Origin of the sequence: Amycolatopsis rifamycinica, from assembly GCF_000695625.1 — a bacterium.
Taxonomy (GTDB): Bacteria; Actinomycetota; Actinomycetes; order Mycobacteriales; family Pseudonocardiaceae; genus Amycolatopsis; species Amycolatopsis rifamycinica.
Genome location: NZ_JMQI01000021.1, coordinates 54,721 through 167,896 on the forward strand (window position 1 = coordinate 54,721; position 113,176 = coordinate 167,896).

The following is a 113,176-nucleotide window of genomic DNA, read 5'->3' on the forward strand; positions in this document are numbered from 1 at the left end:
CAAGGAGTCCTGAGTGACGGGGACCGCCGCCCTGGTCACCGTGATCGTGCTGACGCTCGTTTTCGACTACACCAACGGGTTCCACGACGCGGCCAACGCCATCGCCAGCGCGGTGTCGACCCGGGCGCTCACGCTGCGCGCCGCCCTCGTCCTGGCGGCGGTGATGAACCTGGCGGGCGCACTGCTGTCCACCGGCATCGCCGCGACGGTGGCCAAGGGGATCATCGACGTCCCGGCCGGGCCGGACGCGCTCACCGTGGTGTTCGCCGCGCTGGCCGGGGCCATCACGTGGAACCTGATCACCTGGTACTTCGGGCTCCCGTCGTCGTCATCGCACTCGCTGATCGGCGGGATGGTCGGCGCGGCGCTGGCCGCGGCGAGCACCGTGCACTGGGCGGGCATCGCCGAGAAGGTGCTGATCCCGATGGTGGCGTCGCCGCTGCTCGGGCTGCTGCTGGGCTACCTCGCGATGGTCGGCGCGCTGTGGCTGCTGCGGCGGGCGAACCCGCACCGCAGCGGCCGGGTGTTCCGCCGGTTCCAGATCGTCTCCGCGTCGGCGCTGGCGCTCGGGCACGGCCTGCAGGACGCCCAGAAGGGCATGGGCGTGATCGTGCTGGCCCTGGTGGCGGCCGGGCAGCAGCAGACGTTCGCCGTCCCGTTCTGGGTGACACTGGCGTGCGCCGGGGCCTTGTCGCTGGGCACCTATTCGGGTGGCCTGCGGATCATGCGGACCCTCGGCAGGCGCGTCTTCCCGCTCGACCCGCCGCACGGCTTCGTCGCCGAGTCGGTGGCGTCGTCGGTGTTGTACGTGACGGCGTTCGCGGTCAAGGCGCCGATCTCGACGACGCACGTGATCACCGCGGCCATCATGGGCGTCGGCGCGACCCGGCGGCTGTCGGCGGTGCGGTGGGGGATCGCGCGCGACATCGTGCTCGGCTGGGTGCTCACCTTCCCGGCCGCCGCGGCGGTGGCCGCGGCCGTGTACCTGGTCGCCGATCTGCTCACCTGACCGGAGGGCGGGTTTGCCCGGTGTCACTCCCGGGAAGCCGGGGCGGAGACCCCCGCCCGCGGAATAGGGAGAGCCATGAAGGCAGTGACCTGGCACGGCAAGCGTGACGTCCGCGTCGAGGAGGTGCCGGACCCGAAGATCGAGGAAGCCACGGACGCGGTCGTGCGGATCACCTCGACCGGGATCTGCGGTTCCGACCTGCACCTGTACGAGGTGCTGGGCGCGTTCATGACGGAGGGCGACATCCTCGGCCACGAGCCGATGGGTGTGGTCGAAGAGGTCGGGCCGGAGGTGACGAACCTCAAGGTCGGCGACCGGGTCGTGGTCCCGTTCAACATCTCCTGCGGCCACTGCTGGATGTGCGAGCGCGGCCTGCAGTCGCAGTGCGAAACGACCCAGGTCAGGGAGCACGGCAAGGGCGCCTCGCTGCTCGGCTACACCAAGCTCTACGGCCAGGTCCCCGGCGGCCAGGCCGAGTACCTGCGCGTCCCGCAGGCGCACTACGGCCCGATCAAGGTCCCGGACGGCCCGCCGGACGAGCGGTTCGTCTACCTCTCCGACGTCGTCCCGACCGCCTGGCAGGCCGTCGAGTACGCGAACGTCCCCGACGGCGGCACGGTCGTCGTGTTCGGTCTCGGCCCGATCGGGCAGATGTGCTGCCGGATCGCCCGCCACCGCGGCGCCGGCCAGGTCATCGGCGTCGACCTGGTGCCCGAGCGCCTCGCCCGGGCCCGCGAACACGGCGCCACCGCGCTCGACACGCGTGACCACAAGGAGATCGGCGACTCCATCCGGCAGCTGACGAACGGGCGCGGCGCGGACTCGGTGATCGACGCGGTCGGCATGGAGGCGCACGGCGCCCCGGTCGGCAAGCTGGCGCACACCCTCGTCGGGCTGCTGCCGCAGCCGCTCGGCGAGAAGATCACCGAGAAGGCCGGCATCGACCGGCTCAGCGTGCTCTACGCGGCCATCGACAGCGTCCGCCGCGGCGGCACCATCTCGCTGTCCGGCGTCTACGGCGGGATGGTCGACCCGATGCCGATGATGGAGCTGTTCGACAAGCAGATCCAGCTGCGGATGGGCCAGGCCAACGTCCGGCACTGGCTCGACGCCATCATGCCGGTGCTGACCGCCGACGGGGACCCGCTCGGCGTCGAAGGCTTCGCCACGCACAAGCTGCCCCTGGAAGAGGCGCCCCGCGCGTACGAGATCTTCCAGAAGAAGCTCGACGGCGCCCAGAAGATCCTGCTGCAGCCGAACGCGTAACCCCCGGGAGGAAGTTGCTCTTGCGAGCCGTCACCTCGCTGCCGTACGAGATCACCGAGTCCGACCACGTCCGGATCCCGATGCCCGACGGGACCGTGCTGTCCGCCCGCATCTGGCGGCCGGTCTCGTCGGACGCCGAGCCGGTACCGGCGATCCTCGAATACATCCCCTACCGGAAGCGGGACCTCACCGCGCCCCGCGACTCGATCCACCACCCCTACCTCGCCGGGCACGGGTACGCCTGCGTGCGCGTGGACATCCGCGGCACCGGCGAGTCCGAGGGCGTCCTGGCCGACGAGTACCTCGAACGCGAGCAGCTCGACGCCGAGGAGGTCCTCGAGTGGATCGCCGGGCAGCCGTGGTGCACCGGCGACACGGGGATGATGGGGATCTCCTGGGGCGCGTTCGCCGCGTTGCAGGTCGCGGCGCGGAAGCCGCCGAGCCTGCGCGCGATCGTGATCTCGTCGTTCACCGACGACCGCTTCGCCGACGACATGCACTACATGGGCGGCTGCCTGCTGTCGGACAACGTCGCCGAGTCCGGCACGATGTTCGCCTACGCCACGCTGCCGCCCGATCCGGCGGTCGTCGGCGAGCGGTGGCGGGAAATGTGGCTGGAGCGCCTCGAAAACTGCAGCCTGTGGATCGAGAACTGGCTCGGCCACCAGCGCCGCGACGACTACTGGCGGCACGCGTCGGTGTCGGAGAACTACAGCGACGTCCAGGTGCCGGTGCTGGCCTCCAGCGGCTGGGCCGACGGCTACTCCAACGCCGTCATCCGGCTGCTGGCGCACCTCGACGTCCCGCGGCGGGGGCTGATCGGCCCGTGGTCGCACAAGTACCCGCACCTCGGCCAGCCGGGCCCGGCGATCGGCTACCTCCAGGAGGTCGTGCGCTGGTGGGACCACTGGCTGCGCGGCGAGGAGAACGGGGCGATGGACGGGCCGATGCTGCGCACCTGGATGCAGGAGAGCGTGCCGCCGTCGACGTCGTACGAGGACCGGCCCGGCCGCTGGGTCGGCGAGGCCACCTGGCCGTCGCCGCACGTCGAGCCGCAGCGGCTGCCGCTGGCCCGGCACCGGCTCGCGCGGCCCGGTGAGGACGTTGCCGACGAAGCCCTCACCGTGTCCTCGCCGTTGTCGGTCGGGCAGTTCTCCGGCAAGTGGGCGTCCTACAGCGCCCCGCCCGACCTGCCCTACGACCAGCGCGAAGAGGACGGCGGGTCACTGGTGTTCGACACCGACGTGCTCACCGAGCGCTGCGAGATCCTCGGCTCCCCGAAGGTGCGGCTGGAGGTCTCGGCCGACCAGCCGGTCGCGATGATCGCGGCCCGGATCTCGGACGTCGCCCCGGACGGGCGGGCCACGCGCGTCACCTACGGGCTGCTCAACCTGACCCACCGCGACGGCCACGACGAGCCGGCGCCGATGGAGCCGGGGGAGCGGTGCGCCGTCGAGATCGAGCTCAACGCCGTGGCGCAGGCTTTCCCCGCCGGGCATCGGATCCGGCTATCGCTGTCCACGTCCTACTGGCCGCTGGCCTGGCCGCCGCCGGCACCGGTGCTGTTGAGTGTCCACACCGGACACAGCGCGCTCGAGCTGCCGGTGCGCCCGGTCGCCGAGCCGGACGAGCTGCCGGCCCGGCCGTTCGGCGAACCCGAAGGCGCCCCGCCGATGTCCGTGACGGCCCTCACCCCGGGGGAGCAGCGCTGGACCGTCTCCCGTGACCTCGTCGACTACCGGTCGGCGCTGGAGATCGTGAAGGACGCCGGAACCGTGCGGTACGACGACCTCGACCTGGAGGTCACCCGGGACGTCCGCGAGCGGTACAGCTGGGTCGCCGACGACTTCTGCTCGCCGGTGGCGGAAGCCGCGTGGGACGTCACCTTCGCGCGCGGCGACTGGGTGGCGCGCAGCGAGACCTGCACCCGGGTGTCCTGCACCGAGACCGAATTCGTCATCGACGCGCGGCTCGACGGCTACGACGGCGCTCGCCGGATCGTCTCGCGGAACTGGCACCGGCGGATCCCCCGGGACCTCGTCTGAGTTTCAGCGCCACGACAGGGGGTACGCCTTCCGGGTGCGCATCGTGATCACCGGGGCGACCGGGAACGTCGGAACGGCGCTGCTGGCCGCGCTCGAGCCCGGCCACGACGTGGTCGGGCTCGCGCGGCGGCTGCCGGACACGACCGTCGAACCGTACCGCCGAGCGGGCTGGCGGGCCGTCGACGTCGGTCTCCCGGGTGCCGAGGAGGAGCTGGCGGAGGTGTTCGCGGGCGCGGACGCCGTCGTCCACCTGGCGTGGGCGATCTCGCCGGTGCGCGGCGATCCGCCGATGTGGCGCACCAACGACCACGGCACCCGCCACGTGCTCGCCGCGGCGGCGGCCGCCGGGGTCGCGCACGTGGTCGTCGCCTCGTCCGTGGCCGCCTACGGGCCGGCGCCGCGCTGGGAGAAGGTGGCCGAGGACTTCCCGCGCGACGGCATCGCGGGCAGTGCCTACAGCCGTGGCAAGGCCGCGCTGGAGACCCTGCTCGACCGGTTCGAAGAGAAGCACCCGCAGGTCCGGCTGGCGCGGATCCGGCCGTGCGCGATCGTGCACCGCAGCGCGGCCGGGGAGTTCGCGCGCTGGCTGCTCGGCCCGGCGGTGCCCGCCCACCTCGTCGGCGGGCGGCGGCTGCCGGTTCCGCTGTGGACCGATCTGCGGGCGCAGGTGGTGCACACCACCGACGTCGCCGAAGCGATCCGGCTGATCCTCGCCACCGGCTTCACCGGCGCGGTCAACTTGGCCGCGCCGGAGGTGCTCGACGCCGACGCGCTGGCCGGTGTCCTCGGGGGAGGCCGCGTCCCGGTGCCCAAGCCGGTGGTGCTGCTCGCGACCCGGGCGGCCTGGCTGGGCGGGGTGCTGCCGGTGCACCCGGGCTGGCTCGAGCTGGCCGACCGCGCCGCCCTCGCCGACACGACGCTGGCGGAGACCGCGCTGGGCTGGCAACCTCGGTATGACGCCGCGGCCGCGCTCGCCGACCTGGTCTCCGGGCTCCGGGCGGGCACGGGAGCGGCGAGCCCACCCTTGGCCCCGCCGCGCCGCGACGGGGTACTGGCCCGGCTCCGCTCGCTCACCCGGGTCGGGCCGAGCCACCAGTCGCAAGCCTGACCAGCCGGGAGGCCGGAGTGAGTACGGAAGCCGCCGACGCGGTGGTGATCGGCGCCGGGCACAACGGCCTGGTGGCGGCGAACCTGCTGGCCGACGCGGGCTGGTCCGTGCTGGTCCTGGAGGCCACGGAGTACGCAGGCGGTGCGATCCGCACCGCCGAGGTCACCGAGCCGGGGTTCCGCAACGACCTCTTCAGCGCGTTCTACCCGATGAGCGCGGTGTCCCCGGTGATCCGGGGCCTGCGGCTGGAGGAGCACGGCCTGCGCTGGCGGCACGCCCCCGACGTCCTCGCGCACGTGCTCCCGGACGACCGGTGCGCGCTGCTGTCCCGCGACGTCGACCGCACGGCGGCGTCGGCCGACGAGTTCGCCCCGGGCGACGGCGACGCGTGGCGGCGGTTGTTCGAGCAGTGGCGCGGGATCCGCGAGCCGTTGCTCAACGCGTTGTTCACGCCGTTCCCGCCGGTCCGCCCGGCGCTGAAGCTGGTGCGCCGCACCGGAACCGGAGACGCGCTGCGCCTGGCCCGGATGCTGACGCTGCCGGCGCGCCGGTTCGGCGACGAGCTGTTCGCCGGGGAGGGCGCGAAGCTGCTCGTGGCCGGGAACGCCGCCCACAGCGACCTCTCGGTGGACAACGCGGCCAGCGCGGTCTTCGGCTGGCTGCTGGCGATGATCGGGCAGGACGAAGGGTTCCCGGTCCCGGAAGGCGGCGCGGGCGAGCTGGCCGCGGCGCTGGTCCGCCGGCTGGAGTCCCGCGGCGGCGTCGTCCACTGTGGACGACCGGTGCGCGAGGTCCTGATCGGCGACGGCCGCGCGCTCGGCGTCCGGGACGCCGCCGGCGACCCGGTCCGCGCGCGCAAGGCCGTCCTCGCCGACGTCCCGGCGCCGATCCTGTACCGCGAGCTGGTGGGGGAGGACCGGCTGCCGCCACGGCTGGTTTCCGACCTCGGCAACTTCGAGTGGGACAGCGCGACGGTGAAGGTGGACTGGGCCCTGTCCGGCCCGATCCCGTGGACGGCCGAGGCGGCGCGCGGCGCGGGCACGATCCACCTGGGAGCGGACCTGGACGGGCTGTCGGCCTTCGGCGGCGAGCTGGCCAGGGGCCGTACCCCGCGCCGTCCGTTCGTGCTGCTGGGCCAGATGACGACGAGCGACCCCACCCGCTCCCCGGCGGGCACGGAAGCGGCGTGGGCGTACACGCACGTACCGCGCGGCACGATGGAGAACCGCGCGGCGCTGGAGCGGCGGGTGAAGCGCATCGAGGAGGCGATCGAGGCGCAGGCGCCCGGCTTCACGAGCTTGATCAAGGCCCGCTACCTGCAGGGCCCGACGGAGCTGCAGGGCCACAACCCGGGCCTGGTGGGCGGCGCGGTCAACGGCGGCACGACGGCGATCCACCAGCAGCTGTTCTTCCGCCCGGTGCCGAGCACGGGCCGCTCGGACACCCCGGTGGACCGGTTGTACCTGGCGGGAGCATCGGCCCACCCGGGCGGAGCGGTCCACGGAGGCCCGGGAGCGAACGCGGCCCGCGCGGCCCTCGCCAGGGCGGGAATACTCGGCGGCGGCTATGCGGCGGTGATCCGGGCGGCGCACCGCGCCATCTACGGCTGAGCCGGCGGGCGCGTATCGCGCGGCCTGCGGTGGAGCTGTGCGGGCGGGCTTGTATCGCGCGGCCTGCGATTGAGCTGTGTCGGCGGGGCTGGTTCGGGTGGTCGCCCCGCGCGGCGTGCGGTTGAGTCGGCGGGCCGGCCGGGGTGGGGCGGTCATCCCGCGCGGCCTGAGGCTGAGTCGGCGGGTCGGGATGGCTGCGTGTATCGCGCGCGGCCTGTGGTTGGGCTGTGCGGACGGGGCTGGTGTAGAAAGCCGAGCCGAACCTTTGCGAAGCCCGAGCCGGAAGCGTGAGCCGGCTCGGGCGGCCGGGGCTACGGGTTCGGGTGGCCGTGCTGGGCGCGGGCGTGCTTGCCCGTGGCCAGGTCGGCGAGGCGGGCCAGGGACTCCGTGTTGCGGGGCTTGGCGATCAGCGCCTGCACCGCCTCCGGGAGCACCTTGCCCGGGCCGCGGGTGATGTGCTCGGTCATCCGGACCAGCGTCTGACCGTCGCCGTGCGGGATCAGGGTCAAGCCGACCGCGGCCGCGCCCAGGGGCCAGCCATGGGCCTCCAGCGAGAGCGAGAGGCCCGGCTCGACCGCCCGGACCACCGTCACGTCCTGGATGTGGAAGGGCCACGGGCCCACGCTGTGGTGGATCCGGGAACCCACCGCGGGCCAGTCTTCGTCGACGTCGCGGATGTGGGAGCTGCCGACCACCCAGCCCGCGTAGAGCCAGCCGTCGGCGAGCACCGAGAACACGGCGTCGGGTGGTACGTCGATCACGCGGCTTACCTCGGGCACGGCTTCCTCCTGCTTCGGGTGACGGGACAGGAATACCCACTCGGGGACGGGGTATGCCCGCCGGGACGGAGCAGGAGGTGGCGATGGTGGCCAGACACGGAAAAGAACCCGAAGGACCGGGAGAGCTGTCTAAGCGGTCGTGGGGTGCGGTGCTGAAGCGCACCTTCAAGCAGTTCAGCCGGGACAACCTGACGGACTGGGCGGCGGCGCTCACCTACTACGGCGTGCTGTCGCTGTTCCCGGGCATCATCGTGCTCACCGCGATCCTCGGCCTGCTCGGCCCGGACAAGATCCAGACGGTCATCGACAACGTCAACCAGATCGTCCCGGGGCAGGGCAAGGACATCCTCGTCGGCGCGATCAAGGAGCTGACGGGCTCGCGCAGCCTCGCCGGTCCGCTGGCGATCGTGGGCCTGCTGGGCGCGCTGTGGTCGGCGTCGGGGTACATCGGCGCGTTCATGCGGGCGTCGAACGCGATCTACGGCATGCCGGAGGGGCGGCCGATCTACAAGGTCATCCCGCTGCGGGTGGCGCTGACGGTCGCCATCGTCATCCTGCTGGCGCTGTGCGCGGTCGGCGTGGTCGCGACGGGCTCGGTGGCCCGCCGGATCGGCGACCTGATCGGGCTGGGCTCGACCGGGGTCATGGTGTGGGACATCGCGAAGTGGCCGGTGATCGCGGTGCTGGTCAGCGTGGCGTTCGCGCTGCTGTACTGGGTGGGGCCGAACGTCCGGCAGCCGAGCTTCAAGTGGCTGACGCCCGGTGGGCTGCTGGCCGTGGTGCTGTGGGTGCTGGCGTCGGCCGGGTTCGCGCTGTACGTGGCGAACTTCGGTTCCTACAACAAGACCTACGGCTCGCTGGCCGGGGTGATTGTGTTCCTTGTATGGTTGTGGATCTCCAACATCGCGATCCTGCTGGGGGCCGAGCTGGACGCGGAACTCGCCCGCGGCCGCACGATCGAGGCGGGCCGTGAGGAGGACCAGGAGGAGCCGTTCCTGCCGCCGCGGGACACGAAGGCGATGGACGAAGACGAGGCCGCGGCGGTGGCGGAGTCGGAACGGAAGTGAGCGGATGGCCTGCCGGATCACCGAACTGGTGCTGGACTGCCACGACCCCGACCGCTTGGCGGAGTTCTGGTGCGCGGTCCTCGGCTACGAGGTGATCGGCCACGAGCCGGACGGCCTGGCCCTCGGCCCGGCGGGCGCCCGTTTCGGCGAGGGCCCGCCGACGCTCATCCTGGCCCAGACGGACAACCCCCGCGCCGGCAAGCTCCCGTTGCACCTCGACGTGAGCCCGGCGGGGGTGGACCAGGAGACGGAGCTGGCGAGGTTGACGGCCTTGGGCGCCCGTCCGGCGGACGTGGGGCAGACGGGCGAGGAGTCGTGGGTGGTCCTGCAGGACCCGGAGGGCAACGAGTTCTGCCTGCTGCGCACGGACGTGGACGCGGCCTGACCGCTTGACCGACCCTCCGGTGACGGCCGGCGCGCCCATAGGGCGTGGGTTGCGCCCGACGCATCGACCGCCGTGCGGCGGGTGCGTTGGGCGCGCCGGAGCCGCTTCGGGGTTGCATCCCCTGCCGGGCTCATCGCGACCCGGAACTGATCGAATACGGCCTCAGCGCCACCCGGACCCGATCGAACCCGCAACAGGCCCGCCCGCAGACTCAGCCGATCCGGAACCTCAGCGTTCCCCCGCCGGGCAGCGGCGCCACTGCACCTGGTCCCCGGCCCGGTCGGCGTGCCACACCGCGGTCCCCGTGTCCGACTCCCACGTCGGCACCAGCCGGCCGGTCACCACCCGTCCCCGGGCGACCCGGCCGAACAACTCGATCCCGTCGCGCCTGCGGGCCGCCGGGATCCACGCCGGGAACCGGGTGCTGGGCAGCTTCCGCTCGACCCACTCCCGCGCCGACCCCTCGCTGCCGTGCTCGGACTCGACGATGCTCGACACCGGCCCGTCGCCGCCCACGGTGAGGGCGATCGACGCGCGCCAGCGCACGGGGGAGGCTTCCGATGTCATCCTCTCCAGGGTCCCCGACGACCTCGGCCGCGGGCCAGTACACGTTAGGATGGATCCCTGCTCACTCACCGTGTCTCCCCTCAGGACGCGTTCAGCAACCGTGCGCAGGCCTTCTCCAGCACCGCCCTGGCCTCGTCGCCGTCGAGGCGGGCCGCGCGCTTCAGGGCGGGGGCGATCGTGCGCTGGGCGCGGTAGGCCTCCACCAGGCGGGGGTCCACATAGGACGAGCGGCACACCGCCGGGGTGTTGCCGAGCGCCGTGGAGACCTCCTTCATCACCTTCGCCTCCGCGCGCTTGCGGGCCGTCTCGGACGTCGGCGGGTCCGCGGCCGCGAAGGCCGCCGCGGCCAGCACCGTCGCGTTCCACGTGCGCATGTCCTTCGCCGTGCAGTCCTCGCCCGCCAGCTCCTTGAACCGCTCGTTGATGTCGGCCGCGTGCACCTCGTGCCACGTGCCGCCCTCGCGGTACACCAGCAGGCGGTCGCTGCCGGAGCGGCTGCGCAGCAGCGACTTCATCACCGCCGCCAGCTGCGCGTCGCAGATGGCCACCTCGCGGTCCAGCCCGCCCTTGGCGACGTAGCAGAACCGGCATTCGTCGCCGCGGACGGCCACGTGCGAGCGCAGCAGCGTGGCGACGCCGTGGGTGCCGTTCTCCTCCGCGTACTCCTCGCCGCCGGTGCGGAAGATCCCCCGGTCGAGCATGCGCAACGCCGCGGCCAGGACCCGCTTCCGGGTGAGACCGGACTCCGCCAGGTCCTCGGCGACCGACGCGCGCCACGCGGGCAGCCGGCGCGCCATCTGCAGCACCCGGTCGTGCTTCTCCTCGTCGCGGTCGCGCCGCCACTGCTCGTGGTAGAGGTACTGGCGCCGCCCGGCGTCGTCCGTGCCGACCGCCTGGACGTGCCCGTTCGGGTACGGGCAGATCCACACGTTCCGCCAGGCCGGCGGGATGACGAGGTCCTTGATCCGCGTGAGGAGCTCGTCGTCGGTCACCGGCGAGCCGTCGGGCATGGCATAGGAGAACCCGCGGCCGCGGCGGATCCGCTTGATGCCCGGGCCGCGCAGGTCACTGCGCCGGAGTCTGGTGCGTCCCACCGCCGCGAAATACCCGCCCGGCGTACCGGGAAACCATGATTGCCGCCCGCGACGGCGGGTAGCCCCCGGCGGAAGCACCGGAAGAGGAGCATTGATGAGCGTGATCGAGGACGTCGCCGAGAAGGCGAAGCAGGTTCAGCGCAGCTACGCAGGCGACGAAGACCGGCCGCTCGCCGGGTACGTCGGCGCGATGGGCGCCTACAGCGCGCTGGTGGGCGGTCTGACGGTGCTCGGCCGCGCGCTCGGCGCCCGGCTGCCGGAGCGGTTCGGCGCCGGCGACACGGTGCTGCTGGGCGCGGCGACGTTCAAAGCCAGCCGCATGCTGGGGAAGGCGGCCGTCACCAGCCCGCTGCGGGCCCCGTTCACCCGGTACGAGGAGTCCGCGGGCGCCACCGAGCTGAACGAGTCCGTGCCCGGGAAGGGGCACGTCGAGCACGCGGCGGGCGAGCTGCTGTCGTGCCCGTTCTGCCTGAACGTCTGGCTCGGCACGGGCCTGGCCGCCGGCCTGGTGATCGCGCCGCGGGCAACGCGCCTGGCGGCCACGGTGCTGACCGCCGTGGGCATGGCGGACGCGCTGCACCTGCTGTACGACGCGGGGAAGAAACTCGCGTCCCGGTGAGCGGACGAGCCGGCGGGGGACGTCCCCGCCGGCTCACTCCGGACCGCGGCGCAGCGGACGGACCGCCGGGCCCTGCACGACTTCGCCGTCGACGCCGAACCGCGAGCCGTGGCAGGGGCAGTCCCAGGTCTTTTCGGCGTCGTTGAACGACACCAGGCACCCCAGGTGGGTGCAGTGCGCCCCGACCGTGTGCAGCTTCCCGGCCTCGTCGCGGTGGGCCGCCACGAGCTCGCCGCCCACGCGCACCACCTCCGCCTCGCCGGGCCGGAGGTCGTCGAGCTTCTCCGACCGCCACAGCGCGGCGACGTGGTCGCCGACGAGGTACTTCGCGACGGTCAGGTTGTCCTGGGCCACCTCGAGCACCGAGCGGGCGTCGAAGCGGTTGGGGTCGAACAGGTCCGCGGCCGGGTGCGGCTCGCCGAGGATCCGCGCCGCCAGCACGTGGCCCGCGGCGGTGCCGCCGGTCATGCCCCACTGGCCGAACCCGGTGGCCACCCACAGGTTCTTCGTCCCCGGCAGGTAACGGCCGATGTAGGGCAGCAGGTCGGGTGTCGACATGTCGTGGGCGGACCAGCGGTGGGTGACGCGGTGCAGGCCCGCGTGCTCGTCCGCCCACTCCGCGAGCCGCCGGTACCGGCGTTCGACGTTGACGTGCGCGCCGACGCGGTAGTGCTCGCCGCCGGCGATCACCATCGGCGTCCCCTGCTCGGTGTAGCCGCGCACGGAGTGGTGGGTGTCGGCGTCGAGGAACATGCCCGCGGGCGCGGCGCCGCCCGCCGCCGGACCGGCGACGACGAGGTCGCGCACCGGGTCGAGCCGGGCGAAGTAGAGGCCGCGGTCGAGCACGGGGTAGTGGGTCGCGACGACGACTTCGCCCGCCGCGACGTCACCCCGCGAGGTGCGGACGGTCTGCCCGTTGAGCGCCGTCGCCCGGACGTGCTCGACGATCGTGCCGCCCGCCCGCTCGATCTCGGCGGCCAGGCCGAGCAGCCACCGGCGCGGGTGGAAGTGCGCCTGCCCGGTGGTCCGCACGGCCCCGAGCGCGGGCACGTCGAGCGCGACGTCTTCGATGAAGGACGCCGGCAGGCCCGCCGCGGCGGCCGCGTCCGCCTCGCGCTTGAGGGAGTCCACGGTGGCTTCCCGCGTCGTGTAGACGTAGCTGTCCGCGCGGGTGAAACCGCAGTCGATCCCCAGCTCGGCCGCGGTGGCGGCGATCCACTCGCCGGCCGCGGTCTGGGTGCCGGCGTAGGCCTTGGCGGCGCCGGCGCCGTGGCGGGAGGTCAGGTCCGCGTACTTGGCCCCGTGCTGCGCGCTGACCTTCGCGGTGGTGTGGCCGGACACCCCGGCGGCGACGCGCTCGGCCTCCAGCACGACGACCGACCGGCCGGCGCGCGCGAGCAGCAGCGCGGTCGTGAGCCCGGCGATGCCCGCCCCGAGCACCGCGACGTCGGCCGACTCCGGCACCGGCACGCCGGTGCGGTCCGGAGAAGGGGCGGTTTCCACCCACAGCGAAAGCGGTTCGGGCAGGGCTGTCATACCCGCGGATGCCCGCTGACGACGTCATCAAACCGGCCATCCGGCCCGTTTGGCCTGATCGGCGCCTCGGGTAGCCCCTGCTCATGAGTACCGACATCTTCGTGATCGGCCTGGACGAGGAGAACCAGCGCGTTCTTGAACGCCTTCCCTGGGCCGGCGGCTACCGGTTCCACGGCCTGCTGACCCCCGAAGAGCTGCAACACGGCGAAATCGACTTCGAAGCGTTGCTGAAGACGGCGCAGCACGAAGTGGACGCGTTCGACGGTGAGGTCGGCGCGATCGTCAGCTACTGGGACTTCCCCGCCGCGTCGCTCGTGCCCATCCTCTGCGCCCGCTACGACCTGCCCAGCGTGGCGCTGGAGGCGGTGCTGAAGTGCGAGCACAAGTACTGGAGCCGGCTGGAGCAGAGAAAGGCGATCGACGAGCTGCCGAACTTCGGCATCGTCGACCTCGACGCCGAGCACCCGGCCCCGCCGGAGGGCGTCGGCTACCCCATGTGGCTCAAGCCGGTGAAGTCGTTCTCTTCCGAACTCGCCTTCAAGGCGGAGAACGACGCCGAGTTCGCCGACGCCGTGGCCGAGATCCGGGCCGGTGTCGGCCGGGTGGGGGAGCCGTTCGGCTTCGTGCTCCAGCAGGTCGACCTGCCTCCGGAGATCGGCAGGGTGGGCGGCGCGGCCTGCCTGGCCGAGGAAGCGCTGCACGGCGTCCAGGCGGCCGTCGAAGGGTACGTCTACCAGGGCGAGGTCACCGTCTACGGCGCCCTCGACTCGATCAACTACCCGGACAGCTCGTCGTTCCTGCGCCACCAGTACCCGTCGCAGCTGGGGGAGGAGCCCGTCCAGCGGATGCGCGACGTCGCCGAGCGGGTGATGAAGCAGATCGGCTTCGACAACGGCACCTTCAGCATCGAGTTCTTCTGCGACCCCGAATCCGGCCAGGTGTGCCTGCTGGAGATCAACCTGCGGCACTCGCAGTCGCACGCGGAGCTGTTCGAATTCGTCGACGGTGTCGCCAACCACGAGATCATGGTCCGCCTCGGCCTCGGCCAGGACCCCGGCCGCCGTCCCACGAAGGGCACCTACCAGATCGCCGCCAAGTGGTACCTGCGCCGGTTCGAAGACGGCGTGGTGACGCGGGTGCCGACGGCCGAGGAGATCGCGGCGGTGCAGGACCGCATCGACGGCACGCAGATCTCCATCGTGCCGGAAGTCGGGCAGCGGCTGTCGGAGCTGCCGGAGCAGGACAGCTACAGCTTCGAGCTGGCGCAGCTGTTCGTCGCGGGGCACACCGAACACGAGATGGTGCAGAAGTACCAGGCCTGCGTGGACGCGCTGCCGTTCGAGTTCGCCGAGGAGTGAGCCGCGAAAAAGCGGGGGTCGCGTTCGGACTGTCCGAACGAGACCCCCGCTTTTCGTCGCGGGTCAGCCCGACTGCGGGTCGCTGTCGTCGTGCTCGTCCCCGCCCGACGTGCCCTGCTCGCCGCGGAGGGTCTCGCGCTGGGCCTCCGGCGTGTCACCGTGCGGGTCGTCGCCGCGGGGCCCTTCGGCGGGCTCGGTCGGGTGCTGCGTACGCTCTTCGGACGTCATCTCGTACCTCCTTCACGGGTCCTTTCCGCACCGGATACCCCGCCGCGTCCGGCTCAACCGCCGGCGTTTGCGGCGGTGATCTCCGGGTAAGCCGGATCGACGCGGTTGTGCGCCGGCGATCGCGCCGGGACCGCGGCGAGTGAAGGAGACCCAGATGACCACGTCGGCGGAACCCGTCCGCCCGGGCCCCTTGGCTGCCCGGTCCGTCGTCCACTCACCGGTGCCGCCCGCCCCGCGGATGCTGCGCCTGCCCGGCGTCTACCGCCCCCAGGAAGACACCGCCCTGCTCGCCTCGGCGATCGCCGATCTGACCATCCCGGCCGGGGCTCGCGCCCTCGACCTGTGCACCGGCACCGGCGCGCAGGCGATCACGCTGGCCCGCCGCGGCGCGGGAACCGTGGTGGCCGTCGACCTCTCACGCCGGGCGCTGGCGTCGGCGCGGCTCAACGCGCTGGTCCGCCAGCTCGCTGTCCGCCCGTGCCGGGGCGGCCTCGCCCGGGCGCTGCGCGAAGGCCCGTTCGACGTCGTCGTCGCGAACCCCCCGTACGTGCCGTCGCCGGCACCGACGGTCCGGTCCACCCGGGGCTGGGACGCCGGCCCGGACGGCCGCGCGCTGCTGGACCCGCTGTGCACCGCCGCGGCCACGCTGCTGCGCCCGGGCGGGACGATGCTGCTCGTGCAGTCCGCGATGTCCGGTGTGGACAAATCGAGGGAAATGCTGGCGGCGCAGGGGTTGCGGACTTCGGTGGTGCGCAGCGCCAGGATCCCGTTCGGGCCGGTCCTGTCCGGACGGACGGAGTTCCTCGAAGCGGCCGGGCTGATCGAGCCGGGCCAGCGGATGGAAGAGCTGGTGGTGCTCCGTGCCGACCGCTGAGCGTGGTCCCCGCCGGGTCACCGTCGTCCCGGGCGGCCCGGTCCTGGTGGAAGGTCCGGTCGAGCTGAGCACCCCGGACGGCGAGCTCGTGCGGTCCGACCGGTTCCTGGTCGCGGTGTGCGCGTGCCGGCGGAGCAAGCGGTTCCCGTTCTGCGACACCAGCCACCGCAAGCGCGTCCGGACACAGGCGGACGACTGACACACCGAAGGCCTCCCGGCTCACCGGGAGGCCTTCTTCGCCGGGTTCGGGGAGTCAGGTCCGCAGGGACGACTGCCCGGCCTTCCAGCGGCTCAGCACCAGCTCGCCGAAGCGGCCCTCCAGGAACTCGGTCGCCTGGACGCCGAACACGACATCCGCGGCCAGCCCGGGCTCCTGCTCCAGCAGGTCGCCGAGCACGTCGTGCCGCATGACCTGCTCGTGGACCGCGTCCGCTTCGATGTGCTCGGTGTAGAAGAACCGGCACGCTTCCGGTGCGTCCAGGCGCCGCAGGGCCTGGTCCATCCGCTGCGCGGACGGGGCCGTGGTGATCTCCGCCGCGGCGAAGTGCCCGCAGAGCGCGCCCCGCAGCGACCGGTGCAGGCCGAACAGCGACATCATGTTGACCACCGCCAGCATCTCGCCGGGGACCTGGTCGATGAGCTCGAGGTAGCCGTCGGGCAGGCCGGCCGCCCGCAGCAGGTCGGCGTAGAGGCGGGCGTGCACCAGTTCCGCGCGGCCGCCGCCGAACTCGTCGAACTCCACCGCCACCAGCGCGGCCTTGGCGCGGCCGCGCAGCCGCGGGATGACCCACGCGTGCGGGTCGGCTTCCTTGTGGTGGTAGATCGAGCGGTGCGTGAAGTACTCGCGCATCTGGGCCCAGTCGCCGTGGTCGCGCAGGTAGTGCGAAACCCCCTCGACGTCGATGGGCTCGACCAGCAGGGCGTCGAGCGCGCCCGTGACGTCGTCGCCGCCCGGCACGTTTTCGCGGAGTGCGGCGAGGAACCGCGCCTCCAAGGCGCCGCGCAGGCGCAACAGCTCCGGGTCCCACTCCCAGTCGGGGGACACGCCCGGCAGGCCTTGGTAGTGCAGTTCGTAGCAGAGGTGCAGGGCCAGCTGGAGGTCGTCGCCGAGCGGATCGGTGTCCGCGAGCCCGTCGAAGTCCAGGTCCGCCCGCGGCTGCGTGCGCAGCAGCGTGGCCAGCACCGACTCCGAGAGCGGCCCCCGGGCGGCCGGCAGGGTGGCGACCCGATCGGTGGTGGAAGTCGTCATGATCGCGGTTACCCGGTCAGCAGCGTTCCATGCGCGGCCGGCACGGTCGCCGCGGTGAGCCACCGCACCGCGGCCGCCGTCCCGGCATCGGTGAGCGCGCGCTGCCGGTCGGCCCCCGTGCCGCCATCGCGCACCGCGTCGAGGAGCTTGCGCACCTCGGTCAGGTCGCCGCTCTCCGCCAAGGGCGCTTGGACGTGCGCCACGAGCTCGTCGACGAGGGTCCACGCGGGCCGCCGCGTCTGTTCGGCCGCGTCCACCAGGTCCCCGGAAAGACCGTGGCGCGCCGCGGTCCAGACGGCCGCGGCGGCCACCTGCGGCGACAGCGGCGCGGCCTCCCGGCCCTCGGCGAGGTCGGTCAGGGCCCGCTGCACGAGCGCCCGGCTGAGCAGGGCCTGCAGCACGGCGTGGTCGACGGTCAGCGCGGTGTCGGCGACCCGGAATTCGACGGTCGGGAACCGGCCGGACGGGCGGGCCAGCCAGAACGTCTGGTCCGGGTCGACGAGCGCACCGCACTCGACCAGCGTCTCGACGGCCCGGCGGTACTCGTCGTGCCCGCGCAGGTGCGGGGCGACGCCGGAGCCGGGGAAGCGGGACTGCAGGACCATCCGCCAGCTGGCGTAGCCGGTGTCGCGCCCCTGGTCGAACGGCGAATTGGCCGACAGGGCGAGCAGCGTGGGCAGCCACCGGCCGAGGTGGTTGACGACGGCGACCGCGGTGTCGGGATCGGCCACCCCGACGTGGACGTGGCACCCACAGGCTTCGTAGTCGGCGACGACCGCGCCGTAGGCGGCGTCGATCTCCGCGTAACGGCCGGTGCTCGCGGGCGGCGGCGTGGCCGGCCCGGGCCCGACCGGGGTGCCGGTGGCCAGCAGCGCGCAGTCCTCGGCCGCGGCGGCGCCGGCCAGCACGCGGCGCGCGGCGGTCAGCTGGTGGCGGAGCTCGTCGGCCGTCGTGCAGACGCCGCTGGCGGCTTCGAGCTGCGTGAGCCGCAGTTCCCGGTGGATCCGGACGCCCTCGGGCAGCGGCCCGTGGTGGCGGTACCGGGCCAGCACCGGTTCGGCGCACGGCGAAGCGTGCCCGGTGCGGGGGTTCACGAGGAGGAACTCCTCTTCGACACCCATCGTGGGCGGGCCGTCGGACATGGGGCTGGCTCCTTCCGGACGGGCGTCCGCCGGGGTTACCCGCTTCCGCCGCGGAAATGCGCCCGGACCCCGCGCTTGTTTCGCCGTGAGCGCGCGGCGGGTACTTGGCAGCCATGACGACTCACGAGCGGTTGCGGGTGATCGGGGCGGACACCGCGCAGGCGCGTGACCTGCCCGCACCGCGGGCCCCGTCCGAAGGCGACCCGGGAAGCCGCGTCCGGTGGAAGAGCCCGGACGCGGTCGTCGTCGAGGTCACCGGCGAGATCGACCTGAGCACGGTGGCCTCGCTGGCGGCGGTGCTGGACGAGCACCTCCGGGCCCGCCCGGGGGTGCTGCGGGTCGACCTCGGCCAGGTCTGCTTCCTCGGCGTCGCGGGCATCCGCGTGCTGCTGCGCGCCCACCGGCACGCCGAAGCGGCCGGGGTCCACCTGGTCGTCGACCCGGGCGGGTCGCGTGCCGCGATCCGGGCGCTCGAGCTGCTCGACCGGCTCCCGGACTAGTCGCCCGTGAGCAGGTCGACGACGTCCTCGGCGCGCTCCCGCTCCGCGAACTTGCGCCGCTGCCGGTCCGCCCCGCCGCCTTCGGCCGCCAGCCGCGCCGTTCCTTCCCGCGCGTAGTCGAGGTCCCCGGCCGTTTCGAGGGCCGGGGCCGTCAGCTCGACCAAGTCTTCGAGGACCGCCTTCGTCGGTTCCAGGTCGCCGGTCTTCGGGTGCGGGCAGCAGCCGGTGACGCCTTCGCGCGACGCGCGCCAGAGCCGGCCGCGCAGCACCTCGTTCGACAGGTCCGGTACCGGCCCGTCGTCGGCCAGTGCGGTGGCGACCAGGCCGCGGGCCAGCACGCCCAGCAGCACCGCGTCTTCCGGGGCCGCCGCGACGTCGGCGATGCGGAACTCCAGCGTCGGCTGCTTGTCCGACAGCCGGACGTCCCAGTAGATCATCCCGCGGTCGAGGATCGAGCCCGCGCGCAGCCAGCCGTCGACGATGCTTTCGTACTCGTCCAGCGACGCGAACCGCGGCGGGGTCCCGCCGACGGCCACCGGCTCCACTGCTGGTACCGCCAGCTGCAGTACCCCGTGTCGTAGCCGTCGGAGATCGCCGAGTTCGCGGTCACCGTGAGCAGCACGGGCAGCCACGGCCGGATCCGGTTCAGCACCTGGACGCCGGCTTCCTTGTCCGGGATCGCGACGTGCACGTGGCAGCCGCACGTGAGTGAGGTCCGCGCGGTGGCGCCGAAGTGCTCGGCCATCCGCTCGTAGCGCGGGTTCGGCGTGATGACCGGCGGGTCCGCTTCGTACAGCAGCGGGGACCCGGCGGGCAGCACGCGGTACCCGCGCCGCCGGGCGGCGCCGATGAGGTCTCCGCGCAACCCGCGCAGCTGGCGCAGGGCTTCGGTGTGGGTCCGGCAGACGTCGGTCGCCGCCTCGGCCTGTGACCGGGTGAGCTCGTGCTGCAGCTCGCCTTGGTCGTCGCCGGCGGCTTCGGCCGCGTCGACGACGTCGTCGCCGGCGTGGGACAGGTGGCCGCGGCGGTCGACGACGAAGAACTCCTCTTCGATGCCGAATGTCAGCACATCGCCCGTCGGGTGGTTCACGGGTGTTCTCCTGGAGGTCGGGGACCCGGTGGATACCCGGACGGGTGTATCGGCAAACGGGTTTTCCCGCGCCGTGAGCGGGTATCCGCCCGGCTATGTCGACCGACGCCATCGTGCTGCTCAAGAACGACCACAAGACCGTGGAGAAGCTCTTCAAGGAATTCGAGAAGGCGGGGGAGGACGCGTACGACGAGAAGCGCCGGATCGCGGACTCGATCATCGAAGAGCTGACTGTCCACGCTTACATCGAGGAGGAGATCTTCTACCCGGCGGCCCGGGAAGCCGTTCCGGAGACCAAGGACCACGTCCTGGAGAGCGTGGAGGAGCACCACGTCGTGGTGTGGATGCTGTCCGAGCTGCTCGGCATGGACCCGAAGGACGAGACCTTCGACGCGAAGGTCACCGTGCTCACCGAGAACGTCCGCCACCACGTCGAAGAGGAAGAGGACGAGTGGTTCCCCGAGGTCCGCTCGGCGATGGGCCGCAAGCAGCTGCAGGAGCTGGGGCAGCGGATGATCGACGCCCGCTCCGCCGCGCCCAAGAACCCCTTGGACCTCAAGAGCGCCAAAGCCTGATCCCCCGACGCACGAAGAGGGGGCACTTTCCCGGGAAAGTGCCCCCCTCTCGCTGTCAGTGCTTCGCGACGACGCGGATGGACTCGAGGTCGGAGTCGGCCGGGTCGGGCAGCTGCATGCCCGCGCCGAGCCCGCTGCGCAGGTAGTCGAGCATCGGCCGGGTGATCACCTCGCCGGGCAGCACGCCGGGCGCCCCCGGCGGGTACGGCGTGATCATTTCGGCCGCGATCCGGCCGGCCGCCTCCGCCACGGGCACCTGCTCGGCCGGGCCGAAGAACGCGTCGCGCGGCAGCATCGCCGTCTCCAGCTCCATCTCCCGCGGCGACGGCAGGTCCACCTTCGGCGGCTTCTCGAACGACGGCGCGGCCTTCACGAGCGCGTCGATCGCGTCGACCAGCGTGCTCGCGGTCTTCTCGTCGTCGGAGTGGTTGAACTGGGCCACGATCCGGCGGTGGTCGGACAGGCCGACGGTCACGCGCTGGTGCTCGCGCAGCCAGTCGGCGGCCTGGTACCCGCTGATGCCCAGCGGGTCGAGGTCGAGCACGACCTTGAGCCGGTCGACCGAATCGGCGAGGTCCGGGCCGAGGAACTCGTCGTGCATCACCGTCACGCCCAGGTCCGCCAGCCGGCCGCGCACCGAATCGACGAGCGTCAGCGCGCCGTCGATCAGCTCCTTGCCCTGTTCGGCCATCTGCCGCCGCCAGCCGTCGAGGGCCGCGTAGACCAGGGAGCTCGCGCTGGTCGTGCCGAGCAGGTCCTCACGCGCCTTCAGCACGTTCGGGTCCACGCGGTCGCCCTGCAGGTGGAAGACCGAGCTCTGTTCGACCGCGGCGCCCATCTTGTGCACGCTCGTGACGCACACGTCGGCTCCGGCGTCCATGCCCCACGGCGGCAGTCCGTCGTGGAACGGCAGGTGCGCGCCCCACGCCTCGTCGACGATCAGCGGGAGCCCGCGTTCGTGGCACCAGTCCGCGATCGCCCGCAGGTCGCCGCAGGTGCCGTAGTCGGTCGGGGTCACCACGAGCGCGCCCTTGACCTCGGGGTCGCTCTCGTAGGCCTCCGCGAACTCCCGCACGCCCGGCGGGTGGCTCAGGTGCCGCTCGGCGTCCCAGTGCGGGCGCACCCAGACCGGCCGCACGCCGCTGACGATCAGCCCGGAGATCACCGACTTGTGCACGTGCCGCGGCACCAGCAGTTTTTCGTGCGGGCCCGCGACGGCGAGCATCGCGCTCTTGACCGAGAGCGAGCTGCCGCAGGTGGAGAAGAAGGTGTGGTCGGCGCCGACCGCGTCGGCCATCAGCGCCTGGGCCTCGGCCAGCACGCCTTGGCGCATGAGCCGGTCGTCGAGGCCGTTGAGCGCGATGACGTCGGACTTGAAGACGTCGGCGCCGACGACTTCGAGCACGCGCGGGTCGATGCCACGGCCCTGCTTGTGGCCGGGAGCGTTGAACGGGACGTAGCCGGTGCTGTGGTAGTCGCGCAGCGCCTCGAGCACCGGTGCCTTGCTGTGGTCCATTGCGGCGGAGTAGCCGGAGGCGCCGCGGGCGAAACACCCCGGTGGCATGACCGCCCGTGGTTGGGGTATCCCGGAGGGCATGGAGTGGCACGAGGAGCTGCACGAGCGGGCCGACGAGCGCATCGAGCACCTGGACGAGCGGTTGTGGGCCGTCGCCACCGCGCTGCACGAACGGCCGGAACTGTCCTATGAGGAGCACGCCGCCGCCGAACGGCTCACCGGCGAGCTGGCCGCGGACGGTTTCGCCGTGGAGACCGGGATCGCCGGGCTCCCCACGGCGTTCGTCGCCCGCGCCGGCGAAGGGCGTCCCCGCGTCGCGCTGCTGCTCGAATACGACGCCCTGCCCGGCCTCGGGCACGCCTGCGGGCACAACCTGATCGCCGCGGCCGGTCTGGGGGCCGCGCTGGCCGCCAAGGACGTCCTCGGAGACGCGCCCGGCTCGCTGCTCGCGGTGGGGACCCCGGCCGAGGAACGCGGCGGCGGCAAGGTCGCGATGGCCGAGGCGGGCGTCTTCGATGACGTCGACGCGGCCCTGATGGTCCACCCCGGCGTGCACTCGTGGTCGTGGGCGCCGCTGACCGCGCAGGTCGAGCTGAAGGTGACCTTCCACGGCCGGGCCGCCCACCCGACCGGCGACCCGGAGCACGGCATCGACGCTCTCGCGGCGCTGATCCAGGCGTTCGGCGCGGTGTCCGCTCTGCGCCAGCGGCTGCCCGCCGGGTCGCACGTCCAGGGCATCATCACCCACGGTGGCGAGGCGACGAACATCGTCCCCGACCGGGCCGAGGGCCGGTTCGGCCTGCGCGCCCTGACGACGGACGCGCTGGACCGGCTGGCCGAAGACGTCGCCACCTGTGCCCAGGGGGCCGCGCTGGCGACCGGGGCGAAGGCCGACGTCGAACGCCTCGGGCCCGGGTATTCGCACTTCCGCGACAACCCGGTGCTGTCGGAGCGGTTCACCGAGCACCTGGCCGCCTGCGGGATCCACGCGACCCCGCCGGCGCCGGGGGTCTTCCTCGGGTCGTCCGACATCGGCGACGTCAGCGTCCGCGTCCCGGCGATCCACCCGTTCGTGGCGATCACGGCGGAGGAGATGTCGGACCACACGCCGGAGTTCGCGGCCGCGGCGGCGAGCCCGCGGGGCCGGGCGGCGATGCTGGCCTCGGCGGCGGCGCTGGCCCGCACGGTGATCGACCTGCGGACGCACCCGGCGCTGGTCAGCCGCGCGTGGGACTGCTTCCGAGGCCTGGCTCGCAACGGGCGATGACCGGTCGGCGCGCCGGTGCGGTCCCCGGCACCGGCGCGCCCCGGCTCACGCCACCGGCGTGTAGTGCGAAGCGTCCCCTTCGAGGGATTCGCTGGACCGGCCGTCGACGCCCACCGGGACGTCCCCGGCCACCGTGACGCGGTTGAGGCGCCGCGGCAGGCCGTCGTAGTTGTCGATCGCGTAGTGCTGGGTGATCCGGTTGTCGAACAGCACCAGCTGGTCCGGCTCCCACGCCACCCGCACGACGTTCTCCGGCCGGGTGACGTAGGACTGCAGCAGCCGCAGCAGGTCCCGCGACTCGCCCACCGACAGGCCTTCGATCCGCTGGGCGAACCCGCCGACGAACAGGCCGCGCTCGCCGGTCACGGGGTGCACCCGCACCACCGGGTGCACGGTCCGGTACTTCCGCGAGACGAACTGGGCCCGCCGCTCGCGTTCCTGCTCGTCCACGGTCTCCGGCGGCTGGACGTAGTCGTAGTCGTTGGTGTGCACCGCGCGCAGCGTGTCGGCGAAGGCGCGCAACGGTTCCGGCAGGTCCCGGTAGGCCGCGGCGGCGTTCGCGATCAGCGTCTCCCCGCCGTACGGGGGCACCACCAGGCTGCGCAGCGTGCTCGCCTTCGGCGGGTTGAGCACGAAGGTGACGTCGGTGTGCCAGTGGTTGGCGCGGCCCCGCTCGCTGTCGACGGGCAGGATCGCCGGCGCCCCCTCGACGGCGGGCACCGTCGGGTGCGCCTTGGTGAGCTCGCCGAAGTGCGCGGCGAACCGCTGCTGGCCCTCGTCGTCGAGCCGGACGTTCCGGAACACCAGCGCCTTGTGCTCGTGCAGGGCGTCGGTCAGGAACGCCACCTGCGCGGCGTCGAGGTCGCCGGCCGGGTCGAAGCCGACGATCTCGGCGCCGATCCTCCCGGTCAGCTTGCGGACGTCGGTGCCGATGGTGGTCATGCGGGCTCCTTCACTCGGTTGCGGTTGACGGGCCGCGCGAGGCCGTAGTGCTCGCGCAGGGTGCTGCCGGAGTACTCGGTGCGGAAGAGCCCGCGCCGCTGCAGTTCCGGGACGACGAGGTCGACGAAGTCGTCGAGCCCGCCGGGCAGGGTGGGCGGCATGACGTTGAAGCCGTCGGCGGCGCCGCCGCGGAACCACGCCTCCAGCTCGTCGGCGACCTGGACCGGCGTGCCGGCGAAGACGCGGTGCCCGCGCCCGCCCGCCAGCCGCTCCAGCAGCTGCCGGATGGTGAGGTCTTCGCGCCGGGCCAGGCCGACGACCAGGTCGAACCGGCTCTGGCCGCCTTCGGTGAAGCTGCCCACGTCCGGCAGTGGGCCGTCCAGCGGGTAGCCGGTGACGTCGTGGTCGAGCATCTTGGACAGCTGCTGCAGCCCGTAGTCCGGGATGATCAGCGCGTTCAGCTCGGCCTCGCGTTCGCGGGCTTCGGCTTCGGTGCGGCCGAGGATCGGTGAGATCCCGGGGAGGATCTTGAGCTCGTCCGGCGTGCGGCCGTACTTCGCGAGCCGACCCTTGACGTCTTCGTAGAACGCCTTGCCCTCGGCGAAGGTCTGCTGCGCGGTGAACACGGCTTCGGCGTGCCGGGCCGCGTACTCCTTGCCGGTCTCCGACGACCCGGCCTGCACGAGCAGCGGATATCCCTGCACCGGCCGTTCGATGTTCAGCGGCCCGCGCACCTGGAAGTGCGGCCCGTCGTGGGCGATCGCGCGGATCCGATCGGTGTCGGCGTAGACGCCGCTCGGGCGGTCGACGACCGCGGCGTCGTCGTCCCAGCTGTCCCACAGCTTCTTGACGACCTCGACGAACTCCTCGGCCCGGTCGTACCGCGCGTCGTGCGAGGGGCGCTTGGCCAGGTTGAAGTTGCGGGCTTCGTCGATGCCCGCCGAGGTGACGATGTTCCAGCCCGCGCGCCCGCCGGAGAGGTGGTCGAGCGAGGCGAACTTCCGGGCCAGGTGGTAGGGCTCGTTGTAGGTCGTCGACGCCGTCGCGATCAGTCCGATGTGGACCGTGGACGCGGCCAGCGCCGAAAGCAGCGTCAGCGGTTCGAAGTGGCTGTGGGAGTTGTGCTTGACGTTGCCCCACAGCGCGACGCCGTCGGCGAGGAAGATCGAGTCCAGCTTGCCGCGCTCGGCGGTCCGCGCGATGTCGGCGTAGTGCCGCAGCGTCCGGGCCCGGTGCGGGTCGGTCGAGGGGTGCCGCCACGCGGCTTCGTGGTGGCCGTTCGGCATCACGAACGCGTTGAGGTGCATCATGGGGTCTCCTTGGGACGCCAGGTGGAAAACCGCCGTTCGAGCGCGACGAAGCCGGCGTTGACGAGAACGCCGAGCAGCGAGACCGCGATGATCCCGGCGTACATCTGCTGGATCTGGAAGTTCACCTGGCTGGTGTTGATCAGGTAGCCGAGCCCGGCCTTGGCGCCGACCATCTCCGCGGCCACCAGCACCAGGATCGAGTAGGACGCCGCCATCCGGATGCCGGTGAAGACCGTCGGCACGGCCGAGGGCAGGATCACCTTCCGGAACAGCCGCGGGCTCGACAGCCCCAGCGAGCGGGCCGCCTTGACCAGCAGGGGATCGACGGTGTTGACCCCGGCGATCGTGTTGAGCAGCACCGGCCACACGCAGGCGTAGACCACCAGGCTGACCTTCGACAGCTCGCCGATGCCCAGCAGCAGCGTGAACACCGGCAGCAGCGCCAGCGCGGCGGTGTTGCGGGCCAGCTCCAGCAAGGGCTGCAGGAACCGCGCCACCGGCCGGTACCAGCCGATCAGCAGGCCCAGGGGCACCGCCACCGCGACGGCCACGGCGAACCCGGCGGCGGACCGCCCGACGCTGGCCAGCAGGTGGTCGGCGAGCTCGCCGTCGAGAACGAGCTCCCACAGGGCCCGCAGGTCCTCGGACAGCGGCGGGAGGAACGTCCGCGTGCTCTCGTCCAGGACGAACCGGGGGACCAGCTCCCACAGCGTCACGAACAGCACGACCGCGGCGGACGCGTGCACCGCCCGGGTGAGCTTCTTCGTGAACCGGCGCGGTCGCGGCGGCGGGCCCGCGGGTCTGGTGTGGACGGCCGGGGCTTCGAGGGTGGTGGTCATCGGGCCGCGCTCCGTTCGTGTTCGGCCGCCTTGCGGACCTCGTCGTGCAGCAGTTCCCAGAGCCGGTGGCGCTGCCGCCCGAACTCCGGCCCGGACCGCACGTCCCCGGTGCGGTCGCCGAGGTCGACGTCGACGACGGCCTTGAGCCGCCCGGGCCGCGACGTCAGCACGGCGACCCGCTGGCCCAGGTAGACGGCTTCGTCGATGCCGTGGGTGATGAACACGACCGTCTTGCCGGTGCGGCGCCAGATCCGCAGCAGCTCCTCCTGCAGCTGCTCGCGCGTCTGGGCGTCGAGCGCGGCGAACGGCTCGTCCATCAGCAGCACCGCCGGGTCGTAGGCGAGGCTGCGGGCGATCGCGACCCGCTGCTTCATCCCGCCGGACAGCTCGTGCGGGTAGCGGTCCTCGAAGCCGGACAGCCCGACCAGCGCGAGGTATTCGCGCGCCCGCTCGGCCCGCTGCCGCTTCCCGAGCGGCCCGCCTTCGAGGCCGAACTCGATATTGGCCCGGGCGGTGCGCCACGGGAACAGCGCGTACTGCTGGAAGACGACCCCGCGGTCGAGGCCGGGCCCGCGCACCGGCTCGCCGTCGATGAGCACCTCGCCCGACGTCGGGGTGGCGAGCCCGCCGAGCAGGTCCAGCAGGGTCGACTTGCCCGAGCCGCTGGGGCCGACCAGCGACAGGAACGTGCCGTCGGCGATGTCGAGGGAGACGTCGTCGAGCGCGGTCAGCGCGCCGAAGGTCTTGGTCACCGAGCGGATGCTGATCACGGGGTCACCGCCGGGGCGCCGTCGCGGAAGGGGTTGAACTCGTTGGTGTAGAGCTTCGAGGTGTCGATCCTGTCGTGCTTGAGGTAGCCCTCCTGCTTCAGCCACGGCTCCCACCGGGTGTAGTCCTGGTCGGAGATGAGGCCGCCGCGGGTGATGCCGACGCTCTTCCAGTACTTCAGCGTGTCGGTGCTTTCGTTGCGGCCCCGGGCCTTGATGATCTTCGTGAAGCGGGCGATCACCTCTTCGCGCGGAGTCGTGCGTTCCCACTCGATCGCCCGGGCCACGGCGGAGACGAAGATCTTCGCCGTCTCCGGGTACTTCTTGATGAAGTCGGTGCGCAGGACGTACGGACCGCCGTTGTAGGGCCCGAACGCGCCGACGTCGGTGAACAGCGGGCGGACGCCGCCGGCCGCGACGGCGTGGTCCTGCAGGATGCCCTGGAGCGCGGCGACGTCGAGCTGGCCGTTGCGCAGCGCCTGTTCGGCGTTCACCGGCGGGATGACGACCAGCTGCACCTGCTTGACCTCGTCGTCGGAAAGGCCCTGCCCCTTGAGCCAGGTGTCGAGCGCGGCTTCGAGGTTGGCGCCGGCGGTGTTGACGCCGACCTTCCTGCCGATCAGGTCGCGGGCGGTCCGGATCGGACTGTCCTGCTTGGTGTAGAAGCCGATGAAGGCCTTGTCGTCGGAGCCGTAGTAGTTGACGACCGCCTTGACCGGGGCGCCGGCTTCGACGAGCTTGACGACCGCGCCGGTGAAGGCGCCGCCGAAGTCGGTCTGGTCGGTGGCCGCCGACTGGATGTCCTGCGGGCCGCTGATCGTGTTGCCGACCCACTTCAGCTTGACCGGGCCGAAGTAGCCCAGGTCTTCGGCGAGTTCGGGGAGGGTGACGGAGTTCGCGTTGCCCTGGTAGCGCAGTTCCAGCTTCTCCGGTTGCCCGGGCGCACCGGTGGCCGTCGCCGAAGCGCAGCCGGCCAGCAGCACCACGGCGGCGGCGAACAGGGGCAGGGTTTTCTTCACGGTGGTTTCGTCCGTTCCGGGAGTCGGCGGGGATGAGGCAATTGTTCGCAGCCGACGAGCGGACGGTCAATTTTGCGAGTTCGTGAAATAACTCCGCCGGTTCACGAAGCGGGGCGCAACCCGGTCAACAGGGGACCGAGCGGGTCTTCGTAGAGCACGTCCAAGAGGACCGCGCCGCCGGCGGTCGCCAGCTCGGTGCCCGGGAAGCTGGTGCCCACAACGGTTTCCGACGGAGCGGGGCCGCGGGACCGGTCGCCGACCTCCTCCCGGATGATGGGAAGGCAGCTCGGCACGTGGGCTACACTCCGATCGACCACGACGAGCACGGCGGGGTTCAGCACGTCGAGCAGAAGGGCCGCGGCCCGGCCGATGAGCCGCGCGCGTTCGTGGAACATCCGCACCGCCGCGGAATTGCCGTCCACGGCGAGCGCGAGCAATTCCGGGAAGTCCGGGCGCTCGATCAATCCGCATTCCACGGCTTGGTGCGCGAGTGTTCCTTCCGAAACGGCCGCTTCGAGGCAGCCGGTGCGCCCGCACCGGCACGGTTCGCTGCTGCCGTCGACCCTCAGGTGCGCGACGGCGCCCGCGGCCGAACGCGGCCCGTGGTGCACGGTGGCGCCGGTCGCGAACGCGGCGTCGACGACGTTGCCGGTGAACAACTGCACCACGCTGTCGCGGGCGCGCGGGTGCCCGAAGAGCCGTTCGGCGTGCACCAGCGCCCGCGCGTGCCCGTCGACCTCCACCGCGAGTCCGGTGCTGCCGGCCAGGAGGTCGCGGACCGGGACGTTCCGCCAGCCCAGCAGCGGGTGTTCGACCACGGTGCCGGACGCCCGGTCGACCCAGCCGCCGGTGGCGACGCCGAGGCCGAGCGGCTCGCGGTCGGGGGCGTGTCCGAGCAGGAGGTCGTCGAGGATTTCGGCGGCGCGGGCGAGCAGCTCTTCGGCGGCCAGCCCGTCGTGCGGCTCTTCGTGCTGGACCAGCACGTTCCCGCGCAGGTCGAGCAGCGCGACGGTGGCGTGGTGCACGGCCAAGTGCAGCGCGCCGGCGACGTGCCGCCCGGTGTCGAGGTCGACCGGCACGTGCGGCCGTCCCACGCCCCCGCGTGACTCCGCTTCCGGGAGTTCGCGCAGCAGTCCCCGCCGCAGCAGCTCGGCGGTGTGCCCGCTGACGGCGGCGGCGGACAGCCCGGTGCGCCGCGCGATGGTGCTGCGCGCGATCGGGCCACCGTCGAGCACCGCGCGCAGGACCGCGCTCGCGCTGGCGCTGCGCCGGACCCCGCGCGCGTCCGTCCTCTGTGGACTCCCCGGCGGGCTGGTCATGGCCCCGATCGTGACAGACGAACCGGCGACGGCCCAGCGTGCCCAGGATGCGGGCTTGACGCATACCCATATGGGAATATGATGAGCCGCGTGGCACGAGCAGCGACGACGGCGGACACCTTCAACGCGGTCGCCGAACCCCGGCGGCGGCAGATCCTCGACGTCCTCAGGGACGGCGAACGGTCGGTCGGCGACCTCGTCGACCGGCTCGGCCTGGCCCAGCCGCAGGTGTCGAAGCACCTGCGGGTGCTGCGCGAGGTCGGCGCGGTGGACGTGCGCGGCGACGGCCGCCAGCGGCTCTACCGGCTCAACGGCGCCGCGCTCAAGCCCATCCACGACTGGGTGAAGCGTTACGAACGGACGTGGGCGGAACGGTTCGACCTGATGGACGACGTCCTCGAGGAACTCAAGGAACAGGAGCAGTGACGTGGAGATCACCACCCCCGCCGACGACCGGATCCTCATCACCCGCGAGTTCGACGCCCCGAGACACCTGGTCTACCGCGTGTGGACCACGCCGGAGCTGGTGAGCCGCTGGTGGAGTGGCCACCGCGGCACCACCACCGAGGTCGAAATGGACCTGCGGCCCGGCGGCCGCTGGCGGTACGTGCTCAAGACCGGCGACGGCGCCGAGGTCGGCTTCCACGGCGAGTACCGCGAGATCGTGCCGGACGAGCGGCTCGTCTACACCGAGGTGTTCGAGCTGCCCGGCGTCGACCCGGATGAGGTGGACGGGCCGCTCAACACCGTCACCTTCACCGCGCTCGACGGCGACCGCACGCGCCTGGAGCTGCTGACCGAAACCGGCAGCACGGAACTGCGCGACACGATCCTGCAGTCGGGCATGGAGGTCGGTGCGCAGGGACAGATGGAGATCATCCAGGAGCTGGCGGACTCCCTGCGCTAGCGGCCCGCAGGAACCGCTCGCCGGTCTTCGCCAGCGCCGCGGCGAGCTCCGGTGCGTCGAGCACCTCGAAGTCCACGTCGAGCAAGCCGAGGTAGAGCCCGAGCATCTGCGCGTGGTCGGATCCGACCTCCGCGACGCAGCTGCCAGGGCCCTCGGCCGTCACGTCGACCGCGATCGGAAGGCGCTCCCGGACGTACTCGACCGGCGCGTGCAGCCGCACCCGGGCGTGGAAGCGCCACGTCGCGGCGCCCACGCTGCCCTGGACGAACTGCGCGACGTCACCCTCCGGCGGCTCGCGCGGGGCGAAGCGCGGGCCGGTCGGCACCTTCGGCGTCATCCGGTCGACGCGGAAGGTGCGCCAGTCGTCGCGGGCGGTGTCCCAGGCGACCAGGTACCAGCGGCGGCCCCAGCTGACCAGCCGGTGCGGCTCGACGTCGCGCCGGCTCGGCGTGCGCTCGTGGCTCGTGTAGTCGAACCGCAGCCGTTCGTTCGCCCGGATCGCCGCCGCGATCGCGGTCAGCACGTCCGCGTCGACCGCCGGGCCGGCGCCGGGCACCGCGACCGTCGCGGCCTGCAGCGCCCGTACCCGGTGCCGCAGCCGCGACGGCAGCACCTGCTCCAGCTTGGCGAGCGCGCGCACCGACGTCTCGCCGATGCCGGCCACGCCCGTCGCGGTCCGCAGCCCGACCGCGACGGCCACCGCTTCGTCGTCGTCCAGCAGCAACGGCGGCAGCTGCGCGCCCGCGCCGAGGCGGTAGCCGCCCTGAACGCCGGGGGCGGCTTCGACCGGGTAGCCCAGCTCCCGCAGCTTGCCGATGTCACTGCGCACGGTGCGCGCGGTGACGCCGAGCCGGCCGGCCAGGTCGGCGCCGGTCCAGTCGCGCCGCGTTTCGAGCAGCGACAGCAGCCGGAGCAGGCGGGCGGAGGTCTGCAACATGTCCCGAGGATCGCACGAATCGCGGAAGGAAGTCTTCCGCAATGGTTCCTAACGTGCTTCCCATGACGAACGAAATCCGCCCTTTCCGCATCGACGTCCCGCAGGCCGAGCTGGACGACCTCCACCGGCGCCTCGCCTCGGCCCGGTTCGCCGACCTCGTCCCCGGCGACGAGCCCGGCTGGTCCCGCGGCATCCCGACGTCGGAGGTCCGGGCGCTCGCCGAGTACTGGCGCGACGGCTACGACTGGCGCGCCCAGGAAGCCGCGGTCAACGCGTTCCCGCAGTTCACGACCGAGATCGACGGCCAGGTCATCCACTTCCTGCACGTCCGCTCGGCTCAGGCGGACGCGGTGCCGCTGCTGCTCACCCACGGCTACCCGAGCTCGATCGCCGAGTTCCTCGACGTCATCGGCCCGCTGACCGAACCGGGCCCGGACGCGTTCCACGTCGTCGTCCCGTCCTTGCCCGGCTTCGGGTTCTCGACGCCGTTGAGCGGCCCCGGCTGGGAGCTGGCCCGCACGACCGACGCGTTCGCCGAGCTGATGACCCGGCTCGGCTACGACCGGTTCGCCGCGCAGGGCGGCGACATCGGCGCGGGCGTCACCGGCCGGCTCGCGGCGCGGTACCCGGACCGCGTCATCGGCACCCACGTCAACAGCGACCGCGGCACGATCGCCCTCGCCGGCGAGCAGCTTCCGTTGCCGGAGAACCTGTCCGAAGCCGAACAGTCCGAATTGGACGCGGCCCGCGCGGCCTGGCGGGCCGCGCGCGGTTACCTCGACCTCCAGTCGCACAAGCCGGAGACGATCGCGGCCGCGCTGACCGACTCCCCGGTCGGGCAGCTGGCCTGGATCGCGGAGAAGTTCGAGGCGTGGACCGGCGCGGCCGGCGTCGGCCGCGACCGGCTGCTGACGAACGTGAGCCTGTACTGGTTCACCCGCAGTGGCGCGAGCGCGGCCCGGTTCCTCTACGAGGCCGCCCACGCGACGCACGGCTGGCTGGCCCCGTCGGACGTCCCGGCGGGCTGGGCGGTGTTCAACACCTCGCCGGTGGTCCGGCGGATCATGGACCCGGAGGAGAAGACCGCGCACTGGTCGGACTTCGCTTCCGGTGGCCACTTCGCGGCGATGGAGGAGCCCGAGCTGCTCGTCACCGACATCCGCGCGTTCTTCCGCGGGCTGCGGCCGGGAAAGCCCGCGCGCTGACGCCGGGTGCGTGGGCCAGAATCGTCGGCGTGCAGTTCGCCATCCTCGGGCCCGTCGAAGCCCGCCGTCCCGACGGGACACCGGTCGCCCTCGGCGGGCCCCAGCTGCGTGGGCTGCTCGCCTTGCTCGCCCTCGACGCCGGCCGGGTGGTCGGTGCGGAGCGGCTGATCGACGGCCTGCACGGCGAACACCCGCCCGAGGGTGCGGCCGAAGCACTCCAGTCGCAGGTCTCGCGGCTGCGGCGGCGGCTGCGGGACGGCGGTGCGCCCGACGGCCTGGTCGAGTTCACCCCCGCCGGCTACCGGCTGGCCGTCGATCCCGCCGACGTCGACGTCCACCGCTTCGAGCGGCTCACCGCACAGGCGCGGGAAGCCGCCGATCCGACGGTGAAGCTCGAGCTGCTCACCGCGGCACTCGCGCTCTGGCGGGGACCGGCGCTCGACGGGCTCGCCGACCCGCCGCGTGCGGCCCGGCTGGCGGAACTGCGGCTGGCCGCGACCGAGGACCGCGCCGAGGCCGGGCTCGCGCTCGGCCACCACGAGCGGCTCGTCGCCGAGCTGCGCGAGCTCACCCGCGAACATCCGCTGCGTGAACGGCTCACCGCGCAGCTCGTGCGGGCCCTCCACGGCAGCGGCCGATCCGCCGAAGCGCTCGCCGTGTTCGCCGAAATGCGGGCACGCCTCGCCGGCGAACTCGGCGCCGACCCCTCCCCGGAGCTCGCCGGCGCGCACGCCGCGGTCCTCCGGGCCGCCCCCGCCCCGGCGCGCCGGGTGCCCGTGCCGCTCACCGGGTTCGTCGCCCGGGCCGAGCTCGGCCGGCTCACCGCGGCCCTGCCCGGCGCCCGGCTCGTCACGCTCACCGGGCCGGGCGGGGCGGGCAAGACCCGGCTCGCGGTCGAAGCCGCGGCCCGCGCGGCCGGTGAGGTCTGCTTCGTCGAACTCGCGACGACCACCGACGTCCCGCGCGCGGTCCTCGCCGCGCTGGGCCTGCGCGAGCAAGGCGTGCTGACCCCGGGGGCGGCCGCGGACCCGGCCGACCGCCTGGCGGCCGGACTCGCCGACCGGCCGCTGCTGCTCGTCCTCGACAACTGCGAACACGTCGTCGCCGAGGCCGCGCGGCTGGTGCGGCGCCTGCTGGGGGAGTGCGCGGGCCTGCGCGTGCTGGCCACCAGCCGTGAAGCACTGGGCCTGACCGGCGAGACCCTGGTGCCGGTCGGGGCGCTGCCCGCCGACGCCGCGGCGCGGCTGTTCACCGACCGGGCCGCGGCGGTCGCGCCCGGCACGGCACCCGCCCCGGGCGCGGTCACCCGCATCTGCGCCGCCCTCGACGGCCTCCCGCTGGCCATCGAGCTCGCCGCCGCCCGGCTGCGGTCGCTGTCCGCGGACGACGTCGCCGCCCGCCTCGGCGACCGGTTCCGGCTCCTCTCCCGCGGTGACCGGACGGCCGAGCCGCGCCACCGGACCCTGCGCGGCGTCGTCGAGTGGAGCTGGGACCTCCTGGACGCGGACGAGCAGCTGCTGGCGGCCCGGTTCGCGGTGTTCGCCGGCGGCGCGCGGCCGGCCGCCGTCGAGCGCGTCTGCGGCGTCCCCGACAGCGACGCCGTGCTGACCGGCCTGGTCGAGAAGTCCCTCGTCGAGTTCGGTGGCGGCCGGTACCGGATGCTGGAGACCATCCGCGCGTTCTGCGCCGAGCGTGGCGAAGACCGGCGCGCGGCGCACGCGCGGTACTTCCTCGACCTCGCCTCGGCGACCGGGCCGAAGCTGCGCGGCGCGGACCAGCTGACGGCACTGGCCGAGCTGACCGCGGAACACGCCGACCTGCACGCGGCCCTGCGCTGGAGCGCCACCGAAGACCCGGAAACCGCGCTGCGGCTCATCGCGGCGCTGTCCTGGTACTGGTGGCTGCGCGGCCTGCGGAGCGAGGCGACGCCGATCGCGGACGCGGTGCTCGCCGCCGTCGGCCCGGAGCCGCCGCCGGGACTGGCCGAGGAATACGTCCTGTGCGTGATCCAGGCGTCGGACACCGACATCGCGATCGAGCCGATCCTGCGCCGGCTCGACGGGCCGCTCGAGTACCCGTACCTCTTCCTGCTGTGGGCGTTTTCCCCACGCACCAAGGCCGAAGACGGCGCACGGCTGGCCGCGCTGATCGGCCCGGACGCGTGGTCCCGGGCGTTCGCGCGGATCGGCGACGGCCTCGGCGCGCAGTACCGCGGCCGGATCGCCGAAGCCGAAGCGCATTTCTCGGCGGCACTGGAGGCCTTCCGGGCCTTGGGCGACCGCTGGGGCGAGGCGAGCGCGCTGGAGAAGCTCGCGGAGTTCGCCGACTGGCGCGGCGACCACGCGCGCTTCCGCGAGCTGATGGACGAGTCCGTCCGGCTCGCGAGCGAGCTCGGCGCGGCCGAGGACGCCGCCGACCTGCTCTGCCGGCGCGCCGACGGCGTGCTGCGGCAAGGCGACGCCGAAGCCGCGAAAGCCGACTACGAAGCCGCCGCCGAGCAGGCACGCGCCGCGGGCACGCCGGTGACGCTCGCCCGGGCGCGCGGCGGGCTGGGGGAGATCGCGCGGCGCGCGGGCGACCTGGCCGCCGCCCGGCGCTGGTACGCCTCCGCACTCGGCCTGGCCGCCGACCCGGTGACCGGCGGCGAGACGCGGATCCGCGTCCACACCGGATTCGGCTGGACGGCGGCCGCCGAAGGCCACCTCGAGGAAGCGACCGAACTGCACCAGGAAGCGCTGGCCACCGCGCTGGAACACGCGAACCTGCCGGGCGCGGCCCAGGCGATCGAAGGCCTGGCCGGAGTGCTGGCCGGGCGAGCGGAGGACGAGCGGGCGGCGTTCCTGCTCGGCGTGGCGGTCGGGCTGCGCGGCGCACCCGTCACCGGGGACGCCGACGTCGACGGCGTGGCGGACCGCGTCCGGGGGCGTCTCGGCGATTCGGCTTACGCCGAAGCGTTCGACCGGGGCCGGCGGACGCCGCCCGAGCAGGCCGTCGAGGAGGCCGGTCAGCGGCGGTTCGCGCTCGGTTCGTGAGCGGTCAGCGGCGTCGTCGATCGTCCGGGACATGACGAAGCACATCCTGATCTCCGGCGCCGGCGTCGCCGGCCCCGCCCTCGCCTGGTGGCTGCACCACCACGGCTTCCGCGCCACCGTCGTCGAGCGGGCCCCGAGCCTGCGCGAAGGCGGCTACAAGGTCGACATCCGCGGCGTCGCGGTCGACGTCGTCCGCCGGATGGGCCTGCTGGAGCAGGTCCACGCGGCGAGCACCGACATGCGGGGCGCGGCGTTCGTGAACAAGCGCGGCAAGCAGCTGGCCACCCTCGACGCGGACACGTTCGGCTTCCGCCACGGCGACGACACCGAGATCCTGCGCGGCGACCTGGCCCGGATCCTGTACGACGGGACCCGCGACCACACCGAGTACGTCTTCGGCGACTGGATCACCGGGCTCGGCCAGCGTCCCGACGGCGTCGAGGTGACGTTCGCCCACGGCGCGCCCCGCCGGTTCGACCTGGTCGTCGGGGCGGACGGCCTGCACTCCGGCGTCCGCGCACTGGCGTTCGGCCCGGAGGAGGACTACCTGCGCCGGTTCGACGCCTACATCTCGATTTCGACGGTGCCCAACCGCTTGGAGCTGGACCGCTGGGAGCTGCTGCACGCGGCGGCCCCGGGCAAGATGGTCAACGTCTACAGCACCGCCCGTGCGGCCGACGCCAAGGCGGCGTTCTGGTTCAGCGCACCCCCGCTGACCTACGACCGCCGGGACGTCGACGGCCAGAAGGACCTGGTGGCGGACCGGTTCGCCGGCCTGGGCTGGGAAATCCCGGCCCTGCTGGCGGCCGTGCGCGAGGCGGACGACTTCTACTTCGACCCGGTCTGCCAGATCGTCATGGACCGGTTTTCGGCCGGCCGCGTGACGTTGCTCGGCGACGCCGGATACTGCCCGTCCCCGGCGTCGGGCCAGGGCACGAGCCTGGCCCTGGCCGGCGCGTACGTCCTGGCGGGCGAGCTGGCATCGGACTTCCCGGAGGCGCTGTCCCGGTACGAGGCTTTGATGCGTCCGTACATCGAGAAGAACCAGGCGCTGGCGAAGACGGCGTTGCGCGGGATCATCCCGCAGTCGCGGGCGTTCGCCTGGTTCAACACCCGGATGATCAAGCTGATGCCGTACCTCCCGGGCCGCAACCGCGTCCTGGAGCAGATGGCCCGCCCCCTCCGCGAGGCAGCGAACGCCTTGGTGCTGCCGGATTACGCCGCTAGCGCACGGGATCGTGCCCCCAGTTCATGAGCGAGTGCCGCCAGGTGGTGTCCTTGACGTCCCCGGACGGCCGCTGGGCCAGGTGCCGGTGCACATACCCGACGACCTTGCGCATGTGGGCGAGGTCGTCGGCGGTGAGGTCGTCCTTCTTCTTCCGCAGGATCTCGACGATGCGCCGGCCGGACTTGTGCCCGATCGACTCACTGTCCTCGTGCTGCCCGGCGGCTTTCGACTCGTCGGTCTCCAGCCAGTCGTCGAGCTGCTTGGCGGTCATGTTGACGCTGTTGCCGAATTCGCGGCGCGTCTCGTCGTCGTCCATCCGGGACGGGTACCCGCGGCCACCACGGCTATCCGCCCCGACGAGGTGATTGCCCGGCCCGTCACGGGCGGCGCCCGCGCAGCACGCAGGTCAGCATCGGGAGGGTGAACTCGCCATCGGCGGTCTCCGGTTCGCCGGCGAGGAAAGCCCGGATCCGGCCGAGCGTGTCCACCCGGTCCCGGGGCGGCATGACCAGCACGCCCGCCCGGGTGGCCAGGGCCGCCACCAGGGAATCGGCCGTGCGGCGCTGCCCGTGCGGGAATTCGGCCCGCTCCCGGCCACCGAACCCGGCCGGCAGCGATATCCCGGCCGTTTCGGCGCGCCAGCCGGCGGGCGTGTCCCGCGGGCCGATCACCGCGCTCCCGCCGGCGCGCGCCAGCCCGGCCACCCAGCCGGCCCGGTCGTCCACGACGTTCCACAGCCCGGCCAGGACGCCGCCCGGCACCAGCACCCTGGCGATTTCGGGGCCCGCGACGGCCATGTCGAACCAGTGCAGGGCGTTGCCGGCCAGCACCGCGTCGACGGACGCGTCGGGCAGCGGGACGGCCTCGGCGCTGCCCAGCCGCGCGGGGACGTCCGGCAGGGCCCGGCGCAGCTCCGCCAGCATGGCCGGGTCGGGCTCGACCGCGGTCACGTCGAGATCCGCGGCCACCAGCGTGGCGGTGAGCTTGCCGGTTCCGGCGCCGAGGTCGAGCACCCGCCGTCCGGGTGCGGGGCCGAGCGCCCAGCGCACCGCGGCGGGCGCGTAGTCCGGGCGGTGCTCGGCGTAGGCGGCCGCCGCCACGCCGAACGACGAGGCGTGCCGGTGCCGCTCGCGCTGCTCCACGCGAATCACCGTATCGGCTGCCCGCCCCCGGTGGTGAGCGGACGGATCCGGGGTACCCGCGGGTGCGGAGGTGGATCGATGACCAAGGAATTCAAGAAGGGTGACCGCGTCCGGTGGGACGCGGGCAACCAGAGCTCGGTCGGCACGGTCGAGGAAAAGATCACCGAGGACACCCACGCCGGCAAGCGGGACGTCAAGGCCTCGCCCGACAACCCGCAGTACCTCGTCCGGAGCGAGAAGTCCGGGAAGACCGCCGTGCACCACCCGGACAAGCTCCACAAGGCCTAACGCGCCGCGCGGACCTTCGCCGCGACCTCCGTCAGCTCCTCCCGCGACCGCACCCGCCAGTCGGCGTCCAGCACGAAGCCGTCGCCGGCGAACCGCGGGATCACGTGCAGGTGGACGTGGGGGATCTCCTGGCCCGCGGCCTTGCCGTCGGCCAGGAACAGGTTGATCGCCTCGCACCGCAGGTCCGTGCGCCGCAACGCCGCCGCCAGCTCCTGGGCGATCGTGAACATCCGCGCGCCCGCCTCGGCCGGCAGCGAAGCCAGGTCCGCGTGGTGGGCGCGCGGCAGCACCAGCAGGTGCCCGGTGGTCACCGGGCGCAGGTCGACGATCGCGACGAACTCGTCGTCCTCGTGGACGAAGGCGGCGGGGGCCTGCCCCGAGCCGATCGCGCAGAAAACGCATTCTCCGGTCGACGTGGTCGCCGGCATGCGGCGGAGTTCAGCCATGCGGGTGACCCTATCGGCCGCCGAGCCAGTGGTGCAGCGCCCACCACGACCGCACGGCGTCCAGGACGCGGCCGCCGCAGTTTTCCGACGGCGCCACCGGCGTGAGCTCGGCCAGCCGGTCGAGGCGGTAGCGGACCGTGTTCGGGTGCAGGTGCAGGGCTTCGGCCGTGGGACGCAGGCGCTGGCCGTGGTCGAGGTAGGCCAGCGCCGTCGCGGCCAGCTCGCGGTGGAAGGCGTTGCCCGGGTCGAGCGCGCCGAGCAGCTCGGTCGTGAGCAGGTCCGCGAGCCGTGGCTGGGCCGTCAACGCCAGTTCACCCGCCATCGCGGTCAAGTCGTGGCAGCCGGGCCCGGCGATCCGCGCCGCGGCCGTGCCGAGCCGGTGCACCTCCCGGAGCTCGGTGAGCGGGACCGGGGGAGCGACGACCAGCAGCGCGTCGCCGTCCAGTGCGACGCCGGCGGGCGGGCGGGCCGCCAGCCCGGTGAGCCGGCCCTCGACCAGCCCGTACACCCCGCCGAACTCCAGCAGCGCCTGTTCGAGCGTGCGGGCTCGCGCCGGGTCGCTGACGTCGGACACCACGCACGAGTACCGGCCGTCGGGTCGCAGCCCCGCCTGCCGGAGCTCCTCCGGCGTGGGCGGGTGCCCGGCGAGCAGCAGCGTCCGCAGCAGCTGGGTCCGCGCGTCACGCACCGTCCGTGACAGCTGCAGCTCGGCGGCGTGGTAGCCCTTGACGATGTGCCGTTCCAAGGCGCCGGTGTAGCGCTCGGCGTCGAGGACGGTCTCGAGGATGAGGTCGTCGGACAGGCCGGCGGCCCGCGCGCGTTCGACGGCGAACCGGGCCGCGAGCGTCTTGCCGGCCTGGACCCCGCGCAGCAGGTCGGTGAGCGGGACGCCCTGCGCGGCCCGGTCGGCGCCCAGTGCCTCGGCGGTGGTGTAGTCGGCGCTGTCGGGGTTCGTGGTGGCGCGCAGCGCGGCCGACAGCAGGAACCGGACGTGCCGCCGGTTCTCCGCCTCGGGCAGCCGCGCGACCTCGGGCGACTGGCTGCGTGCCGCCTGCACCAGCTCGTCGACGACCGTGTCGTCCGCGGCCATCGCGTCGAGCACCTGCCGGAGCAGCGGTGAGGCCGGCACGGCACCCTCCCGTTGTGGCCAGGCCACAACACCGCCACCGCGATGTTGGGCGAGCGGCCCTACCGGAGCGGCTCCGGTGGCCGGTTATCGTGACGATACCGGACAGTAACCCCGTTCCTTCGCGAAATCCATCGACCGAAGGTCACCACACCTCTTCACTGCCGAAAGGTGTTCCCCGTGCGCACTTCCCGTCGGAAACGGTCGTACCTCTCGCGCCTGGCCTGCCTCACCGCTTCCGCCGCCCTGCTGGCGACCGGCGCCGCGACGCCGGCGACCGGCGCCCCGGCGGCCCTGCGGGAGGTGATGTTCGTCGGCAACAACTGGGAAGGCACGGCGGACGTCATCCAGTCCCGCGGCTCGTTCGCCCGCATCGGGCGGGTGAACATCATCCCGGACAAGGACCAGCGACTGACGGAGATCTACCTCAACCCGGTCAAGCTGGCCTTCTTCCTCGGCATCCGCAGCGGCCCCGGCGAAGGGCACGACCAGTTCGTCGACGACATGTACACCACACCGGACGGCGGTTCGGTGGTGGCGTCGCGGCCGAGCTTCGCCGACGTCGTCTCGATCAACCTCACCACCGGCCGGATCAACTGGCGCTTCCCGGTGTCGGGTTTCCGCTCCGACCACATGGCGGTCTCGCCGGACGGCCGCCGCGTCGCCGTCTCCGCCTCGACGTCCAACACCGTGCACGTGCTGGACATCGTGACGGGGCAGCAGGTCGGCTCCTTCACCACCGGGGACAAGCCGCACGAGAACGTGTTCACCGACGGCGGCCGCTACCTGTGGAACATGTCGATCGGCGAGGTCAACACCGACCTCGACGACCCGGGCTGGGACTTCACCAAGGGAGACCGGCGGATCACCGTGGTCGACGCGGCGACCTTCCGCCAGGTCAAGGTGATCGACATGCGCCAGCGGCTCGACGCCTTCGGCCGCAGCGATCTGTCGGACGCCGTGCGCCCGGTCGCGTTCACCCCGGACGGCGCGAAGTTGTACTTCCAGGTGTCGTTCTTCAACGGATTCGTGGAGTACGACGTGGCGACCGACAAGATCACGCGGGTGAAGGAGCTGCCGAAGAACCCGGCCACCAGCGACGACCGCAAGACCTTCGTCAACGACTCCCGCCACCACGGCATGTCGATGAACCCGGCGGGAACCAAGCTGTGCATCGCCGGAACGATGGACGACTACGCGACGGTCGTCGACCGGGCGTCCCTGCAGCAGGGCACGCTGGTGCCGGCGGTCAAGCCGTACTGGGCGACGGTGAGCGGAGACGGCAGCGCCTGCGTGATTTCCGAAGCCGGCGCCGACCAGGTGACGGCGATCGACTTCGCGACCGGCCGCAAGCTCCTGTCGATCCCGGTCGGCGACCACCCGCAGCGGGTCCGCCTCGGCCACGTGCCCGACGGCTGGACCGGACCCACGGGTTCCTGACCACGAGCGGTGCCCGCCGGAATCACCCATCGGCGGGCACCGCACTTTGTACCCACCATCGGTGGCGCAAGCCGGGCCGCAGGGTCAGGACGTCTCGTAAGCGATCGTGAACCACTCGCGGACTTCGTCGTCCACTTCGGACACCGCGCGCAGGCTCAGCCTGTGCCCGACCCGCGGCCCGCTCGCCCAGCTCGCCGGGGCGATGCGGGCCGTTTCCACCGGACGCGGCAGCCACAGGTACACCAGCACGTCGCGCGCACGCGGGCGCAGCTCGGCCAGCTTCCGGTCCCGCTTCAGGAACACCCCGACCTTGACGGCGTCCTCGTGGACGTCGCCGAGGGTGTGCAGGTGGTCGAGGACGGCGTCGTACACCGCGCGCTGCCACGGTGGCCTGCCGGCGAACGTCTCCGCCACCGTGCCGCCCGGGACGCACGTGTGCCCCTGGCCGGCGCGCGCGAACTCGCGGTCGCAGCGCGGGCACGTCCACCGGATCGGCATGCCGTCCAGGATGGCACTCACAGCGCGGCCGGGCCGAGCGCCGGGATGGTCGCCGCCGCGTGCAGCAGGTTGCGGGCCGCCTCGCCCGCGGCCTTCCGCTCCGACGGGGGCAGCTTGTCCAGCAGTGCGCCCAGCGCGGCGTGCCGGCGTTCGAGCATGCGGGCCACGATCTCGTGCCCGGGCTCCGTCACCTCCAGGGTGACGACGCTGCGGTTGCCCGGGCTGCGGCCGCGCGCCACGTACCCGAGGGCTTCCAGGCGGTCGGCCAGCCGCGTCACCGAGGACGCGTTGACGCCCATCGCCGCGGCCAGCTGGGAGCTCGGGACCCGGCCGAGGCGGTCGAGGACGAGCAGCAGCCGCGTCTGCGGGAACGACACCTCGGGCGGGGCCGCGTGCGCGCATTCCCACGCGATCCCGACCAGGACCACGGTGAGGCCGTCGAGGGCGGCCACGTCCGCGTCTTCGTGGGGTTGCATGACGCAATACTTGCGAACCGCAAGAGCATCGGTCAAGATGGACATCCCCGGCGCTCGCCGCGGTCTCCGGCCGGATCGGCCCTTTCGCTTGCCATCAGCGCTTCTTGAAGCTGAATTCGTTGGCAGACAAGAAAATCCTTCGGATTTCGCTGAACCTCCCCGCGACGGCGTCCGTGTACCCGGTACCGAACTGCCGTCAGAAGGAGGAACCATGCCGGATCACCGTGGCATGACCGGCCGCGCCAAGGCCCGGACCGCGCTGGTCGTCGTGGCCACGCTCGCCGTCGTCGGCGTGGGCTCGGTCATGGTGCTGAACGCCAACGCCCAGACCGCGCCCGGCTCGACGGAGGCACGGGTCCCGGCGCACGACATGGCCGGCATGCGGATGGGGTCCGCCGCGCAGGCCGCGGCCACGAACGACGTCGCCGGCGCCGGGCCGGTCACCGAACTCGACAAGACGTTCCTGGTCAAGGTCCGCCAGGCCGGGCTGTGGGAGATCCCCGCGGGCGACCTGGCGCAGACCCACGCCAGCAGCGAACAGGTCAAGCGCGCCGGCCTGCACCTGCTCGACGGGCACTCGCACCTCGACCAGCTCGTCCGCGAGGACGCGAAGATGCTCGGCGTGCCGCTGCCCGACCAGGCCAGTGCCGGACAGCAGGCGTGGGTCCGCCAGCTGACCGCCGCCCAGGGCCTGGAGTTCGACAAGCTGTTCGCCAACCTGCTGCGCGAGTCGCACGGCAAGATCTTCGCGACCATCGCCGAAGTCCGCGCCGGTACGCAGAACGACGTCATCCGGCGGCACGCGACGCAGGCGAACCAGACCGTCCTCGACCACATGACGGTCCTGGAGGACACCGGGCTGGTCGACGCCAAGACGATCGCCGACGTCGCGGCGGCGGTGAACCCACCGGCGAAGTGACGTCGGGGCCGGAACGGCCCGGTAGCCGCCCGCCGGGGATCCGGGCGGCTACCGGGCCGGCGGCACGATGCCGTACTCGTGGATCTTGCGGTAGATCGTCGCCCGCGAAATGCCCAGCAGCTTCGCCGCCCGCACCTTGTTGCCGTCCGCGTCCTCCAGGCACCGCACGATGGCGTCGCGCTCGATCGACTCGAACCGGTTCAGCGGCCGCCGGGTCACCGCGTGGAACTCCGCCGGGAGGTCGCCGGGCCGGATGGTGCCCGCGCGGCGGCGCTGCGCGACCGCGCGCAGCACCTGGTGGAGCCGGCCGATGTTGCCCGGCCACTCCGCCCGCATCAGCAGGTGCAGGGCCGCGGCCGAGCACGTCAGCCTGCCGCCGTACCCGAGCTTGCTCAGCACCAGCGGAACCAGTTCCGCGAGGTCTTCGACGTGGTGGCGCAGCGGCGGCACGCGCACCGTCCGGGGGAAGAACTTCAGCAGCTCGGCCAGCGCCGGTTCGGTCTCGGCCTCCGGCACGAGTGTGAGCACCACCCACGGCGCGCCCGCGTCTTCGCGCAGCGTCCGCAGGACCGCGGCCAGCGCGGCGGCCGCCGGGGCCGTCAGGCGGTCGGCGTGCCGGATCACCAGCGTGCGGATCGGGGTTTCGGCGTGCTCGCGCAGCACCGCGGCCCAGTCCGTGCCGAGTGCCGCGTCGACGGTCAGCAGCCGCGCCGCCGGGTGGTGGCGCTGGTGGAGGCCCTTGGCCAAGGTCAGCTTGCCGGCACCGGGTTCCCCTTCGAGCGCGACCCACTCGCCGCGCTGGTGGCCGGAGTCGAGCTCGTGCCCGCACCGCAGCCACAGCGGCGCCGAGCCGACGACGCCCGGCAGGTACATCGGCAGCATCGGCGTCGGGACGGCCAGGGTTTCCTCGGCCTCGATCAGCTTCACCGACAGCACGCCGCCCGCGGTCTCGGACTCGCGCCGGCCCGCGACGCGGCGGCACACCACGCGGACCCGCAGCCCGCTGGACAGCGACAGGGTGGCCGGGGTCCGCCGTCCGTCGGCCAGCGCTTCGGTGGCGTGGCCGAGCAGCACCGACTGGTCGGCCGGGTCGAGCAGCTGCCGGGCCCGGTCGTTCATCATCACGATGTCTTCGTTGAACGCCAGCACGATGCCCGTCCACCGGCGGCACGTCTGCAGGTAGGCCTGGAAGAGCAGCATCTCCCGCAGGTCGCTGTGCCGCAGCAGGGCCTGGCGGATCTGCTCGGCCGTCGAGCGGGCCAGGGCGACCAGCAGGCCGCCCGCGTCCTTGTGCCAGCAGGTGAGGTCGACGGCGCCGACCTTCTTGCCCGAGATCGGGTGGTGGATCGGCACGCCCGCGCAGGCCAGGTTCTCCAGGTGCTCGGCGTAGTGCTCGTGGCCGAACACCGTCGTCGGGCGGCCGTCCTCCAGCGCGGTGCCGATGCCGTTGGTCCCGACGGACTGCTCGCCGTAGCTGAACCCGGGCACCAGCTCGACGTGCTCGAGGTGGCGGGCCAGGTCGGCGTCCCCGGTGCGCTGGGTGAGCACGACGCCGCTGGCGTCGGTAAGGATGAGGCTGATCGGCTGGCCCTCGAACTGCTCGCCGAGCTTGTCCAGCACCGGTTCGGCGCCGCGCATGAGCGGGATGTCGAGGTTCTGGTCGCCCAGGTAGAGCGGGTCGATCCGGTCGGCTTCGACCTGGAACTCCCGCGACCGCCGCCACGAGGCCAGGATCGTCGGCCGGACCGTGTCCGCGGGGACCGTTTCGGCGGTGAGGAACCGCACCCGGGTGCGGGCGAGCGCGTCGTCAGCGAGCAGGGTGCCGGGCGCGATCTCGTCCACGTGACCTCCCGTAGTGACGCCCGTCCAGCGTAAGCGCGAGGGGCCGGCGGCGGTGTCTCAAATTGAGACGCCCCCGGGCCCGCGGGCGCGGTGCGATGGAGCCATGGCCGCCGAGACATACAACCCGTGGACGATCGTCAACCTGGTCTTCACCCACCTGGCCGAGCAGAGCCTGCACCCGACGCTGGGCGCCGCGGGCGATCCGGGCGAGCCCGCCGCCGCCCTGCTGCGCGCGTTCGGGATCGTCCCGGCCGCCGAAGGGGACGCGCGGGTGCGGGCCGGGATCCACGACGAGCTGGCCGCCCTGCGCGCGCGGCTGCTCGACACGCCCACCGGCAGCGGTTCTGTCTCAGATTGAGACCCGCGTCCGCCACGCCGGCCCGCCTAATGGTGAACGCCGGGTCGGCGAGCCGCGAATAAGGAGTTGATCCATGAGCCGCCAGAGTGTGGCGAAAGCCCACCAGAAGATCCAGGAACTGTCGTGGGAACCGGCGTACCACACCCCGGTCTCGCACTACGGCACCGACTACACCTTCCGGAAGGCCAAGAAGAAGGACCCGCTGAAGCAGGTCCTCCGCTCCTACTTCCCGATGCAGGAGGAAAAGGACCACCGGGTCTACGGCGCCGAGGACGGCGCGATCCGCGGCAACATGTTCCGCCAGGTCCAGGAACGCTGGCTGGAGTGGCAGAAGCTGTTCCTGTCGATCATCCCGCTGCCGGAGATCTCCGCCGCGCGGGCGATGCCGCTGCTGTTCCGCACGGTCCCGAACCCCGAACTGCACAACGGCCAGGCCATCCAGATGATCGACGAGGTCCGGCACTCGACGATCCAGCAGAACCTCAAGCGCCTGTACATGCAGAACTACATCGACCCGGCCGGCTTCAACTCGAGCCTGCGCAACTTCCAGAACGACTACTGCGGCACCATCGGCCGCCAGTTCGCCGAAGGCTTCATCACCGGGGACGCCATCACCGCGGCGAGCATCTACCTCACGATCGTCGCCGAAACGGCGTTCACGAACACGCTGTTCGTCGCCATGCCTGCCGAAGCCGCCGCGAACGGCGACTACCTGCTGCCCACGGTGTTCCACTCGGTGCAGTCCGACGAGTCCCGCCACATCAGCAACGGCTACGCGACGCTGCTGATGGCGTTGTCCGACGAAAGCAACCACCAGCTGCTCGAACGCGACCTGCGGTACGCCTGGTGGAACAACCACGCCGTCGTCGACGCCGCGATCGGCACGTTCATCGAGTACGGCACCAAGGACCGCCGCAAGGACCGCGAAAGCTACGCGGAGATGTGGCGCCGCTGGATCTACGACGACTACTACCGCTCCTACCTCGTCCCGCTCGAGAAGTACGGCCTGGTCATCCCGCACGACCTCATCGAAGAAGCCTGGAACCGGATCTGGAACAAGGGCTACGTCCACGAGGTCGCGCAGTTCTTCGCCACCGGGTGGCTCGCCAACTACTGGCGCATCGACCCGATGACCGACGAGGACTTCGAGTGGTTCGAGTACAAGTACCCGGGCTGGTACGACAAGTACGGCAAGTGGTGGGAGAACTACAACCGCCTCGCGACGCCGAACGGGCACCACCCGATCGTCGCCGAGGACGTCGACTACGTGTACCCGCACCGGTGCTGGACCTGCATGGTGCCGTGCCTCATCCGCGAGGACATGGTCACCGACAAGGTCGACGGCCAGTGGCGGACGTACTGCTCGGAGACGTGCCGCTGGACCGACGCCGAGGCGTTCCGGCCCACCTACCAGGGCCGCAGCACCCCGAACATGGGTCAGCTGGTCGGCGCCCGCGAGTGGGAGACGCTCTACCACGGCTGGAACTGGGCCGACGTCGTCTCCGACATGGGCTTCGTCCGCGACGACGGCAAGACCATGGTCGCCCAGCCGCACCTGGACCTCGACCCGAAGAAGATGTGGACGCTCGACCACCTCCGCCGGATGCCCGAGGTCCAGTCGCCGAACGTGCTGCTCAACCAGATGACCGACGAGCAGCGCGCCGCGTTCGTGGCCGACTACAACCGCCAGGGCCCGGCCGGGCGCCCGGCGCCGCAGGCCTGACTCGACCACACGGGCGGCACTTTCACGTGAAAGTGCCGCCCCCAGGTGGGCGCTTTCACGTGAAAGTGCCGGATTGGGGCGGGGATGGCAGAGAAACATCGCGTCCGGTTCGAGCCGGTCGGGATCGAGATCGACGTCGACGAGGACACCACGATCCTGCGGGCCGCCGCCGAGCAGGGCGTCATGCTCATGCACGGCTGCAAGGAAGGACAGTGCGCGGCCTGCAAGTCGTTCCTCCTCGACGGCGACGACGTCGAACACGACCGCTACTCGACCTTCGCGCTCCCGGACTACGAAAAGGAGGAAGGCTTCACGCTGCTGTGCCGGGCCCACGCCTACGAAGACCTGACGATCGAGCTGCTCAACTACGACGAGGAGATGATCCAGTCCGGCCTGCCGATCCAGGAGGCCGACGTCGAGGTCGTCTCGAACGAGAACGTCACCCATGACCTGCGGCACCTGGTGGTGCGGCTGGACGGCGACCTCAAGTTCTTCCCCGGCCAGTACCTGGACTTCGCTATCCCGGGCACCGAGGAAACGCGGTCGTTCTCCATGGCCAACACCTCCGCCCGCGACGGGCTGCTGGAATTCGTCATCAAGGTCTACCCCGACGGGCTGTTCTCCCGGTTCCTGGCCACCGAAGTCGCGGTCGGCGACCGGCTCCGGGTGACCGGCCCGTTCGGGGTGTTCACCCTCCGGGACAACCCGGGCGCGGGCCTGGTCTTCGTCGGCGGCGGCGCCGGGATGGCCCCCATCCTGTCGCTGCTGCGGTCCATGGCCGAACGCGGGATCGATCGGAAGGCGGTCTTCTACTACGGCGCCCGTCGCCGCCGCGACCTCTGCTTCGAAACGGAATTGCGGGCACTGGAGGCGAAACTGCCCGGCTTCCGGTACGTGCCCGCGTTGTCCGAGCCGGGTGACGACGACTGGGCCGGCGAGACCGGCTTCGTCACCGACGTCCTGCGCCGGGCCGGCGCCGACCTCACCGGCGCCGACGCGTACGTCTGCGGCCCACCGCCGATGGTCGAGGCCGCCCTCGAACTGCTGCCCGCGCTCGGCGTCGACGGCAAGCGCGTCTTCTACGACAAGTTCACCACCACGGGCGAAGGGTAAGGAATCCATGACAGCCACCTCCGAACGCAGCGTGCCGAAGCCGACGTTCACCGACGCCGAAGCGGGCGCCAAGGTCTTCCCGGACTCCACCGTCCGCCAGTACAACTACTTCACCCCGGCCAAGCGCAAGCAGAGCCACTACGAGGACGTCACCGTCGAGGTCCAGCCCGACCCGCGGCACTACCTGTCCCAGGGCTGGCTCTACGCCTTCGCCGACGGCCAGGGCGGCTACCCGCTGGAGTGGACGGCGCTGAAGGCGTGGGGCTCCGACCGGCCGCTGCCCGAGCGCGGCCCGGGCTCCGGCGGGAAGGGTTACGACTGGCCGGCGCACGGCTGGCACGAGTTCCGCGACCCGAACGAGGAGTGGGAGCTCACCCTCTACCGGTACAACGCGAACGTCGTCCGCCAGCTCAACCAGAACATCGACGCCGCGCGCCAGGCCAAGGCGTTCGAGCAGTGGAACCGCAACTGGGTCGACTTCGTCGCCAAGCACGTCGGCGCCTGGATGCACGTCGACCACGGCCTCGGCCTCTACCTGTTCGCCAACGCCAACCGCCGCGCCCCGACGAACATGCACAACAACGCGATCTCGGTGAACAGCATGCACCGGATCCGCGCGGCGCAGGACCTGGCCCTGTACAACCTGACCCTCACCGAGGAGATCGAGGGCTTCGACGGCACGGCTCACCTGGCCACCTGGAACGAGGACCCGGCCTGGCAGGGCGTGCGCGAGACCGCCGAGCAGCTGACCGGGATCTGGGACTGGGGCGAGGCGATCTTCGCCGCCAACGTCGTCTTCGAGCCGCTCGTCGGCGAGCTGTTCCGCAGCAACCTGGTCCAGCAGGCCGCGCCGGCCAACGGCGACTTCGTCACCCCGACGCTGATCGGCGCCGAGGAGTTCGACTTCTCCGAACGCGACCTCCGCTACACGAAACCCCTGTACCACCTGCTGATCAACGACAAGGAGTTCGCCGACCACAACAAGGCGCTGCTGCAGAAGTGGCTCGAGGACTGGGTGCCGCGCTGCATCGCCGCGGCCCGCGCGCTGCAGCCGCTGTGGTCGCAGCCCGACGCCAAGCCGATCCGGTTCGAGGACGGCCTCGACCGCGTCAAGAGCCGGTTCGCCGGCATCCTGTCCGAACTGGGTCTCAAGGCACCCGAGGAGCTGGGCCAGTGACTGTCTTCAAGACCGCGGAAAGCCCGTTCAAGGCCGACAACACCGCGTCCAACAGGTGCGGGTTCACCCTGATGAACAACCAGGTGGGCGCGATCATCGCGGAGGTGATGGGGACGAAGGACAACGTCACCATCACGCCGCTGCCCTCGATGATCCGGGTCGACGCCGTCGGCCGCATGGAGGTCGTCTACGCCGAGGTCGACGAGGCCGCCGGCGAGGAGGAGGGCTGGTTCAACGCGGCGGAGTTCGAGGAAAGCATGTCCACCCACTACGGGCGGATGATCCACGAAGACGACCGCACGATCATGTTCGCCAACCCCGAGGACGCGGCGGAATACCTCGACTTCGACCTCAAGCCCGTTCGCTGAAGGTAAGCACTGGATCCCGCTCAGGAGGATCAACCATGTACGAAAAAGACGGCGAAAAATACTTCGTGGTGGACGCCCACACCCACTTCTGGGACGCGAGCCCGGAGAACTGGGTCGAGGGCCAGGAGGAATACGCCAAGGGCTGGATCGAGTGCTTCCACGCCTACCAGGGGCTCGGCCCGAAGGAGACGCACTGGCCGATCGACCGGTTCCAGAAGTACTCCGAGGAACTGATGATGCACGACCTGTTCGAGGCCGGGCACGTCGACAAGGCCATCTTCCAGCCGACCAACCTGCGGCAGTGGTACAAGACGGGTTTCAACACCACCGAGAACGACGGCGCACTGGCCGAGAAGCACCCGGACAAGTTCCTCGTCAACACCACCTTCGACCCGCGTGAAGGCGACGAGGGCATGAAGGCGTTCGCCGAACGCGTCAAGCGGTACAACTGCAAGGGTGTCAAGCTCTACACGGCCGAGTGGCGGGGTGACTCCCGCGGCTGGAGCCTCAAGGACCCGGAGGCGGCCCGCTACCTCGAGAAGTGCGAGGAACTCGGCGTCAAGAACGTCCACATCCACAAGGGACCGACGATCTGGCCCCTGGACAAGGACGCCTTCGACGTGTCCGATGTGGACTACGCGGCGACGAACTTCCAGGGCCTCAACTTCATCGTCGAGCACGTCGGCCTGCCGCGCATCGAGGACTTCTGCTTCATGGCCACCCAGGAGCGGAACGTCTACGCGGGGCTCGCCGTCGTCGTCGGCGGCCTGATGCACGCCCGCCCGAAGTTCTTCGCCAAGGTCATGGGCGAGCTGATGTTCTGGCTCGGCGAGGACAAGCTCATCTTCGGCGCGGACTACGCCATCTGGGAACCGAAGTGGCAGGTCGAGGGCTTCGTCGACTGGAACATGCCCGCCGACGACGAGCTGTCGGACTTCCCGCCGCTGACCGTCGACCAGAAGAAGAAGATCCTCGGGCTGAACGCCGCCCGCCTCTACGACATCGACGTCCCCGAGGAGCTTCGGTTGAAGGACCCGAAGAACGTCGAGCCCGTCGGCGTGCCGAACTCATGACCACCGTGGTGACCGGCGCCCGCGCCGCCGTGTGGGCGGCGCTGGGCACCGTCCGCGATCCCGAACTGGACGAACCCCTCACCGACCTCGGGTTCGTGGCCCGCTGCGAGGTGAGCGCCGCGGGCCACGCCGTCGTCCGGCTGCGGCTGCCGACGTACTTCTGCGCGCCGAACTTCGCGTTCTTGATGGTGGCCGACGCCTACGACGCCGTGGCCGGGGTGCCGGGCCTGACCGGGCTCGACATCCGGCTCGACGACCACTTCGCGTCCGACGTCATCAACCGCGGGGTGGCGGCCCGGCAGGGGTTCGTGGCGTCGTTCGAGGGCGAGGCCGTCGACGAGCTCGACACGCTGCGGTACGACTTCGTCCGCAAGGCCGTGCTGGCCGGCACCGACCGCGTCTGCCGGTCCTTGGGCCGGGACCCGCGATCGCTGACCCTCGGCGATGTCCCGCCGGGCCCCGACCTGAACCGGTTGCGGGCCCGGCGTCGCGAGCTGGGCCTGCCCGCCGAGGACGGCGACCCGCTGCTGCTGGACCCGGCTACGGGGACGGCTCCGGTCGACGCGAAGCGCCACCTGGCGTTCGCGCGGCTCACCCGCACCAGCATGGAGGCCAATTCGGGTGTCTGCCGCGGCATGCTGCGCGCCCGGTACGCGCTGACTTCGGACGAGGAGGGCACGGGATGAAGGCCGTGCGGCTGCAGAAGTACCACCAGCACCCGGTGCTCGAAGACGTCCCGGAGCCGCGCGCGACCGGGCCCTTCGACGTCGTGGTCAAGATCGGCGGCGCCGGCGTGTGCCGCACCGACCTGCACATCATCGAGGAGCAGTGGGCCGAGAAGTCCGGCGTCGAGCTGCCGTACACGATCGGCCACGAGAACGCCGGCTGGGTGCACGAGGTCGGCCCGGCGGTGACGAACGTCGAGGTCGGCGACACGGTCATCCTGCACCCGACGCCGACGTGCGGCCTGTGCCACGCGTGCCGCGCGGGCGACGACATGCACTGCCCGAACGGGACGTTCCCCGGCATCAACACCGACGGCGGGATGGCGGAGTACCTGCTGACGTCGGCGCGCGCGTGCATCAAGCTCGACCCGACGACCGAGCCGTCCGACGTGGCCGCGCTGGCCGACGCCGGGATCACGGCCTACCACGCGGTGCGCAAGGCCGTCCCGCAGCTGTACCCGGGCACGACCTGCGTGGTCAACGGTGCCGGCGGGCTCGGGCACATCGGCATCCAGTCCCTTCGCGCGTTGACGGCGGCTCGGGTGATCGTGGTGGACCGCAACGCCGACGCGCTGGAGCTGGCTTCGACGCTGGGCGCCGATTTCACGGTCCTGGCCGATGGCAAGCAAGTCGAGGCCGTCCTCGACCTGACCGGCGGCAACGGCGCCGAGGTCGTCCTCGACTTCGTCGCCGAGCAGGGCGCCCAGCAGGACGCCTTCGCGATGACCCGGCGCGCCGGGTCGCACTTCGTCATCGGCTACGGCTCGAACATCGAGATCCCGACGATCGACATCATCTCCACCGAGCGCAACATCATCGGCAACCTCGTCGGCACCTACAACGACCTGGCCGAGCTGATGGTGCTCGCCCAGGCCGGGAAGGTCACCCTGCACACGAAGAAGTACCCCCTGGACGCCGCGCTCGACGCGCTGGCCGACCTCGACGCCGGGCGCGTGCGCGGCCGGGCCATCCTCACCCCCTAGGAGCACCGCACATGGCGAAGGAACTGCGGTTCGGCCCGGACGCCCGCGACCTGCTGCTGGCGGGCGTCGACAAGCTGGCCGAGGCGGTCAAGTCCACGCTGGGCCCCAAGGGCCGCAACGTGATCATCGAGAAGATCACCGGCTCACCGGTGGTCACCAACGACGGCGTCACCATCGCCCGCGAAATCCACCTGAAGAACCAGTTCGAGAACATGGGCGCGCAGCTGGTCAAGGAAGCGGCGATCAAGACCAACGACGTCGTCGGCGACGGCACCACCACGGCCACCGTGCTCGCCCAGGCGATCGTCCGCGAAGGCATGCGGGCGATCGCGCAGGGCGGCAACCCGGTGCTCGTCAAGCGCGGCATCGACCACGCCGTCGGCCTGCTGGTGGCGCACCTGGAGAAGCGGGCGCACCCGGTGTTGTCCGAACAGGACTACGCGCGGGTGGCGGCCATCTCGGCCAACGACGACGACGCCGTCGGCGCGGTCATCGCCAAGGCCCTGCACACCGTCGGCGACGGCGGCGTGGTGACGGTCGAGGAGTCGCCGTCGATCGGGATGGACGTCGAGTTCGTCGAAGGGTTCGAGTTCGACAACGGCTACCTCTCGCCGTACCTGGTCACCGACCCCGGCCGGCTGGAAGCGGTGCTCGACGACCCGTACATCCTGATGTGCGCGGAGAAGATCACCCAGGTGCAGCAGCTGATGCCGGTGCTGGACAAGGTGATGCGGGCACCCCGGCCGCTGGTCGTGATCGCCGAGACGGTCGAGGGCACGGCGCTGTCCATGCTGGTGCACAACCACGTGAACGGCACGTTCCAGTCGGTGGCCGTGCGCGCACCCGGGTTCGGCGACCGGCGGCTGCACAAGCTGGAGGACCTCGCCGCCATCGTCGGCGGCGCGGTGCTCTCGCGGCAGTCCGGGTTCACCATGGAGACGATGACCCTGGAGCACCTCGGCCGCGCGAAGCAGGTCCGGGTCACCGAGAACCGCACCACGATCGTCGGCGGCGCGGGTTCCCCGGCCGCGGTCGACTTCCGGGCCGGGCAGCTGCGGGCGGAGCTGGAGCGCGCGCAGTTCGGCGTCGACGAGGACGTCCTGACCGAGCGCATCGGGGCCCTGACCGGCAAGGTCGCCGTGGTGCGCGTGGGCGCGGCGACGCCGGCCGAGCTCAAGGAACTGCAGCACCGGGTCGAGGACGCGCTGTCGGCGACCCGGGCGGCGATGGCCGAGGGCATCGTGGCCGGCGGGGGAGCGGCGCTCCTGCACGCCGAGAAGGCCCTGGAGGGCCTCGGCTTGGAAGGCGACCAGGCGATCGGGGTCGAGATCGTCCGGCGTGCGCTGGCCGAGCCCGCCTTCCTCATCGCGCACAACGCCGGGCACCCGGCGCACGAGATCGTCGCGCGGATGCGGGAGATGGGCGACGACGACGGCTTCGACGCCCTGCACGACCGCTTCGGGGACATGATCGCCCTCGGTGTCGTCGACCCGCTGCGGGTGTGCCGGTCGGCGGTGCGGAACGGCGCTTCGGTCGCGGGCCTGCTGCTCACGACCAACTCGCTGATCGCCGAGGAACAGACCCCGTGGGGCGGCAGCCCGGCCTTGATGACCGAGTTCGGCCCGCTGGACGAGGGCCTGCACCAGCCCTCGCCCGACGCCAGCACCCCGCAGTCCCTCGGGATGGGCCCCTCCGTGGGCTGAGTTCCACGTCCGCCGGCCCACGGAGTGAGGAGGTCTTCCCGCCGGTGTCCTGAGCCCCGGTGGGAAGACCTCCGGTTCACGGCGCGAGGCCGTGCCGGGCCAGTTCGTGCCCGGCCAGCTTCTCGATGACGTCCCGGTCGCGCTCCCGCCAGCCGGTCGCGACCTCGCCCGCGGCCGCCAGTCGGTGCAGCGGCTGCGTCACCAGGGCCCGCAGCGCCAGCAGGTCCCGGCCTTCGTCGCCGAGCGCCCGCAGCCGCGCGGCGGCCGTGGCGCGGCGGGTGAAGTGCCAGCGCAGCGGCAGCCAGGTGACCACGAGGGTCAGCACGGGCAGGGCGATGATGATCGCCGCCATCCACCACGCGAGGTTTTCGACGGCCTCGATCTGCCAGCGGCCCGCGTCCGTCAGCTTGTTCCCGACGTCGGAACCGCCGTGCAGGGCTCTCGCCAGCGCGTCCCCGACGAGCGGGATCCTGTCGGCGGAGTTCGCGGCCGAGTCGAAGGTGCCCCGCAGGCCGGTGCCGGCGTCGACCAGCCCGTCGCCCGGTGCCCGCAGCTTCATGACCTGGTCGTACACCGAGTTCGCCAGCCACACCGCGAAGACGACGAGCAGCACGGCCAGGAGGTCGCTGACGAGCTGGACGGTACGGCGGATCGGCCGTTCGGCGTAGAGCTGCATCGTCGGACGCCTTTCGCGGTGGGGGAGCGCGGCCCCGGCAACGTACCCGGGTCCCCGCCGGGCGAACCGCCGCGGTGGGCTATGACGACGGTCATGGTGTTCTTCGCGCCGGTGTGGTTTGCTGGGATTATGACCACCGTCATAGAGCTCGGCCCTGCGGATCGCGAGCGCGTCGCCGCCGTCGTCGCGGCCTCCTCGCCGGACAGCCTCCGGCGCCGGTTCATGATGGGCGGGCCGGCCCGGCCGGGCGACGTCTTCCGGCGCTACCAGCGGTTCCTCCTGGCCGGGCCACCGGACGGCGTCGCGTTGCTCGCCTCCCGCGGCGGCACACCGGTGGGGCTGCTCAACTTCGTCTCGGAGACACCGGGGGAGGCGGAGATCGGGATCCTCGTGGCCGACGCGTGGCAGCGGCAGGGGATCGGCAGCGCGCTGAGCCGGTGGCTGTGGGCGTCCGGGCGCTGGCGCGGCTGGACCGTGCGCGCCACCGTCCAGGCCGGCAACCCCGGCGCCGAGGCGCTGCTGCTGGGCCAGGGCTTCCGTCCGGTGCCCTCGTACGAGCGCGGCGAACGCGACTTCGCACTGGTCGTCCCGGACTGGGTTACCATGACGGACGTCATGAAGGAGGCAGCCGATGACCAGGACACCGCGCGAGCGGATGGTGCTGAGCGCCGCGCAGCTGGTGCGGATCCACGGTGTCGGGGCGACCGGCATGCGGGACGTGGTCACCCACGCCGAAGCCCCGCGGGGGTCCCTGCAGCACTACTTCCCGGGCGGTAAGGACCAGCTGATCGCCGAAGCGGTCGCCTGGGCCGGCGACTACGCCGCCCGGCGCGTGGCGCGCATCGCGGCCAAGCTCGAGGACCCGACACCCGGGTCGCTGTTCGAGGCCATGGCCGCCCAGTGGCGCGACGAGTTCACGGCGCAGGGCTTCGACGCGGGCTGCCCCCTGGTGGCGACCGTCGCCGACACGGCCGCCACCAGCGAGAGCCTGCGCGAAGCGGTCGGCAAGGCGTTCGAAGGCTGGCAACGCCCGGTCGCGGCGACCCTGGAGGGGTTCGGCGTCCCGCCGGCTCGCAGCGCGTCGCTGGCGGTGCTGGTGCTGAGCGCCCTGGAGGGCGCGATCGTCCTGGCGCGGGCACACCGGGACGTCGCGCCGCTCGACACAGTGGTGGCGGAGCTGCGGCCGCTGCTCGACGGCGCCGTGGACAAACGCCGCCGTCGCGCTTAGAGCTCGCGGAAGAACGCCCGGACGTCTTCGACGAGAACGTCCGGCGCCTGCAGCGAGGCGAAGTGCCCCCCGGTGTCGTACTCCGACCAGCGCGTGACCGTGTTCGAAAGCTCGGCCAGGCCGCGGATCGCGTGGTCACCCCGGAAGTTCGCGACAGCGGTCGGAACACCGGAGGGTGCGGGCCGCTCACCCCAGCCGTCCTGGCCGGCTTCCCGGTAGAGGCGCGCGGCCGAGCCGGCGGTGCCGGTGAGCCAGAAGATCGTCACGTTCGTCAGGATGGCGTCCCGGTCCACCGGGGTCTGGCCCGTGGTCGTGGGATCCCAGTCGACGAACCATTCGAGGTTCCACGCGAGCTGCCCGGCGGGGGAGTCGTTGAGCGCGTAGGCGAGGGTCTGCGGGCGGGTGGCCATCTGCGTGGCGTAGCCGGAGTGGGCGTACCACCAGGCTGCGTTCTCCTGTGCTTTCTTGCGGTCCTCTTCGGACAGCCGGTCGAGATCACCGGGCGCGGTCGCCACTCCGGCGTTGGCCACGGCGTTGACGTGCACGCCGATCACCGCCTCCGGAGCCTGGCGGCCGAGTTCGGGGGAGACGATGCTGCCGAAGTCGCCGCCCTGGGCGCCGTAGCGCTCGTAGCCGAGCCTTCGCATGAGCTCGGCCCACGCCTTGGCGACGCGGCGGGTGTTCCAGCCTCGTTCCGTGGTCGGACCGGAGAAGGCGAACCCGGGCACCGATGGCGCGACGACGTGGAACGCGTCCGCCGGGTCGCCGCCGTGTGCGCGGGGGTTGGTGAGGGGGCCGAGGATTCCGAGGAAGTCGGCCACTGTGCTCGGCCAGCCGTGGGTGATGATCAGGGGTTTGGCCGTGGGTTCGGGGGAGCGGGCGTGCAGGAAGTGGATGCGCTGGCCGTCTATTGTGGTCGTGAACTGGGGGTACTTGTTGAGCTTTGCCTCCTGGGCTCGCCAGTCGAAGTCGTTCTGCCAGTGGTCGACCAGCTCGGTCAGGTAGGTCTCGTTGACGCCGTAGTCCCAGCCTGTGCCTTGGAGTTCGCCTGGCCAGCGGGTTCTGGCCAGGCGGTCGTTCAGGGCGTCGAGGTCCTGCTGGCCGATTCTGATGTGGAAGGGATCCATGGTTGTCAGGGTGGCTTGGATATAGGTCACCTTTTGGCCTGGTTCTGGCCGGGTTTCAAGATGCGGCTTCGCCGTGGCGTGGGAAATCGGCGCTTCTCGGGGTTGCGTTGCGTCGTTGGTCGGCAGCGCCGATTCCCCACGCTTCGGTTGCCCTGCTGGGGTTTTCGGTGTTCTGGGGTCCGGACAGTGGGTTGGGTTCGTACCCTTTCGAGTGATGAACCTCTGTTCGATGGTCGGTAGGTTGGAGGTATGACCAGCAACGCAGCCAACCACTCTTCTTCGGATGCGGTCGCCTTTGCCGACCGGATCGGTGAGTTGCTTGCGTGCATGCGGTCTGCTGAGGCGGAGCTTGGTGCGCTGCTGGTGGAGATTGAGCAGCGTGGGGTGATGGAGCTGTTCGGGTATCGCTCTGCTGCTCGGTTGCTGGAGCAGCTCGGCGATGTCCCCAAGCCCGCTGCCGAACGGCTCGTGCGACGTGCCCGCCTGCTCAACCCCGGCCGTAACCTTGACGGCAGCCCCATCCCAGCCCTGGCTCCCGCCACCGGCGCCGCTGCTCGCGCGGGACGGTTGAGCAACCCGATGATCGATGTGATCACCGGTGTTCTTGCTGAGGTGCCCTGCGAACATCGCGACAGCGCCGAGACCCACCTGCTCACCTTCGCTGCCGAAGCCGGACACAAGCAGGTCGCGGCTCTCGGGGCCCGCATCCTCGCTCACCTGGTTCCCGATGGCGCGGAGCCCGACGACACCGAGCCACCGATCCCACCTCGGGAGTTGTTCCTGCGCCGGAAGAGAACCGGGGTGTGGGAGCTGAACGGCCGATTCGATGACGAGACCGGCACCCGGGCCAGCGCCCTGTTGGACGCCTTGGCCGAACGCCGCACCAGCGACGACGGCCCGGACCACCGCACCCTGCCCCAGCGCTACGGGGACGCGTTCTCCGACGCGATGGATCTGGCGCTCAACTCACCGGATCTGCCGATGCAGGCTGGGGAACGCGCCCACGTGATGGTCGCCGTGTCCCTGCAGGACTTGAAGTCTGGGGTTGGGAAGGCCACGCTCGGCGATACGGGGGAGATGTCTGCGGCGGAAGCGCGGGTTCATGCCTGCGACGCCATGATCATCCCCGCAGTGCTGGGCGACAAAAGCGAACCCCTCAACTTAGGTCGGCTTCGCCGCCTGATTTCCGCCGGACTCCGCCGCGCCCTGTTCCTCCGCGACCGCGGCTGCGCCTTCCCCGGCTGTCATCGTCCACCACGCCACTGCCAAGGCCACCACATCCGACACTGGGCCGACGGCGGCCCGACGGATCTGGGCAACCTGGTGTTGATGTGTGCCCATCACCATCGGCTGCTGCACCGCTCCGGGTGGGAAGTCCGCATCGCGGCCGATGGTCTCCCGGAGTTTCTGCCACCGGTGTTCATCGACAGACGCCGAAAACCCCGGCGCAACAACCTCCACGAACCGCTGCCCTTCGCAGCCTGAACACGGGGGAGGGCCCGCAGCCACACGGCTACGGGCCTACACCCACGCGACCTTGCGCCTTCGACCCCGGCAGGGGTGTTCCGCGCGTCCACGCGATCGCGGACGGCACCCCCCAACGCTCGCCACGGCTACCGGGCGGGGAGCCTCGTCCGGGGACACCGCGTCATCGGACACCGGGACGTCCCGTGCCACTCGCACGGACACACCATGGCCTGTGCTCAGGGTCCGGGCGGTCGCAGCCCCGGTCGATCAAGGCACGCCCGCAAGCGCCGGTCCGCTCTCCCGTTCCCGATCCGGCGGCTCGGAGTACTGCCGCTGCACTCCTGCCATTCCCACGAAGCCGATGTCGTCGAATCCGGGTGGTGAACCCATCGTCGTCCGGAGCATCGCCCGCACTCCGGCTGCCGCGTTACCCACCTCCGTCGGGTGGTCCGTCGGCAGGATCGGCAGCTGGAGCCAGCTCGCCGCCGAGGCCGTTGTGCCGCTCTCCACGCTGCCGGAGCGATGCTGAGCGCGCGCGTGAACGCCTGGGTGCCGAGTTCATCACCACACGGTGGCCGGAGCCCGGCAACGCCGGCAGGGCCGCGCGGTTCACCGCCGGCTCCCGTTCCACAGCTCCGGCGGCGTCTCGTAGGTGCGCGACGCCAAGCCTGAGCCCTCCTCCCTCAGACTGAACGTGGTGCCCGGCCGATGCCGGAACCGGCGCCGCGTGATCCACGGCCCGGCCATCAACCGGTCAAGCCAGCTCTGGCACCCTCTCACCGGCGGGCGGCGGGCCCGGTGGGGTGCCGTCGCCGAAGGGGCGGCCGCCCAGGTTCTCGCGGCCGTGGGGGGTCAGCCAGCCCGCGGTGTCCGGGCCCAGGGGGATGATGCCTGTCGGGTTCACGTTCTTGTGCACCACGTAGTAGTGCTCCTTGATCTGCGCGAAGTCGATCGTGTCGCCGAAGCCCGGTGTCTGGAACAGGTCGCGGGTGTACGCCCACAGCACCGGGAGCTCGGTCAGCTTCTGCCGGTTGCATTTGAAGTGACCGTGGTACACCGCGTCGAACCGGACCAGCGTGGTGAACAGCCGGATGTCGGCCTCGGTGATCGTGTCGCCGACCAGGTACCGCTGGTTCGCCAGCCGGTCGGACAGCCAGTCGAGGCAGGTGAACAACTTGCGGTACGAGTGCTCGTACGCCTCCTGGGACCGGGCGAACCCGCACTGGTACACCGCGTTGTTCACGTCCGTGAACACCTTCTGGGCCACGTCGTCGATCTCGTCGCGCAACTTCTCCGGGTACAGCTCCGGTGCTCCGGAACGGTGGTACGCCGTCCACTCGGTCGACATGTCCAGCGTCATCTGCGCGAAGTCGTTCGTGACGACCTGGCCGCTCGGGATGTCGACGAACGCCGGCACCGTGATGCCGCGCGGGTAGTCCGGGTCGCGCTTGAAAAACGCCTCCTGCAGGCGCTCGATGCCGAGGACAGGGTCGCGGCCGCCCGGGTCCAGGTCGAAGCTCCAGCTCCGCTCGTCGTGGACCGGGCCCGCGATGCCCATCGACAGGACCGGCTCGAGGCCCAGCAGCCGGCGGACGATCACCGCCCGGTTCGCCCACGGGCAGGCCCGCGCCACCACCAGCCGGTAGCGGCCCGGCTCCACCGGCCAGCCGTCGCGGCCGTCGGCCGTGATGCGGTCCGGGAGGTAGTTCTGGTCGCGCTTGTACTCGCCCTTGTCGCTCATCGGCGTCCTCCGCAGTCGTCGGTCGGGGGCGTGGCCTCCAGGGCCGCGGCCAGCCGGGCCAGCACCGGCCCGGCCGTGCGGATGTCCTCGGCGCTCAGGTGGTCGAACACCGAAGCCCGCACGCGGGCGAGATGGCCCGGGTAGGCCGCCTCCAGTCTGGCGAACCCGGCCTCGGTCAGCACGGCGTTGGACGCGCGGCCGTCCTCGGCGCAGCGGCGCTTCTCGACCAGGCCGCGGCGCGTCAGGTCGTCGACCACCCGGCTGATCCGGCTCAGCGACAGCCCGGTCGTCGCGGCCAGCGCCGAGATGCGGAGCAGGTGGTCCGGCGCCTCGGACAGCGCGACCAGCACCCCGTAGTCGGTGATCGCGAGGCCCGTCTCGGGCAGGAACTGGTCCTCGAGCGCCCGCGGCAACGCCGTCATGATGCGCATCAGCGGCCGCCAGAAGGCGGTTTCCTCGAGGTCGAGCGCGGCGAGATCACCCATACCGGCGACTCTACCGAAAGCTTGCTTGCGCAACCAGCCAAAGTGAGTACAGTGTCGTTGAACCCTCAATCACCGGGGGTGCCACCACGAGGAGAGAAGAACAGCGATGACCAGCGCGACCACCTACCCCCAGCTGACCGGCGAATACACCCTCGACGCCGCCCACTCGCGGATCGGGTTCGTCGCCCGGCACGCCATGGTGACCAAGGTGCGCGGCAGCTTCAACGAGTTCACCGGCACCGCCACCATCGACGGCGACGCGCCGGAGAAGTCGAGCGTGCAGGTGACCATCCAGGCCCACAGCATCGACACCCGCAACGCCGACCGCGACGGGCACCTGAAGAGCAACGACTTCCTGTCGATGGACGAGTACCCGCAGATCACCTTCGTCTCGACCGAGGTCAAGCAGACCGGCGACACCAGCTTCGACGTCACCGGCGACCTGACCATCAAGGACGTCACCCGTTCGGTGACCGTCCCGTTCGAGTTCGAGGGCTCGGCCAAGGACCCCTTCGGCAACGACCGGATCGGCTTCGAGGGCTCGACCACGATCAGCCGCAAGGACTACGGCATCACCTGGAACGCCGCGCTCGAGACCGGCGGCGTGCTGGTGAGCGACAAGGTCACGCTGGAGTTCGAGATCTCCGCGATCAAGTCCGCCTGACGCCCGGAGCGGGAACCGGCCTCGCCGGTTCCCGCTCGCGGTCCGCTTTTATCCGCTGGCCGTGCCCGGGAGAATCACGGGTATGTCCACGGTGACGCCGTTCGCGGTCCTCGCGATGATCGGCGCTGTGTCCGGCTCGGTCACGGCGTGGCTGCTCCTGCGCCGCGACCGTCCGGCGGAGGTGCTCACGCCGTCGGCGCCACCGGAACCGGTGCCCGACGAGGTCGAGGCCCAGCTCCTGGCCGACGACTACTCCACCCGGCTGGCCGCGCTGGACTCCTTCGCCGAGTATGCCGACGGCCACCCCGACCGCCGCCAGCAGTGCGTCGACGAGATCCTCGAGGAGTTCGAGTACGAGTGGCCGGACCAGCCGGCGTGGCAGGCCGAGCTGTGGCGCCGTCTGCTGCCCCACCTGCGTACCGGGTCGCCGCGGTTCTGGCCGGGGATGGACCTCGATTTCGACGATCTGGTGCTGTACGCGGTGGACCTGCGCGGCTGCGAAGTCCGCAAGGCGAGCTTCGCCGGGACGTACTTCGCCGGCCCCGTCGACTTCACGGGCGCCACGGCCGCCGCGTTCGACTTCACCGGGGCTCAGGTCCGGACGGACGCGGACGTGGTCCGGACCTGGCCGCCGGGCTGGGCACCGGGCGAGCCCGAGCCGCCGCCGTGGGTCGAACTGCGCGAGACCTAGCTACTCCTCGCGGATCGGGAGGTCCGCCCCGTCGCGGAGGAACACCGGAATCCGCTCCGCCGGCGCCGGCGCCTCGACCCAGCCGCCACCGTCGTGCCGGGTGCCGGTCACCGCGTCCGTCCAGGTGGCTCCCGACGGCAGGTACACCCGCCGCGTGGTGACCCCCGGTTCCAGCACCGGCGCCACCAGCACGTCCGGGCCGAGCAGGAACTGGTCGTCGGCGTCCCAGGCCGCGGGGTCGGCCGGGAAGTCGACGAACACCGGCCGCATCGGGGGGATGCCCTGCTCGTGCGCCACCCGCATCTGCTCCATCAGGTACGGCCGCAGGCGCTCCCGCAGCCGCAGGGACGCGGAGATCGACGCGAACGCCGTGTCCCCGAACGACCAGACCTCGTTCGGGCCGCCGGTCATCTCCGGCCCGAACGCCGGGCGCGGGTCGCGGAAGCCGTGCAGGCGGAACAGCGGGCAGAACACGCCGTAGGAGAACCACCGCACCATCAGCTCGCGGTACTCCGGCGACGACGGATCGCCGCCGTGGAAGCCGCCGATGTCCGTCGTCCACCAGGGGATCCCGGCCAGCGCCACGTTCAGCCCGGCCCGGACCTGCGCGCGCAGCGACGCCCACGTCGCCCCGACGTCGCCGGACCACAGTGCCGCCCCGAAGCGCTGGCTGCCCGCCCACGCCGAACGGGACAGCAGCACCACCTCGTCGTCGCCCTCGGCGCGGATGCCGTCGTGGAACGTCTGGGCGTTCGCCTGCGGGTAGAGGTTGAACACCTCCGCGCCCGGGCCGGCGTGGAAGCCGAGGTTGTGCGGGTGGCCGGGCTGGATCTCCGGCTCGTCGCCGTCGAGCCACCACGCGCGCACGCCCAGGTCGTAGTAGTTCTGCTTGACCTTGCTCCAGACGAACCGCCGCGCCTCCGGGTTGGTCGCGTCGTAGAACGCCACCGGCATCTCGACGCCGAACCCCTTGTCCTTCCACGGCGCGTGCGCCGGCACGCCGCTCTCGGCGGCGACCAGCAGGCCCTGCTCGTGCAGCTCGCGGTAGTTCTCCGAAAGCGGGCTGACCGACGGCCACACCGAGACCATCAGCTTGACGCCGAGGCTCTCGAGCTCGCGCACCAGCCCGGCCGGGTCCGGCCACTCGGCCGGGTCGAACCGCCAGTCGCCGAGGTGCGTCCAGTGGAAGAAGTCCGCCACGATCACCGACAGCGGCAACCCGCGTTCGTGGTACTCCCGCGCGACGGAAAGGAGCTCCTCCTGGGTGCGGTAGCGCAGCTTCGACTGCCAGAACCCGGCCGCCCACTCCGGCAGCATCGGCGCGTGCCCGGTCGCGTCGGCGTAGTGGCTCAGGATCTGGCGCGGGCCGTCGCCGGTGGTGATCCAGTAGTCGAGCTGACGCGCGTCGTCGGCGACCCAGCGGGTGCCGTTGGCCGCCAGCTCGACCCGGCCGACGGCGGGGCTGTTCCACAGGAACCCGTAGCCGCGGCTGGACAGCAGGAACGGCACCGACACCTCGGCGTTGCGCTGCACCAGGTCGAGCACGAGGCCCTTCTGGTCGAGCCGGCCGTGCGTGTGCTGCCCGAGCCCGTAGAGCCGCTCGTCGTCGTAGGCGCTGAAGCGCTGTTCCAGCCGGCCGTAGCCGTTGCGCGAGGGCATGAACAGCCGGGCGCCGGGCCACCAGAAGTGGGCGCGCTGCTCGGCGAGCAGTTCCTCCCCGGTGTCCGTGCGGACGAACCGCAGCTGCGCGTCGATCCCGGTGTCGGTGTCGGCGATCTCGACGATCGCGGTGAGCGGGCCGTTGACCACCCGGCCGTGCCGCCCGTCGGCCTCGGCGGTGGCGGCGGACGGCTTGGCGGGCAGCAGCGCGCCCGGGACGTCGTCGAGGATGCGGTGCCGTCCGGCCCGCACGCGCAGGCTGCCGTCGCCCCACGGCTCGACGCGCAGCACTTCGTGCCGCACCCTGACCTCGAGCGAACGGCCGTCTTCGGTCGTGGCGATCAAGCGGACTCCTTAGTCTTTGACGGCGCCGCTGGTCAGCCCGGCGACGACGTAGCGCTGGGCGACCACCAGCAGGACGGCCGCGGGGATCGCGGCGAGGACGGCGGTGGCCATGATCCCGTTCCAGTCGGCGGACTGGTTGCCGACGAACCGGTAGATGCCCACGGTGATGGGCTCGAACGACTGCCCGGTGGTCAGGGTGACGGCGAACAGGAAGTCCGCCCAGGCGAACAGGAACGAGAACAGACCGGCGGTGACGAGGGAGTTGCGGCTCACCGGCAGGATGATCGACGAGAACGTGCGCCAGTACCCGGCGCCGTCCACCCGGGACGCTTCGGTGAGCTCCTTCGGCACGGAGATCATGAACGCCCGCAGCAGGAGGACGGCGAACGGGATGGTCGCGGTGGAGTCGGCGAGCACCAGCCCCAGGTAGTTGTCGATCAGGCCGAGGTTGCTGAACACGGTGTAGAGCGCGTTGGCCATCACGATGCCCGGGATCATCTGCACGATGAGCAGCACGAACACCAGCGTCGGGCCACCGCGCACCTTGAGCTGCGCCAGCGCGTACGACGCGGGTGCCGCCACCAGCAGCGACACGAACACCGTGCCCAGCGCGACGACGACGCTGGAGAGCAGGTTCGGCCCTTGGGAAGCCACGGCCTTGCGGTATCCGTCCAGGGTGCCGCCGACGGGGAAGAACGCCGGGTCCGGGCGCAGCAGCGCGCCGCTGGGCTGCAGGGAGGCGTTGACCATCCAGTAGAGCGGGAACAGCAGCACCGCGACGATCAGCACGCCGGCCACCGTCCGCGGCCAGTTCGACGTCTTCATGCCGCCTCCGCCAGGGTCGCCTTCGCCGAGCGCAGGTACAGCAGCCCGAACAGCGTCGCCACCACGATGAGGACGTTGCCGACCGCGGCGCCCTGCCCGAACGCGAAGTCCTGGAAGGACAGCCGGTAGGACCACGTGGTCAGCGTCTGCGTGGCGTTGGCCGGCCCGCCGCCGGTGACGACCATGATCACGTCGAACACCTTGATCGTGTAGACCAGCCCGAGCATGAGCACGATCCCGGTGACCGGCCGCAGCAGCGGCCAGGTGACGTGCCGGAACCGCTGCCACGGGCCGGCGCCGTCCAGCGCCGCGGCCTCGTAGAGCGACGCCGGGATGGCGCGCAGCCCGCCGTGCAGGATGACCAGGTTGAACGGGATGCCGATCCAGATGTTGGTCAGGATCACCGCCGGCAGCGCCCAGCTCGTGCTGCTCAGCCACGGCACCGCGTCGAAGCCCAGGAACCGCAGGCCCGCGTTGAGCACGCCGTGGTCCTGGTCGAACATCCACCGCCAGACCGCGCCGCTGACCACCAGCGGCAGCAGCCACGGCAGCAGGAGCAGCGACCGCAGCAGCGCGCTGCCGAGGAAGCGGCCGTTGAAGAACACCGCGAGCGCCAGGCCGATGCCGAACTGGAAGACGAGCGACCCGGCGGTGAACAGCACCGTGTTGAGGGCCGCGGTCGAGAACAGCGGGTTGGTCAGGACGGCGGAGTAGTTCGCGATGCCGACGAAGGGCGCTTCGCCGGTGTAGAACGACTTCACCGTGTAGTTCTGCGTGCTCATCACCAGGTTCGCCACCAGGGGATAGCCGAAGAACACGATGATGTAGGCCAGGGCCGGCAGGAGGAACGCCCACGCGGCGAACCGGTTGTCCCGGCGGGACTTCCGGTTCGCGCGGGGGGCCGCCGACACCGTCGGCGCGGCGGCGAGCGTCACGAGCCGCTCGCCTGCTGAGCGGCCTTGAGGGCCTGGTCGACCGGTGTCTTCCCGGTCAGCGCCGCCTGGAGCGCGTCGGCCAGGGCCTGCGAGACCTTCGGGTACTTCTCGCCGAGCTCGGCGGTGCGGGAGCGGGCGGTGCCGACCTCGTCGACGAACGCCTGCATCGCGGGCTGCTCGGTGCCGAACTTCTGCGCCGTGGCCGTCTTCGACGGGATGTAGGCGTGTGCCTTGCTCCACTCGAGCATCGTCGGCTCGGACAGGATGCAGGAGAGCACCTTGCTGGCGGCCTGCTGGGCGGGCCCGCTGGTGACGGGCACGGTGCCGACTTCGCCGCCGAGGGCGACCACCGGCTTGCCGCCGGCCTGCGGCACCGGGATCGGCACGACGCCGTAGTGCAGTGACTTCTGCTCGTCGAGCCGGGCGATGTTCCACGACCCGTTGATCATCATCGCCGCGTTGCCGCCGACGAACTGGTCGGCGACGTCGTTCTGGTTCCAGGTCACCACGGACTTCGACGCCGAACCGGAGTTCACCAGGTCGGTGACGTACTGCAGTGCCTGGACCGACTTCGGCGAGTCCACTTGCGACAGTTCGGCGCCGTTGCTCCAGAAGAACGGCAGGAACTGCCAGGTGCCCTCCTCGGACGGGATGGCGGAGAAGGCGAGGCCGTACTTGCCGTCCTTGGTCAGCTTCGCCGCGGCGGCCTTGAGCTCGTCCCACGTCTTCGGCGGCTCGACGCCCGCGGCCTGCAGGAGGTCCTTGTTGTAGATCAGCGCGAGGCCGTTGACGCCGGGGGCGACGCCGTACACCTTGTCCTGGTAGGTCCCGGCCTTGACGATGCTCGGGTAGAAGCCGTCGGTGGTGATGCCGTAGTCGGTCAGCGGGGTCAGCGCGCCGGTGGCGGCGACCTGCTGCAGCGTCGGGTTGTCGGTGAAGAGCAGGTTCGGCAGGGTCTTGGAGCTGGCGCTCTGCAGCACCTTCGGCAGCATCTGGTTGGTCGGCACCTTCTGGCGCTCGATCTTGATCCCGGTCTGGGTGGCGCAGGTGTCGAGGATCTTCTGCCAGGCGGCGGAACCCTGCTCGTCGGCGTAGTAGTCGAGCTCGGTGATCGACGTGGCGGCCGGGGCGTCGACGCCGCCGGGCGCGGACGGGGCCGGGCTGGGGCTGCAGGCGGCCAGCAACGCGGCACTCGTGGCGCTCGCGGTCAGGACGAGGGCGCGACGGACTACGGTCATGGTGATTCTCCTTCGGCGGCGGAGCAGAACCGGGGGCTAGGAGCGCGGCGCGGCGGTGCTTTCGCGCCGGGTGAGGCGAGGCCCGAGCAGCCGGACCTCCGGGGTGGTGTGGCCGGCGAGCCGGCGCATGGTCATTTCGACGGCCTGGGTGCCGACCTCCTCGGCCGGGATGGCCACGTTGGTCAGCGCGACGACGTGCTGCTCGGCCATGCTGTCCGGGCACACGGCGATGACCGAGATGTCCTCGGGCACCCGCAGGCCGCGGTGGCGCAGGTCCGACAGCAGCCCGGGCAGCACGGCCTCGTTGTGCACGACCAGGCCGGTCAGGCCGGGATCGGCGGCGAGCAGCTCGTCCAGGCAGGCGCTCACCGCTTCGTAGGAATGGGCGCACGCGTGCGAGGCCGCACGCACGTCACGGCTCTTCGTGGCTTCGTCGAACCCTCGCAGGAACCGCGTCGCGTAGCTGGTACCGCGCCGGTAGACGGCGGGGGACGGGCCGATCAACGCGATCGAGCGGTGGCCGAGGTCGGCCAGGTGCGCGACGCAGGCCGAAGCCGCCGCGGTGAAGTCGAGGTCCACGCAGCTGAGCCCGGCCGGGTGGTCGGGCACGCCGATGAGCACCACCGGCAGGTCGAGGGCCAGCAGCATCGGCACCCGAGGGTCGGCGGTTTCGACGTCCATCACCATCAGGGCGTCGGCGATGGCCGAGGACGCCACCCGCTGCAGCGCGGCGGGTCCCTCGTCCTTGGTGAGCAGCAGCAGGTCGTGGTCGTGCGCGCGGGCCGCGGTGACCGCCGAGGCGACGAACTCCATCACGACGGCGACGTTGAGGTCCGTGCGCAGCGGCACGACCAGCGCGAGCACGTTGGTCTTGCTGCTGGCCAGCGCCCGCGCCCCGGCGTGCGGGTGGTAGCCGAGCTTGCGGATGCTCTCCTCGACCAGCCGCCGGGTCTTCGGCGAGATCGAGCGCTTGCCGCTGATCACGTACGACACCGTGCTGGGCGCGACCCCGGCCGCGTTGGCGACGTCGTTGATGGTGACCACGGGCGGCCTCCTGGGGACGGGGAGGGGAGAGGGCGGGCAGTGCGGTGTCGAAGCGCATCGACGATGGCACGAAGGTAAGTGACACCCGCCGGAAACACAAGCATCATTCGCCGTTTGCCGGTATTCGACGGGTATTCGACAACGGACGTCTTGGTCGAAATTGTCGAAGACCCCTGCTGAAGGGTCTTATCGCAGCTCAGCGGCGCGAAGACGGCGTCCGGCCGAGGCCTCTGGGAGCGTTCCCAGGAACTCTTGACCTCCTGCTCACCCGGCTGTAATAGTCGTCGGGTTCCCCGCCGTTCGACGCGAATGTTCCGCGCCACGCCGTCGAAACGATTCGACGAATCGGAGGCCGTCCGTGCGCCTGTCCTTCTTCCGCCGTGCCCTCGTCCCGGCGGTGGCCGCGACCCTGCTGCTGGCCCCGTCGCCGGCGCTCGCGGCGCCGCCACCGCCGTTCCGCGATCCGGCGCTGCCCCTGGCCGTCCGGATCGACGACCTGCTGTCCCGGTTGACGGCGGACGAGAAGATCTCGCTGCTGCACCAGTACCAACCGGCCATCCCGCGGCTCGGCATCGGCGTCTTCAAGACCGGCACCGAAGCCCTGCACGGCGTCGCGTGGTCGACGGACTACGACAACTCCGGTGCCGTGGTGAAAGCCGACGGCACGGTGTTCCCGCAGGCCATCGGCCTGGCCAGCACCTGGGACCCGGCGCTGGTGAAGCAGGTGGGCGCGGCCGTCGGGCAGGAGGCGCGCGGCTTCAACGCCCGCAACCCGACCCTGTGGGGCCTCAACCTGTGGGCGCCGGTGGTGAACCTGCTGCGCGACCCGCGGTGGGGGCGCAACGAAGAGGGCTACTCCGAAGATCCGTACCTGACCGGCGAGTTCGCGATCGCCTACGGCCGCGGCATGCAGGGTGACGACCCGCGGTACCTGCAGGCCGCCCCGACGCTGAAGCACTTCCTGGCCTACAACAACGAGGTCAACCGCGACACCACCAGCTCATCGGTGCCGCCGAAGATCCTGCACGACTACGACGAGCAGGCGTTCAAGATCCCGCTGCAGGCCGGTGCGGCCAACGCCGTCATGCCGTCGTACAACCTGGTCAACGGCCGGCCCAACCACGTGAGCCCGGACCTCGACGGCAAGCTGCGGCAGTGGGCGCCGCAGGACATCGCCGTCGTCAGCGACGCCGGCGCGCCCTCCAACCTGGTCAACTCGGAGAAGTACTACGCCACCAAGGCCGAGGGGGACGCGGCGGCCATCAAGGCGGGCCTCGACAGCTTCACCGACAACGACACCGACGGCTCGATCACCGTCGCCGCGGTCAAGGAGGCGCTGAACAAGGGCCTGCTGACCATGGCCGACGTCGAGAACGCCGACCGCCACCTGCTGTCGCTGCGGTTCCGGCTCGGCGAGTTCGACCCGCCGGGGCGCAACCCGTACGCGAAGATCACCCCGGCCGTCATCGGCTCGCCCGAGCACCGGGCACTGGCGCGCAAGACCGCCGCCGAACAGATGGTGCTGCTGCGCAACAACGGTGGCGCGCTGCCGCTCGACGCCGCGCGGAACAAGAAGATCGCGGTCGTCGGCCCGCTCTCGGACACGTTGTACGAAGATTGGTACGCCGGCGCGATGCAGTACAAGGTCACGCCGCTGCAGGGCATCAAGGAACGGCTCGGCTCGGCGGGCACGGTCGCGTCGTCCGAAGGCGTCGACCGGATCGCCCTGAAGGACCTGTCCACCGGCCGGTACCTGACCGCGCCCGCCACCACCGGCAAGGTGACCGCGGGCGGGACCGTCGCGGGCACCGCGGAGTCCTTCGACGTCTACGACTGGGGCGCGGGCAAGAACACGCTGCGCGCGGCCGCGAACGGCAAGTTCCTCAGCTACTCCGGCGGCGCGCTGGTGAACGACGTCGACCAGCCGGCCGGCTGGTTCGTGCAGCAGCAGCTGAAGCTCGACGCCCAGCCCGACGGCAGCTACGTGCTCGAGTACGCGGGCAACGAGGTGAACGAGCCGTGGTTCGGCCCGAACAAGTTCGCCGTCGTCGGTGCCGACGGGGTCCTGACGATCTCCGCCCCGGACGCCGCGCACGCGACGAAGTTCGGCCGGGACGTGCTGACCAGCGGCGTCGGCAGCGCGGTCGCCGCCGCCAAGGACGCGGACACCGCGGTGGTCGTGGTCGGCAGCATGCCGTTCATCAACGGCCGCGAGGCCAACGACCGCACGAGCACCGAGCTCGCCCCGGCGCAGCGCGCGCTGATCGAGGCGGTGCGGAAGGCCAACCCGCACACCGTCGTCGTGGTGGAGAACAGCTACCCGACGACCGGCTGGGACACGCTGCCGGTGCCGGGCATCCTCTGGACCAGCCACGCCGGGCAGGAAACCGGGCACGCGGTCGCCGACGTGCTCTTCGGCGACAAGGACCCGGGCGGGCGGCTGACGCAGACCTGGTACGCCTCCGACGCCGGGCTGCCGAGCATCCTGGACTACGACATCGCCAAGACCGGGATGACCTACCAGTACTACCGCGGGAAGCCGCTGTTCCCGTTCGGCTACGGGCTGAGCTACACCAGCTTCCGCTACGCCAACGTGCGCACGTCCCAGGCGGACGGGAAGATCCGGGTCAGCGTCGACGTGACGAACACCGGCGCCCGCAGCGGGTCCGACGTCGTCCAGCTCTACTCGAAGAACGCCGGCGTGCAGCGGTTGCGGGACTTCTCGAAGCTGACCCTGGCGCCGAAGGAGACCCGCACGGTGCGGTTCGAGGTGCCGGTGGCGGACCTGGCGACCTGGGACGTCTCCCGCGAACGGTCCGTGGTGGCGGCGGGGGTGTACGAGTTCTCGGTGGGGCGCAACGCCGCCGAGCTCTCGGCGCCGCGGCCGGTCTTCGTGCCGGGGGAGCGGGCCCTGCCCCGCGACCTGAGCCGTCCGACCCAGGCGCAGAACTTCGACGACTACTCCGGGACGACGTTGACGGACACCTCGAAGGTTTCGGGGACCTCGGTCGCCGGCGTGGCCGGCAGCTGGGTGGCGTACCGCAATGTGGCGTTGACCGGCCCCGCGCGGTTCTCCGCCTCGGTCTCCGCGACCGCGTCGTCGCACGTCACGGTCCGCCTGGACTCGCCGACCGGCCGGGTGCTGGGCACGGCCCCGGTGTCCTCGACCGGCGACCGGTACGCCTACGCGACGGTGACGGCGGCCCTGGCCAAGGCGACCGGACGGCACGACGTGTACCTGACGTTCGACGGCCCGGTGAACGTGGCGACGTTCTCGCTGCGGTGACGCGGACCTAGGGCTTCCGGCCCAGGCCCGCGTACGGGAGGGAGTTGATCGACGGGTCGTCGGCCATGTCGCCGACGCCCTCGGGGCGCCACATCGCGCAGCCGACCAGGCCCGGTTCGACGAGGTCGAAGCCCTCGAAGAACCGGAGCACCTGGTCGTGCGTGCGCGGCGACGTGCGTGACGGCCAGGAAGCAACATGAGCACCCGGTGGGCTGCGCGGGATCGAGCGGCCGGCGGGCGGGCTCGGCGTCGAAGATGTCGTTGACGTCGCGCAGGTCGGCCTGGAGCACCGCGCAATTCTCGTTGTCCTGCGGCAGCAGTTCGCTGTGCGCGACCGCCACCGGCTCGCGGTCGACGTGCAGCACCCGGACGTCGAACGGCGGTTCCACGCCGAAGTCGACGAAGTCCTCGGGGCCGCCCCGATCCCGACCGGTTCGACCCGGACCGCTGGACGCCTGGCCGCGGCGCGGAACTGCCGAAGGGCGCGTACATCCCGTTCGGCGCGCGGTGGCGCCTGGTCCCGGTGCCGGGCAGGAAGGTCCACGTGCGGATCAAGGCGACGATGCAGCCGGACCGGCTGCCGATGACCGTGGTGCCGCGGAAGACCTGACGGTACGCGTTCGGCTACCGGGTGTAGTGTTCCCGAGTTCCTTCACCTGTCCGAGTCCGGAAGGAGTGCGGCGTGAAGCTGCCCGGCAAGGTGACGTCGGCGGTGCCCGCCGAGGCCGCCCGGCGACCCGCTGTACTTCACGACGAAGCCGGGGGCGCGGGCCGGGTTGTTCTCCGCCACCGGCGACGCCGATCCCGCGGTGATCGCGGCCGACGAGGCGACGAAGGACCAGGTTTCGGTGCCCGGGATGGGCACGGTCGCGTTGTTCGGCATCGTCCTGCCGTCGACGCGGGGGATCACCGCACCGGGTTTTCCAGGTGGTCGGGGAAAAGGACGTCCTTTCTGCGGCGTGCTCGCGTTGCGCGACTGTTCCGGCGCCGCGGTGCTGCGGGCGCAGGAAGCGCCGTACTACACCGATCCAGCCAGGTTGTCGATGTACGTGCTGCCCGGCGCGGGGCATTCCGTGGCGCTGCACGAAAACGCGGGCGAATACCGCGCCGCCACCCGGTCCTGGCTGCGGGACCGCCTGGGGATCAATCCGCAGGGTTATCACTCGATCGGACGAAACTGAACCCGTGCGTGTCGCGCGGTTCCGGGCCAAGATGAATCGATTGGCCCGATCGGTGCGCACTGAACCCCTGGACTGGCTGAGGTGACTGCTCCCCAACCCCGCGGTGACGCCCCGCGGAAGAAGCCGTCCGCCGACCGCGCGGCGAGACGGCTCGGCGCGCTCGCGCGCAAATGGGGCTACCTGATCAGCACCACGGCCTACCTGCCGTACCCGCCCGAGGAGATCGAGCGGGAGCTGGCCGGGCTGGCCGGGCGGCTGTTCGAGGCCGTGGCGAGCGATCCGCCGGACCTCGAAGCGGCCGCGAGTGCGGGCGGGCGGCTGGTCGAGCTGCGCTGCGTCGGCACCGACAGCCTGCGCCGCAGCCTGGAGGTGCTGGGCAAGGCGCTGCTGCGCGAACCGGAACTGCACGGTGTCGACCGGCTGGCCGAGCGGGTCGTGCTGGTGCTCGGCGCGGTCAGTTCCGGGTACGGCGAGATGCTGCGCGAGGACATCCAGAAGCGGCAAGAGGGCCTGAGCCGCGCGCTGCTGAAGGTCGAGCAGGAGACGCGGCAGAGGCAGGTCATCACGCGCGCGCAGTTCGAGGAGGTGTTCGCCGGCTCGGCCAGCGGCGTCGCCCTCACCGAGCTGGACGGCCGGGTGCTGCGGGCCAACGCGGCGCTGGCCAAGACGCTCAACCGCACGCCGGCGGAGATCGCCGCGATGACGCTGTTCGACCTGGTCCACCCCGACGACGTCGAGCAGCTGCGGGAGAGCTACCGCGAGCTGGTGGCCGGCCGGCTGCACCGGCTGCGCGCCGGACGGCGACTGGTCGGCAAGGACGGCGAGCCGATGTGGGCGACGTTCGCCGCGTCGGTGATCCGGGACGCCGTCGGCGTGCCCCGGCAGCTGCTCACGATCGTCGACGACGACACCGAGGTGTCGCTGCTGCAGCGGCGGCTGAGCCACCAGGCGCTGCACGACGTCCTCACCGGACTGCCGAACCGGCAGTTCTTCAGCACCCGCCTGGAGACGCTGCTGCGCGACGCCGACCCGGCCCGCGGGGTCACGCTGTTCCACCTCGACCTCGACGGCTTCTCGAAGATCAACGGCGGGCTCGGCCAGGAACTCGGCGACCGCGTGCTGCGCGGGGTCGCCGCGAAGCTGAAGACGGTGTTCGACGCGGAGAAGGCGCTCGTGGCCCGCCTCGGCGGCGACGAATTCGCCGTGCTGGTGCAGAACACGGCGGACACCCCGGGCGTGCTGACGCTCGTCCGCCGGATCACCCACGAGCTCGCCGAAGCGGAGTACGTCGACGGGCAGCGCGGGGTCGCGGTGTCGGCCGCGATCGGCGTCGTCCACCGGCCGCCGCGCGACAGCACGCCCGCCGAGCTGCTCCAGGCGTCGGACCTGACCCTGCGGCGCGCCCAGCGGACGGGCAACCAGTGGGGCCTGTTCGACCGCGAGCTGGACCGGCGCGACCGCCACGACTTCGGCCTGGCCGCGTCGATGGCCGGCGCGTGGGAAACCGGCGAGATCGAAGCCCGCTACCGCGCGCTGGTGTCCGCGACCAGTGGTGCGGTCGAAGGCGTGGAGGCGCGCCTGCGCTGGAACCACCCGGCCGAAGGCGTGCTGCCGCACGAGACGTGCGTACGGCTGGCCGCGGAGACCGGGCTGGCGCTGCCGCTGGGCACGTGGCTGCTGCGCACGGCGGCCGAGCGCCTGGCGGCGGCCGGCCTCGGCGTGCCGCTGGTCGTCGAGCTGACGGCGCAGCAGGCGGCGGACCCGGAGCTGGTCGGCGAAATCCGCCGCGTCCTGGACGACACCGGCCTGCCGCCGGACCGCCTGCGTCCCGGCTTCCCGGCGGCCGCCCTGGACGCCGGCGACGTGGCCGACAACTTCAAGGTGCTGGACGAAATCGGCGTCCCGGCGGAAATCCACGGCTTCGGCGACGCCGCGTCGCTGACGGAGTTCCCGGCCCACGCGGTCCGGATCGCCGCGAACCTGGTCGCCAAGCGCGAACACCCGCTGGTGACCGGGCCGCTGGCGGCCCTGATCGACGCGGCGCACGCGGCCGGGGCTTCGGTGTCGGTCGCCGGGATCGCGACCTCGGACGAGGCCGCGTGGTGGCAGGACCGGGGCGCCGACCTGCTCTCGGGCCCGGTGTTCCCGGAGCTGCCGGGCGGCTTGCCCGGCTGCTGACCCGGTACCTGTCCACGCCCGGAACTTCCGGTTTTGTGGACGGGAATGTTCGATTTACGGACAGTAAGGGCAGCCTTGCCCGGGAAATTGCGCTGAATGGCTCAGCGGAACTGTGCTGTTCGGTCCTGTCGCGTGCAGTGATCCTCTCATTACCCTCCAGTAGCAGACAGTGGTGCCGATCACACTCGTTCCGGGAGGCTTCATGGCGTCGCGCGTACGGGGACCCGGCTCCGAAGACCGGCGCGAACTGCGGATCCGGCACCTCACCGGCTGCCTTCCCTGCACGCTCACCTGCGCGTATTGCGGGCTGCCCGTACGGCTCGCCGGGCCGGGCGACCACCCCGGTTACGGCGTGGTCGAAGAAGTGACCGGCGATCTCGTGCTGCTGCACCGGTTCTGCCGCAGCGCGCTCGGCCGGTGCCGGACGCGGGGGTGCGTGCTGCGGCGCGCCCACCTCGGCCGCGCGACCGAGCAGTACGAAACCGGCCGGCGGCCCGGGCGCTACCAGCGCCTCGGCGTCCGGCGCTCGTCCGACCTCGATCTGTACCGGAAGCACTGGCGGATCGCGAAGATGCGGTACGCGTGCAAGGCGTGCCGGTACTACACCGGCTCGCACTGAGCCGTTCCTTCAAGAACGACCGGAGGACTCGTGCTCGTTCGTCTCATCCTCGGCCTGCTCATGACCGTCGCCGGCCTCGCCGTCGCCGGCAAGCGCGTGGCCTTCCTGTACCGGCTGATCAAGGCCGGCCAGCCGGACACCAAGCGGTCCGACGACCTCGGCGCCCGGGTCTTCGCGCAGGCGCGCGAGGTGTTCGGCCAGCGCAAGCTGCTGAAGTGGTCGGTACCCGGCCTGGCGCACTTCTTCACGTTCTGGGGCTTCGTGATCCTCGCTTCGGTGTACCTCGAGGCCTACGGCGCCTTGTTCGACGAGAAGTTCGCCATCCCGTGGATCGGCCACTGGGCGGTGCTCGGGTTCCTGCAGGACTTCATCGCCGTCGCCGTGGCCGTCTCGCTCGGCGTGTTCACGGTCATCCGGATCCGGCAGGCGCCCGAGCGCAAGGACCGCGCGTCCCGGTTCTACGGCTCGCACACCGGCGGCGCCTGGCTGATCCTGGTCATGATCTTCAACGTCGTCTGGACGATGTTCTTCTTCCGCGGCGCTTCCTCGGCGTCCGGCAACTTCCCGTACGACTCGGGCGCGTACGTCTCGCTCGGCGTCGGGAACCTCCTGGAACCGCTCGGGCATCCGACGACCGAGGTGCTGGAGACGGTCGGCCTGCTGCTGCACATCGCCGTCATGCTGGTGTTCCTGTCGATCGTGCTCTACTCCAAGCACCTGCACATCTTCGTGGCGCCGATCAACGTCTCGGCGAAGCGGCTGCCGGACGCGCTCGGCCCGCTGCTGCCGATGGAGTCCGCGGGCAAGCCGATCGACTTCGAGGACCCCGGCGAGGACGACACGTTCGGCCGCGGCAAGATCGGCGACTTCACGTGGAAGGGCATGCTGGACTTCACCACGTGCACCGAGTGCGGCCGCTGCCAGTCGCAGTGCCCGGCGTGGAACACCGGCAAGCCGTTGTCGCCCAAGCTCGTCATCATGAACCTGCGGGACAACCTGTTCGAGGAGGCGCCCTACATCCTCGCGGGCACCGAGCACGAGGGCGCGCGCCCGCTGGTCGGCCCGGAGGACGACGGCGGCGTCATCGACCCGGACGTGCTGTGGTCGTGCACCACCTGCGGCGCCTGTGTCGAGCAGTGCCCGGTGGACATCGAGCACGTCGACCACATCGTCGACATGCGCCGCTACCAGGTGATGATCGAGTCGGCGTTCCCGACCGAGCTGGGCGGGCTGTTCAAGAACCTGGAGACCAAGGGCAACCCGTGGGGCCAGAACAACTCCGAGCGCCTCGCCTGGACCAAGGACCTCGGCTTCGACGTCCCGGTGTTCGACGGCGAGCTGGCCGAGGACGTCGAGTACGTCTACTGGGTCGGCTGCGCCGGCGCCTTCGACGACCAGGCGCGCAAGACCGTCCGCGCCACCGCCGAGCTCCTGCACATCGCCGGGGTCAGGTACGTGGTGCTGGGCAAGGAGGAGTCCTGCACCGGTGACCCGGCCCGTCGCGCGGGCAACGAGTTCCTCTTCCAGATGATGGCGCAGCAGACGGCCGAGACGCTCAACGCCGTGTTCGAGGGCCGCGAGCCGCGGCTGCGCAAGATCGTCACGACCTGCCCGCACTGCCTGAACACGCTGAGCCGCGAGTACCCCCAGCTGGACGGGCACTACGAGGTCGTCCACCACACGCAGCTGCTCAACCGCCTGGTGCGCGGCGGGCAGCTGACGCCGGTCAAGCCGGTCGAGGACGGCCCGCGCGTCACCTACCACGACCCCTGCTACCTCGGGCGCCACAACAAGGTCTACACCCCGCCGCGCGAGCTGGTCGGCGCGACCGGCGCCGAGCTGGCGGAGATGCCCCGGCACGCGGACCGCGCTCTGTGCTGCGGCGCCGGAGGCGCCCGCATGTGGATGGAGGAGCAGATCGGCAAGCGCATCAACCTGGAGCGGGTGGACGAGGCGATCGCCACGGACGCGGAGACCATCGTGACGGGCTGCCCGTTCTGCCGCGTGATGCTGACCGACGGCCTGGTCCAGCGCCAGAGCGAGCAGAAGGCGGAGAACGTCGACGTGCGCGACGTCGCCCAGCTGCTGCTGGAGCGGGTGAAGGCGACGGACACCTCGGCACCGAAGGCCTGAACGGGTTCACCCGTTCGCCCTATATCCCCCGGCCGTCGCACGGCTCTTCCTTGAAGGGGCACGAGCCGTGCGGCGGGAGGAGTGCCGATGGCCGGGGCGAGGATCGAAACGGTCGGCGGGTCCGGGGCGCGCCTGGTGGTGCGCCGGGGGTCCTGGCTGGTCGGGCGCGGGCCCGACGCGGACCTGCGGCTGCCGTCGGACCAGGTTTCGCTGCGGCACGCCTGGATCCGGCAGGACGCGCGGGGCACGTGGGTGGCCGACGCCGGATCGCGCAACGGGACCTGGGTCAACGGGCGGCGGCTGGCACCGCGGCAGGACCACCCGCTGCGCCACGGCGACCGGCTCGAGTTCGGCCCGGTGGCCGCCGTCTACTCCGACGGCGAGGGCGGCGCGCCGCAGACGCGGACCTGGCAGCGTTCGTCGTCCGGGGTCTCCTTCGGCGACGTCTCGGCCGGGACGATCAACAACGCCGGGCGCGACATCCACAACAGCTACGACCACCGGCAGCACCACAACTACGAGTTCACCACCCCCGAGGGCGAAGCGCTCACCTCGCTCGCCACCGGCAAGGGGGCCGGCCGCGCGGTCATGGTGCTCGGGCTGCTGATGATCCTGGCCGGGTTCGGCATCTGGGTGTCGGTGATCTTCCGGTTCATCAAGGCGGGGTCCGACTCGGTCTCGTCCGGGTCGTTCGACGCGCCGCCGCCGCTGCTCGGACCGGAGGTCTTCGACGGCGTGCCGCTGGGGGTGGTCGGCTTCGCGCTCTTCGGGCTCGGCGGCGTCGTCATGCTGATCGGGATGGTCATGGCCAAGGCGGCGCGTGAACGGCGCCGGAACGGGAGGCGGTAGTGGACGGCATCCACTTCCACGGCGACGTCCGGGCCGGGACGGTCAACAACGCGGTCCACGGCGACATCAACACCGTCCACGGCGGCCACCAGGAGATCCACCGCGGCTTCGACGCGCGCCAGGTCGCTTCCCTGGTGCGGGCGGTCCGTGCGGAACTCGACGCGGCCCGGCTGCCGCCGGCCACGAAGGACGCCGTGCACGACGCACTGGACGAGGTCGACCGGGACGTCGTGCACGGCCGGACGGACGTGGGCGCGAAGGTGCGCCGGGCCCGTGACCTGCTCCGGGACGCCGGTGGCCTGGCGACCGCCGGCGCCGGGCTGTGGACGGCGGTGCGAGCCCTCGCCGCCGCGGCCGGCGTCCCGTTCTGACCGTCCACAGAGGACGCCCCGGGCCGGCCGGTTCGCCGTCGGCTGCCGGTGAAAAACGTCCGGGACGCGGCCCTATCGGGACGACTTCTGTCGTCGCCGCGCGGTCGCCGGTGACCGGGTGATTACGCGGCGTCAGAGTCCCCGGTGCGTTTACAACGTTCCGGCAACCGCCTTGACAGGGCCTGTGGTACGTACCACTCTAACCCCAACATTGGTCTACACCATTTGGGGCGCCTGGCCGCGGTGGCCGGGCATGGAAAGGACGGCATCGAGTGAAACGCTGGCTCAAGCTGGCGGCGGGCGCCGCCGCACTCACGCTCGCGACGGCAGGCTGCGCGGGCTCCAGCGGCTCGGACACCGCGGCCTCGTCGAGCGGCACTGCACCGCTGAGCGGGACCGTCACGGTCTGGCTGATGACGGGCTCCGCGCCCACCACCCTGACCGACGCGCTCAACAAGGAGTTCGAGGCCGCGCACCCCGGGGTCAAGGTCAAGTACGAGATCCAGCAGTGGGACGGCATCCAGCAGAAGCTGACCACCGCGCTGGCCAGCGGCGCGCCGCCGGACGTCATCGAGATCGGCAACACGCAGACCGCGGCGTTCGCCTCGCAGGACGGCGTGCTGACCGACCTGACCGCCGACAAGGACAGCTTCAACGGCTCGCAGTGGCTCAAGGGGCTCGCCGACTCGGGCAGCTACGACGGCAAGACCTACGGCGTCCCGTTCTACGCGGCCAACCGTGAGGTCATCTACCGCAAGGACATGTTCGAGCAGGCCGGCATCGCCAAGCCGCCGACGTCGAACGACGAGTGGATCGACGCGATCGGCAAGCTGAAGACCAAGTTCGGCTCCGACCCCGACTTCCAGGCGCTCTACATGCCGGGCCAGAACTGGTACGCCCTGCTGTCGTTCATCTGGGACAACGGCGGCGACATCGCCAAGGCCGACGGCAAGAACTACAAGGCGAGCCTCGACACCCCCGAGGCGAAGGCGGGCCTGGACTTCTACAAGAAGCTCGTCGACACCTCCGGCACCAAGGCCCCGAAGGACGCCGACGAGGCCAAGCCGCAGCAGGCGACCGTCTACGGCGCCGGCAAGGTGGCCATGATGATCGGCCTGCCGTGGGAGCTGGCGACCGCGGCGAAGACCGACGCGAGCCTCACCGGCAAGACCGGCGCCTTCGCGATCCCGAGCAAGACCGCCGGCCAGAGTGCCCCGGTCTTCCTGGGCGGCTCGAACCTGGCCGTCCCGGCCAACAGCAAGAACGTGGCCGCGGCCAAGGAGTACATCAAGCTGCTCTCCAGCCCGAAGTACCAGAGCCAGCTCGCCGCAGCCGGCGTCGTGCCCGGCACGTCGACCGACCTCACCGGTCTGGACAAGGACCCGCTGGGCAGCGTGATGGCCAAGGCCTCGGCCAACGGCAAGGCCGTGCCGGCCAGCCCCAAGTGGGGTGACGTCGAGTCCGGCCAGAACCCGGTGAAGGACATGCTGACCGCGTACCTGACCGGCAAGAAGACGCTCGACCAGGCGACCGCCGACGCCAACGCAGCGCTGAACAAGCTCATCGGCGGATGACCGCGACCGCGAATGTGACGATGCCGGCGGGGGCGACCCCGCCGGCATCGCCGCGCGACGCGGGGGTCAAGAGGCGCAGGCGGGGCCGGTTCGGCGACCGGGTGCTCCCGTACCTGCTCCTCCTCCCCGCCCTCGCCGCCATCCTCGTCCTGCTCGCTTGGCCGCTGGTCCAGGTGCTGGCGATCAGCTTCCGCAAGCTCGACATCGGCCAGCTCGTCTCCGGCAAGACCATCTGGATCGGGTTCGACAACTACACGAACACGCTGTCGGACCCGGAGTTCTGGACGGTCACCTTCCGGACCCTGGTCTTCACCGCCGCCGTCGTGGCCGCCACCATCGCCGGTGGCCTGCTGCTGGCGGTGCTCATGCGCCACCTCGACCCGGTCGTGCGGGTCATGGTGCAGGTGACGCTGGTGCTGGCCTGGGCCACGCCGGTGATCGCGACGACCACGGTCTTCCAGTGGATCTTCGACGAGCAGTACGGCATCCTCAACAAGACCCTCGACCGGCTGGGCTTCCACGGCTTCATCGGCTTCTCGTGGTTCTCCAGCGGGCCGAGCACGCTGACCGTGATTGGCCTGCTCATCGTGTGGCAGGCCGTGCCGTTCGTGACGTTCTCCCTGTACGCGGGCCTCGTCGGGGTCCCCCGCGAGCAGTACGAGGCCGCGGGCATGGACGGCGCCGGGCCGTGGCAGACGTTCCGCGCGGTCACCTGGCCCGCCATCCGGCCGATCACCACCATGGTGACGTTCCTGTCGGTGCTGTGGGACTTCAACGCCTTCGCCCAGATCTGGGCCATCCGCGAGGGCGGGCCCGACGGCGGGAGCACCACCCTGGCCGTCGTGCTGTACCTCAAGGGCATCGCGGGCAACCACTTCGGCGCGGCGGGCGCGATCGCGACCCTGATGCTGATCGTGCTGGCCATCGTCACCGGCCGGTACATCCAGCTGCTCGTCCGGACCCCGGAAGGTGATCTCAAGTGAGGAAATCGCTGCCGCGGCGGGTCGCGCTGTCGGTCGTCGGCGTCCTGGTGGCGCTGGCGATCGCCTTCCCGACGTACTGGATGTTCGTCACGTCGCTGAGGTCGCCGGGCGAGATCCTCTCGCCCAAGTACGACCTGATCCCGACGTCGTTCTCGTTCGGCAACTTCGCCACCGCGCTGAGCAAGGACAACTTCCCGACCTACCTGATGAACAGCCTCATCGTGACGGTCGGGTCGGTGCTGTGCGCGCTGGTCGCCGGAACCCTGGCGGCGATCCCGCTGTCGCGGCTGCGGTTCACCGGCCGCAAGGGGTTCCTGGTCCTGGTGATGGTGGCGCAGCTGGCCCCGGTGTCGGCCCTGTTCATCCCGCTGTTCCTGCTGATGCGGGACGCCGGGCTGCTCAACACGCTGCCGTCGCTGCTGCTGATCTACTTCGCCACCACGCTGCCGTTCACGGTCTGGATGCTCTACGGCTTCGTCAACGGGATCCCGTACGAGCTGGAAGAGGCCGCGATGATCGACGGCTGCAGCCAGACCGGCGCGTTCCGCCGGGTGACGCTGCCGCTGCTCGGCCCGGGGCTGGTCACCACCTCGGTGTTCAGCTTCATCACCGCCTGGAACGAGTACCTGTTCGCGCTGGTCTTCATCCGGGACAAGCCGAAGGAGACGCTGCCGGTGTGGCTGGCGTCGTTCCGCACCGCGTTCGCCACCGACTGGGGCGGCGTCATGGCCGCGTCGGTCATCTACGCGATCCCGGCGCTGATCTTCTTCCTGCTCGTGCAACGCAAGCTGGTGTCCGGCGCGACCGCCGGCGCCGTGAAGGGCTAGCTCCGTTGTCCACGCCCGAAACGCCGTCCTCGCCCGAGAAGCTCGCCGAAGCCGTTCTCCTGCCCGGGTTCGCCGGGACCACCGCGCCGGACTGGCTGCGCCGCCGGGTCGCGGACGGCCTGGGCGGGGTGGTCCTGTTCGGCCGCAACGTCGTCGACGACGAGCAGGTCGCGGCGCTGACCGCGCAGCTGCGCGGGGAGCGGGCCGGTGTCGTGGTCGGGATCGACGAGGAGGGCGGCGACGTCACCCGCCTCGACGTGAACACCGGGTCGTTCGTGCCGGGGCCGCTGGCCCTCGGCGCGGCGGACGACCCGGAGCTGACCACGGCGGTCGCCGCCGCGCTCGGCGAGCGGCTGGCGGCGTGCGGCGTGACGGTCGACCTCGCGCCGTGCGCCGACCTCACGCTCGCCGCGGAGGACCCGATCATCGGCGTCCGGGCGTTCGGGTCGGACCCGGCGAAGGCGTCGCCGCACGTCGCGGCGTACGTGACCGGCCTGCAGAAGTACGGCGTCGCGGCCTGCGCGAAGCACTTCCCGGGCCACGGCGCGGCGACGGAGGACTCGCACGTGGCGCTGCCGGTGCTGCCGCGGACCGTCGGAGAGCTGCGGGAGATCGAGCTGGTCCCGTTCGCCGCGGCGATCCGCGCGGGGGTGCGCTCGGTGATGTCGGGCCACCTGGTCGTCCGCGCCTGGGGCGACGAGCCCGCCACGCTCAACCGGACCGCGCTCACCGACGTCTTGCGCGGCGAGCTCGGCTTCACCGGCGCGGTCATCACCGACGCACTGGAGATGGGGGCGGTGTCCGGGGCGTACGGGCGCCACGACGGCCTCGGCCGGTCGGCCGTGCGGGCCCTGGCGGCGGGGGCGGACGCCCTGTGCCTCGGTGGTGCGGCGTTCGAGGCCGAGCACCTGGACGCCTGCGTCTCGGCGATCGTGGCGGCGGTCGCGGCGGGGGAGCTGCCCCTGGACCGGCTCGCGGAGGCGGCTGCGCGGACGGCGGCGCTGGGAACCGACCCGGCACCGGCGAAGGTGGGCCCGGTCGACCGGCGGCTCGGCCTGGAGGCCGCCCGCAAGGCGCTCCGGGTGCAGGGCGACCCGCGGCTGGACGGCCCGCCGCTGGTCGTCGACGTCCAGACCGAGCCGACCATCGCCGCCGGGCCGATGCCGTGGGGCCTCGGCGCGCACCTGGCCGAGCTCGTGCCGGGCACGCGGGCGCTCACCGCGACCCCCGGCGACGCCGAGGCGGTGCTCGAAGCGGCGAGGGGGTTCCGCAGCGTCGTCGTGGTCACGCGGGAGGCGCACCGGCACCCGCGGGTGCGCGAGCTGCTCGCCGCCCTGTCCGGCCTCGACTTCATCCGGGTGGAAACCGGCGTGCCCGGTCCCGTCGGCGACGGCCCGCGGATCGACACGTTCAGCGGCTCCTGGGTCAGCCTGCGCGCCGCCGCGGAGTACCTGGCCTGATCGGCTTTTCGTCCGCTTTGCCGCATCTTCAGAAGGCCGGCCGCGGTTTGTACGCGGCTTGTACCGGTGGCCCGCACTCTGTCCCCACACCGGAAAACTGGAGGACGGAACAATGAACATGGGCATCGTGAAGCGGATGGCGGGGGTGGCCGGTATCGCCGCGGCGATCGTGGTCGCCGGGGCGGGCCCGGCGTTCGCGGCCACGGGCACAGTGCACACCGACTCGGGTGCGGCGCTGACCGTGCGGTCCAGCCCGAGCGCCGGCGCGAGCTCGGTCGGCAGCATCGCCGACGGCACCGCCGTGACCATCAGCTGCCAGACCAACGGATCCACGGTCGACGGCAAGTACGGCACCTCGGACATCTGGGACAAGGTGGGCGACGGCTACGTCAGCGACGCCTACGTCTACACCGGCTCCGACGGCCGGGTCGCCCCGGACTGCGACGGCTCGACGCTGACCTGCTCGACCGCGGGCACCGGCAACCCGAAGACCTGCGCCCAGGCGGTGGCCTACGCCAAGACCCGCATCCACACCAACGACCTCGACTCCTACGAGGGCTGGTGCGACCGGATCAACGCCCAGAACTACGGCTGGTCCGCCTCCGGCTCGAACACGGCCTACATCCACTGGACCCAGATCCCGGCCTCGTACAAGCACCCGGGTGACTACCAGGTCCCGGCCGGCGGGCTCGCCTTCTTCAGCAGCAGCGGCGCCGGCCACACGATGATCTCGATCGGCGACGGCAAGTTCCTGTCGAACGACATCAACGGCTACGGCAGCTACACCGAGACGACGATCGCGCAGATCAAGAGCAAGTGGGGCCAGACCTACCTCGGCTGGTCGCAGCCGTGGTTCAAGATCAACCACTGACCCGCCGAACACGCACGGGCCCCTGTCCGCCTCCCGCGGACGGGGGCCCGTTCGCGTACCGGGGCCATTCGTTCGTCCTGACCCGCGTGGGTGAGGTGCGAGGTCGTGGCTCAACGGTGCGGACGGAGTGGGCGTGCTCGCGGTGCCCCGGCCGGCGCGGAAGCGCCGGCCGGAACCGATGAGAGGAGCTCATGATGCGGTGGTTCAAGAGCCTGTGCGCCGGGGTGGCCATGGCCACGCTCGCCGTGGTCGCGCCGGCGGGTGCGGCCCAGGCGTCGACCGATGCCTGGTGGGATTGCCCGGACGGGTGGTTCTGCGCCTGGTACTCGACCGACGGCAACGGCGCGATGGCCCGCTTCCAGACGGGCGCGCCGGATCTGCGCCAGTTCAACCTGAACGACCACGTGTGGTCGGTGTGGAACCGGACCGGGGTCGTCTGGTGCACCTACGCCGACATCAACTACGCCAGCGTGTCGGGCAGTCCCTGGCCGGTCGGCAACTGGCGGGGCAACACCTCCGTGTACAACCGCCAGAACACGATCAGCTCGCTGCGCCGCGGGGCTTGCTGAGCCTCCCGGAGCGACGGCGGCGGCACCGGGTTCCGGTGCCGCCGCCGTCCGGGTCCACAGGGGACAGTCAGATCTTCATGATCCGGTGCGCCGGGTCCGCGAGGTAGGTGAGCAGGTTTCCGGGCCGGTACGGCGGCCGCATCTGGTCGCGGCGGTTCAGCGCGCAGGACCCCGCGAACTCCGTCGCCGGGTCCACCCGGCCGATGGTGCGGTTCGCCGAGCCGAACCACCGGAAGAACGCGTTGAGCGAAACGTGCAGCTCGCCGAGTTCGTCGCGGGCGGCCAGGTACGCGAAGGCGTTGTCCTCGAAGGCGAGGCCGCACTGCTCGGCCTGGTCGGCCATCCACCGGAGGGCGAGGTCCGACAGCGCCGGCTGCCGGTAACCGCCGCCGACGTCGGAATGGGCGCCGGCGAACCAGACCTGTTCGCGGACCTGGCCGTTCGCCGCCTTCGCCGGCGCCCAGACCGCCGGGCGGAACGACTTCCGGTGCTCGTCCACCGCCAGCGCCTGGAACGCCGCCTGCACGATCGACGTCAGCTCCGTGTCGTGGAACTGCCAGCGCTTGTTCAGCAGGTGGATCAGCCGGCCACCGCTGAGCGGGATGCCCAGCGCGCCGACGGTGTCCCAGACGCCGACGAACCGGATCGGCGTCCGGTCTTCGTGGGCGTACTTCGCGCGGAACTCGCGGGCCTGCGGGCTCTCCGGGGCGGAGGTGGCCCGGTCACGGGCGCGGTAGAGCCGGTAGGCCTGGTCGAGCCGGTCGATCTCGCCCGGGCGCAGGACGCCGCAGTTGCGGATGAGGCCCACCGTGCTGCGCGCGGTGTAGGCACCGCGGCTGAAGCCGAAGAAGAACAGTTCGTCACCGGGTTCGTAGTTTTCGGCGACGAAGCGGTAGGCGTCCCGCACGTTCGCCGAAAGCCCGACGCCGAAAGCGCCGCCGGTGACGTGGTCCCACAGCTTTCCGGTGCCGACGCCTTCGCGGTAGTACACCCGCTGCTCCCGGCCGGCCCGGTCGGCGGGCGCGACCACCCGCTGGAGCTGGCCCACATTGGTCGGTGCCGGCTGGCGGAGGGTGTTCCACGTGCCGTCGCAGCAGATCACCAGACGTTTCGCCATGTGTCCTCCCCGGTCCGGTCCCTCGTGAGTCGCCTCGGCCGGGTGCCGCGTTACGCCCGGGGCAGGCTCGACGCGGCGGCGGTCCTGTCCCGGTGCAGGGGGAGCACCAGCAGCTCGGAGCGGCCGGGGGTCAGCGAGCCGACGGGCCGCCAGCCCCACCGGCGGTACATCGCGTGCGCCGGCGCGGCCGGCGACGCGGCCAGCACCGCGTACGGCTCGGGCCGCGCCGCCAGCAGGCGGTCGAGCAGATCCCGGCCGTGGCCGTGCCCGCGCCGCGCCGCCCGGACGGCGAGTTCGTACACGTAGAACACCGGTTCCCCGCGCAGCCACGGTGGTGCGGCCGCCGTGGCCCGCGGGTGCCACCAGCCCGGTTCGCGGCCGACGCCGTAGGCGAATCCGGCCAGCCGCGGTCCACTGCGGACGGTGGTCAGCGCGAACCCGGGGAGGAGGGCGTGCCGCGCCACCGTCTCACGGAACTGAGCGGCTTCGGCTTCGCCTTCCCCGTACGGCGGTTCGCGGTACACGTCGAGGTAGAGCTCGCCGAGTTCGGCCCAGTCAGGCATCCGCGGTCTCCCGGGTCGCGGCCGGCTCCGGAACCGCCTTCAGTCCCGCGAGGACGACCACGGCCAGCATGCAGGAACCGGCCAGGACCAGCCAGGGCAGCTGGGGGTCGGCGGCCAGCAGGGCGGTGAACGTCACCGGCGCCAGCACCCGGGCCACGCCCCACAGCAGCTCTTCCAGCCCGAGGTACCGGCCACGCAGGTGGGGCGGGGCCAGTGCGACGGTGAGCGCGCTGCTCGTCGGCGCCTGCAGCAGTTCGGCCGCGGTGAACACGGCGGTGGCGACGGTCAGCACCGCGAACACCGGCAGCGGCGCGGCGAGGGGCCCGGCCGCGAACAGCAGGAAGGCCACCGCCCACACCGCCGCCGCGACCTGCAGCGTCCGGGGCTTGCCGAAGCGTTCCACCCGCCGGGCCACGACGGTCTGGGCGAGCACGACGAGAACCGTGTTGAGGGCGAACAGCACGCCGGGCTGCCACGCCGGCAGCCGCAGCGTGTCGAGCACATACGCGCTCAGCAGGACCGTCAAGGCCAGGTCGCACAGGGCGAAGACGAAGACCGTCACGAGCACCCGCCGGAACGCGCGGTCGGCGAGCACGGCCCGGTAGCCCTGACCGGCGGCGGGACCGCGGCCGGTCCGCGGGGGGCCGGCCCGGCCGCCGCGCCAGGCGGCGACCAGGACCGCCGCGAGGAGGAAGCTGAGCGCGTTCAGCACCACGATCGCCGTGTAGCCGGCGGTGCCGCCCGCGACGACGAGCGCGCTGCCCGCCAGCCCGCCGAGGCCGATGCCGACGTTGCGCAGCGTCCGTTCCATCGCGTACCAGCGGGCCCGCTGGCCGTCGTCGGCCACCTGCGCGACCAGCGCACCGGACGCAGGCCAGAACAGCCCTTCGCCCCAGAACGTCAGCGCGGCCAGCACCACCAGCTGCCAGAGCGATCCGGCGAAGACGTACCCGGCGAAGGTCGCCACCCGCAGCAGGTTGGCGGCGAGCACGATCCGCCGTGGACCGAAGCGGTCGACCAGCGGGCCGGCGCACGGCCCGGCGGGCAGCGCGAGCAGGGCCGCGACGGAGAGCGCGGCCCCGACCGCGGGCAGCGGGATGCCCTTGGCCGCGTGGAAGTACACGACGGCGAACGGCAGGAACAGGCCCGTGCCGAGCGCGTCGACCCCCTGCGCGGCGACCAGCGGCAGGCGTCCCCGGGTGCGGGGCAGCCCGAGCAGTTCGGTGACGGCCATCCCGGCCCTCCTCAGGCGTGGGGGAGCGGGAAGACGTTCAGCCGCTCTTCGGGCAGGGGCTCGGCGCGCCAGCCGAGGTCGACCGCGGCACGGCTGATCCGGCCGTCGCCCCAGTACGGGAACCCGGCCGGGAAGTTCGACACCAGCCCGGGCACGAGCGTGTGCGTGGCGTGGAACCCGGCGGCCTCGACGTCCCGGGTGGTGAGGTCGACGCTGATCACCTCGAACCCGCGGTCCTCGACGCGCTCCTGGTAGGCCTTGAGCCGCCGCTCGCCCAGCGACGGCAGACCCTCCCAGGCCCGGACGGGCAGGTCGCGCACCCACGGCGCCACCCGGGCCGCGGCCCGGGGGTCGAGGTAGATCTGCTGCTGGCACAACAGGTCCACGACGTCGGCGAAGTCCTCGCGGTAGGAGTCGAGGTAGCGCCGGTCGGCGCGGTACGGCTTGAGGTTGCCCAGGTGCGGCAGGTCGGTCTGCATCGCGCTCAGCTCGCGTTCGTCGTCGAGGGCGAGGCAGGTGTGCTGCAGGGTGAACCCTTCGGCGAGCGCTTTCTTGGCCGCTTCGAACGGGTCCGGCCGGGTCGCGAACCCGATCGACAGCCAGCGCCGGGTGCGGTCGAACACCGCGGCGGCGACGATCGGGACGGCGAACTCGTTGTCCAGGGGGATGAGCGTGACGTCGTAGGTGTCGGCGGTGTCGGCGACCAGCGCCCGGATCTCCGCCGGGACCGGCAGCCGGCGAAGCCGGGGCGTGTTGGCCCACCAGAGCATGGTCGTGTCGCGTTCCAGCACCTCTTCGAGGCCGGAGGTGACGGCGTGCTCGACGCTGGTGCCGGCGGCGAGCCCGGCGATCAGCGGGTCGGTGAACCGGGCGCCGCCGGGTTCGGCCTCGGTCGAGACGAGGCAGGCCGGCACCCAGACGACCTCCTTCGTCGTGTGCGAAAAGCCCTCCACCCACGCGCATTCGACGTCGGTGGTCAGCGGCGCGAACGGGAAGCCCGCGGTCCGGTACTGGCGTGGCGAATAGAGGTTCAGGCGGCGCGGGTCGAGCGCCGGGACACCGTCGCGGCGCAGCCGGGCGTAGCTGGCGTGGCGGATCGGGCGTTCCGGCGGCAGCCAGCTGCCGCAGTAGCGTTCCACGGCCTCGCCGATCGCGGAGTCGCGGGCGAGCTCGAAGTCGTGCCACGACGTGCCGAACGCCTGGCGGTCGTTGGGCCAGTCGACCACCCGCCGCATGTCGGCGACGTCGACCGCGCAGACCCGCAGCCGGGCGGGCATGCCCGGGGCGGCGGGCAGTTCGTGGACCGCGGTCACGATGCCCGTGCGGTCGTCGACGAGCAGGTCCGGCCGCGGCCCGTGCGCCACCACCGGCCGGGGCCGGTCGGGCACGGGCAGCACGGGCCGGGGCAGCGCGGTCAGCCGGACGGGATCGAGTTCGAGTTCGCCGGTCGTGGTCTCGGTGGGCGCGCCGCGGACCCAGCGTTCGAGCTGGACGGCCAGCGCGGTGAGCAGCCAGCGGGTTTCGCCCGGCCGGAACCGCGGGCCGGGCGGGGCCTCGGCGGCGGCGAAGGCGTCGAGCACGCGGGGGTCGATCGCGGCGGAGCGGCGGCGGGCGAGCACGTCGGCGAAGTCCGGGCCGGTGCCGGGGGTGACCGCCGGCCCGGCGATGCCCTGGCCGCGCTCACAGCGGAAGGGGAGGAAACGCATCCCGCGGTCGGTGCAGAACGCCTCGAGCGCGGTGAGTTCGGCATAGGCCGGATGGGTGAACGCGGCGACGACGACCGTGTCCGCCGGATCCGCCGGCGCCGGGTGGCCGGGACCGGTGAGCGGTTCGACCCGCGCGTAGCCGGACGGCGCCAGGAGCTCCGCGAGGGGGCCGGTCAGCTCGGCCGCCCCGGCGAGCAGCACCGTGGTCCCGGCGAGGCGCCGGGCACCGGTTTCCTCGTCCGGTCCCGTGCGCAGGCAGCCGTCCTCCTCGAGGACGTCGAGCACCTCGGCGTAGTCGGGGTTCATCCCGGCCAGCAGTTCCTCGCGGGTGCGGGTGCCGTCGCACCGGCCGAGCCACGCCCGGAACTCACCCACCGGGGCGGTGATCGAGAACTGGCCGCCGTTCGGCGTGATGAGCAGGCAGAGTTCCGGTTCGAGGTCGTGGATTTCGATCCCGGACAGCTGCGGGCGGGCGTCGGAAGACATGGCGAACCCCTCGGTCGGAAAACGGGCCGGACATGGCCGTGCCGCGGCCCCGGAGCGGGGCCGCGGCACGCCGGCGGCTGGGCCGTGACTACTTGGCGGAGGCGCGGTTGTGCACGACGGCGCGGTTGTGGACGACGGCGCGGTTGTGGACGACGGCGCGGTTGTGGACCACGGCGCGGTTGTGGACGACGACGGCCGAGGGACGCTCGAAGGTCGAGATCATGGTTCCTCCTGAAGGGATGTGGAGTGTTTCCCGGTGGCGCCACCGGGGCGGGGTGACGTGAACAAGAATGCCTCCCGGCCATGAACTCCGACGTCTTCTGGAATGCGGTGCACATACCCGGCCCGTGCGTTCCTCATGGTTCGTGCGGGAGGTACGCACGGACGCACGAGAAAGGCCTCCTCGCCGGCAGCGCCGGCGAGGAGGCCTTCAGGGGTCGGGCTTCACCGCTGGGTCACGCGCGGCAGGTGCGCCCGCGGTTCACGCAGTTGACGAGGCCGTTCATGATCCGCTGCGACATCACGTTGGCGAAGTCGTCGTGGTCGGACAGCGGGTTGTGCTTCTCCTGCGGGAAAGCGTCCACTTTGTACTGCTTCTTGACCTGGATGTCGTGCGGGATGTCGTAGGTCAGCGAGATCTGCAGCTGCGGCACCGCCTTGAACCCGTCGCCGCACCGGCCGAACCGGTCCGGGAACACGATGTGCGTGCGGTGGTTGGCGCTGTCGGTGTTCTTGCCGTCCCAGCAGCTCGGGAACGTGTGGACGCGCTTGACCTTGCTGCCTTCGGGGCAGATCGGGTACTTGTCGACGAGGCGGTTCTCGAAGCCGGTGCACGTCCAGCTCGCCCTGGCGTTGGCGGGCCCGTTGGTCGAGACCTTCGCGTCGCCGTAGAGCACACGCAGGAAGCGCGGCATCGCCACGACCTTCCCGACCGGGCTGCCGCGGAAGGTGAGCTGGACCCGTTGCGGCCGCAGGATCTTGCCGTCGTTGCCGGGCAGCTCGTTGTTCTCGTCCTGCCCGGGCAGCGCCCCGCCGGCCGTGGTGCTCGGCGGCGGCGTCGGCGTTCCGGTGTTCTTGCCCGGCTTCGTCCCGCACGGCGCGAGACCGCCCAGGTCACGCGGCTTCTGCCCGAACCGGCCGATCGCGATGGCGATCCGGTCGATGATCGCGGCGCGGCGGTCCTTCAGCGGGTTCAGGATCGCGTTGCGCACGAAGTCCTGCCCGCCCTGGCCCTGCGTCGCGGCGATGCGCTGGTTGGCCTCGTCGGCCTGGGCGTCGAGCTGGTCCAGGTTGCCGTCGACCTCGGCCATGGCCTGGTCGGGGATGTCGGGCAGCTTGCTGGCCACGTCCGGGCACGCGACCTGCGCGGTCTTCGCCTCGCGGTCGGCCTGCGCGCGGTCGCCGTCGGGCTTCTTGGCGGGCTCGTTCTCTTCCTCTTCGCCGGTGTCGATGCGGACCACCGGCCAGAAGTAGGCGGACTTGTCGCCGTTGCGGCACGTGGTCCCGGCCTTGACCAGGCTCTTGTTGTTCGAGTCGGCGTTCGTCGACAGGTTGCCGACGTAGTCGTGCAGGTGCTGGGCGCCGTTGCGGACGCCGGGCTGCGCGATGAAGTTGTCCGGGTTGAAGTGCTGGTTCTCGTTGCGGCCGCAGTCGACGGTGAACGTGCCGGTCGACGCGCCGGTGACCGGGCGCGGGTCGAACTGGTTCGGCTTCACCTTCGTGATGTCGACGAAGAAGGCGGGGTCGGCCTCGTCGGCGCTGGCCTCACCGGTGTTTCCGGTGGTCGTCGCGACGACGATGCCGCCGACGGCGATCGCGAGGGCGAGGCCGCCGGTCGCGATCTTCGTCCGGCGGGAAAGGCGATGCCGTCCTTGGGTGCGGGACATGGGAAAATCCTCCGGGTGTCGGGCTGGCGGGAACGCGCGACACTGAGCCGGAACGAGCCCAGGCTCGTCCCGATCAGGCGGGGTTCTGTCACGGGTTTCGGTGCGGGTGCTGGCAAAACAGTCGGCAGGGAACGACGCCCGGCTGGTCCACTGACCCGACATCAGTGGGTGCGCGCCCACCTGCCCGTGGCCGCGCCGTCAACCGGCTGGTTATCGTTCCGTTATGGACGCTACACGGGCGTTTGACACCGGGCAAGAAGTTCTTTCCGGCCGTCACGAACCGTCAGGACCGGTTCGCGTTTCCGTAGCGAAAGAGGCGCCTGACCTGCGGATTGTCCCCTCCTGGCGAGCCCGCGGAAAAAAGTTTGAACCGAAGTGAACCGGCATCCGTATCCCTCGGTGAGACCGGTCGAATGCCCGCAGTGCGGAGCTCGTCGTGAATTGCCGTGAAATGCGGGAATGGCGAGCCGGTTTCCATTCACGCGACCGTCCCGTCAGGACACCTCTTTGGGCGCGAGCAGGCTGCGCCGCAGGGTCGCCAGAGCGCGGTGCTGGGCGACGCGGACCGCGCCGGCGCTGCCGAGGCCGACCGCGGTGGCCGTCTCCTCGGCCGTCATGCCGAGGATGATGCGCAGCACCAGGATTTCGCGCTGGCGCGGCGGAAGCGAGTCGAGCAGCCCGGAGGACCAGTCGAGCGCCGCCGAGCGCTCGACCTCCTCGCCCGTCGGGTCCGCGCCGTCCGGCCGTCCGGCCGGGAGCTCGGCGACCGGGCTGGTGCGGTCGCGGGCGCGGCGCCGGTGGAAGTCGGCCACCTTGTGCGCGGCGATGCCGAAGACGAACGGCACGAAGCCGCCGGCGTCCAGGCGGTACCCGGGCAGGGCGCGCACGATCGCGAGCAGCACGTCCTGGGCGCAGTCTTCGGCGTCGGACGAACCGTCCTGCCACGTGCGCAGCCGCCCCAGGCAGTAGCGGAAGACGACCGGCCGCAGCGCGCGCAGCAACCCCGCCACCGCGGCGCGGTTGCCCTGCACCGCCGACCGGACGAGCGCCGGGTCGAGGGAAAGGGCCGCCGTGGGCGGGGAACCGCCCTCGGCCGAGTGCGGCGGCATCGGCCCGCACCCCCCTTCCTGCTCTTCCGGCGACGGACGGTCACGACGCTAGGTGACTCCGCGTGGCCGCCGCACCGGCCGGGCGGCCGTCCCGGACCGGGTCTTCCGGCCCTGGCCGGAACCGCCCGGATGTGCCTTCCCGCCGGCGCCGGGCGGCCGGGCCGAACGGCCCTATCGGCGGCCCCGGCGCACCGATCACGCTGGTGGCCGGGAGATTCACAGGAGAAACACAGGGACGCGATGGTGGACGACGTGCGCTTCGGGCTGCTGCTGGACCGGCAGCAGTGCCTCGCCTTGCTCCGGACGGCGAGCCTCGGCCGGGTGATCTACACCCACCGGGCCATGCCGGCGGTGCGTCCGGTGCGCTTCGCGGTCGTCGACGACGCCGTGGTGTTCGCCGTTCCGCCGGGCAGCCCGCTGTACGCGGGGGCGCGCGACGCCGTCGTCGCCTTCGAGGTCGACGAGTTCGCCGCCGACTTCGGTGCCGGCTGGTACGTCAGCCTGCTGGGCCGGGCCACCGAGTCCGCGGCCGTGGAACTCGGCGAGCTCGCCTGCCCGTGCCCGGGCCCCGTCCGCGCGGGCCACCGCTTCCTGCGGGTCCCGGCCGAGACCATCAGCGGTCACCGCATCGCGTGCCACGCAGAGTGATCTTCCGCTCGCCGTAACGGCAGAGCTCCCGTCATCGACCCACCGGATGGAGGAATCGGATTGGGCCGACACGGGCAGTGACCTGTGGGACCCTTGACCGCCCGGGGCAGGCCCGGGATATCGGCGGAGCCAGCGGGGTCGACGGGAAGTGGCGGACGAAATCAGCATGCCGGCGATCCTGGCGGCGGTGGGCGGGATCGCCGGCGAGCTGGAGCTGCCGTCGCTGCTGGACCGCGCGGTGACGGCGACCTGCGAGCTGCTCGGCGCCCGGCGCGGCCGGCTGGACGTGGCCGCGGACGGGACCGCCGAGTACGGCCGGGGCGCGTTCGGAACCGGGGCGATCGAGCTGGCCGTCCGCGCCGGAACGCGGACGTTCGGGACCCTCACCGTCGAGCCCGGCGACGGCGGCGAGTTCGGCCGCCGCGAACGCGAGGTGCTCGGCGCGCTCGCCGCGGCCACCGGGATGGCCGTCGAGAAGGCCCTGCTCGTCGACCAGATGCGCCGCCGCGAACGTTGGCTCGAGGCGTCCTACGACGTCACCCGCGCCCTGCTCGCGGCCCAGAACCTGCGGGACACGCTGCGGCTGGTCGCCGAACGCGCCCGCGTCGTCGCCGGCGGGACGGCCGGCGCGATCGCCCGGCCCGACGGCCCCGGCCGGCTCGTCTTCGACGTCGTCGAGCCGCCGGGCGAGGACGCCGACCGCCTCACCGGCCTGACCGTGCCGACCGAGGGCACCGCCACCGGGATGGCGTTCACCACCCGGCGCCCGGTCGTGGTGCGCGACTACGGCGAGCACGTGCAGAACCAGCAGCGCGACCACGCCGGGCCGATGCCGGCGGTCGTCAAGGACCTGGATTCGGCGATCTCGGTGCCGCTGATCGTCGGCGAGGAGACCCTCGGGGTGCTGGTGGTCGCGAAGTTCCGCGACCGGTCGCCGTTCACCGAGTCCGACGTCCAGCTGGCCGAGACCTTCGCCGGGCACGCCGCGCTCGCGGTCGAGTTCTCGCGGGCGCAGGAGGCGCGCCAGCAGCTGGCGGTGTTCTCCGACCGCGACCGGATCGCCCGCGACCTGCACGACCTGGTGATCCAGCGGTTGTTCGCGACCGGGCTCGGCCTGGAGGGGGTCAGCAGGCTCATCGCCGACGAGGGGGTCGCCGCGCGCGTGGCCGGGTTCGCCCAGGACCTCGACGGCACGATCCGGGAGATCCGCAACAGCATCTTTTCGCTCCAGGCGCCCGCGCAGGCGCAGGGCAGCCTCCGCGCGGAACTGCTGCGGGTGGCCGTGGACGCCCGGGACGCCCTGGGCTTCGAGCCCCGGGTCGGCTTCGACGGGCCACTGGACGCCGCGGTGCCGGACGCGGTCCGCTCCGACCTGATCGCCTCGCTGCGGGAGGCGCTGACCAACGTCGCCCGGCACGCCGGGGCGAAGTCGTCGTCGGTCGAGGTCACCGTCGACCAGCACCGCCGGCTCGGCTGGCAGCTGACGCTGGTGGTGCGCGACGACGGGGCCGGCCCGCCGCCGGAGGCGGGCCGGATCAGCGGCCTGGCCAACCTCGCCTCGCGGGCGGCCCGGTGGCGTGGCCACTGCGTGCTGGCGGCGGGCGAGGACGGCGGGTCGCGGCTGGAATGGACGGCGGAGCTGCCGGCGGTGACCGGCGAGCAGGGGAGTGGACGATGACGATCGCGGTGTTCCTGCTGGACGACCACGAGCTGGTCCGGACCGGGCTGAAGACCGTCTTCGAACCCGAACCGGACATCGAGGTGGTCGGGGAAGCGGGGACGGCGGCCGAGGCACTGGTGCGGATCCCGCAGGTCCGCCCGGACGTGGCCGTCCTCGACGTCCGGCTGCCCGACGGCGAAGGCGTGGCGGTGTGCCGGGAGATCCGGTCCACGGTGGACCCGCCGCCGGCCTGCCTGATGCTGACGTCCTATTCGGACGACGAGGCGCTGTTCGGCGCGATCATGGCGGGCGCGGCCGGCTACATGCTCAAGCAGGTGTCGGGGCGCTCGCTGGTCGAGGCCGTCCGCACGGTCGCCGCCGGCGGCTCGCTTTTGGACGCCACGCTCACCGCGTCGGTGATGAACAAGCTGCGCGGCGAGAACGTCACGGCCCCCGACCCGCGCTACGAGCAGCTGAGCCCGCAGGAGCGGCGGGTGCTGGAGCTGGTCGCCGAGGGCCTGACCAACCGGCAGATCGCCGAGCGGCTGTTCCTGGCCGAGAAGACGGTGAAGAACTACGTTTCCTCGGTGCTGCACAAGCTCGGCGTCGAGCGGCGCACCTCGGCGGCGGTCTACATGTCCCAGCGGCGGGCCGAACCCGGACGATCGGGCTGACTTCCCGGCCGATCGGACGAAACCGGTGGGGCGTCCGACGTATCCAGCCGCCGATGGAGTACACCTGTCCGGGGACGCACGAAGTGGCGTGCGCGGCGGAGGGGACGACATGGCGGGGTTGTCGGGCGGGGACTATGTCACGCGGCAGATCCGGGCACTCGCGGACGCGGTGCGCCGCGAAGGAGCCGGCGGCGTCGGCACGCGCAGCTTCCAGCTGGCGGAGCACCTGGCGGCGGAGGGAGGCGTCCACCGCGGCGACATCATGACGGCGACGGCCACCCTGCTGGCGATGACGGCGTGGTGCGACGGCGAGGCCGAGGCGGCCCGCCGCTTCGCCGAGCTGGCGGGCGAGCACGACGAGGAGTCGCGCGAACTGGTGACCCACCTGCTGCGCCTGGAGGCGGGCGCGGACCGCGGCTGGCTGCCCCGCGACCAGGCGGAGGCGCTGCTGGAGTACGCGCGCCGGGAACGCCGCGGCGACCTGGCGACCCGGGTCCGCGCGATCGCCGGCGCCCGCCGCGGCCGGCACCGCCGGGACGACTAGCCCGGCCGGTTCAGGCGAGCACGCCGGTCAGGGCGAAGAACTCCTGCCGCGTCTTGGGTTCCTCCCGCAGCATGCCGTGCAGCGACGACGTCACGGTCTGCGCGCCGTTCGCCCGCACCCCGCGCAGGGACATGCACAGGTGCTCGGCCTCGATCACCACGCCGACGCCCTTGGGGGCCAAGTGCTCCTGCAGCCAGTCGGCGACCTGCTTGGTCAGCCGCTCCTGCACCTGCAGGTCGCGCGCGAACATCTCGACCACGCGGGCGAGCTTCGACAGCCCGAGGATCCGCTCGCCGGGCAGGTAGCCGACGTGCGCGACGCCGCGGAAGGGCAGCAGGTGGTGCTCGCACAGCGACTGCACCGGGATGCTCTTCGCCAGCACGAGCTCGTCGTAGCCCTCGTCGTTGGGGAAGGTCGTGAGCTGGAAGTCGCGGGGCTGCAGCATTTCCGCGTAGGCGTGGGCGACCCGCCGCGGGGTGTCGCCGAGGTGCTCCGACGACGGGTCCTTCCCGAGGGCGCGCAGCAGGTCGGCGACCGCGCGCTCGGCCGCGCGCAGGTCGACGGTGTCGCGGTTGTGGACGACACCGAGGTGCCGCAGGGGGACCGGTGCGCTGAGGGGTTCGGCGGTCACGGGGTGCCTCCTTCTAAAATCAAGTCGGACCGACGTTAGAAGGCTCCAGGGGTTTTCGTCAACAGGTATTTGTTTTAGAGTGCGGTGATGCAGGAAACGCAGGCGCTGACCGCGGTCGCCGCCCTCGACGAGCCGACCCGGCGCCGGTTGTACGAGTTCGTGGTCCGCCGCCCGGAGCCGGTGAGCCGCGACGACGTCGCCGCCGCTCTCGGCGTCCCGCGCGCGACGGTCGCGTTCCACCTCGACCGCCTGGTGGACGAACAGCTGCTGGTGGTGGGCCACGAGCGCCGCACGGGCCGCACCGGTCCGGGGGCGGGCCGCCCGGCGAAGCTGTACCGCCGGTCGGACCGGCAGGTGAGCGTGTCCCTGCCCGAGCGCCAGTACGAGCTGGCGGGCCGGCTCCTGGCGGCCGCGGTCGAGCAGGCCGACGAAACCGGCGGCTCGCCGCGGGAAATCCTGACGCGTCGCGCCCGTGAGCAAGGGGCGGAACTGGCGGCCGGCGCACCCGACATCGTGACCACGCTGGAGGAAAACGGCTTCGAGCCGCGCACCGAGGACGGCGAGGTGCTGCTCGCGAACTGCCCGTTCCACCGGCTGGCCCAGGCGCACACCCGGCTGGTGTGCGAGATGAACCTGGGCCTGGTGGAGGGCATGCTGACCGGGGTGGGGGAGCGCGCGCTGCGGGCGCGGCTGGACCCGCGCCCGGGGCTGTGCTGCGTGCGCCTCGCCCGGGAGTGACCCCCCCCGGCCACCGCGCGGCGTCTCCGGCGGCTCGGGAGGTGCCGCGGTCCTGATCGGACAGTCCGGCGAGCACCCGCGGCCCCACTCACTCTTCCGGGTGAGACGCGCGCCACATCGGCGAACACCGTGGCGGCGTGCGGACAACAGCCGGGTATGCACCGACGGAACGCGATGCTGCTCGCCGGGACGTGCGCCGGCGCGGTGGTGGCGATACTGGCGGTGGCCGCGGCGATCCGGCCACCGGATCCGGCCGGGGCACCCCCGCCGCCGGCCCTGACGACGAGCGTGGCCACCACGGCGACCGCGGCGCCGCCGGAGACGACCGCGAAGCCGGTTCCGTGCGGTGCCACCGGCATTTCCCCGGCCCCGCGCCGGCCGCGAGCCGGCTCGTCCTGCGGGCCTTCGGCGGCGGCTTCGGCGGCCCGGTCGCGGTCGTCCGGCGCGGGACGTCCGGGAAGCGCCGGTTCGGCGGTACCGTCTCGGGGGTGAGACGGTACGACGTGGAGGGGGCCAGGGTGGTGGACCGGGCGAAGCCGGGGGAGCAGACGAGGACCTCTCCGCCGGGGCCGCGGCAGCCGAGCCTGGCCGACGTCGCCGGCATGGCCGGTGTCTCGCACATGACCGTTTCGCGCGTGGTCAACGAGAGCGGGCCGGTGCGCCCGGAGACCCGCGAGCGCGTCCTCGCCGCCGTGCAGAAGCTGGGGTACCGCCCGAACACCGCCGCGCGGGCGCTGGTCACCGGCCGCTCCGGCACGCTCGGGGTGGTCGCGCTCGAGTCCAATCTCTACGGACCGGCGAGCACGCTCTACGGCATCGAGAACGCGGCCCGCGAGGCCGGCTACGGCGTCGCGATCTGCAGCGTGACGCGGCCGGGCCGGACGTCGATCGGCGACGCGGTGGAAAGCCTGCGGCGCCAGGCGGTGGAGGGGATCGTCGTGATCGCCCCGCACGTGACGGCCGGGCGGGCCCTGGCGGCGGCGCCCGCGGACATCGCACTGGTGGCGGTCGGCGGCGGCGACTCGGCACCGGTGCCGGTGATCTCGGTCGACCAGCACGACGGCGCCCGCCGGGTGACCGAGCACCTGCTTTCCCTGGGCCACCGGACGGTCTGGCACCTGGCCGGGCCGGAGGACTGGCTGGAGGCCCGCGACCGCGAACGCGGCTGGCGCGAGGTACTGGAAGGCCGCGGCCTGCGCGTCCCCGCGGTGGTCCGCGGCGACTGGAGCCCGCGCTCGGGCTACGAAGCCGGCCGCGCGCTGGTCGGCAAGCGCGGGCTCAAGGCGGTGTTCTCGGCGAACGACCAGATGGCGCTGGGCCTGCTGCGGGCCTTCACGGAGGCGGGCATCCGCGTGCCGGAGGACGTCCACGTGGCGGGCTTCGACGACGTCCCGGAGGCGGAGTTCTTCACGCCGCCGTTGACGACGGTGCGCCAGGACTTCATCGAGGTCGGCCGCCGCACCTTCGGGCTCCTCCAGGAGCGGATGGCGGGCGGGGACGCGGGGATCCGGCACCTCGTGCCGGCCGACCTCGTCGTGCGGGAGAGCACCCGGGCACGCTGATCCGTGCCGTGGATGAGTCGTCCGGGGCGGGTGAAGTCCCCGATGACTCATTCACGACTTCGGCACTGATCCATCTTGGTGTTGTATCTTGACCACTTCTGTGCGGTCGGCAAGGGTTCGTGTTCGATTGTGGTCCCCGCCGCTTCAGGAGGCCCCGCATGCGCTCCCGCCGCCGTTGCCGGACGCTGTTCACCGTCCTGCTGTCCGCCCTGCTCGCCTTCGCCGGGGTCGCCGTCCCGCAGGCCGCCGCCGCCGCTCCCGCGCCGCCGCCCGGCCACAGCGTCACCTACGACGGCTATTCCTTCCTGGTCGACGGGAAGCGGACCTACCTGTGGTCGGGCGAATTCCACTCCTACCGGCTGCCGAGCCCCGACCTCTGGCTCGACATCTTCCAGAAGATGAAGGCGGCCGGCTTCAACACCACCTCGCTGTACTTCGACTGGGGTTACCACTCGCCGAAGCAGGGCGTCTACGACTTCACCGGCATCCGGGACCTCGACAAGCTGCTCGACATGGCGCAGCAGGCCGGGCTCTACGTGATCGCGCGGCCCGGGCCGTACATCAACGCCGAAGTCGACGGCGGCGGGTTCCCGACCTGGCTGTCCACCACGCCCGGCCACACCCGCAGCGCCGACCCGGTGTACCTGGCCTACTCCGACGAATGGCAGACGCGGATCGACCGGATCATCGCCCGCCACCAGCTCACCGACGGCACCGGCAGCGTGCTGGCCTACCAGGTCGAAAACGAGTACTACAACGGCAACGCCGACGGCCGCGCCTACATGCGGCACCTGGAGGACAAGGCCCGCGCCGACGGCATCACCGTCCCGCTGGTCGGCAACAACAACGGCACCTTCAACGCCGGCGCCGCCGCGCTGGACGTCGACGCCGCCGACTCCTACCCGCAGGGCTTCGACTGCTCGAATCCCACCCGCTGGAACGGCGTGCCGGACATCAGCTACGACCACGTCCCCGGCAAGCCGCTGATCACCGCCGAGTTCCAGGGCGGCGCCTTCGACCCGTGGGGCGGCCCCGGCTACGAGAAGTGCGCCCAGCTGATCAACGACCAGTTCGCGAACGTCTTCTACAAGCAGAACATCGCCGTCGGCGCCACCGGCCAGAGCTTCTACATGCTCCACGGCGGCACCTCCTGGGGCTGGAGCGCGATCCCGCAGAACTACACCTCCTACGACTACGGCGCGGCGATCACCGAAGGCCGCCAGTTCGACCCGAAGTACGCCGAAGACAAGCTGATCGGCTACTTCACCCAGTCCGTCGCCCCGCTGACCAAGACCGACGGGCTCGCCGGCGCCCCGCTGACCGACCCGGCGCTCACCGACACCGCCCGGATCAACCCCGACACGCGCACGCAGTTCCACACCCTGCGCCACAGCGATTCGACGGCCACCACCACGAACACCACGAGCGTCGCGCTCGACCTGGCCGCGCACGCCGGTTACACCTACGACGACCGCGCCGCCGAGGTCGGCTACACCGGCACCTGGAGCCACGTCGGCCCCGAGGTCGACTACACCGGCGGGGACTACCAGCACACCGAGTCGTTCTCGAACGTCGCCGGCGACAGCGTGAGCATTCCCTTCACCGGCACCGGAATCCGGTGGGTGACGTCGAAGGACCCGAGCCACGGCGTCGCCGACGTCTACCTCGACGACGCGAAGGTGACGTCGGCCGACCTCTACGCGGCGGGCAAGCAGAACCAGATCACCGGCTACGAGGTGCGCGACCTGCCCGCGGGGCCGCACACCCTGAAAATCGTCGTCACCGGCCAGAAGGACGCGAAGGCCACCGGCGCGTTCGTCGTGGTCGACGCGGTCGACCTGCTGCCGGGCAGCACCGACTACTACCCGGTCGTGCCGCAGCAGCCGGGCACCGGCATCACGCTGAACGGGCGGCAGTCGAAGATCCTCGTCGCCGGCTACGACCTCGGCGCCACGCGGATGCAGTACTCGACGTCGGAGCTCATGACGACCGCCGCCATCGGCAGCCGGGACGTCGCGGTGCTCTACGGCGACAAGGGCGGACCCGGCGAGACCGTCCTGCGGTTCGCGAAGCAGCCGTCGGTGCAGGTCCTCGGTGGCGCCGCGACGAGCACGTGGGACGCCGCCCGCGGCGACCTGCGGCTGAACTACACCCACGACGGGCCGGCCCGCGTGCTCGTCACCGCGCCCGGCGCGCGGCCGCTGCTCCTGCTGCTCGCGGACAAGGCGACGGCGGCGACGTTCTGGCGCCAGGACACCGCGGCCGGCCCGGTGCTGGTCCGCGGCACCCACCTGGTGCGGACCGCGGCCGAGCAGGACGGGACGCTGGCGCTGACCGGCGACACCGGCGCCGACGGCGCGTTCGAGGTCTTCAGCACGGCGAAAGCGGTGCTGTGGAACGGTTTCCCGGTGCCGGTGAAGCCGACGTCCAGCGGCAGCCTCACCGGGGCCGCGCCGGCCGCGAAGCCGGTGACGCTGCCCGCGCTCACCGGCTGGAAGCGCCAGCAGGAGTCGCCGGAGAGCCGGCCGGGCTTCGACGACTCGGCCTGGCCGGTGGCGGACAAGGAAACCACCAACAGCTCGACGGCGCTCGGCGCGAAACCCGTCCTCTTCGCCGACGACTACGGCTTCCACACCGGCAACACCTGGTACCGCGGCCACTTCACCGGAGACGGGAAGCAGACCGGGATCACCCTGTCGAGCCAGAGCGGCGGCCCGGCCGGCGCGTTCTCGGCGTGGCTCAACGGCGTCTTCCTCGGCAGCTCGACCAGCCCGCAGCACACCTTCCCGTTCCCGGCCGGCGCGCTGCACCAGGGCGACAACGAGATCTCCGTGCTGACCGTGAACATGGGCCACGAAGAGGACTACGGTGCCGGCAACGGGAACAAGGCCGCCCGCGGGCTCACCGCGGCGCGGCTCACCGGCACGCCGCTGACGTCGGTGACCTGGCGCCTGCAGGGCGTCCGCGGCGGCGAGACCGGTCTGGACCAGGTCCGCGGCCCGCTCAACACCGGTGGCCTCTACGGCGAGCGCGCCGGCTGGTCGCTGCCCGGGTTCCCGGACGGCCGCTGGGCCCCGGTGTCGCTGCCGGCGAAGGACCCGGCCCCCGGCGTCTCGTGGTACCGGACGACGGCGGAGCTGGATCTGCCGCGCGGCCAGGACACCTCGCTCGGCCTGACCATCACCGACGACCCGGCGCGGCAGTACCGCGCGCTGATCTTCGTCAACGGCTGGCAGCTCGGCCAGTACGTCAACTACCTCGGACCGCAGCACAGCTTCCCGATCCCGAACGGCATCCTCAACCCCCACGGCCGCAACACCATCGCCGTCGCGGTGTGGAACCTCGACGGGAGCACCGGCGGCCTCGGCACGATCGCGTGGACGAACTACGGCAGCTACCGCTCGCCGCTGACGGTCCGGCAGAACGCCTCGCCCGGCTACGACCCGGTGCGGTACGCGATGCCGACGGCGCCGACGGCCGGGGTGTCGCTGACCGCGCCGGACACCGCCTCAGGCGGGCAGCCGTTCACCGCCTCGGCGACCGTGCGGGTCCCCGCGGGCGCGCCGCCGGCGTTCGACGTCCGGCCGGCGCTGTCGGCCCCGGCCGGCTGGACGGCCGGCGCCGCGTCGCCGCCTTCGGTCGCGCGGATCGACGGCGGCACGTCGGCGACGTTCTCCTGGACCGTGACGCCGCCCTCCACTGTGGACACCGCCGCGCTGAAGGTGTCAGTGGCCTACCGGCAGGCGGGCCGCGCGGGCTCGGTGACCGGGGAACGGATCGTCGGCGCGGTGCCGCCGGCGCCCCCGGCGGGCCAGGTGGCGGTCGGCTCCCTGCCGTTCCTCACCGCCACGAACGGCTGGGGCCCGGTCGAACGCGACACCAGCAACGGCGAAGCGAGCGCGGGCGACGGCAAGCCGATGACCATCGGCGGGGTGGCCTACGCCCAGGGGCTCGGCGTTCACGCGGCGAGCGACGTCCAGCTCTACCTGGCGGGCGCCTGCACGCGCCTGACCGCTTCGGTGGGCGTGGACGGCGAAACCGGCACCGGCGGCAGCGTCGGCTTCAGCGTCTCGGTCGACGGTGTCACGCGGGTGACGACCCCGGTGGTCCGCGGCGGGCAGGCCGCGGTGCCGGTCGACGTCGACGTCACCGGGGCCCAGGTGCTCGACCTGCTGGTGTCCGACGGCGGCGACGGCAACGGGCAGGACCACGCGGACTGGGCGGTGCCGACGCTGACCTGCGGTGCGTAGGCCGGGACGCCGTCCGGCGGCGACTTCAGGGAAGGATCAGCCGGACGGCGAGCGCGGTGATCACCGCGCTCGACACGAGCGCCGTGGCCAGCCGGCCCCGCCGTCCGGTGAGGACCCGCCCGAGCAGGGCGCCGCCCCCGGCGAGCGCGGCTTGCCAGCTGGCCGAGGCGGCGAACGCGGCCAGCACGAACACCGCCTGGTCGAGCGCCGGCACGGCGGTGCGGGCGTGGTCGCCGACCACCAGCGCGGTGAAGTAGACGACGGTGGCCGGGTTGACGAGCGTGATGCCGAGCAGGCTGACGTAGGCCCGCCCGGCGGCGAGCGGCCGCACCGGCCGCGCGGCCGGCGTCCGGTGGGAGCGCACCGCGCGCACGGCTCCGTGGGCCGCGAGCACGACCAGGACGGCCGCCGAGATCCACCGCAGCGGCCCGGCGACCGGGGCGATGATCCCCGCGATCGCGGCGCCGCCGAGCACGGCGACCAGCGCGTACACGCCGTCCGCCGTCGCGACGCCCATGGCCGCGGCGAGACCGGTCCGGAGCGAGGTCCGGGCGGTCAGAGCCACCAGGTAGGTCCCGACGGCGCCGACCGGGATCGCGATGCCGTAGCCGGCGACCAGGCCGCCGAGCAGCGCGGCGCTCACGGCGCGGGCACGAGTGGCCTCCGCGGACGGCACGGCTGCTGCCGGACCGGCGCGGTGGTCGCGGCGACGGTCGGCGGCAGCGGGGTGCGGGGCGTGGTCATGCGCCGATCGTGGCCGTCCCGGCGCGGCGGCGGCAACCGGATTTCCCAGCCGGTGAGCACCGGCGAGCTGTGCTTGAATCGCCCCGGAGGGAGACACGCGAGCGAGAGAGGGCTTTCACGATGCGGGTCGACCTGAGCGGGAAGACGGCACTGGTCACCGGCTCCACCCAGGGCATCGGCGCGGCGATCGCGGCGGGTCTCGCGGCGGCGGGGGCGCGGGTGGCGATCAACGGCCGGAGCGAGACCGGCGTCCACAAGGCCATCGCGCGGCTGCGCGAGGAGGTGCCGGACGCGAACTTCCTGCCGGCCCCGGGCGACGTCTCCGAGGAGGCCGGCGCGGCCCAGGTGGTCGAGGAAGTGCCGGACGCCGACATCCTGGTCAACAACCTCGGCATCTTCGGCGCCCAGGAGCCCCTGGACATCACCGACGCGGACTGGCGGCACTACTTCGAGGTCAACGTCCTGGCGGCGGTCCGGCTCACCCGCGCCTACCTGCCGGGTATGACCGACCGCGGCTGGGGCCGGATCCAGTACATCGCCAGCGATTCCGCGATCGTCATCCCGGCCGAGATGATCCACTACGGAGTCTCGAAGACGGCGCTGCTCGGCGTGTCCCGCGGCTTCGCCAAGCACGCGGCAGGCACCGGCGTCACGGTCAACGCGGTGATCGCCGGCCCCACGCACACGGGCGGCGTCGAGGACTTCGTCTACGAGCTCGTCGACAAGGACCTGCCGTGGGAGGAAGCCCAGCGGGAGTTCATGAAGCGGCACCGCCCGCAGTCCCTGCTGCAGCGGCTGATCGAGCCGGCGGAGATCGCCCACCTGGTGGTGTACCTGAGCTCCCCGTTCGCCTCGGCGACCACCGGCGCGGCGGTGCGGGTGGACGGCGGGTACGTCGACGCGATCGTGCCCTGAGGCCGGGGAAGCCGGTGGGCGGCCACTCGCCTCCTCGGTGACAGGATCGGGACATTTCCGGTTCACACCTGTCGAACAGCCCCGACGAACCGGCGATCTTCTCCGGACAGAGTGACCGGTGTGCGCTTGCCCGAGCGCACCCGGCACCCGGAGGAGATCGATGGCCCGCACCCGCATCCCGCCCGCCGCCACGGGGATCGCCGCCGCCGTGGCCGTGGTGCTCGCCGTGGCGGGCTGGGTCGTCTTCCCGCCCGAAACCGCGGGCCGGGCGCTCGCCGCGCGCCCGGACGTCGACCTCCCGCTGCCGTGGCCCGCCGGGGGCCAGGCGAGCGCCGAGGTGCAGAACCTCGGCTCGCTCGGCAGCCGCGGTGAGCAGCGGCCGGTGCCGATCGCCAGCCTCACGAAGGTGATGACCGCCCACGTGGTGCTGAAGGACCACCCGCTCGCCCCCGGCGAGGCGGGCCCCGAGATCACCGTCGACGAGCAGGCGGAGGCCGAGTCGACGTCGGCCGAGGAGTCGAGCGCGCCGGTCCGCGCGGGACGGCGGTTCAGCGAACGCGACCTGCTCGCCCTGATGCTCGTCCCCTCCGGCAACAACGTCGCGCGCCTGCTCGCCCGCTGGGACGCCGGCGGCCAGGACGCCTTCGTCGCGAAGATGAACCGCGAGGCCGCGGCCCTCGGCATGACCAGCACCACCTACACCGGCGCCAGCGGTGTCGAAGACTCGACCACGAGCACCGCCACCGACCAGCTCCGGCTGGCCCGCGAGGCGATGAAGCACCCCGTCATCCGCGCCATCGTCGCCACGCCCAGCCTGCGGATCGACGGCGTGCCCGGCTCGGTCGTCAACACGAACACCCTCCTCGGCCGGGACGGCGTCATCGGGCTGAAGACCGGCTCGTCGACCGCCGCCGGGGGCGCCCTGATGTGGGCCGCGCGGGCCGGGAACGGCGCGCTGATCCTCGGCGTCGTCCTGCACCAGAACCCGGGCGGGTCGCCCGCCGCCGGGCTGCGGGCCGCGCTCGAGACCAGCGGGAAGCTCATCGCGGCCATCCAGCGCGAACTGCCGGCGGCCACCCGATGACCGTGACCGCCGAGCGGCCGGCCACCACCCGCCGGACGTGGCGCCGCGGCCGCGTCATCGCCGCCTTCGCCGTGGGGGCGGCCCTGCTGCCGCTCGCGCACCCGCTGGTGCCCAACTGGCCGGGCAACGCCGGCAGCCTGCTGGAGACGTTCCTGCCCTGGACCGGCCTGCTCGTCGTGCCGCTGCTGGCCGCGGCCCTGATCCGGCGTTCGGCGCTCGCCCTGGTGGCCCTCCTGCTGCCGGCGCTGGTTTGGGGTGCGTGCTTCGGCGGACGGTTCTTCGACAAGCGCGAGCCTGGCGGAGACCTCACGGTCGTCTCGCACAACGTCAACGACGAGAACCCGGACCCGGCGGGCACCGCGCGCGCCCTGGCCGCCGCGGGCGCCCAGGTGATCGCGCTCGAGGAGCTGAAGAAGCCGGAGATCCCGAAGTACGCGGACGCCCTCGCCGCGGGCTACCCGTACCACTCGGTCCAGGGCACCGTCGGCGTCTGGAGCACCTACCCGCTGCGCGACACCCGGCCGGTCGCGATCATGCCGTGGACCCGCGCGCTGCAGACCACAGTGGACACTCCGAAGGGTCCGGTGGCGGTCTTCGTGGCGCACCTGCCGTCGGTGCGCGTGCGGCTCGACGCGGGGTTCACCGCGAACGGCCGCGACGCCGCGATGGGCCTGCTCGCCGCCGCGATCGCCGCGGAATCCGCGCCCCGGACCGTGCTCGTCGGCGATTTCAACGGCACCGCCGACGACCGCGCGCTCGCGCCGATCACCACCCGGATGCGGGCCGCGCAGGACGAAGCCGGCGACGGGTTCGGGTTCACCTGGCCCGCCGCGGTGCCCCTGGCCCGGATCGACCAGATCTTCGTCGCCGGCGTCCGGCCGCTGGCCGCCTGGACGCTGCCCGCGACCGGCAGCGACCACCTCCCGGTCGCCGCCACGGTGGCCCTCTGACTGGACGACACGCGTGCCTGGACGGACGACACGGCGCCGCCGTTGTGTCGTCCCTCTGCGTACGCGTGTCGTCCGTTGTGGTACACGGCCCGGGGAGGGGCGAACATGGGCTTGAACACCGGGCCGTGCTGACGGGCGGTGAATTTCGAACGACGCTCCGCGCAGGTCGCGCCGTCGAATTCGTCGTTGGACGGGTGTAAAGGGCATGTGACTAGACCGTTACGCGACCCGGGGTTGACCCCGTGGGTGTTATCGCTAACACTAACTCCTCGTCGTCACCGGAACGAGTGACGCAGACCATGTCGGAGCGGACGGAAGGGGACGCCGGTGGCCGAACGACCCCGCTCCGGCGGACCCCTGAAGGCGACCGCGGCCGGGACGCGGCAGCCCAGCCTGACCGACGTCGCGGGGGTGGCGGGCGTGTCCCACATGACCGTGTCCCGGGTGATCAACGGGACCGGGCCGGTGCGCCCCGAGACCCGGGCCCGGGTGCTCGCGGCGATCGAGGAACTGGGTTACCGGCCCAATTCCGCCGCCCGCGCGCTGGTCACCGGGCGGACCGGCACGCTCGGCGTCGTCGCGCTCGAGTCCAATCTGTACGGTCCGGCCAGCACGCTGTACGGCATCGAGAACGCCGCCCGGGAAGCCGGGTACGCGATCACGATCTCGAGTGTCAGCCGGCCGGGCCGGTCGTCGATCGCCGACGCGGTGGAGAACCTGCGCCGTCAAGCGGTCGAGGGCGTCATCGTGATCGCCCCGCACGTGAGCGCGGGCCGGGCGCTGGAAGCCGCGCCGGCGGACTTCCCGGTCGTCGCGGTCGGCGGCGGGGAGGCGGCGCCGGTGCCGGTCATCTCCGTCGACCAGCGCGACGGCGCCCGCCGCGCGACCGAACACCTCCTGGCGCTGGGTCACCGCACGGTGTGGCACATCGCCGGGCCGGAAGACTGGCTGGAAGCCCGCGACCGCGAGCTCGGCTGGCGGGAAACCCTGGAGCGCCACGGCGTCGGGGCCCCGCAGGTGATCCGCGGCGACTGGAGTTCGCGGTCGGGCTACGAGGCGGGGCGATCCCTCGCCAAGGAAAAGGATCTGGACGCCGTCTTCGCCGGCAACGACCAGATGGCACTGGGCCTGCTGCGCGCGTTCGCCGAAGCGGGCATCTCGGTGCCGCGGGACGTGCGCGTGGCGGGGTTTGACGACGTCCCCGAGGCGGCGTACTTCACGCCGCCGCTGACCACGGTGCGCCAGGACTTCATCGAAGTCGGACGGCGTACGTTCGGCCTGCTGGCCGGGCGGATGGACGGAGGCGACCGGCACGCGCGCGCCCTGGTCGTCCCCGAGTTGATCGTGCGCGAGAGCACCGGACCGCGGTAGCGCGGCGGCCGGCGGGAACCCGTGGTTCCCGAGGGATTGTTAGCGCTAACACGCAAGACCCGATTTTCGAACAGGCTCAGCCCCGATAGTCCCCACAACAGTTTTCCCACAGATCATCGTCGATCGAGGAGTGAACGTGCTGAAGAAGCGATGGGCCGCCGCGGCGGCCGCGGCGGCCGGACTCGTGCTGCTCACCGCCTGCGGGAGTGGCGGTTCGTCCGGCGGTTCGTCCGGCGGGGCCGTCACGCTCGGCTTCGCCCAGGTGGGCGCCGAGAGCGGCTGGCGGACGGCGAACACCAAGTCGATCCAGGAGTCGGCGAAGACCGCCGGGATCGAGCTCAAGTTCTCCGACGCGCAGCAGAAGCAGGAGAACCAGATCTCCGCGATCCGCTCGTACATCCAGCAGAAGGTCAAGGTCATCGCCTTCTCGCCGGTGGTCGAGTCCGGCTGGGACACCGTGCTCAAGGAGGCCAAGACGGCCAACATCCCGGTGATCCTGACCGACCGCGCGATCGACTCCCCGGACAAGTCCCTCTACAAGACCTTCCTCGGCTCCGACTTCGTCGCCGAGGGCAAGAAGGCGGGGGAGTGGCTGACCAAGGAGTTCGGCAGCGCCACCGGCCAGGTCAACATCGTCGAGCTGCAGGGCACGACCGGCTCCGCGCCGGCCAACGACCGCAAGAAGGGCTTCGCGGACGTCATCGCGGCGGACCCGAAGTACAAGGTCGTCGCCTCGCAGACCGGTGAGTTCACCCGCGCCAAGGGCAAGGAGGTCATGGAGGCCTTCCTGAAGTCCCAGCCCAAGATCGACGTGCTCTACGCCCACAACGACGACATGGCCCTCGGCGCCATCGAGGCCATCGAGGCCGCCGGCAAGGTCCCGGGCAAGGACATCAAAATCGTCTCGGTGGACGCCGTGAAGGACGGGATGCAGGCGCTCGCCGACGGCAAGATCAACCACATCGTCGAGTGCAACCCGCTGCTCGGCCCGCAGCTGATGGACCTGGTCAAGAAGGTCGCCGCCGGCGAGCAGGTGCCCGCCCGCATCGAGACCAAGGAAACCGAGTTCGACCAGGCGTCGGCCAAGGCCGCGCTCCCGCAGCGCCAGTACTGACAACCGCCTGCGGGTCGTGAGGGGTGAGGCGGGCCCGAACCCGCCCTGCCCCTCACGACCCCCGCGTCCACTCCGGAGCACAGCAAATGCCTGAACCGCAGCCCATGGTGCGGATGAGCGGTATCCGCAAGGAGTTCCCCGGCGTCCTCGCCCTGGACGGGGTCGACTTCCGGATGTTCCCCGGCGAGGTCCACGCCCTGATGGGCGAGAACGGCGCCGGCAAGTCCACCCTCATCAAGGTGCTCACCGGGGTGTACGGGGTGGACGCGGGCACGATCGAGCTGAGCGGCGACGACGTCGCCTTCAGCGGGCCCGGCGAGGCCCAGCAGGCCGGCATCAGCACGGTCTACCAGGAGGTCAACCTCTGCCCGAACCTGTCGGTGGCGGAAAACGTCTGCCTCGGCCGGGAACCCCGCCGCTTCGGCCGCATCCAATGGGGCCCGATGCGGCGGCGGGCCGAGGAACTCCTGGCCCGCCTCGACGTCCACGTGGACGTCTCGGCCGAACTCTCCACCTGCTCCATCGCCGTGCAGCAGCTCGTCGCGATCGCCCGCGCGCTCGACGTCGACGCGCGGGTGCTCGTCCTCGACGAGCCGACGTCCAGTTTGGACACCGGCGAGGTCGAGCAGCTGCTGAAGGTCGTCCGGACTCTGCGCGAAAGCGGCATGGCGATCCTGTTCGTCTCCCACTTCATCGACCAGGTCTTCGCCATCGCCGACCGGATGACCGTGCTGCGCAACGGAAGGCTGATCGGCGAATACCGCACCGCGGACATCACGCCGGTCGACCTGGTCACCAAGATGATCGGCAAGGAGCTCGAGGTCCTCGAGGACCTGGGTGACTCCGGCCCGACCCGGGCCGAGGTCGCCGGCGCGCCGGTGCTGCTGGCCGCCGAAGACCTCGGCCGCAAGGGCGGCATCGAGCCGTTCAGCCTCGACATCCACGCCGGCGAGGTCGTCGGCCTGGCCGGCCTGCTCGGCTCCGGGCGCACCGAGCTGGCCCGCCTGCTCTTCGGCGCCGACCACTCCGACAGCGGATCGGTGACGGTCGACGGCACCGCCGCCTCGCTGCGCACCCCGCGGGCCGGGCTCGACCGCAAGATCGCGTTCCTGTCGGAGAACCGCAAGGCCGAAGGGCTCGTCGAAGAGCTCACCGTGCGCGAGAACATCGTGCTCGCGCTGCAGGCCTCCCGCGGCTGGGCGCGCCCGCTGTCGCGCCGCCGCCAGGACGAGATCGCCGAGAAGTACATCAAGGCGCTCGACATCCGGCCCGCCAACCCCGAAGCGCTGGTGGGCAACCTCTCCGGCGGCAACCAGCAGAAGGTCCTGCTGGCCCGCTGGCTCATCACCGAGCCGCGGCTGCTGATCCTCGACGAGCCCACGCGCGGCATCGACATCGGCGCCAAGACGGAGATCCAGAAACTGGTCACCCAGCTCTCGGGCGAGGGGATGGCCGTCGTGTACATCTCCGCCGAACTGGAAGAGGTCCTGCGGCTGAGCCACCGGATCGTGGTGCTGCGCGACCGGAAGGTGGTGGCGGTCCGGGACAACCAGGCGCTCACCGCGGACGACATCATGGCCACCATGGCCGAGGGGGTGCAGGCGTGACAGCGCTGACGAGCATGACGAAACAGCGGCTCTTCTGGCCCGTGGTGGCCCTGCTGGTGCTGCTGGTGGGCGACCTGATCGCGAGCCCGTCGTTCTTCAAGATCGAGCTGCGCGACGGGCACCTCTACGGCAACCTCGTCGACATCCTCAAGAACGGCGCCCCGCTGATCCTCATCGCGATCGGCATGACGCTGGTGATCGCCACCCGCGGCATCGACCTCTCGGTCGGCTCGGTCGTGGCGATCAGCGGCGCGCTCGCGTGCCTGTGGGTGAGCGACAACCCCGACGGTGCCGGCACCACGCTGATCGCGTTCGGCCTGGCGCTGGGACTGTCGCTGGTGCTCGGGGTGTGGAACGGCTGGCTCGTCGCCGCACTGGGCATCCAGCCGATCATCGCCACCCTGATCCTCATGGTCGCCGGCCGCGGCATCGCGCAGCTGATCACCGACGGGCAGGTCATCACCGTCAACTCCCACTCCTTCGAGTGGATCGGCAGCGGGTTCCTGTTCACCCTGCCCAGCGCCATCCTCATCGCGCTGGCCGTGTTCGTGCTGGCGTCGGTGCTCGTCCGCCGGTCCGCGCTCGGCCTGCTGGTCGAGGCCGTCGGCGGCAACCCCGAAGCCAGCCGCCTGGCCGGTCTCCGCTCGGCGCGGCTGACCTGGCTCGTCTACGTCTTCTGCGCCCTGTGCGCGGGCATCGCCGGGCTGATGATCAGCGCCAACGTGCACAGCGCCGACGGCAACCACGCCGGCCTGTTCATCGAACTGGACGCGATCCTCGCCGTCGTCGTCGGCGGCACCCAGCTGACCGGCGGCCGGTTCTCCCTCGGCGGCTCGGTGATCGGCGCGCTGCTCATCCAGACGCTCACCACCACCGTCTACGCCCTCGGCATCCCGCCCGAGGCGATCATGCTGTTCAAGGCCGTGGTCGTGCTGGCGGTGTGCCTCCTGCAGTCGCCGGCCTTCCGCCGCAAGCTCCGGCGCCGCCGGAGCCCGCAGGCCGGGCAGCCGGCCGCCACGCCCGCTCCGGAGAAGGTGGAGGTCACGGCATGACCACGCTCGCCCGCGTCAAGGGCTACCGGCCGCAGCAGCGGCACCTGCCGATCCTCGCGACGATGGCGCTGCTCATCGGCGCGTACATCTTCGGCGCGTCGAGCTACGAGGCGTTCGGCTCGGGCCAGGTCATCCTCGACCTGTTCATCAACAACGCCTTCCTGCTCGTGGTCGCCGTCGGCATGACGTTCGTGATCCTCACCGGCGGCATCGACCTGTCGGTCGGGTCGGTGGTGGCGCTGTCCACGGTGATCTCGGGCGACCTGCTGCAGAAGCACGGCTGGCCGGCGTACGCGGCCGTCGCCGTGGTGCTCGTGGTCGGTGCCCTGCTGGGCGCCGGGATGGGCGCACTGATCCACTTCTTCGAGATCCAGCCGTTCATCGCGACGCTGATCGGGATGTTCTTCGCCCGCGGCCTCTGCTACACGATCACCACCGAGGCGTACTCGATCGACAACGCGACGATCGCGACACTGGCCCAGACGCAGATCCCGCTCGGGGGCGAGCTGCACGTCTCGATCAGCGTGGTGGCCGCCCTGGTGGTCGTGGCCGCCGCGGCCTACGTCCTGGCCTTCACCCGGTTCGGGCGCACGGTGTACTCGATCGGCGGCAACGCGCAGTCCGCGATGCTGATGGGCCTCAAGACCGGCCGCACCAAGATCGCGGTGTACACGATCAGCGGCGTGTGCTCGGCCCTGGGCGGGCTGCTGCTGGTC

At 72.0% G+C, this 113,176-nt stretch carries 105 protein-coding genes and 3 pseudogenes (2 of these 108 running past the window's edge); 66 read left to right on the forward strand and 42 right to left on the reverse strand.

The genetic code is table 11. The annotated features are described in order from the left end of the window. The 6 genes from DV20_RS09865 to DV20_RS09890 form a co-directional block, all read left to right on the forward strand. A protein-coding gene (locus tag DV20_RS09865) for a DUF47 domain-containing protein (protein ID WP_043778620.1) crosses the window boundary here: on the forward strand, positions 1 to 13 show its 3' end. The gene continues 602 nt to the left of window position 1, outside the view; 13 of the gene's 615 nt are visible here — the last part of the coding sequence; its start codon lies beyond the left edge, outside the window; its stop codon occupies positions 11 to 13. Then, positions 14 to 1,009, forward strand: coding sequence for an inorganic phosphate transporter (locus DV20_RS09870; protein WP_043778621.1), 996 nt, complete (start codon positions 14 to 16; stop codon positions 1,007 to 1,009). 75 nt (positions 1,010 to 1,084) lie between these two features. After that, complete coding sequence (locus DV20_RS09875; RefSeq protein WP_043778623.1) at positions 1,085 to 2,275, forward strand: zinc-dependent alcohol dehydrogenase; 1,191 nt, start codon at positions 1,085 to 1,087, stop codon at positions 2,273 to 2,275. 20 nt (positions 2,276 to 2,295) lie between these two features. Next, positions 2,296 to 4,320 (forward strand): CocE/NonD family hydrolase, encoded by a 2,025-nt coding sequence (locus tag DV20_RS09880; RefSeq protein WP_043778624.1) that lies wholly within the window; start codon positions 2,296 to 2,298, stop codon positions 4,318 to 4,320. A 34-nt stretch (positions 4,321 to 4,354) separates the two neighbouring features. Continuing rightward, the gene (locus DV20_RS09885) at positions 4,355 to 5,428 is read left to right on the forward strand and encodes an NAD-dependent epimerase/dehydratase family protein (RefSeq protein WP_043778625.1); all 1,074 of its coding nucleotides are present in this window, start codon (positions 4,355 to 4,357) and stop codon (positions 5,426 to 5,428) included. A gap of 17 nt (positions 5,429 to 5,445) precedes the next feature. After that, positions 5,446 to 7,038, forward strand: coding sequence for a phytoene desaturase family protein (locus tag DV20_RS09890; protein WP_043778627.1), 1,593 nt, complete (start codon positions 5,446 to 5,448; stop codon positions 7,036 to 7,038). A gap of 311 nt (positions 7,039 to 7,349) precedes the next feature. On the opposite strand, the gene DV20_RS09895 is transcribed toward DV20_RS09890, so the two are convergent. Continuing rightward, the gene (locus DV20_RS09895; RefSeq protein WP_043778629.1) at positions 7,350 to 7,817 is read right to left on the reverse strand and encodes an SRPBCC family protein; all 468 of its coding nucleotides are present in this window, start codon (positions 7,815 to 7,817) and stop codon (positions 7,350 to 7,352) included. A gap of 53 nt (positions 7,818 to 7,870) precedes the next feature. Here DV20_RS09895 and DV20_RS09900 point away from each other — a divergent pair, with 53 nt between their 5' ends. Together DV20_RS09900 and DV20_RS09905 are read left to right on the forward strand one after the other, a co-directional pair. Then, positions 7,871 to 8,884, forward strand: coding sequence for a YihY/virulence factor BrkB family protein (locus DV20_RS09900; protein WP_043778632.1), 1,014 nt, complete (start codon positions 7,871 to 7,873; stop codon positions 8,882 to 8,884). Positions 8,885 to 8,888: 4 nt separating this feature from the next. Continuing rightward, positions 8,889 to 9,269, forward strand: coding sequence for a VOC family protein (locus tag DV20_RS09905; protein WP_043778635.1), 381 nt, complete (start codon positions 8,889 to 8,891; stop codon positions 9,267 to 9,269). Positions 9,270 to 9,497: 228 nt separating this feature from the next. On the opposite strand, the gene DV20_RS09910 is transcribed toward DV20_RS09905, so the two are convergent. Together DV20_RS09910 and DV20_RS09915 are read right to left on the reverse strand one after the other, a co-directional pair. Further along, positions 9,498 to 9,836: a hypothetical protein gene (locus tag DV20_RS09910; protein ID WP_235190765.1), complete on the reverse strand. Its 339-nt coding sequence runs from the start codon at positions 9,834 to 9,836 to the stop codon at positions 9,498 to 9,500. 80 nt (positions 9,837 to 9,916) lie between these two features. Further along, the gene (locus DV20_RS09915) at positions 9,917 to 10,930 is read right to left on the reverse strand and encodes a DNA topoisomerase IB (protein WP_043778640.1); all 1,014 of its coding nucleotides are present in this window, start codon (positions 10,928 to 10,930) and stop codon (positions 9,917 to 9,919) included. A gap of 94 nt (positions 10,931 to 11,024) precedes the next feature. Between DV20_RS09915 and DV20_RS09920 the strand changes: the two genes are divergently transcribed. Continuing rightward, on the forward strand, positions 11,025 to 11,549 hold the full coding sequence (locus tag DV20_RS09920; protein WP_043778642.1) for a DUF1360 domain-containing protein: 525 nt from the start codon (positions 11,025 to 11,027) through the stop codon (positions 11,547 to 11,549). A 33-nt stretch (positions 11,550 to 11,582) separates the two neighbouring features. Here DV20_RS09920 and DV20_RS09925 read toward each other — a convergent pair whose 3' ends face one another. Next, complete coding sequence (locus DV20_RS09925; protein ID WP_043778645.1) at positions 11,583 to 13,085, reverse strand: FAD-dependent oxidoreductase; 1,503 nt, start codon at positions 13,083 to 13,085, stop codon at positions 11,583 to 11,585. A gap of 83 nt (positions 13,086 to 13,168) precedes the next feature. Between DV20_RS09925 and DV20_RS09930 the strand changes: the two genes are divergently transcribed. Next, on the forward strand, positions 13,169 to 14,443 hold the full coding sequence (locus tag DV20_RS09930) for an ATP-grasp domain-containing protein (RefSeq protein WP_043778648.1): 1,275 nt from the start codon (positions 13,169 to 13,171) through the stop codon (positions 14,441 to 14,443). 63 nt (positions 14,444 to 14,506) lie between these two features. On the opposite strand, the gene DV20_RS45780 is transcribed toward DV20_RS09930, so the two are convergent. Beyond that, a complete protein-coding gene (locus DV20_RS45780) occupies positions 14,507 to 14,671 on the reverse strand; it encodes a hypothetical protein (protein WP_167344370.1) in 165 nt (54 codons plus the stop codon). Positions 14,672 to 14,825: 154 nt separating this feature from the next. Between DV20_RS45780 and DV20_RS09935 the strand changes: the two genes are divergently transcribed. Both DV20_RS09935 and DV20_RS09940 read left to right on the forward strand, forming a co-directional pair. Then, complete coding sequence (locus DV20_RS09935) at positions 14,826 to 15,545, forward strand: methyltransferase (RefSeq protein ID WP_043778651.1); 720 nt, start codon at positions 14,826 to 14,828, stop codon at positions 15,543 to 15,545. Next, the gene (locus DV20_RS09940; RefSeq protein WP_043778654.1) at positions 15,532 to 15,744 is read left to right on the forward strand and encodes a CDGSH iron-sulfur domain-containing protein; all 213 of its coding nucleotides are present in this window, start codon (positions 15,532 to 15,534) and stop codon (positions 15,742 to 15,744) included. Before DV20_RS09935 ends, DV20_RS09940 begins: the two co-directional genes overlap by 14 nt. 54 nt (positions 15,745 to 15,798) lie before the next feature. Here the strand turns inward: DV20_RS09940 and DV20_RS09945 are convergent, their stop codons facing one another. Both DV20_RS09945 and DV20_RS09950 read right to left on the reverse strand, forming a co-directional pair. Then, positions 15,799 to 16,794 carry an iron-containing redox enzyme family protein gene (locus DV20_RS09945; RefSeq protein WP_043778655.1) on the reverse strand — a complete coding sequence of 332 codons (996 nt, stop codon included), beginning with the start codon at positions 16,792 to 16,794 and terminating at the stop codon, positions 15,799 to 15,801. A gap of 8 nt (positions 16,795 to 16,802) precedes the next feature. After that, complete coding sequence (locus DV20_RS09950) at positions 16,803 to 17,936, reverse strand: carboxylate-amine ligase (RefSeq protein WP_043778658.1); 1,134 nt, start codon at positions 17,934 to 17,936, stop codon at positions 16,803 to 16,805. A 113-nt stretch (positions 17,937 to 18,049) separates the two neighbouring features. Between DV20_RS09950 and DV20_RS09955 the strand changes: the two genes are divergently transcribed. Beyond that, complete coding sequence (locus DV20_RS09955; RefSeq protein WP_043778661.1) at positions 18,050 to 18,436, forward strand: STAS domain-containing protein; 387 nt, start codon at positions 18,050 to 18,052, stop codon at positions 18,434 to 18,436. On the opposite strand, the pseudogene DV20_RS09960 reads toward DV20_RS09955, so the two are convergent. After that, positions 18,433 to 19,526, reverse strand: a pseudogene (locus DV20_RS09960) (carboxylate-amine ligase). The gene DV20_RS09955 and the pseudogene DV20_RS09960 sit on opposite strands and share 4 nt — an antisense overlap. A gap of 95 nt (positions 19,527 to 19,621) precedes the next feature. Here DV20_RS09960 and DV20_RS09965 point away from each other — a divergent pair. Continuing rightward, positions 19,622 to 20,101, forward strand: a complete 480-nt coding sequence (locus tag DV20_RS09965; protein WP_043778665.1) for a hemerythrin domain-containing protein — start codon at positions 19,622 to 19,624, stop codon at positions 20,099 to 20,101. Between the two features lie 55 nt (positions 20,102 to 20,156). Here the strand turns inward: DV20_RS09965 and DV20_RS09970 are convergent, their stop codons facing one another. Beyond that, a complete protein-coding gene (locus DV20_RS09970; protein WP_456356068.1) occupies positions 20,157 to 21,617 on the reverse strand; it encodes an aminotransferase class I/II-fold pyridoxal phosphate-dependent enzyme in 1,461 nt (486 codons plus the stop codon). Between the two features lie 46 nt (positions 21,618 to 21,663). Here DV20_RS09970 and DV20_RS09975 point away from each other — a divergent pair, with 46 nt between their 5' ends. After that, positions 21,664 to 22,884 carry an amidohydrolase gene (locus tag DV20_RS09975; protein ID WP_235190766.1) on the forward strand — a complete coding sequence of 407 codons (1,221 nt, stop codon included), beginning with the start codon at positions 21,664 to 21,666 and terminating at the stop codon, positions 22,882 to 22,884. Positions 22,885 to 22,929: 45 nt separating this feature from the next. On the opposite strand, the gene DV20_RS09980 is transcribed toward DV20_RS09975, so the two are convergent. From DV20_RS09980 to DV20_RS10005, 6 genes are all read right to left on the reverse strand, one after another. Then, positions 22,930 to 23,826, reverse strand: a complete 897-nt coding sequence (locus tag DV20_RS09980) for a TauD/TfdA dioxygenase family protein (protein WP_043778672.1) — start codon at positions 23,824 to 23,826, stop codon at positions 22,930 to 22,932. After that, entirely contained in the window at positions 23,823 to 25,136 is a 1,314-nt protein-coding gene (locus DV20_RS09985) for an LLM class flavin-dependent oxidoreductase (protein WP_043778674.1), read from the reverse strand. The genes DV20_RS09980 and DV20_RS09985 overlap by 4 nt, the downstream gene beginning before the upstream one ends. Further along, a complete protein-coding gene (locus DV20_RS09990; protein WP_043778678.1) occupies positions 25,133 to 25,975 on the reverse strand; it encodes an ABC transporter permease in 843 nt (280 codons plus the stop codon). Before DV20_RS09990 ends, DV20_RS09985 begins: the two co-directional genes overlap by 4 nt. Next, entirely contained in the window at positions 25,972 to 26,745 is a 774-nt protein-coding gene (locus tag DV20_RS09995) for an ABC transporter ATP-binding protein (RefSeq protein WP_043778680.1), read from the reverse strand. Before DV20_RS09995 ends, DV20_RS09990 begins: the two co-directional genes overlap by 4 nt. After that, on the reverse strand, positions 26,742 to 27,761 hold the full coding sequence (locus tag DV20_RS10000; RefSeq protein WP_043778682.1) for an ABC transporter substrate-binding protein: 1,020 nt from the start codon (positions 27,759 to 27,761) through the stop codon (positions 26,742 to 26,744). Before DV20_RS10000 ends, DV20_RS09995 begins: the two co-directional genes overlap by 4 nt. 101 nt (positions 27,762 to 27,862) lie before the next feature. Continuing rightward, positions 27,863 to 29,080 (reverse strand): ROK family protein, encoded by a 1,218-nt coding sequence (locus DV20_RS10005; protein WP_043778686.1) that lies wholly within the window; start codon positions 29,078 to 29,080, stop codon positions 27,863 to 27,865. A gap of 90 nt (positions 29,081 to 29,170) precedes the next feature. On the opposite strand from DV20_RS10005, the gene DV20_RS10010 reads away from it, so the two are divergent. Next, positions 29,171 to 29,506: an ArsR/SmtB family transcription factor gene (locus tag DV20_RS10010; protein ID WP_043778687.1), complete on the forward strand. Its 336-nt coding sequence runs from the start codon at positions 29,171 to 29,173 to the stop codon at positions 29,504 to 29,506. A 1-nt stretch (position 29,507) separates the two neighbouring features. Beyond that, positions 29,508 to 29,987, forward strand: a complete 480-nt coding sequence (locus DV20_RS10015) for an SRPBCC family protein (RefSeq protein ID WP_043778690.1) — start codon at positions 29,508 to 29,510, stop codon at positions 29,985 to 29,987. Here the strand turns inward: DV20_RS10015 and DV20_RS10020 are convergent. After that, on the reverse strand, positions 29,956 to 30,924 hold the full coding sequence (locus tag DV20_RS10020; RefSeq protein WP_043778693.1) for a helix-turn-helix transcriptional regulator: 969 nt from the start codon (positions 30,922 to 30,924) through the stop codon (positions 29,956 to 29,958). The two genes, DV20_RS10015 and DV20_RS10020, sit on opposite strands and share 32 nt — an antisense overlap. A 53-nt stretch (positions 30,925 to 30,977) precedes the next feature. On the opposite strand from DV20_RS10020, the gene DV20_RS10025 reads away from it, so the two are divergent. Genes DV20_RS10025 through DV20_RS10035 form a run of 3 tightly spaced genes read left to right on the forward strand, consistent with a single transcriptional unit; the run spans position 30,978 to position 36,416 of the window. Then, complete coding sequence (locus DV20_RS10025) at positions 30,978 to 32,129, forward strand: epoxide hydrolase family protein (RefSeq protein ID WP_084093400.1); 1,152 nt, start codon at positions 30,978 to 30,980, stop codon at positions 32,127 to 32,129. A gap of 29 nt (positions 32,130 to 32,158) precedes the next feature. Continuing rightward, positions 32,159 to 35,161: an ATP-binding protein gene (locus DV20_RS10030; protein WP_043778698.1), complete on the forward strand. Its 3,003-nt coding sequence runs from the start codon at positions 32,159 to 32,161 to the stop codon at positions 35,159 to 35,161. A 31-nt stretch (positions 35,162 to 35,192) separates the two neighbouring features. Next, on the forward strand, positions 35,193 to 36,416 hold the full coding sequence (locus tag DV20_RS10035; RefSeq protein WP_043778702.1) for an FAD-dependent monooxygenase: 1,224 nt from the start codon (positions 35,193 to 35,195) through the stop codon (positions 36,414 to 36,416). On the opposite strand, the gene DV20_RS10040 is transcribed toward DV20_RS10035, so the two are convergent. Both DV20_RS10040 and DV20_RS10045 read right to left on the reverse strand, forming a co-directional pair. Then, positions 36,385 to 36,705: a DUF3140 domain-containing protein gene (locus DV20_RS10040; protein ID WP_043778703.1), complete on the reverse strand. Its 321-nt coding sequence runs from the start codon at positions 36,703 to 36,705 to the stop codon at positions 36,385 to 36,387. The two genes, DV20_RS10035 and DV20_RS10040, sit on opposite strands and share 32 nt — an antisense overlap. A gap of 61 nt (positions 36,706 to 36,766) precedes the next feature. Continuing rightward, complete coding sequence (locus DV20_RS10045) at positions 36,767 to 37,531, reverse strand: class I SAM-dependent methyltransferase (RefSeq protein ID WP_043778705.1); 765 nt, start codon at positions 37,529 to 37,531, stop codon at positions 36,767 to 36,769. Between the two features lie 78 nt (positions 37,532 to 37,609). On the opposite strand from DV20_RS10045, the gene DV20_RS10050 reads away from it, so the two are divergent. Continuing rightward, positions 37,610 to 37,819, forward strand: a complete 210-nt coding sequence (locus DV20_RS10050; protein WP_043778707.1) for a hypervirulence associated TUDOR domain-containing protein — start codon at positions 37,610 to 37,612, stop codon at positions 37,817 to 37,819. Here DV20_RS10050 and DV20_RS10055 read toward each other — a convergent pair. Both DV20_RS10055 and DV20_RS10060 read right to left on the reverse strand, forming a co-directional pair. Next, positions 37,816 to 38,265 (reverse strand): HIT family protein, encoded by a 450-nt coding sequence (locus tag DV20_RS10055; protein ID WP_051735876.1) that lies wholly within the window; start codon positions 38,263 to 38,265, stop codon positions 37,816 to 37,818. The genes DV20_RS10050 and DV20_RS10055 overlap by 4 nt on opposite strands. Before the next feature lie 10 nt (positions 38,266 to 38,275). Beyond that, positions 38,276 to 39,394, reverse strand: a complete 1,119-nt coding sequence (locus tag DV20_RS10060; protein WP_043778709.1) for a helix-turn-helix domain-containing protein — start codon at positions 39,392 to 39,394, stop codon at positions 38,276 to 38,278. A 177-nt stretch (positions 39,395 to 39,571) separates the two neighbouring features. Here DV20_RS10060 and DV20_RS10065 point away from each other — a divergent pair, with 177 nt between their 5' ends. Continuing rightward, positions 39,572 to 40,831, forward strand: a complete 1,260-nt coding sequence (locus tag DV20_RS10065; protein WP_043778928.1) for a YncE family protein — start codon at positions 39,572 to 39,574, stop codon at positions 40,829 to 40,831. Between the two features lie 84 nt (positions 40,832 to 40,915). Here DV20_RS10065 and DV20_RS10070 read toward each other — a convergent pair whose 3' ends face one another. Beyond that, on the reverse strand, positions 40,916 to 41,329 hold the full coding sequence (locus tag DV20_RS10070; protein ID WP_235190767.1) for a DUF5655 domain-containing protein: 414 nt from the start codon (positions 41,327 to 41,329) through the stop codon (positions 40,916 to 40,918). A 17-nt stretch (positions 41,330 to 41,346) separates the two neighbouring features. Next, on the reverse strand, positions 41,347 to 41,805 hold the full coding sequence (locus tag DV20_RS10075) for a MarR family winged helix-turn-helix transcriptional regulator (protein WP_043778713.1): 459 nt from the start codon (positions 41,803 to 41,805) through the stop codon (positions 41,347 to 41,349). A 211-nt stretch (positions 41,806 to 42,016) separates the two neighbouring features. Here DV20_RS10075 and DV20_RS10080 point away from each other — a divergent pair, with 211 nt between their 5' ends. Next, complete coding sequence (locus DV20_RS10080; RefSeq protein WP_043778715.1) at positions 42,017 to 42,724, forward strand: DUF4142 domain-containing protein; 708 nt, start codon at positions 42,017 to 42,019, stop codon at positions 42,722 to 42,724. Positions 42,725 to 42,772: 48 nt separating this feature from the next. Here DV20_RS10080 and DV20_RS10085 read toward each other — a convergent pair whose 3' ends face one another. Next, positions 42,773 to 44,566 (reverse strand): sigma-54-dependent Fis family transcriptional regulator, encoded by a 1,794-nt coding sequence (locus tag DV20_RS10085; protein WP_043778716.1) that lies wholly within the window; start codon positions 44,564 to 44,566, stop codon positions 42,773 to 42,775. A gap of 103 nt (positions 44,567 to 44,669) precedes the next feature. Between DV20_RS10085 and DV20_RS10090 the strand changes: the two genes are divergently transcribed. From DV20_RS10090 to groL, 9 genes are all read left to right on the forward strand, one after another. Continuing rightward, on the forward strand, positions 44,670 to 44,924 hold the full coding sequence (locus tag DV20_RS10090; protein ID WP_043778719.1) for a hypothetical protein: 255 nt from the start codon (positions 44,670 to 44,672) through the stop codon (positions 44,922 to 44,924). 73 nt (positions 44,925 to 44,997) lie between these two features. After that, complete coding sequence (locus DV20_RS10095; RefSeq protein WP_084093401.1) at positions 44,998 to 46,647, forward strand: ferritin family protein; 1,650 nt, start codon at positions 44,998 to 45,000, stop codon at positions 46,645 to 46,647. Between the two features lie 84 nt (positions 46,648 to 46,731). Beyond that, complete coding sequence (locus tag DV20_RS10100; protein WP_043778720.1) at positions 46,732 to 47,760, forward strand: FAD-binding oxidoreductase; 1,029 nt, start codon at positions 46,732 to 46,734, stop codon at positions 47,758 to 47,760. A 7-nt stretch (positions 47,761 to 47,767) separates the two neighbouring features. After that, positions 47,768 to 48,937, forward strand: a complete 1,170-nt coding sequence (locus tag DV20_RS10105; protein ID WP_043778721.1) for a ferritin family protein — start codon at positions 47,768 to 47,770, stop codon at positions 48,935 to 48,937. Next, complete coding sequence (mimD, locus tag DV20_RS10110; RefSeq protein ID WP_043778722.1) at positions 48,934 to 49,305, forward strand: propane 2-monooxygenase effector subunit MimD; 372 nt, start codon at positions 48,934 to 48,936, stop codon at positions 49,303 to 49,305. The genes DV20_RS10105 and mimD overlap by 4 nt, the downstream gene beginning before the upstream one ends. Positions 49,306 to 49,340: 35 nt before the next feature. Continuing rightward, a complete protein-coding gene (locus DV20_RS10115; protein WP_043778723.1) occupies positions 49,341 to 50,378 on the forward strand; it encodes an amidohydrolase family protein in 1,038 nt (345 codons plus the stop codon). Next, positions 50,375 to 51,064, forward strand: a complete 690-nt coding sequence (locus tag DV20_RS10120) for an iron-sulfur cluster assembly protein (protein WP_043778724.1) — start codon at positions 50,375 to 50,377, stop codon at positions 51,062 to 51,064. The genes DV20_RS10115 and DV20_RS10120 overlap by 4 nt, the downstream gene beginning before the upstream one ends. Continuing rightward, a complete protein-coding gene (locus DV20_RS10125) occupies positions 51,061 to 52,086 on the forward strand; it encodes an NAD(P)-dependent alcohol dehydrogenase (RefSeq protein ID WP_043778725.1) in 1,026 nt (341 codons plus the stop codon). The genes DV20_RS10120 and DV20_RS10125 overlap by 4 nt, the downstream gene beginning before the upstream one ends. A gap of 11 nt (positions 52,087 to 52,097) precedes the next feature. After that, a complete protein-coding gene (gene groL / locus DV20_RS10130) occupies positions 52,098 to 53,789 on the forward strand; it encodes a chaperonin GroEL (protein WP_043778726.1) in 1,692 nt (563 codons plus the stop codon). A 76-nt stretch (positions 53,790 to 53,865) separates the two neighbouring features. Here groL and DV20_RS10135 read toward each other — a convergent pair whose 3' ends face one another. Then, positions 53,866 to 54,465: a hypothetical protein gene (locus DV20_RS10135; RefSeq protein WP_043778727.1), complete on the reverse strand. Its 600-nt coding sequence runs from the start codon at positions 54,463 to 54,465 to the stop codon at positions 53,866 to 53,868. A gap of 225 nt (positions 54,466 to 54,690) precedes the next feature. Between DV20_RS10135 and DV20_RS43785 the strand changes: the two genes are divergently transcribed. Both DV20_RS43785 and DV20_RS10145 read left to right on the forward strand, forming a co-directional pair. After that, positions 54,691 to 55,242 carry a GNAT family N-acetyltransferase gene (locus DV20_RS43785; protein ID WP_235190779.1) on the forward strand — a complete coding sequence of 184 codons (552 nt, stop codon included), beginning with the start codon at positions 54,691 to 54,693 and terminating at the stop codon, positions 55,240 to 55,242. Then, complete coding sequence (locus DV20_RS10145) at positions 55,145 to 55,693, forward strand: LmrA/YxaF family transcription factor (protein ID WP_456356069.1); 549 nt, start codon at positions 55,145 to 55,147, stop codon at positions 55,691 to 55,693. The genes DV20_RS43785 and DV20_RS10145 overlap by 98 nt, the downstream gene beginning before the upstream one ends. Here DV20_RS10145 and DV20_RS10150 read toward each other — a convergent pair. Continuing rightward, positions 55,690 to 56,820, reverse strand: coding sequence for an epoxide hydrolase family protein (locus DV20_RS10150; protein WP_043778731.1), 1,131 nt, complete (start codon positions 56,818 to 56,820; stop codon positions 55,690 to 55,692). The two genes, DV20_RS10145 and DV20_RS10150, sit on opposite strands and share 4 nt — an antisense overlap. Positions 56,821 to 57,069: 249 nt before the next feature. Here DV20_RS10150 and DV20_RS10155 point away from each other — a divergent pair, with 249 nt between their 5' ends. After that, positions 57,070 to 58,305, forward strand: a complete 1,236-nt coding sequence (locus DV20_RS10155) for an HNH endonuclease signature motif containing protein (RefSeq protein ID WP_043778732.1) — start codon at positions 57,070 to 57,072, stop codon at positions 58,303 to 58,305. A 736-nt stretch (positions 58,306 to 59,041) separates the two neighbouring features. On the opposite strand, the gene DV20_RS10160 is transcribed toward DV20_RS10155, so the two are convergent. Then, positions 59,042 to 60,028 (reverse strand): glutathione S-transferase family protein, encoded by a 987-nt coding sequence (locus tag DV20_RS10160; RefSeq protein ID WP_043778733.1) that lies wholly within the window; start codon positions 60,026 to 60,028, stop codon positions 59,042 to 59,044. Further along, positions 60,025 to 60,513, reverse strand: coding sequence for a MarR family winged helix-turn-helix transcriptional regulator (locus DV20_RS10165; protein WP_043778734.1), 489 nt, complete (start codon positions 60,511 to 60,513; stop codon positions 60,025 to 60,027). The genes DV20_RS10160 and DV20_RS10165 overlap by 4 nt, the downstream gene beginning before the upstream one ends. 106 nt (positions 60,514 to 60,619) lie before the next feature. Between DV20_RS10165 and DV20_RS10170 the strand changes: the two genes are divergently transcribed. After that, entirely contained in the window at positions 60,620 to 61,177 is a 558-nt protein-coding gene (locus DV20_RS10170) for a YceI family protein (protein WP_043778735.1), read from the forward strand. Positions 61,178 to 61,259: 82 nt separating this feature from the next. Beyond that, the gene (locus DV20_RS10175) at positions 61,260 to 61,868 is read left to right on the forward strand and encodes a hypothetical protein (RefSeq protein ID WP_043778737.1); all 609 of its coding nucleotides are present in this window, start codon (positions 61,260 to 61,262) and stop codon (positions 61,866 to 61,868) included. Here the strand turns inward: DV20_RS10175 and DV20_RS10180 are convergent, their stop codons facing one another. Genes DV20_RS10180 through DV20_RS10200 form a run of 5 tightly spaced genes read right to left on the reverse strand, consistent with a single transcriptional unit; the run spans position 61,869 to position 67,914 of the window. Beyond that, positions 61,869 to 63,872: a glycoside hydrolase family 31 protein gene (locus DV20_RS10180; RefSeq protein WP_043778738.1), complete on the reverse strand. Its 2,004-nt coding sequence runs from the start codon at positions 63,870 to 63,872 to the stop codon at positions 61,869 to 61,871. Between the two features lie 9 nt (positions 63,873 to 63,881). Then, positions 63,882 to 64,697 (reverse strand): carbohydrate ABC transporter permease, encoded by an 816-nt coding sequence (locus tag DV20_RS10185; protein WP_043778739.1) that lies wholly within the window; start codon positions 64,695 to 64,697, stop codon positions 63,882 to 63,884. After that, entirely contained in the window at positions 64,694 to 65,632 is a 939-nt protein-coding gene (locus DV20_RS10190; protein ID WP_043778740.1) for a carbohydrate ABC transporter permease, read from the reverse strand. The genes DV20_RS10185 and DV20_RS10190 overlap by 4 nt, the downstream gene beginning before the upstream one ends. Beyond that, on the reverse strand, positions 65,629 to 66,870 hold the full coding sequence (locus DV20_RS10195; protein WP_043778741.1) for a sugar ABC transporter substrate-binding protein: 1,242 nt from the start codon (positions 66,868 to 66,870) through the stop codon (positions 65,629 to 65,631). The genes DV20_RS10190 and DV20_RS10195 overlap by 4 nt, the downstream gene beginning before the upstream one ends. Positions 66,871 to 66,906: 36 nt before the next feature. Then, positions 66,907 to 67,914, reverse strand: a complete 1,008-nt coding sequence (locus DV20_RS10200) for a LacI family DNA-binding transcriptional regulator (RefSeq protein WP_043778742.1) — start codon at positions 67,912 to 67,914, stop codon at positions 66,907 to 66,909. A gap of 358 nt (positions 67,915 to 68,272) precedes the next feature. On the opposite strand from DV20_RS10200, the gene DV20_RS10205 reads away from it, so the two are divergent. After that, positions 68,273 to 71,200 (forward strand): glycoside hydrolase family 3 protein, encoded by a 2,928-nt coding sequence (locus DV20_RS10205; protein ID WP_043778743.1) that lies wholly within the window; start codon positions 68,273 to 68,275, stop codon positions 71,198 to 71,200. A gap of 7 nt (positions 71,201 to 71,207) precedes the next feature. On the opposite strand, the pseudogene DV20_RS47300 reads toward DV20_RS10205, so the two are convergent. After that, a pseudogene (locus tag DV20_RS47300) lies at positions 71,208 to 71,568 on the reverse strand (SAM-dependent methyltransferase); the annotation flags it as partial. A 366-nt stretch (positions 71,569 to 71,934) separates the two neighbouring features. On the opposite strand from DV20_RS47300, the pseudogene DV20_RS10215 reads away from it, so the two are divergent. From DV20_RS10215 to DV20_RS10270, 12 genes and pseudogenes are all read left to right on the forward strand, one after another. Further along, positions 71,935 to 72,381 (forward strand): annotated as a pseudogene (locus tag DV20_RS10215) (alpha/beta hydrolase); the annotation flags it as partial. A gap of 81 nt (positions 72,382 to 72,462) precedes the next feature. Next, complete coding sequence (locus DV20_RS10220; protein WP_043778745.1) at positions 72,463 to 74,559, forward strand: diguanylate cyclase domain-containing protein; 2,097 nt, start codon at positions 72,463 to 72,465, stop codon at positions 74,557 to 74,559. A 202-nt stretch (positions 74,560 to 74,761) separates the two neighbouring features. After that, the gene (locus DV20_RS10225; RefSeq protein WP_043778746.1) at positions 74,762 to 75,178 is read left to right on the forward strand and encodes a hypothetical protein; all 417 of its coding nucleotides are present in this window, start codon (positions 74,762 to 74,764) and stop codon (positions 75,176 to 75,178) included. Positions 75,179 to 75,208: 30 nt separating this feature from the next. After that, the gene (locus DV20_RS10230; RefSeq protein WP_043778748.1) at positions 75,209 to 77,311 is read left to right on the forward strand and encodes a (Fe-S)-binding protein; all 2,103 of its coding nucleotides are present in this window, start codon (positions 75,209 to 75,211) and stop codon (positions 77,309 to 77,311) included. 87 nt (positions 77,312 to 77,398) lie between these two features. Beyond that, a complete protein-coding gene (locus DV20_RS10235; protein WP_043778749.1) occupies positions 77,399 to 78,160 on the forward strand; it encodes an FHA domain-containing protein in 762 nt (253 codons plus the stop codon). Continuing rightward, entirely contained in the window at positions 78,160 to 78,531 is a 372-nt protein-coding gene (locus DV20_RS10240) for a hypothetical protein (RefSeq protein WP_043778751.1), read from the forward strand. Before DV20_RS10235 ends, DV20_RS10240 begins: the two co-directional genes overlap by 1 nt. 272 nt (positions 78,532 to 78,803) lie before the next feature. Beyond that, positions 78,804 to 80,105 carry a sugar ABC transporter substrate-binding protein gene (locus DV20_RS10245; RefSeq protein WP_043778752.1) on the forward strand — a complete coding sequence of 434 codons (1,302 nt, stop codon included), beginning with the start codon at positions 78,804 to 78,806 and terminating at the stop codon, positions 80,103 to 80,105. After that, on the forward strand, positions 80,102 to 81,088 hold the full coding sequence (locus tag DV20_RS10250) for a carbohydrate ABC transporter permease (protein ID WP_043778753.1): 987 nt from the start codon (positions 80,102 to 80,104) through the stop codon (positions 81,086 to 81,088). Before DV20_RS10245 ends, DV20_RS10250 begins: the two co-directional genes overlap by 4 nt. Then, entirely contained in the window at positions 81,085 to 81,915 is an 831-nt protein-coding gene (locus DV20_RS10255) for a carbohydrate ABC transporter permease (protein ID WP_043778755.1), read from the forward strand. Before DV20_RS10250 ends, DV20_RS10255 begins: the two co-directional genes overlap by 4 nt. Positions 81,916 to 81,920: 5 nt before the next feature. Further along, on the forward strand, positions 81,921 to 83,375 hold the full coding sequence (locus DV20_RS10260) for a glycoside hydrolase family 3 protein (protein ID WP_043778756.1): 1,455 nt from the start codon (positions 81,921 to 81,923) through the stop codon (positions 83,373 to 83,375). A 112-nt stretch (positions 83,376 to 83,487) separates the two neighbouring features. Further along, positions 83,488 to 84,246, forward strand: coding sequence for a hypothetical protein (locus tag DV20_RS10265; RefSeq protein ID WP_043778757.1), 759 nt, complete (start codon positions 83,488 to 83,490; stop codon positions 84,244 to 84,246). A 194-nt stretch (positions 84,247 to 84,440) separates the two neighbouring features. Continuing rightward, a complete protein-coding gene (locus DV20_RS10270; protein WP_160169708.1) occupies positions 84,441 to 84,815 on the forward strand; it encodes a peptidase inhibitor family I36 protein in 375 nt (124 codons plus the stop codon). 67 nt (positions 84,816 to 84,882) lie between these two features. On the opposite strand, the gene DV20_RS10275 is transcribed toward DV20_RS10270, so the two are convergent. From DV20_RS10275 to DV20_RS10300, 7 genes are all read right to left on the reverse strand, one after another. After that, complete coding sequence (locus DV20_RS10275; RefSeq protein ID WP_043778759.1) at positions 84,883 to 85,932, reverse strand: DUF2235 domain-containing protein; 1,050 nt, start codon at positions 85,930 to 85,932, stop codon at positions 84,883 to 84,885. 50 nt (positions 85,933 to 85,982) lie between these two features. Next, on the reverse strand, positions 85,983 to 86,495 hold the full coding sequence (locus DV20_RS10280; protein ID WP_043778761.1) for a GNAT family N-acetyltransferase: 513 nt from the start codon (positions 86,493 to 86,495) through the stop codon (positions 85,983 to 85,985). Next, on the reverse strand, positions 86,488 to 87,729 hold the full coding sequence (locus tag DV20_RS10285; protein ID WP_043778763.1) for an MDR family MFS transporter: 1,242 nt from the start codon (positions 87,727 to 87,729) through the stop codon (positions 86,488 to 86,490). The genes DV20_RS10280 and DV20_RS10285 overlap by 8 nt, the downstream gene beginning before the upstream one ends. A gap of 11 nt (positions 87,730 to 87,740) precedes the next feature. Continuing rightward, positions 87,741 to 89,921, reverse strand: a complete 2,181-nt coding sequence (locus DV20_RS10290; RefSeq protein WP_043778765.1) for a YcaO-like family protein — start codon at positions 89,919 to 89,921, stop codon at positions 87,741 to 87,743. A gap of 88 nt (positions 89,922 to 90,009) precedes the next feature. Then, positions 90,010 to 90,144, reverse strand: coding sequence for a hypothetical protein (locus tag DV20_RS46970; protein WP_268747407.1), 135 nt, complete (start codon positions 90,142 to 90,144; stop codon positions 90,010 to 90,012). Between the two features lie 232 nt (positions 90,145 to 90,376). Further along, positions 90,377 to 91,807, reverse strand: coding sequence for a DUF1996 domain-containing protein (locus DV20_RS10295; protein WP_043778766.1), 1,431 nt, complete (start codon positions 91,805 to 91,807; stop codon positions 90,377 to 90,379). 494 nt (positions 91,808 to 92,301) lie between these two features. Continuing rightward, positions 92,302 to 92,916, reverse strand: coding sequence for a sigma-70 family RNA polymerase sigma factor (locus tag DV20_RS10300; protein WP_043778767.1), 615 nt, complete (start codon positions 92,914 to 92,916; stop codon positions 92,302 to 92,304). Between the two features lie 240 nt (positions 92,917 to 93,156). On the opposite strand from DV20_RS10300, the gene DV20_RS10305 reads away from it, so the two are divergent. The 4 genes from DV20_RS10305 to DV20_RS10320 all read left to right on the forward strand — a co-directional run bounded on the left by DV20_RS10305 (position 93,157) and on the right by DV20_RS10320 (position 96,442). Further along, positions 93,157 to 93,564, forward strand: coding sequence for a pyridoxamine 5'-phosphate oxidase family protein (locus tag DV20_RS10305; protein WP_043778769.1), 408 nt, complete (start codon positions 93,157 to 93,159; stop codon positions 93,562 to 93,564). A gap of 166 nt (positions 93,565 to 93,730) precedes the next feature. Beyond that, complete coding sequence (locus DV20_RS10310; protein ID WP_043778936.1) at positions 93,731 to 95,242, forward strand: GAF domain-containing sensor histidine kinase; 1,512 nt, start codon at positions 93,731 to 93,733, stop codon at positions 95,240 to 95,242. Continuing rightward, positions 95,239 to 95,898 carry a response regulator gene (locus DV20_RS10315; RefSeq protein WP_043778772.1) on the forward strand — a complete coding sequence of 220 codons (660 nt, stop codon included), beginning with the start codon at positions 95,239 to 95,241 and terminating at the stop codon, positions 95,896 to 95,898. Before DV20_RS10310 ends, DV20_RS10315 begins: the two co-directional genes overlap by 4 nt. A gap of 109 nt (positions 95,899 to 96,007) precedes the next feature. Next, entirely contained in the window at positions 96,008 to 96,442 is a 435-nt protein-coding gene (locus DV20_RS10320) for a hypothetical protein (RefSeq protein ID WP_043778774.1), read from the forward strand. 10 nt (positions 96,443 to 96,452) lie between these two features. On the opposite strand, the gene folE is transcribed toward DV20_RS10320, so the two are convergent. Next, positions 96,453 to 97,073 (reverse strand): GTP cyclohydrolase I FolE, encoded by a 621-nt coding sequence (gene folE / locus DV20_RS10325; RefSeq protein ID WP_043778778.1) that lies wholly within the window; start codon positions 97,071 to 97,073, stop codon positions 96,453 to 96,455. Between the two features lie 87 nt (positions 97,074 to 97,160). Between folE and DV20_RS10330 the strand changes: the two genes are divergently transcribed. The 4 genes from DV20_RS10330 to DV20_RS10340 all read left to right on the forward strand — a co-directional run bounded on the left by DV20_RS10330 (position 97,161) and on the right by DV20_RS10340 (position 103,623). Next, complete coding sequence (locus DV20_RS10330; protein ID WP_200876386.1) at positions 97,161 to 97,811, forward strand: helix-turn-helix transcriptional regulator; 651 nt, start codon at positions 97,161 to 97,163, stop codon at positions 97,809 to 97,811. A gap of 156 nt (positions 97,812 to 97,967) precedes the next feature. Further along, the gene (locus tag DV20_RS45455) at positions 97,968 to 98,303 is read left to right on the forward strand and encodes a hypothetical protein (RefSeq protein WP_160169709.1); all 336 of its coding nucleotides are present in this window, start codon (positions 97,968 to 97,970) and stop codon (positions 98,301 to 98,303) included. A gap of 26 nt (positions 98,304 to 98,329) precedes the next feature. Next, complete coding sequence (locus DV20_RS10335; RefSeq protein WP_043778937.1) at positions 98,330 to 99,373, forward strand: LacI family DNA-binding transcriptional regulator; 1,044 nt, start codon at positions 98,330 to 98,332, stop codon at positions 99,371 to 99,373. A 158-nt stretch (positions 99,374 to 99,531) separates the two neighbouring features. Next, positions 99,532 to 103,623, forward strand: coding sequence for a beta-galactosidase (locus tag DV20_RS10340; protein ID WP_043778783.1), 4,092 nt, complete (start codon positions 99,532 to 99,534; stop codon positions 103,621 to 103,623). Positions 103,624 to 103,648: 25 nt separating this feature from the next. Here DV20_RS10340 and DV20_RS10345 read toward each other — a convergent pair whose 3' ends face one another. Further along, on the reverse strand, positions 103,649 to 104,266 hold the full coding sequence (locus DV20_RS10345) for a LysE family transporter (RefSeq protein ID WP_167344371.1): 618 nt from the start codon (positions 104,264 to 104,266) through the stop codon (positions 103,649 to 103,651). A 221-nt stretch (positions 104,267 to 104,487) separates the two neighbouring features. On the opposite strand from DV20_RS10345, the gene DV20_RS10350 reads away from it, so the two are divergent. From DV20_RS10350 to yjfF, 8 genes are all read left to right on the forward strand, one after another. Continuing rightward, on the forward strand, positions 104,488 to 105,282 hold the full coding sequence (locus DV20_RS10350; RefSeq protein ID WP_043778789.1) for an SDR family NAD(P)-dependent oxidoreductase: 795 nt from the start codon (positions 104,488 to 104,490) through the stop codon (positions 105,280 to 105,282). Positions 105,283 to 105,442: 160 nt separating this feature from the next. Further along, a complete protein-coding gene (locus tag DV20_RS10355; RefSeq protein WP_043778790.1) occupies positions 105,443 to 106,366 on the forward strand; it encodes a D-alanyl-D-alanine carboxypeptidase family protein in 924 nt (307 codons plus the stop codon). Then, a complete protein-coding gene (locus tag DV20_RS10360) occupies positions 106,363 to 107,316 on the forward strand; it encodes an endonuclease/exonuclease/phosphatase family protein (RefSeq protein ID WP_043778793.1) in 954 nt (317 codons plus the stop codon). Before DV20_RS10355 ends, DV20_RS10360 begins: the two co-directional genes overlap by 4 nt. 327 nt (positions 107,317 to 107,643) lie before the next feature. Continuing rightward, positions 107,644 to 108,687 carry a LacI family DNA-binding transcriptional regulator gene (locus DV20_RS10365; protein WP_043778795.1) on the forward strand — a complete coding sequence of 348 codons (1,044 nt, stop codon included), beginning with the start codon at positions 107,644 to 107,646 and terminating at the stop codon, positions 108,685 to 108,687. A 130-nt stretch (positions 108,688 to 108,817) separates the two neighbouring features. Beyond that, on the forward strand, positions 108,818 to 109,801 hold the full coding sequence (locus DV20_RS10370) for an ABC transporter substrate-binding protein (RefSeq protein ID WP_043778797.1): 984 nt from the start codon (positions 108,818 to 108,820) through the stop codon (positions 109,799 to 109,801). A gap of 104 nt (positions 109,802 to 109,905) precedes the next feature. Then, a complete protein-coding gene (locus DV20_RS10375; protein WP_043778799.1) occupies positions 109,906 to 111,408 on the forward strand; it encodes a sugar ABC transporter ATP-binding protein in 1,503 nt (500 codons plus the stop codon). Between the two features lie 14 nt (positions 111,409 to 111,422). Continuing rightward, positions 111,423 to 112,460 carry an ABC transporter permease gene (locus DV20_RS10380; RefSeq protein WP_200876391.1) on the forward strand — a complete coding sequence of 346 codons (1,038 nt, stop codon included), beginning with the start codon at positions 111,423 to 111,425 and terminating at the stop codon, positions 112,458 to 112,460. Continuing rightward, on the forward strand, positions 112,457 to 113,176 hold the 5' portion of the coding sequence (yjfF, locus tag DV20_RS10385) for a galactofuranose ABC transporter, permease protein YjfF (protein WP_043778801.1). It continues 264 nt past the right edge of the window; only the first 720 of its 984 coding nucleotides appear in the window; it begins with the start codon at positions 112,457 to 112,459; its stop codon lies beyond the right edge, outside the window. The genes DV20_RS10380 and yjfF overlap by 4 nt, the downstream gene beginning before the upstream one ends.

Coding starts and splice junctions, on each gene's coding strand:
- DV20_RS09875 (WP_043778623.1), top strand. CDS start 1,085: ATGAAGGCAGTGACCTGGCACGGCAAGCGTGACGTCCGCGTCGAGGAG.
- DV20_RS09900 (WP_043778632.1), top strand. CDS start 7,871: ATGCCCGCCGGGACGGAGCAGGAGGTGGCGATGGTGGCCAGACACGGA.
- DV20_RS09905 (WP_043778635.1), top strand. CDS start 8,889: ATGGCCTGCCGGATCACCGAACTGGTGCTGGACTGCCACGACCCCGAC.
- DV20_RS09910 (WP_235190765.1), bottom strand. CDS start 9,836: ATGACATCGGAAGCCTCCCCCGTGCGCTGGCGCGCGTCGATCGCCCTC.
- DV20_RS09920 (WP_043778642.1), top strand. CDS start 11,025: ATGAGCGTGATCGAGGACGTCGCCGAGAAGGCGAAGCAGGTTCAGCGC.
- DV20_RS09925 (WP_043778645.1), bottom strand. CDS start 13,085: ATGACAGCCCTGCCCGAACCGCTTTCGCTGTGGGTGGAAACCGCCCCT.
- DV20_RS09930 (WP_043778648.1), top strand. CDS start 13,169: ATGAGTACCGACATCTTCGTGATCGGCCTGGACGAGGAGAACCAGCGC.
- DV20_RS45780 (WP_167344370.1), bottom strand. CDS start 14,671: ATGACGTCCGAAGAGCGTACGCAGCACCCGACCGAGCCCGCCGAAGGG.
- DV20_RS09935 (WP_043778651.1), top strand. CDS start 14,826: ATGACCACGTCGGCGGAACCCGTCCGCCCGGGCCCCTTGGCTGCCCGG.
- DV20_RS09945 (WP_043778655.1), bottom strand. CDS start 16,794: ATGACGACTTCCACCACCGATCGGGTCGCCACCCTGCCGGCCGCCCGG.
- DV20_RS09950 (WP_043778658.1), bottom strand. CDS start 17,936: ATGTCCGACGGCCCGCCCACGATGGGTGTCGAAGAGGAGTTCCTCCTC.
- DV20_RS09955 (WP_043778661.1), top strand. CDS start 18,050: ATGACGACTCACGAGCGGTTGCGGGTGATCGGGGCGGACACCGCGCAG.
- DV20_RS09965 (WP_043778665.1), top strand. CDS start 19,622: ATGTCGACCGACGCCATCGTGCTGCTCAAGAACGACCACAAGACCGTG.
- DV20_RS09970 (WP_456356068.1), bottom strand. CDS start 21,617: ATGGACCACAGCAAGGCACCGGTGCTCGAGGCGCTGCGCGACTACCAC.
- DV20_RS09975 (WP_235190766.1), top strand. CDS start 21,664: ATGACCGCCCGTGGTTGGGGTATCCCGGAGGGCATGGAGTGGCACGAG.
- DV20_RS09980 (WP_043778672.1), bottom strand. CDS start 23,826: ATGACCACCATCGGCACCGACGTCCGCAAGCTGACCGGGAGGATCGGC.
- DV20_RS09985 (WP_043778674.1), bottom strand. CDS start 25,136: ATGATGCACCTCAACGCGTTCGTGATGCCGAACGGCCACCACGAAGCC.
- DV20_RS09990 (WP_043778678.1), bottom strand. CDS start 25,975: ATGACCACCACCCTCGAAGCCCCGGCCGTCCACACCAGACCCGCGGGC.
- DV20_RS10005 (WP_043778686.1), bottom strand. CDS start 29,080: ATGACCAGCCCGCCGGGGAGTCCACAGAGGACGGACGCGCGCGGGGTC.
- DV20_RS10020 (WP_043778693.1), bottom strand. CDS start 30,924: ATGTTGCAGACCTCCGCCCGCCTGCTCCGGCTGCTGTCGCTGCTCGAA.
- DV20_RS10035 (WP_043778702.1), top strand. CDS start 35,193: ATGACGAAGCACATCCTGATCTCCGGCGCCGGCGTCGCCGGCCCCGCC.
- DV20_RS10040 (WP_043778703.1), bottom strand. CDS start 36,705: ATGGACGACGACGAGACGCGCCGCGAATTCGGCAACAGCGTCAACATG.
- DV20_RS10050 (WP_043778707.1), top strand. CDS start 37,610: ATGACCAAGGAATTCAAGAAGGGTGACCGCGTCCGGTGGGACGCGGGC.
- DV20_RS10055 (WP_051735876.1), bottom strand. CDS start 38,265: ATGGCTGAACTCCGCCGCATGCCGGCGACCACGTCGACCGGAGAATGC.
- DV20_RS10070 (WP_235190767.1), bottom strand. CDS start 41,329: ATGCCGATCCGGTGGACGTGCCCGCGCTGCGACCGCGAGTTCGCGCGC.
- DV20_RS10075 (WP_043778713.1), bottom strand. CDS start 41,805: ATGCAACCCCACGAAGACGCGGACGTGGCCGCCCTCGACGGCCTCACC.
- DV20_RS10080 (WP_043778715.1), top strand. CDS start 42,017: ATGCCGGATCACCGTGGCATGACCGGCCGCGCCAAGGCCCGGACCGCG.
- DV20_RS10090 (WP_043778719.1), top strand. CDS start 44,670: ATGGCCGCCGAGACATACAACCCGTGGACGATCGTCAACCTGGTCTTC.
- DV20_RS10095 (WP_084093401.1), top strand. CDS start 44,998: ATGAGCCGCCAGAGTGTGGCGAAAGCCCACCAGAAGATCCAGGAACTG.
- DV20_RS10100 (WP_043778720.1), top strand. CDS start 46,732: ATGGCAGAGAAACATCGCGTCCGGTTCGAGCCGGTCGGGATCGAGATC.
- DV20_RS10105 (WP_043778721.1), top strand. CDS start 47,768: ATGACAGCCACCTCCGAACGCAGCGTGCCGAAGCCGACGTTCACCGAC.
- DV20_RS10115 (WP_043778723.1), top strand. CDS start 49,341: ATGTACGAAAAAGACGGCGAAAAATACTTCGTGGTGGACGCCCACACC.
- DV20_RS10120 (WP_043778724.1), top strand. CDS start 50,375: ATGACCACCGTGGTGACCGGCGCCCGCGCCGCCGTGTGGGCGGCGCTG.
- DV20_RS10125 (WP_043778725.1), top strand. CDS start 51,061: ATGAAGGCCGTGCGGCTGCAGAAGTACCACCAGCACCCGGTGCTCGAA.
- groL (WP_043778726.1), top strand. CDS start 52,098: ATGGCGAAGGAACTGCGGTTCGGCCCGGACGCCCGCGACCTGCTGCTG.
- DV20_RS10135 (WP_043778727.1), bottom strand. CDS start 54,465: ATGCAGCTCTACGCCGAACGGCCGATCCGCCGTACCGTCCAGCTCGTC.
- DV20_RS43785 (WP_235190779.1), top strand. CDS start 54,691: ATGGGCGGGCCGGCCCGGCCGGGCGACGTCTTCCGGCGCTACCAGCGG.
- DV20_RS10150 (WP_043778731.1), bottom strand. CDS start 56,820: ATGGATCCCTTCCACATCAGAATCGGCCAGCAGGACCTCGACGCCCTG.
- DV20_RS10155 (WP_043778732.1), top strand. CDS start 57,070: ATGACCAGCAACGCAGCCAACCACTCTTCTTCGGATGCGGTCGCCTTT.
- DV20_RS10160 (WP_043778733.1), bottom strand. CDS start 60,028: ATGAGCGACAAGGGCGAGTACAAGCGCGACCAGAACTACCTCCCGGAC.
- DV20_RS10165 (WP_043778734.1), bottom strand. CDS start 60,513: ATGGGTGATCTCGCCGCGCTCGACCTCGAGGAAACCGCCTTCTGGCGG.
- DV20_RS10170 (WP_043778735.1), top strand. CDS start 60,620: ATGACCAGCGCGACCACCTACCCCCAGCTGACCGGCGAATACACCCTC.
- DV20_RS10175 (WP_043778737.1), top strand. CDS start 61,260: ATGTCCACGGTGACGCCGTTCGCGGTCCTCGCGATGATCGGCGCTGTG.
- DV20_RS10185 (WP_043778739.1), bottom strand. CDS start 64,697: ATGAAGACGTCGAACTGGCCGCGGACGGTGGCCGGCGTGCTGATCGTC.
- DV20_RS10195 (WP_043778741.1), bottom strand. CDS start 66,870: ATGACCGTAGTCCGTCGCGCCCTCGTCCTGACCGCGAGCGCCACGAGT.
- DV20_RS10225 (WP_043778746.1), top strand. CDS start 74,762: ATGGCGTCGCGCGTACGGGGACCCGGCTCCGAAGACCGGCGCGAACTG.
- DV20_RS10235 (WP_043778749.1), top strand. CDS start 77,399: ATGGCCGGGGCGAGGATCGAAACGGTCGGCGGGTCCGGGGCGCGCCTG.
- DV20_RS10250 (WP_043778753.1), top strand. CDS start 80,102: ATGACCGCGACCGCGAATGTGACGATGCCGGCGGGGGCGACCCCGCCG.
- DV20_RS10265 (WP_043778757.1), top strand. CDS start 83,488: ATGAACATGGGCATCGTGAAGCGGATGGCGGGGGTGGCCGGTATCGCC.
- DV20_RS10270 (WP_160169708.1), top strand. CDS start 84,441: ATGCGGTGGTTCAAGAGCCTGTGCGCCGGGGTGGCCATGGCCACGCTC.
- DV20_RS10275 (WP_043778759.1), bottom strand. CDS start 85,932: ATGGCGAAACGTCTGGTGATCTGCTGCGACGGCACGTGGAACACCCTC.
- DV20_RS10280 (WP_043778761.1), bottom strand. CDS start 86,495: ATGCCTGACTGGGCCGAACTCGGCGAGCTCTACCTCGACGTGTACCGC.
- DV20_RS10285 (WP_043778763.1), bottom strand. CDS start 87,729: ATGGCCGTCACCGAACTGCTCGGGCTGCCCCGCACCCGGGGACGCCTG.
- DV20_RS10290 (WP_043778765.1), bottom strand. CDS start 89,921: ATGTCTTCCGACGCCCGCCCGCAGCTGTCCGGGATCGAAATCCACGAC.
- DV20_RS46970 (WP_268747407.1), bottom strand. CDS start 90,144: ATGATCTCGACCTTCGAGCGTCCCTCGGCCGTCGTCGTCCACAACCGC.
- DV20_RS10295 (WP_043778766.1), bottom strand. CDS start 91,807: ATGTCCCGCACCCAAGGACGGCATCGCCTTTCCCGCCGGACGAAGATC.
- DV20_RS10300 (WP_043778767.1), bottom strand. CDS start 92,916: ATGCCGCCGCACTCGGCCGAGGGCGGTTCCCCGCCCACGGCGGCCCTT.
- DV20_RS10305 (WP_043778769.1), top strand. CDS start 93,157: ATGGTGGACGACGTGCGCTTCGGGCTGCTGCTGGACCGGCAGCAGTGC.
- DV20_RS10310 (WP_043778936.1), top strand. CDS start 93,731: ATGCCGGCGATCCTGGCGGCGGTGGGCGGGATCGCCGGCGAGCTGGAG.
- DV20_RS10315 (WP_043778772.1), top strand. CDS start 95,239: ATGACGATCGCGGTGTTCCTGCTGGACGACCACGAGCTGGTCCGGACC.
- DV20_RS10320 (WP_043778774.1), top strand. CDS start 96,008: ATGGCGGGGTTGTCGGGCGGGGACTATGTCACGCGGCAGATCCGGGCA.
- DV20_RS10330 (WP_200876386.1), top strand. CDS start 97,161: ATGCAGGAAACGCAGGCGCTGACCGCGGTCGCCGCCCTCGACGAGCCG.
- DV20_RS45455 (WP_160169709.1), top strand. CDS start 97,968: ATGCACCGACGGAACGCGATGCTGCTCGCCGGGACGTGCGCCGGCGCG.
- DV20_RS10340 (WP_043778783.1), top strand. CDS start 99,532: ATGCGCTCCCGCCGCCGTTGCCGGACGCTGTTCACCGTCCTGCTGTCC.
- DV20_RS10350 (WP_043778789.1), top strand. CDS start 104,488: ATGCGGGTCGACCTGAGCGGGAAGACGGCACTGGTCACCGGCTCCACC.
- DV20_RS10355 (WP_043778790.1), top strand. CDS start 105,443: ATGGCCCGCACCCGCATCCCGCCCGCCGCCACGGGGATCGCCGCCGCC.
- DV20_RS10360 (WP_043778793.1), top strand. CDS start 106,363: ATGACCGTGACCGCCGAGCGGCCGGCCACCACCCGCCGGACGTGGCGC.
- DV20_RS10375 (WP_043778799.1), top strand. CDS start 109,906: ATGGTGCGGATGAGCGGTATCCGCAAGGAGTTCCCCGGCGTCCTCGCC.
- DV20_RS10380 (WP_200876391.1), top strand. CDS start 111,423: ATGACGAAACAGCGGCTCTTCTGGCCCGTGGTGGCCCTGCTGGTGCTG.